At 33.1% G+C, this 98,924-nt stretch carries 82 protein-coding genes and 1 other annotated feature; of the genes, 72 read left to right on the top strand and 10 right to left on the bottom strand.

The genetic code is table 11. The annotated features are described in order from the left end of the window. Positions 1-77 precede the first annotated feature (77 nt). Entirely contained in the window at positions 78-1,127 is a 1,050-nt protein-coding gene (locus tag EF514_RS06785; RefSeq protein WP_240649027.1) for a pirin family protein, read from the bottom strand. A gap of 176 nt (positions 1,128-1,303) precedes the next feature. Here EF514_RS06785 and EF514_RS06780 point away from each other — a divergent pair, with 176 nt between their 5' ends. The 8 genes from EF514_RS06780 to EF514_RS06745 all read left to right on the top strand — a co-directional run bounded on the left by EF514_RS06780 (position 1,304) and on the right by EF514_RS06745 (position 10,723). Next, entirely contained in the window at positions 1,304-2,065 is a 762-nt protein-coding gene (locus EF514_RS06780; protein WP_127724678.1) for a hypothetical protein, read from the top strand. 84 nt (positions 2,066-2,149) lie between these two features. Next, positions 2,150-2,566 carry a hypothetical protein gene (locus EF514_RS06775; protein ID WP_127724677.1) on the top strand — a complete coding sequence of 139 codons (417 nt, stop codon included), beginning with the start codon at positions 2,150-2,152 and terminating at the stop codon, positions 2,564-2,566. Between the two features lie 55 nt (positions 2,567-2,621). Beyond that, on the top strand, positions 2,622-3,110 hold the full coding sequence (locus EF514_RS06770) for a hypothetical protein (protein WP_127724676.1): 489 nt from the start codon (positions 2,622-2,624) through the stop codon (positions 3,108-3,110). A gap of 58 nt (positions 3,111-3,168) precedes the next feature. Then, positions 3,169-4,911: a sigma 54-interacting transcriptional regulator gene (locus EF514_RS06765; protein WP_127724675.1), complete on the top strand. Its 1,743-nt coding sequence runs from the start codon at positions 3,169-3,171 to the stop codon at positions 4,909-4,911. A 250-nt stretch (positions 4,912-5,161) separates the two neighbouring features. Next, on the top strand, positions 5,162-6,367 hold the full coding sequence (gene dpaL / locus EF514_RS06760; protein ID WP_127724674.1) for a diaminopropionate ammonia-lyase: 1,206 nt from the start codon (positions 5,162-5,164) through the stop codon (positions 6,365-6,367). 14 nt (positions 6,368-6,381) lie between these two features. Then, on the top strand, positions 6,382-7,566 hold the full coding sequence (locus tag EF514_RS06755; RefSeq protein WP_127724673.1) for a YgeY family selenium metabolism-linked hydrolase: 1,185 nt from the start codon (positions 6,382-6,384) through the stop codon (positions 7,564-7,566). Between the two features lie 30 nt (positions 7,567-7,596). After that, on the top strand, positions 7,597-9,192 hold the full coding sequence (locus EF514_RS06750; protein ID WP_164845561.1) for an N-acyl-D-amino-acid deacylase family protein: 1,596 nt from the start codon (positions 7,597-7,599) through the stop codon (positions 9,190-9,192). A 46-nt stretch (positions 9,193-9,238) separates the two neighbouring features. Next, the gene (locus EF514_RS06745) at positions 9,239-10,723 is read left to right on the top strand and encodes a sodium:solute symporter family protein (RefSeq protein WP_127724671.1); all 1,485 of its coding nucleotides are present in this window, start codon (positions 9,239-9,241) and stop codon (positions 10,721-10,723) included. 81 nt (positions 10,724-10,804) lie between these two features. On the opposite strand, the gene EF514_RS06740 is transcribed toward EF514_RS06745, so the two are convergent. Then, positions 10,805-13,726 (bottom strand): insulinase family protein, encoded by a 2,922-nt coding sequence (locus EF514_RS06740; RefSeq protein WP_127724670.1) that lies wholly within the window; start codon positions 13,724-13,726, stop codon positions 10,805-10,807. A 165-nt stretch (positions 13,727-13,891) separates the two neighbouring features. Here EF514_RS06740 and EF514_RS06735 point away from each other — a divergent pair, with 165 nt between their 5' ends. Next, positions 13,892-15,217: an NCS2 family permease gene (locus EF514_RS06735; protein WP_127724669.1), complete on the top strand. Its 1,326-nt coding sequence runs from the start codon at positions 13,892-13,894 to the stop codon at positions 15,215-15,217. 45 nt (positions 15,218-15,262) lie between these two features. On the opposite strand, the gene EF514_RS06730 is transcribed toward EF514_RS06735, so the two are convergent. Together EF514_RS06730 and EF514_RS06725 are read right to left on the bottom strand one after the other, a co-directional pair. Then, positions 15,263-16,345, bottom strand: coding sequence for an NAD(P)H-dependent amine dehydrogenase family protein (locus tag EF514_RS06730; protein ID WP_127724668.1), 1,083 nt, complete (start codon positions 16,343-16,345; stop codon positions 15,263-15,265). A 58-nt stretch (positions 16,346-16,403) separates the two neighbouring features. After that, the gene (locus EF514_RS06725) at positions 16,404-16,622 is read right to left on the bottom strand and encodes a hypothetical protein (RefSeq protein ID WP_127724667.1); all 219 of its coding nucleotides are present in this window, start codon (positions 16,620-16,622) and stop codon (positions 16,404-16,406) included. Positions 16,623-16,833: 211 nt separating this feature from the next. Here EF514_RS06725 and EF514_RS06720 point away from each other — a divergent pair, with 211 nt between their 5' ends. The 34 genes from EF514_RS06720 (at position 16,834) to EF514_RS06555 (ending at position 54,177) form a co-directional block, all read left to right on the top strand. Beyond that, positions 16,834-16,938 carry a helix-turn-helix domain-containing protein gene (locus tag EF514_RS06720; protein ID WP_127724666.1) on the top strand — a complete coding sequence of 35 codons (105 nt, stop codon included), beginning with the start codon at positions 16,834-16,836 and terminating at the stop codon, positions 16,936-16,938. Positions 16,939-17,055: 117 nt separating this feature from the next. Further along, positions 17,056-17,583, top strand: coding sequence for an RNA 2',3'-cyclic phosphodiesterase (gene thpR, locus EF514_RS06715; RefSeq protein ID WP_127724665.1), 528 nt, complete (start codon positions 17,056-17,058; stop codon positions 17,581-17,583). 195 nt (positions 17,584-17,778) lie between these two features. Next, a complete protein-coding gene (locus EF514_RS06710) occupies positions 17,779-19,356 on the top strand; it encodes an S-layer homology domain-containing protein (protein ID WP_127724664.1) in 1,578 nt (525 codons plus the stop codon). Positions 19,357-19,434: 78 nt separating this feature from the next. Beyond that, entirely contained in the window at positions 19,435-20,040 is a 606-nt protein-coding gene (locus EF514_RS06705) for a TVP38/TMEM64 family protein (RefSeq protein ID WP_240649025.1), read from the top strand. 240 nt (positions 20,041-20,280) lie between these two features. Next, positions 20,281-20,610 carry a desulfoferrodoxin family protein gene (locus tag EF514_RS06700; protein WP_127724684.1) on the top strand — a complete coding sequence of 110 codons (330 nt, stop codon included), beginning with the start codon at positions 20,281-20,283 and terminating at the stop codon, positions 20,608-20,610. A 271-nt stretch (positions 20,611-20,881) separates the two neighbouring features. Then, complete coding sequence (locus EF514_RS06695; RefSeq protein WP_127724662.1) at positions 20,882-22,765, top strand: HlyD family efflux transporter periplasmic adaptor subunit; 1,884 nt, start codon at positions 20,882-20,884, stop codon at positions 22,763-22,765. 18 nt (positions 22,766-22,783) lie between these two features. Beyond that, complete coding sequence (locus EF514_RS06690) at positions 22,784-23,461, top strand: ABC transporter ATP-binding protein (protein ID WP_127724661.1); 678 nt, start codon at positions 22,784-22,786, stop codon at positions 23,459-23,461. Positions 23,462-23,463: 2 nt separating this feature from the next. Next, on the top strand, positions 23,464-24,720 hold the full coding sequence (locus tag EF514_RS06685) for an ABC transporter permease (protein ID WP_127724660.1): 1,257 nt from the start codon (positions 23,464-23,466) through the stop codon (positions 24,718-24,720). A 120-nt stretch (positions 24,721-24,840) separates the two neighbouring features. After that, positions 24,841-25,968 carry a THUMP domain-containing class I SAM-dependent RNA methyltransferase gene (locus EF514_RS06680; protein WP_127724659.1) on the top strand — a complete coding sequence of 376 codons (1,128 nt, stop codon included), beginning with the start codon at positions 24,841-24,843 and terminating at the stop codon, positions 25,966-25,968. A 116-nt stretch (positions 25,969-26,084) separates the two neighbouring features. Beyond that, on the top strand, positions 26,085-27,185 hold the full coding sequence (locus EF514_RS06675; protein ID WP_127724658.1) for a SpoIIE family protein phosphatase: 1,101 nt from the start codon (positions 26,085-26,087) through the stop codon (positions 27,183-27,185). A gap of 1 nt (position 27,186) precedes the next feature. Next, positions 27,187-28,440 (top strand): glucose-6-phosphate isomerase, encoded by a 1,254-nt coding sequence (locus EF514_RS06670; RefSeq protein ID WP_127724657.1) that lies wholly within the window; start codon positions 27,187-27,189, stop codon positions 28,438-28,440. A 157-nt stretch (positions 28,441-28,597) separates the two neighbouring features. Continuing rightward, on the top strand, positions 28,598-29,740 hold the full coding sequence (locus EF514_RS06665; protein WP_127724656.1) for an acyl-CoA dehydrogenase: 1,143 nt from the start codon (positions 28,598-28,600) through the stop codon (positions 29,738-29,740). Between the two features lie 14 nt (positions 29,741-29,754). Further along, positions 29,755-30,549, top strand: a complete 795-nt coding sequence (locus EF514_RS06660; protein ID WP_127724655.1) for an electron transfer flavoprotein subunit beta/FixA family protein — start codon at positions 29,755-29,757, stop codon at positions 30,547-30,549. Positions 30,550-30,565: 16 nt separating this feature from the next. Beyond that, on the top strand, positions 30,566-31,573 hold the full coding sequence (locus EF514_RS06655) for an electron transfer flavoprotein subunit alpha/FixB family protein (protein ID WP_127724654.1): 1,008 nt from the start codon (positions 30,566-30,568) through the stop codon (positions 31,571-31,573). 97 nt (positions 31,574-31,670) lie between these two features. Next, positions 31,671-33,944, top strand: coding sequence for an ATP-dependent DNA helicase (locus EF514_RS06650; protein ID WP_127724653.1), 2,274 nt, complete (start codon positions 31,671-31,673; stop codon positions 33,942-33,944). A 9-nt stretch (positions 33,945-33,953) separates the two neighbouring features. Beyond that, positions 33,954-35,324 carry an MATE family efflux transporter gene (locus EF514_RS06645; RefSeq protein WP_127724652.1) on the top strand — a complete coding sequence of 457 codons (1,371 nt, stop codon included), beginning with the start codon at positions 33,954-33,956 and terminating at the stop codon, positions 35,322-35,324. 141 nt (positions 35,325-35,465) lie between these two features. Beyond that, positions 35,466-35,678: a binding site (T-box leader), on the top strand. A gap of 41 nt (positions 35,679-35,719) precedes the next feature. After that, positions 35,720-37,237 carry a 2-isopropylmalate synthase gene (locus EF514_RS06640; protein WP_127724651.1) on the top strand — a complete coding sequence of 506 codons (1,518 nt, stop codon included), beginning with the start codon at positions 35,720-35,722 and terminating at the stop codon, positions 37,235-37,237. Further along, positions 37,221-38,585: a 3-isopropylmalate dehydratase large subunit gene (gene leuC, locus EF514_RS06635; protein WP_240649024.1), complete on the top strand. Its 1,365-nt coding sequence runs from the start codon at positions 37,221-37,223 to the stop codon at positions 38,583-38,585. Before EF514_RS06640 ends, leuC begins: the two co-directional genes overlap by 17 nt. Continuing rightward, the gene (gene leuD / locus EF514_RS06630; RefSeq protein WP_205666386.1) at positions 38,578-39,162 is read left to right on the top strand and encodes a 3-isopropylmalate dehydratase small subunit; all 585 of its coding nucleotides are present in this window, start codon (positions 38,578-38,580) and stop codon (positions 39,160-39,162) included. The genes leuC and leuD overlap by 8 nt, the downstream gene beginning before the upstream one ends. Next, a complete protein-coding gene (gene leuB / locus EF514_RS06625; protein ID WP_127724650.1) occupies positions 39,159-40,217 on the top strand; it encodes a 3-isopropylmalate dehydrogenase in 1,059 nt (352 codons plus the stop codon). Before leuD ends, leuB begins: the two co-directional genes overlap by 4 nt. Further along, positions 40,214-40,981 (top strand): ABC transporter ATP-binding protein, encoded by a 768-nt coding sequence (locus EF514_RS06620; protein WP_127724649.1) that lies wholly within the window; start codon positions 40,214-40,216, stop codon positions 40,979-40,981. The genes leuB and EF514_RS06620 overlap by 4 nt, the downstream gene beginning before the upstream one ends. Positions 40,982-41,002: 21 nt before the next feature. Further along, positions 41,003-42,664 (top strand): biosynthetic-type acetolactate synthase large subunit, encoded by a 1,662-nt coding sequence (gene ilvB / locus EF514_RS06615; protein ID WP_127724648.1) that lies wholly within the window; start codon positions 41,003-41,005, stop codon positions 42,662-42,664. Between the two features lie 5 nt (positions 42,665-42,669). Further along, positions 42,670-43,152, top strand: a complete 483-nt coding sequence (gene ilvN, locus EF514_RS06610) for an acetolactate synthase small subunit (RefSeq protein ID WP_127724647.1) — start codon at positions 42,670-42,672, stop codon at positions 43,150-43,152. 11 nt (positions 43,153-43,163) lie between these two features. Then, positions 43,164-44,159, top strand: coding sequence for a ketol-acid reductoisomerase (gene ilvC, locus EF514_RS06605; protein ID WP_127724646.1), 996 nt, complete (start codon positions 43,164-43,166; stop codon positions 44,157-44,159). A gap of 16 nt (positions 44,160-44,175) precedes the next feature. Beyond that, on the top strand, positions 44,176-45,840 hold the full coding sequence (ilvD, locus tag EF514_RS06600) for a dihydroxy-acid dehydratase (RefSeq protein ID WP_127724645.1): 1,665 nt from the start codon (positions 44,176-44,178) through the stop codon (positions 45,838-45,840). 45 nt (positions 45,841-45,885) lie between these two features. Continuing rightward, a complete protein-coding gene (locus tag EF514_RS06595; RefSeq protein WP_127724644.1) occupies positions 45,886-46,947 on the top strand; it encodes a branched-chain amino acid aminotransferase in 1,062 nt (353 codons plus the stop codon). Between the two features lie 257 nt (positions 46,948-47,204). Beyond that, on the top strand, positions 47,205-48,083 hold the full coding sequence (gene murB / locus EF514_RS06590; RefSeq protein ID WP_127724643.1) for a UDP-N-acetylmuramate dehydrogenase: 879 nt from the start codon (positions 47,205-47,207) through the stop codon (positions 48,081-48,083). Between the two features lie 81 nt (positions 48,084-48,164). Continuing rightward, on the top strand, positions 48,165-49,004 hold the full coding sequence (gene rapZ / locus EF514_RS06585) for an RNase adapter RapZ (protein WP_127724642.1): 840 nt from the start codon (positions 48,165-48,167) through the stop codon (positions 49,002-49,004). 4 nt (positions 49,005-49,008) lie between these two features. Next, positions 49,009-49,977, top strand: coding sequence for a gluconeogenesis factor YvcK family protein (locus EF514_RS06580; protein ID WP_127724641.1), 969 nt, complete (start codon positions 49,009-49,011; stop codon positions 49,975-49,977). 49 nt (positions 49,978-50,026) lie between these two features. Beyond that, positions 50,027-51,049 (top strand): type 2 isopentenyl-diphosphate Delta-isomerase, encoded by a 1,023-nt coding sequence (fni, locus tag EF514_RS06575; RefSeq protein ID WP_127724640.1) that lies wholly within the window; start codon positions 50,027-50,029, stop codon positions 51,047-51,049. A gap of 112 nt (positions 51,050-51,161) precedes the next feature. Then, positions 51,162-52,325 carry a M20 metallopeptidase family protein gene (locus EF514_RS06570; protein ID WP_127724639.1) on the top strand — a complete coding sequence of 388 codons (1,164 nt, stop codon included), beginning with the start codon at positions 51,162-51,164 and terminating at the stop codon, positions 52,323-52,325. 292 nt (positions 52,326-52,617) lie between these two features. Continuing rightward, positions 52,618-52,821 (top strand): helix-turn-helix transcriptional regulator, encoded by a 204-nt coding sequence (locus EF514_RS06565; RefSeq protein WP_127724638.1) that lies wholly within the window; start codon positions 52,618-52,620, stop codon positions 52,819-52,821. A gap of 18 nt (positions 52,822-52,839) precedes the next feature. Beyond that, positions 52,840-53,589, top strand: coding sequence for a DUF3169 family protein (locus tag EF514_RS06560; protein ID WP_127724637.1), 750 nt, complete (start codon positions 52,840-52,842; stop codon positions 53,587-53,589). Between the two features lie 3 nt (positions 53,590-53,592). After that, complete coding sequence (locus EF514_RS06555) at positions 53,593-54,177, top strand: stage II sporulation protein M (RefSeq protein ID WP_127724636.1); 585 nt, start codon at positions 53,593-53,595, stop codon at positions 54,175-54,177. Positions 54,178-54,205: 28 nt separating this feature from the next. Here EF514_RS06555 and EF514_RS06550 read toward each other — a convergent pair whose 3' ends face one another. After that, positions 54,206-55,228, bottom strand: coding sequence for a DUF2207 family protein (locus EF514_RS06550; RefSeq protein ID WP_127724635.1), 1,023 nt, complete (start codon positions 55,226-55,228; stop codon positions 54,206-54,208). 78 nt (positions 55,229-55,306) lie between these two features. Between EF514_RS06550 and trxB the strand changes: the two genes are divergently transcribed. Continuing rightward, complete coding sequence (gene trxB / locus EF514_RS06545; protein WP_127724634.1) at positions 55,307-56,266, top strand: thioredoxin-disulfide reductase; 960 nt, start codon at positions 55,307-55,309, stop codon at positions 56,264-56,266. A 32-nt stretch (positions 56,267-56,298) separates the two neighbouring features. Here trxB and EF514_RS06540 read toward each other — a convergent pair whose 3' ends face one another. After that, a complete protein-coding gene (locus EF514_RS06540) occupies positions 56,299-56,982 on the bottom strand; it encodes an endolytic transglycosylase MltG (protein WP_127724633.1) in 684 nt (227 codons plus the stop codon). 501 nt (positions 56,983-57,483) lie between these two features. Here EF514_RS06540 and EF514_RS06535 point away from each other — a divergent pair. The 5 genes from EF514_RS06535 (at position 57,484) to EF514_RS06515 (ending at position 68,056) form a co-directional block, all read left to right on the top strand. Continuing rightward, positions 57,484-58,473, top strand: coding sequence for an RluA family pseudouridine synthase (locus EF514_RS06535; RefSeq protein ID WP_127724632.1), 990 nt, complete (start codon positions 57,484-57,486; stop codon positions 58,471-58,473). Next, positions 58,473-61,184, top strand: coding sequence for a PD-(D/E)XK nuclease family protein (locus tag EF514_RS06530; RefSeq protein ID WP_127724631.1), 2,712 nt, complete (start codon positions 58,473-58,475; stop codon positions 61,182-61,184). The genes EF514_RS06535 and EF514_RS06530 overlap by 1 nt, the downstream gene beginning before the upstream one ends. Then, positions 61,181-64,306 (top strand): UvrD-helicase domain-containing protein, encoded by a 3,126-nt coding sequence (locus tag EF514_RS06525; RefSeq protein ID WP_127724630.1) that lies wholly within the window; start codon positions 61,181-61,183, stop codon positions 64,304-64,306. The genes EF514_RS06530 and EF514_RS06525 overlap by 4 nt, the downstream gene beginning before the upstream one ends. A gap of 24 nt (positions 64,307-64,330) precedes the next feature. After that, positions 64,331-66,607, top strand: coding sequence for a heavy metal translocating P-type ATPase (locus EF514_RS06520; RefSeq protein ID WP_240649023.1), 2,277 nt, complete (start codon positions 64,331-64,333; stop codon positions 66,605-66,607). 105 nt (positions 66,608-66,712) lie between these two features. After that, positions 66,713-68,056, top strand: a complete 1,344-nt coding sequence (locus tag EF514_RS06515; protein WP_127724629.1) for a butyryl-CoA:acetate CoA-transferase — start codon at positions 66,713-66,715, stop codon at positions 68,054-68,056. A 44-nt stretch (positions 68,057-68,100) separates the two neighbouring features. Here EF514_RS06515 and EF514_RS06510 read toward each other — a convergent pair whose 3' ends face one another. Beyond that, entirely contained in the window at positions 68,101-68,718 is a 618-nt protein-coding gene (locus EF514_RS06510; RefSeq protein ID WP_127724628.1) for a TlpA family protein disulfide reductase, read from the bottom strand. A 148-nt stretch (positions 68,719-68,866) separates the two neighbouring features. Between EF514_RS06510 and EF514_RS06505 the strand changes: the two genes are divergently transcribed. After that, positions 68,867-70,084: a glycosyltransferase gene (locus EF514_RS06505; protein ID WP_127724627.1), complete on the top strand. Its 1,218-nt coding sequence runs from the start codon at positions 68,867-68,869 to the stop codon at positions 70,082-70,084. Positions 70,085-70,179: 95 nt separating this feature from the next. On the opposite strand, the gene tyrS is transcribed toward EF514_RS06505, so the two are convergent. Continuing rightward, positions 70,180-71,427, bottom strand: coding sequence for a tyrosine--tRNA ligase (gene tyrS / locus EF514_RS06500; RefSeq protein ID WP_127724626.1), 1,248 nt, complete (start codon positions 71,425-71,427; stop codon positions 70,180-70,182). Positions 71,428-71,706: 279 nt separating this feature from the next. On the opposite strand from tyrS, the gene EF514_RS06495 reads away from it, so the two are divergent. The 7 genes from EF514_RS06495 to tkt all read left to right on the top strand — a co-directional run bounded on the left by EF514_RS06495 (position 71,707) and on the right by tkt (position 80,293). Next, positions 71,707-72,726: an LTA glycolipid anchor biosynthesis glycosyltransferase, IagA/BgsA family gene (locus tag EF514_RS06495; protein ID WP_127724625.1), complete on the top strand. Its 1,020-nt coding sequence runs from the start codon at positions 71,707-71,709 to the stop codon at positions 72,724-72,726. Next, entirely contained in the window at positions 72,698-73,855 is a 1,158-nt protein-coding gene (locus EF514_RS06490; RefSeq protein WP_127724624.1) for an NAD(P)H-hydrate dehydratase, read from the top strand. The genes EF514_RS06495 and EF514_RS06490 overlap by 29 nt, the downstream gene beginning before the upstream one ends. 62 nt (positions 73,856-73,917) lie before the next feature. Further along, a complete protein-coding gene (locus tag EF514_RS06485) occupies positions 73,918-74,262 on the top strand; it encodes a type II toxin-antitoxin system PemK/MazF family toxin (RefSeq protein ID WP_127724623.1) in 345 nt (114 codons plus the stop codon). Between the two features lie 136 nt (positions 74,263-74,398). Further along, entirely contained in the window at positions 74,399-76,477 is a 2,079-nt protein-coding gene (locus tag EF514_RS06480) for a DUF5693 family protein (protein ID WP_127724622.1), read from the top strand. Beyond that, on the top strand, positions 76,455-77,573 hold the full coding sequence (gene csaB, locus EF514_RS06475; protein WP_127724621.1) for a polysaccharide pyruvyl transferase CsaB: 1,119 nt from the start codon (positions 76,455-76,457) through the stop codon (positions 77,571-77,573). Before EF514_RS06480 ends, csaB begins: the two co-directional genes overlap by 23 nt. 3 nt (positions 77,574-77,576) lie before the next feature. Next, on the top strand, positions 77,577-78,332 hold the full coding sequence (locus EF514_RS06470) for a WecB/TagA/CpsF family glycosyltransferase (protein WP_127724620.1): 756 nt from the start codon (positions 77,577-77,579) through the stop codon (positions 78,330-78,332). A gap of 11 nt (positions 78,333-78,343) precedes the next feature. Beyond that, positions 78,344-80,293: a transketolase gene (gene tkt, locus EF514_RS06465; RefSeq protein ID WP_127724619.1), complete on the top strand. Its 1,950-nt coding sequence runs from the start codon at positions 78,344-78,346 to the stop codon at positions 80,291-80,293. 25 nt (positions 80,294-80,318) lie between these two features. Here the strand turns inward: tkt and EF514_RS06460 are convergent, their stop codons facing one another. Further along, on the bottom strand, positions 80,319-81,398 hold the full coding sequence (locus EF514_RS06460) for a helix-turn-helix domain-containing protein (RefSeq protein WP_127724618.1): 1,080 nt from the start codon (positions 81,396-81,398) through the stop codon (positions 80,319-80,321). A 154-nt stretch (positions 81,399-81,552) separates the two neighbouring features. Between EF514_RS06460 and EF514_RS06455 the strand changes: the two genes are divergently transcribed. The 9 genes from EF514_RS06455 (at position 81,553) to EF514_RS06415 (ending at position 89,693) form a co-directional block, all read left to right on the top strand. After that, positions 81,553-82,899, top strand: coding sequence for an SAM-dependent methyltransferase (locus tag EF514_RS06455; RefSeq protein WP_127724617.1), 1,347 nt, complete (start codon positions 81,553-81,555; stop codon positions 82,897-82,899). A gap of 23 nt (positions 82,900-82,922) precedes the next feature. Next, positions 82,923-83,201, top strand: coding sequence for an HU family DNA-binding protein (locus tag EF514_RS06450; protein WP_127724616.1), 279 nt, complete (start codon positions 82,923-82,925; stop codon positions 83,199-83,201). Positions 83,202-83,252: 51 nt separating this feature from the next. Then, positions 83,253-83,495: an RNA-binding S4 domain-containing protein gene (locus EF514_RS06445; protein ID WP_127724615.1), complete on the top strand. Its 243-nt coding sequence runs from the start codon at positions 83,253-83,255 to the stop codon at positions 83,493-83,495. Positions 83,496-83,566: 71 nt separating this feature from the next. Then, positions 83,567-83,890, top strand: a complete 324-nt coding sequence (locus EF514_RS06440; protein ID WP_240649022.1) for a septum formation initiator family protein — start codon at positions 83,567-83,569, stop codon at positions 83,888-83,890. Between the two features lie 18 nt (positions 83,891-83,908). After that, entirely contained in the window at positions 83,909-84,301 is a 393-nt protein-coding gene (locus EF514_RS06435) for a S1 RNA-binding domain-containing protein (protein WP_127724613.1), read from the top strand. A gap of 47 nt (positions 84,302-84,348) precedes the next feature. Next, the gene (gene tilS, locus EF514_RS06430; RefSeq protein WP_127724612.1) at positions 84,349-85,695 is read left to right on the top strand and encodes a tRNA lysidine(34) synthetase TilS; all 1,347 of its coding nucleotides are present in this window, start codon (positions 84,349-84,351) and stop codon (positions 85,693-85,695) included. Next, on the top strand, positions 85,682-86,209 hold the full coding sequence (hpt, locus tag EF514_RS06425) for a hypoxanthine phosphoribosyltransferase (protein ID WP_127724611.1): 528 nt from the start codon (positions 85,682-85,684) through the stop codon (positions 86,207-86,209). The genes tilS and hpt overlap by 14 nt, the downstream gene beginning before the upstream one ends. 51 nt (positions 86,210-86,260) lie before the next feature. Then, positions 86,261-88,189, top strand: coding sequence for an ATP-dependent zinc metalloprotease FtsH (ftsH, locus tag EF514_RS06420; RefSeq protein WP_276317177.1), 1,929 nt, complete (start codon positions 86,261-86,263; stop codon positions 88,187-88,189). Between the two features lie 151 nt (positions 88,190-88,340). Next, positions 88,341-89,693 carry a YjiH family protein gene (locus EF514_RS06415; protein ID WP_127724610.1) on the top strand — a complete coding sequence of 451 codons (1,353 nt, stop codon included), beginning with the start codon at positions 88,341-88,343 and terminating at the stop codon, positions 89,691-89,693. Between the two features lie 33 nt (positions 89,694-89,726). Here EF514_RS06415 and EF514_RS06410 read toward each other — a convergent pair whose 3' ends face one another. Further along, positions 89,727-92,189 (bottom strand): transglycosylase domain-containing protein, encoded by a 2,463-nt coding sequence (locus EF514_RS06410; RefSeq protein ID WP_127724609.1) that lies wholly within the window; start codon positions 92,187-92,189, stop codon positions 89,727-89,729. A 404-nt stretch (positions 92,190-92,593) separates the two neighbouring features. On the opposite strand from EF514_RS06410, the gene EF514_RS06405 reads away from it, so the two are divergent. The 6 genes from EF514_RS06405 (at position 92,594) to EF514_RS06380 (ending at position 98,852) form a co-directional block, all read left to right on the top strand. After that, a complete protein-coding gene (locus tag EF514_RS06405; RefSeq protein WP_127724608.1) occupies positions 92,594-93,391 on the top strand; it encodes a type III pantothenate kinase in 798 nt (265 codons plus the stop codon). Then, positions 93,375-94,319, top strand: coding sequence for a tRNA dihydrouridine synthase DusB (gene dusB, locus EF514_RS06400; RefSeq protein WP_127724607.1), 945 nt, complete (start codon positions 93,375-93,377; stop codon positions 94,317-94,319). The genes EF514_RS06405 and dusB overlap by 17 nt, the downstream gene beginning before the upstream one ends. A gap of 103 nt (positions 94,320-94,422) precedes the next feature. Continuing rightward, positions 94,423-94,896 carry a transcription elongation factor GreA gene (gene greA / locus EF514_RS06395; protein WP_127724679.1) on the top strand — a complete coding sequence of 158 codons (474 nt, stop codon included), beginning with the start codon at positions 94,423-94,425 and terminating at the stop codon, positions 94,894-94,896. Between the two features lie 9 nt (positions 94,897-94,905). Then, positions 94,906-96,399 (top strand): lysine--tRNA ligase, encoded by a 1,494-nt coding sequence (gene lysS, locus EF514_RS06390; RefSeq protein WP_127724606.1) that lies wholly within the window; start codon positions 94,906-94,908, stop codon positions 96,397-96,399. A 48-nt stretch (positions 96,400-96,447) separates the two neighbouring features. Beyond that, positions 96,448-97,086: a tRNA (guanosine(46)-N7)-methyltransferase TrmB gene (gene trmB, locus EF514_RS06385; RefSeq protein WP_127724605.1), complete on the top strand. Its 639-nt coding sequence runs from the start codon at positions 96,448-96,450 to the stop codon at positions 97,084-97,086. Between the two features lie 215 nt (positions 97,087-97,301). Beyond that, positions 97,302-98,852, top strand: a complete 1,551-nt coding sequence (locus tag EF514_RS06380; protein ID WP_127724604.1) for a Na+/H+ antiporter NhaC family protein — start codon at positions 97,302-97,304, stop codon at positions 98,850-98,852. The last annotated feature ends 72 nt before the right edge of the window (positions 98,853-98,924 follow it).

Below are 98,924 nucleotides of genomic sequence, written 5' to 3'. Positions count from 1 at the left end.
ATTTTATCTTTTTTACCCATCATTTTTATCACCCACAATATATTTACCAATTTTAAAAGGCTGTTGACATTTCATTGTCAACAGCCTGAACAAACTACATCAGGTAGTTTGTTTTTTTTTGGATATTCAGTTTTATTTGGGTATTTGGCAAATCTTTCTGAGTCAATGGGGTTTAAAGGTGCGTTAGTAGGCCAAGGCCAACCTCCAAACTGCGTAAGTAGATAATCGTTAAAGGCCTGCATTATTTCTTCTTTTGTATTCATAACAAAAGGTCCATAGGTGGATATGGGTTCATTAATAGGTTCTCCCTCGAGAAGTAAAATTTTACTTGGGGCAACTCCATTTAGAATTTTAATTTCCTCGTCTGAGACAAGTTCCACGGCATTTCCTGAAGCTATAGTTTCCGATTCAATTGAAATTATATCGCCCTTATAATAGTAAATCATTCTACTTGCACTTTCAGTAGTAGGTCTTAAAACAAATTCAGCATTCGAGTCAAGTTCAATTATCCAAATTACAACATGATTTTGCTTTTCAGCTGCCCAGGAGTCCGGATTTGGAGGTAATGCTTTTTTGGTTTTGTAATCTCCTGCAATTACTTTAACCCTAAAGGATTTCCCTTTTTCATCTTTTTCTTCAATAATGGGAATATCTTCACTCCAAAGCATATTATAGTAAGGCTGGACCAACTTGTTTTCTTTAGGTAAATTTAACCAAAGTTGGAATAATTCCAAAGTGTTTTCACTATTTTGATTTATTAGAGGAAACATTTCACAGTGTTGGATTCCACTTCCTGCAGTGAGCCACTGAACATCTCCGTTACCGTAGCGGCCGTTTAAGCCGAAACTGTCAGAGTGGTCTACAAATCCCTTTTCAACAATAGTAACAGTTTCAAATCCTCTATGGGGATGACTGGGAAATCCGGGAACCGTAGTACCGTGATACATTCTCCAAGGGGACTTGGGATCTAAATCTTTTCCAATTTCTCTTCCTTCAATATAGTAAGTAGGTTCCATTTTTTCGTTGCCTTCTGGATAGTAATCAAGATGATGAACTCCGATTATAAAAGGAGACTTAACAGGTATTCTTAAATTTACAGGCTCCATGGAAATAATTTTGCTTTTCAATTTATAACTCCTTTCAATTATAAAAACAGTTAGTGTGATTTTATATTTACCCTATATGACTACTATAAACCCATATTTCCCAAGTATCAGATGCTTTAAACGCCAATTGTTTAATAGAAAATGAAGTGTGGATATGTTAAAATTTATATATATTTTAATGAGAGGGAAAGATTAAAATGAAGATAGATCACTTGGTTTTACATATAGATTCAAAGTATCAAAAAGATGAAGAGGTAATATCAAAGATAAGAGAGTCGGGATTGCTCTATGAACCCACATGGGGTAAGGGAACGAAAGGTTTTAAAGCATCTAATATCTGGGTTGGGAATGAATATTTTGAATGTGTAAATCTTTTAAAGAAAAAGGGCGGAGGATGGCTTAAAGAATGGGTCAATCTCTATAATAAAGGACATAGAGGGTTAGTTTGTTTAATGCTTGATGTAGAAGATATTAATAAATCCTATGAGATACTTTCCAGAAGAAAAGTGAAAATGACAAAACCAGAATATATGAAATTCAAGTGGTTTTTTAATCTTTTTACAAGAACTATGCCTTGGATAAACAGCTATTTTAATATTTTTCAAGGTTTTCCCTTTCAAATGGGACTCCAACAGATGAAAGATGAAAAATCAAGAGAGGCTATGACTCAGTACATGGTTCCAAATAGTAGGGATAATGGAATTACTGACATTTATAAAATATTAATAAAGGGCAAATTTACCAATGAAGATTTTAGGTTGATATTAAATATCTTTCGTGATGGCATAGTAGGGACCGATAGTATTAAGGTATATTTAAAAAATAGAGAACAGGAAATTGAATTTATAAAATGTGATGAAAATGAAGTTAGGGTATATGTTCATTGTAGCAATGAGAAATACTGTGGGAATCAAGTAACTATAGAAAATACTACTATAATTATAGGAGAGGAAACTTAATTAAAAAAATCAATATAAGTAACTTCACATAAAATTGGTATTAAAGTTAATGTGTTATTTTAAATGTAGAAATGAGTGAAAATTATGTTAAAAAAGCATATGGTTAGTATAATATTTGCAGCGTTATTTATTTTAGGAGTAGTTTCCTATATAGTTAACGGACATTTTGTATATACTATAGATTTTGGGTTGTATCCAATATTGCAAAGTAGCTTGATGTTTCTTTTTCCTTGGATGGGATTAATTATATATTTAATTTTAATTCTTAAAATGAGAAATAGGAAATATTTAAACAAGGTTTTTATGTTGGCTATTTTAATTTTTAGTTTGGTAACTGTAGTAGATGTTGTAAGACTACGTAATTTTTATCAATATGAAAAGACCATCTCAAAAGCTTTACTAAGTGAAAATACTAATATAATAGCAGTTGAAAAAGATGGAGAAGTTCTTTTTAAAGGAACTTGTGGGTATTTTTTTGATAAAAGTTATATTAATTATTAATTATATACTAACAATACTCCTATAAGGTTAGATAAGTAGAAGTTTTGGAGGATAAATGGATAAAGTAAAACTAGTCATAAGTGCTTTGGTGGTTATAATTTTAACGGTATTTATATTCGAAGGATATAGAATATATACAATTTCAGAGAAGAGTTTACAGGGAGAAAGTGAAAAAATTATTGCAAAGGAAGTCTCCATATCAAATGGAATTAAACTGTTAAAAAAAGAAAAACTAAATAACTCCTATATACTTATTTATGAGCATAATGGAAGAAATATAATTGTGGAGTATTCTAAAAGTATATTTTTAAATAGATATCGTTTGGAAAATTTTACGGCTAATGTTGACTTAAGTAAAAAGTATACTTCTCTCATCACTAATGGAATGTACCATGATGTATATAGTATTAGTAAACAGGGTAATAATATTAATGTGGAGACAAAGACAGAAAGAAATGAAAGTTTTATTTTAAATGTTTTATTTTTAAGCTTAATTATAGGAATTACCTATTTTATAAGTAAAAAAAGTGTTGAAAGGAAGTAATTGCTATTAAAACAATGACTTTATTTAATGGTTATAGAAGTATGAGAAAGGTGATTGTATGCATAAATACGATCTTAGATTAGTAGCCGATGAAATACAAAATTATGCAGATGCTGTTTCAAAAATAGCAAATGTTGAAGTAGAGGTTGTAGATAGAGATTTAAAGAGAATAGCGGGAACGGGCTATTACAAGGATAAAATCGGTGTTGATATGTCTGATAAGGGATATGTTAACAAACATGTAATGGAAACTAAGGAGTTAATAGTAATTACTAATCCCGGTGAAAATGAACTATGTGCAAATTGTCCCGATAGAGATAATTGTATTGAAACCTTTGAAGTTACAACTCCGATATTTATTGAAGATGAGGTAATTGGAGTTTTAGGGTTAATAGGTCTTGACGATATGTCAAGGTCTTTACTTGAAAATAATCTTGAAAATTATTTGGATTTTGTGCGCCAAATTACAAATTTTATTTCAGCAGTTATGGTTAACTACTACCAGGAAGAGGAAAATCTCTCCTATATGGGAACGCTGAAGACCATAATAAGTTATCTACAGGAAGCTGTAATAGTTTTAGATTCCAACAATGTGATTAGCTTTATTAATAAGAGTGCTGAAAACCAAATAGGTCTGGATGAAAATAGCATAGGGCTGAAAATAAATTATTCAACGCCGGGGGATAAAGTCGGTTCCGGAAGTGAGTATTTTATAGAGGTAAATGGACATAGAAGGTATGTAGTAGGTGAAATTGTCAATGTGGACAATGAAAAATTTAATAAGATATTGCTTTTTGAAGGAATTAGAAAGGTAAAATCCGAACTTTACGATATGACTTCAACTATTAGTAGAAGTGACATTATTGGCTCCAGCGAAGTAACTAAAAACTTACTGGATAGAATAGCTCAAATTTCCAAATCCAATTCAACGGTTTTAATCACCGGAGAAAGTGGAACGGGTAAGGAGCTAATAGCAACTTCCATATGGCAAAATAGCGACAGGGCTAATAACAGGTTTATTTCAATAAATTGTGCGGCTATTCCTGAAACGCTTTTGGAAAGTGAATTGTTTGGATATACAAGAGGAGCCTTTACAGGAGCTGACTCTAGAGGGAAAATCGGAAAATTTGAACTAGCTAATAGCGGAGTTATATTTTTAGATGAAATAGGTGATATGCCTATTTATTTGCAGTCGAAAATTTTAAGGGTATTGGAAAATAGAGTTGTAACAAGATTGGGTTCAAACAAGGAAATTCCTTTAGATATTAGAGTTATTGCGGCAACTAATAAAGATTTGTCTAAAATGATTAAAGAGGGTAGATTTAGAGAGGACCTCTACTATAGGCTAAATGTAATTCCTATTGAGGCTAGGCCTCTTAGAGAGCGAAAGGCTGATATTGTGGATTTAACCTTATTATTTGTAGAGAGATATACTAAGTTGTTTGGAAAAAATTATAAGGGAATTGACGATGAAGTTATGGATGCACTGCTTAACTATAATTGGCCAGGAAATGTTCGAGAATTAGAAAATGCTATTGAATTTATGATAAATATGATGGGACAAGATGGAAGACTGACTTTGGATACAGTGCCTAGAGATATATTGGTAAATAAGAATATTGTAGGCGATGAAGAGATAAAAACCCTTTGTCAGTTGGAAAAAGATGAAATAATAAAGGCGCTTAGTAAGTATGGAAAAACTACAGAGGCTAAAAAAATCGTAGCTGAAAGTTTGGGCATTGGTGTAGCAACTTTGTATAGAAAGATAAAGCAGTATGAAATAGAAGAATTATCATTTTGATAAAAATATTTCAAGGTTAAAGACTGTGAAATTAAAGGTTTACAAGAAAAAATTTAAATAATTATCAAAATGATAAGAAATAATTATCGTTCTGATAATTTTTGAGCAATTAAAGGGATATTAAATAATTTATAAAATGAATTTATTTAACAGAAAGGGCTTAAAATAGCTCTTTCTGTTTTTGATTTTAATGTTGGCATAGAAATTGCATTATATATAAGTGTAAGCTTATTTAAAAATTAAAGGAGTGATGACTTTGAACAAGATAAATATTGCCAGTTTAAAAGGAAAAACCAAAGCAGATGTTGGGTTTTTAAATAGAGACGTAGCTGAGAAGGTAAAAGGATTTCATTCAAGCTTTCCTCAGTATAAAGAAACGCCCTTAGTTGAACTGAAAAATTTATCAAAAAAATTAGGTATAAAGAATATGTTTGTAAAAGATGAATCTCATAGATTTGAATTAAATGCTTTTAAAGTTTTAGGAGCCAGTTTTGCAATAGGTAATTATATTTCCAATAAAATAGGAGTGGATATAAGTGAGTTACCCTATAGCAAGATGATTTCAAAAGAAGTAAAGGAAAAACTTGGAGATACTACTTTTGTAACTGCAACAGATGGAAATCACGGAAGAGGTTTGGCATGGACTGCAAATCAACTGGGACAGAAGTCAAAGGTATTTATGCCAAGGGGAACTGCAGCGGAGCGTGTGGAAAATATTAGAAGAGAGAACAGCGATGTTGACGTTTACGATGCAAATTATGATGAATGTGTAAGAATGGCAAATGAATATGCCAATGCACATAATGGAGTAATGGTACAAGATACTTCATGGGAAGGCTATGAAGATATACCGCGTTGGATAATGCAAGGCTATATGACTATGGCAAATGAAGCCTATGAACAGTTAAGTAGACTTGGGGAGAAACCGACACATATATTTTTACAAGCCGGCGTAGGCTCTTTAGCATCTGCAGTTACGGGCTTTTTTGCAAACGTATACAGCGACGACTTGCCAACTATAGTAATAGTTGAGCCAGACAAGGCAAATTGTGTATATAAGACTGCTAAAGCGGATGATGGACAGTTACACAATGTAACAGGAGATATGGACACTATTATGGCAGGACTTGCATGTGGAGAAGTTGTAACTATTGGTTGGCCAATACTTAGCAGCTATGCTTCCTACTTCCTTTCTGTAGATGAAATGTATGCGGCACATGGAATGAGAGTTTTAGGAAATCCTGAAAAAGGCGATAATAGAGTGATTTCAGGTGAGAGTGGAGCTGTTACTTCCGGGGTTATATCTAAACTTATGGCTGATGAGGATTTAAAAGATATTAGAGAAGAAATAGGATTAGATGAAAATTCCGTAGTTTTAGCATTTAGCACTGAAGGCGATACTGATAATAAAATGTATAGAGAAATTGTTTGGGACGGAAGATATCCTAGTTATTGATTAAGGAGGAAATTATGAGTAGAGAAACAGTTGACAGTCAAGTTGTAAAACTAGCTCAAGCGCTAGTTAGAGAGAGAAGTTATTCTGGAGAAGAAAAAGGCGTATCAGATGTATTGACTAAGTTTTTTAAAGATAACGGATTTACTGATGTGCATATTGATAAATACGGAAATACTATAGGACATATTAAGGGTAGCAGACCTGGAAAGGCTATTTTATTTGACGGTCATATGGATACAGTACCTGTTACAGATGAAAGTGTTTGGAAGTACCCTCCATTTGCTGCAGAAATTCATGACGGGAAAATATACGGACGTGGAACCAGTGATATGAAAGGTGCTCTAGCAGCTATGGCAGTTGCGGCGGCTGAGTTTAATGAAGAGACAAAGGGAGACTTTGCAGGAGATATATACGTTGCCGGAGTAGTTCATGAAGAGTGCTTTGAGGGTGTGGCAGCAAGAGAGATAAGCAAGTACACAAATCCTGATATAGTTGTAATAGGCGAGGCTTCTCAGTTAAATCTTAAGATAGGCCAAAGAGGTAGAGCTGAAATTAAATTGGAAGTATTTGGTAAAGCTGCTCACTCTGCAAATCCTGAAAAGGGAATCAATGCCGTATATAAAATCGGTGAGATAATCCAAGAGATAAGAAAGTTAGAACCAACTCACAATGAAACTCTTGGAGATGGAATTTTAGAATTAGTAGATATTAAATCCTCTCCATATCCGGGAGCATCGGTAGTTCCTGAATACTGCGTGGCAACTTATGACAGAAGATTACTAGTTGGAGAAACTTTGGAATCAGTAATGGAACCTATACAAAAATTAGTTGACGAAATGATGGCAAAAGATCCTGAATTAGATGCAAAATTAAGTTATTCCGTAGGCGAAGAAAAATGCTTTACAGGCGAAACTATAAAGGGAGAAAGATTCTTCCCGGGATGGCTTTATGATGAAGAAGAGGAGTTTGTACAAACAGCTTATAATGCATTAAAGGAAATTGGACAGGAACCGATTATAACTCAGTATAATTTCTGTACAAACGGAAGCCACTATGCCGGCGAAGCTAAGATTAAGACCTTCGGTTTGGGACCATCTTTGGAAAATTTAGCTCATACACTTGATGAATATATAGAAGTGGATCAACTGATGAAAGTTAAAGATTCATATAAGGCAATCTGCGGAGCATTTAATAAGTAAGTTTTAGTTTTAAACTAGAGGAGGATAATTATGTTCGATGTTTTAATTAAAAACGGTTTAATCGTAGATGGTACAGGAGAAAAACCCTACGAGGGAAATTTAGCAATTGTAGATGAAAAAATAAAATTACTTGGCAAGGGAGAAGAAGTAGAAGCAAAAAAAGTTATAGATGCTAAGGGAAAAGTAGTTTCACCGGGATTTATTGACACTCACAGTCACTCAAGTTTGCTTGTATTCCAAGATCCTATGTTAAGTCCAAAGACAAGACAGGGTATTACAACTGAATTTGTAGCTCAAGACGGTATGGGACCTGCTCCTATAGATGAGCCGAATAAATCTTCCTGGATAAAGGCAATGAGCGGACTTGAAGGAGAATATGAAGCGCCTTGGGACTGGGAAAGTGTAGATGACTATCTAAATGTAATTGATAAATTGGATTTAGGACCTAATATTGCTTACCTGGCACCACACAGTAACGTTAGATTTGTTTCCATGGGTATGGAGAACAGACAGGCAACAGATGAAGAACTTAAAAAAATGAAAGAAAACTTAGCTAAGGCCATGGAAGAAGGAGCTTTCGGACTTTCAACCGGACTTATCTATCCACCGGGATCCTTTGGAAATACTAAGGAATTAGTGGAGTTAGGAAAGGTTTTAGCTGAAACCGGAGGAGTGTTTGTAACTCACCAAAGAAGTGAAGCTGATTCAATTTTAGATTCCATGGACGAAATTCTAACTGTTGGAAATGAAAGTGGATGTAGAATTCATTTTTCACACTTTAAAGTATGCGGTAAAAACAACTGGGATAAGATACCTGCTGTTTTAGAAAAACTTGACAACTTTACAAAAGCGGGAAGAATAGTTTCCTATGACCAATATCCATATGTAGCTGGTTCAACAATGATGAGTGTAATTCTACCGCCATGGGTACATGATGGAGGAACTGACAAACTTTTAGAAAGACTTCAAGATAATGAATTAAGGGAAAAGATGAAAGAAGATATCCTGACAGGAATAGAAGGATGGGATAACTTCGTTGAATTTGCAGGATTTGATGGAATCTTCGTGACCTTTGTAGGCTCTGATAAGAATAAAGACGTAGAAGGTAAGAGTTTAACTGAAATCGGTCAAATGAGAGGTAAAGAACCTTTAGATGCAATCTTTGACATTATTCTTGAAGAGAAAAACTTAGTAGGTTTAGTAGACTTCTGGGGAACTGAGGAACACGTAGTGAGATTACTTAAGAGACCTGAACAAAACGTATGTACAGATGGTATTTTAGGTGGAAAACCACATCCAAGAGTATATGGAGCTTTCCCAAGAGTTATTGGAAAGTACGTTAGAGAAGAAGAAGCCTTAACTTTAGAAGAGGCGATTTACAAAATGACTAAAAAGCCTGCAGAGACTTTCGGACTTTATGACAGAGGAGTAATAAAAGATGGTTATGCTGCGGACTTAGTTATATTTGACTTTGAAGAAATTAGAGACGTAGGAGATTATAACGAGCCAAATCAATATCCTAAGGGAATTGAATATGTATTAGTAAACGGAAAAGTAATTATTGATAATGGTGAAGCGACACCACAAAAAGCAGGAAAAGTACTACGCTTTAAAGGCCGTAAATAAATCGGAAAGTTAAATATAAAATAAAAATTATCAGGGGGGTTTAATTATGAGTAGTACACAGAAAACTGCTTTAATAATAATTATATTATACATGGTGGCCACTGTTGCAATTGGATTGGTAGCATCTTATTTAAAAAAGAGAAAATCTGCAACACAGGGCGCATCAAATGAAGAATTTTTAATGGCGGGAAAATCACTGGGACCTGTAATGTTAGCTGCAACGCTTTTTGCGGCTAACACCGGTGGTGCTAGTACAACAGGTATTGCAACGAATGTTTATGATTATGGATTGTCAGCAGCATGGTATGTAATTGCATCGGGAATCGGATTTATACTAGTATCATTTATAGCTCCATTTTTTAGAAGATCTGCATCAAACACAGTACCGGAAATAATTGGTAAGAGATATGGGAAACCTTCACATATCTTTACGGCAATAACTTCTATTTTGGCATTGTTTATGGCTACAGGAGCTCAAATAATTGCTACGGCATCAATTATAAACTCAGTAACATCTTTGGATTTTAAAGTTGCGGCAGTAGTAACTACTGTTGTAGTAATTCTATATACAATGGTAGGAGGCTTTGCTTCTGTAACTGCAGCTAATATGATGCACGTTTTATTTATAACTGTAGGTATGGCAATTGCACTCTTTGTAATGGTTGCAAATCCAGCAATTGGCGGATTTTCAGGACTGTTTGCACAGGCGGACGCAGTATCAAGCAGCTCAGGTGGACTATTGGATTTAACAAGTATGACTAAAATAGGACTTCCGACTATATTGGGATATATTGCCATGTACTGTATGACTTTCCCAACAGGACAGGAAATTGTTCAGACATATTCATCAGCTAAAGATGGTAAATCTGCAAAATTAGGTTCAATACTTGCGGGAATCGTTTCAGCAGTTTATGCAATAGTTCCGGCTACAATAGGATTAATAGCTTATGCTTGTATTGATGGCTATACTCAAAACGGTATATCTTCAAGTGCGCTTGCTGATGCAACTCTTACATTTGCACCGCCGATAATATCCGGTTTAGTTTTATCTTCAATAGTTGCTGCAACAATAAGTTCAGCTTCGGGAAATATGATTGGTACAGCTACAATGTTCTCTAATGACATTTACGTTCCTTACATTAGAAAGGGAGAAAGAGATGACCAAAAAGAAGTTATAGTTTCTAAAGTTGTAATGTTGGCGGCAGGGCTATTTGGACTTGGTGTTGCACTGTCTAATTCAAACATTATCAGTGTTATGATGAGTGCCTTTGCACTTAGAAGTGCCGGACCGTTTGCGGCTTTTGTATGTGCTCTATTTTGGGACAAGGTTACTGCAAATGGTGGATTTATTGCAATAGTATGTGGGACAATAGTTTCAGCTGTATGGATATTTGTATTGGACAATCCATTTGGCTTAAGTGCAATAGTTCCAGGTGCAATAGTGGCATTTATAGTAATATTCTTAGTTACAAAAATCGAGCTATCAAAAGGTGTGAAACCTATGCCTATGATAGAATTTGATGATGAATAATAAAAATAAAACAGAAATAGCAAGGAATTCCTTGCTATTTCTGTTTTTTAGAATAAATTAAAGTTGAAAATTCAACTAGGTCTATCTTTTTAAATTTATTATTTCATTAAAGAGTTCACTGTTTTCTTTTATTATTTCCTCGCCGCCTATTACACATAGGTAATTTTTCTCCATAGATTCCTTTAGAATTGGAGCGTAGCTTTTTAATTGTTCCACTGTAGTATTTAAAGCCTGATTTTTAAATTCGGACATTTTATCTTCAGTTATATTTGAAATATACCTTGTAAGGTTGAGATCTCCTTTGGCAGCAGGACTTAACATTGGATCAAAGGCATTCATAGTGCCTATAATATAATTTTTAAGCTCTTCATCAGTTAAATTTAAATTCTCTAAAAATTCATACATATTATCGTAAACATCTATTGTCTTTTTTAAGTTTGGATCTCTATAGGAGTAGGTTAGAATGTCGGAATTCAAAGTTAGTTTAACTCCAGCTCCATAAGCTCCGCCCTTGGCTCTAATGTTGTTGTGAAGGTAATCAGTACTTAAAATATTGGCAAGGACACTTAAGGAACCGTTGTAGTCCAAACCAAGTTCACTTAGGTCACAGCCCTTGGAAACGTACTGTACATTTGCCGATGTTGTAAAACCTTGAGACTTAGAAGTGTTGTAGAAGAAAGTACCTCCGTCGTATTTCTCGTCACTTAAATTACCTACAAAGTCTTTAAAATATTTTAAATTATCATTTAAGGTTTCCTTTGAACCTGTGTAGTTAATTATTAAATTATTTTTGTTGAAAATTTTATTTTTAATGGAAATTAGAGACTCCCTAAAACTTTCCCATCTTTCATCAAAGTTATCAAGTAGGTCAGCTAAATAGAAGTATAATTCCAAGCCGTTTACTATATTGTTGTACATTCCTTGTTGAGAATAGTAACTTTTTACAGTTTCCACAGCTATTGAGTGGCCATTTTGAAGAATTGAAGATTCAATATCGGATTTTTCTATTAAAAGTATTTCCTTAATTCGATTTTTGTCTGTTAAAATTGAATTTTGTATAATTTCATCAATTAACTTTAGTGCATCTTCCAATTTTTCATCTAAAACTTTAAATTTCAATTCAGCATATTTATAGATATTATTTTTATCATTGTAATCGGAATAACTTGTTGGATTTAAAGTAAAGCCGCCCATAACTTTGTAAATTTCATTATCTAAATCTTCATAATTATATTTTTCAGTACTTACCTTACCTATTAAGTCTGTAAGCAATGAGTAATTTTGAAGCTCCTCAAAAGTATATTTTGAATCTTCGTCTATTGAAACACTGCCGGATGTATCAAAGAGCACAGTTACATAGGAAATAGAGTTTGTAAACTGTTCATTTAAAAGCACTTTTGCAAAGTCGTTTTCAATTTCCTCCCTTGGAATATGGGTTATGCTCTTATTAATATAGCTTAATTCCAAACTTGGAATTGTATTTTTGTCTTTAGGAGAATCCTCGGTCATTTGAAAATCTATTAAATTATTCTGTTCTGCTACTATCTTTTCAATTTCTTCCTTTGAAAGAGAGGATTTATAATTCTGTAGCTTTGACTTTAGCTTATCCTCTTCTCTTTTGCTTTTATTAAGCTCAGGCTCTACAGCTGTAATAAGAGAATAATTGTTATTTAAAAGTTTTTCCTCAATATACTTTTCGAAGAAGTCACTATCAATTTTAGAGTTTAAGTCCTCTATCATTTCATTTGCTTCAAGGCCATCTATTGGACTCTCTCCATATAGCCATGAGTTTAAGGCTCTTATATAGTAGATAATAGATCTTTGAGTTCCGCCACCTTCTCTAAAGGCAAATTCAAATTTATTTAAAGTAGCTCTTAATAAATCCTTGTTAATTCCCTTGGAAATAATTTCTTTTAAAGTGCTTTCAATTAAATCCTTAAATTCATCTTTTCTTTTTACATCTGTATTTTTAGCGACAATGGATAAATCTAAAACTTCCGATGCCGATGTTTCGGCGTATACGTCTTCAGCTAAATTTGCTTTTAAGATTGCCATTTTAAGCGGAGCTGATTCGGAATCAATTAAAAGTTCAGACAGGAAGTTTCTCATAAACAAGTCCAATTTATCAGTACTGCTTCCCATACACCAACTGTAGGTCAAGTAATCTTTATTTTCGCCCATTTCACTTTCAGAGGCACTGTAGGTATCTGAAATAAATTTTTGCTTTTTAAAAGGTTCGTTTAAAATTATTTCAGAATCAATGGTTTCTTTTTCAAAATTTGAAAGATAGTTTTCATCAATATAGCTAAGGGCTTTTTCCATATCTAAATTGCCATATAGGTATATATAGGAATTAGACGGATGGTAGTGTTTTCTGTGAAAATCCAAAAAGTTTTCATAGCTTAAGCTGGGGATTTCAGCAGGGTCCCCTCCGGAGTCCACTCCATAGGAAGAATCCCTATGAAGATTAAAAGTTATAATGTCGGATACTATGTTTTGAGGATCTGAATAGACTCCCTTCATTTCATTGTATACGACACCGTTGTATTTTAATTCCTCTGTTTCTTCATCTATTTCATAATGCCATCCCTCTTGAAGAAAAATTTCTTTTTTTTCATACATTCTGGGATAAAAAACGGCATCTAAATATACATCCATTAAATTATAAAAGTCCTTTTCATTTCTGGAACTTACTGGATAGATAGTCTTATCTGAAAAAGTCATAGCATTTAAAAAAGTTTGCATACTGGACTTAATTAAATCCATAAAAGGTTCTCTTGTAGTATATTTACGTGACCCTGAAAGTACGCAGTGCTCAACAATATGCGCAACTCCTGTGGAGTCTTTTGGAATCGTTCTAAAACCTATTCCAAAGGCCTTGTTTTCATCGTCATTGGAGAGTACAAGTACCTGAGCCTTTGTCTTTATATGTTCATATACTTTAACAAGAGAGGCAACTTCATCTATATATTTTTCTTCTATAAGTTTGTATTTATTATTCATTCTAAATTAATTCCCCCTTAATAAAAATTATACCCGATTAGTATTACTATAACATATGAGAAAAAATAAATATATTAATTGTCAAAGCTAAATTATAAATGGAGGTAAAATATGGTAATATATTAGTTCAGATAATATTTAATATAATTAATAAGGAGGAAGATTATGGAAAGTAACAGTTTTTTGGAAAAGAAATTTAAACTTTCTGAAAGAGGTACCAACGTTAAAACTGAATTAATGGCCGGACTTACTACATTTATGACAATGTCTTATATTTTAATAGTAAATCCGGATATTTTATCTCAAACGGGAATGGACAAGGGAGCATTATTTACGACTACAATACTTGCATCTATAATTGCCAATTTAATTATGGCTCTTTATGCAAATTTACCCTTTGCGCTGGCACCGGGAATGGGTTTAAATGCTTTTTTCACATTTACTGTATGTATGCAGATGGGTGAAACTTGGCAATTTGCACTTACGGCTGTATTTTTAGAGGGAATCATTTTTATTTTATTATCAATGTTTAAAATTCGTGAGGAGATATTTAATGCCATACCAATGTCTTTGAAAAATGCCGTATCTGTAGGTATAGGACTTTTTATTGCATTTATAGGTTTTACCGGCGCAAATATTATTACACCTGGAGACGGAGTAATATTAAGTCTGGGTAATTTATTGACGCCTAATGCATTAGTGTTATTTGTGGGACTATTCTTAATGGCCTTTTTAAGTGCTAAAAATGTTAAGGGAGCTTTGCTATATGGAATTGTAGGTTCAACTATACTGGCATTGATTTTAGGAGTTACAAAGTTGCCTCAATCATCACAGGCAATATTTTCCCTACCGCCTTCAATTAAACCGATAGCATTTCAACTGGAGTTTGGAGAAATATTTACATTTAAAATGTTTTCAGTTATGTTTACATTTTTATTTGTAGATTTATTTGATACTGTCGGAACACTTACAGGTGTTGCAACTAAGGCGGACTTACTTGATGAAAATGGAGAACTGCCCGATGTGGGAAAAGCGCTTATGGCTGACGCAGTGGGAACTACTTTCGGAGCCCTACTTGGAACAAGTACAGTTACAACATTTGTGGAAAGTGCCAGTGGAGTGGCTGATGGAGGAAGAACAGGATTTACAACTCTATCTACTGCGGGATGTTTCTTTATTTCGTTATTTTTCTTTCCATTATTTTCCATAGTACCAACTGAGGCTACTTCAGCAGCGCTTATAATTGTAGGATTGTTTATGATGAGTCCTATTAAAAACATTGATTTTGACGACTTTACTGAAGCAGTACCTGCCTTTTTGGCAATTACAATGATGCCCTTTGCCTATTCCATAGCAGAAGGGATAGCTTTCGGAATGATGAGCTATGTGCTATTGAAATTTACTACAGGAAAAAGAAAAGACATATCTGTTTTAATGTATGTCCTTGCAATTATATTTTTGTTGAGAATATTAGCGCCATTATTTTCATAGGAAAAAGCATCTGAAAAGTTATAATAACTCCTCAGATGCTTTTTTTTATTTAGTCTCTACATATTCATTCATCGGCTTAATCATATAGTCATTGTTTCTCATGTGGTTAGTGGTAATATAGCCGGGCTCTGCATCAATTAGTTTAGGAATGCTATTTACCAAAGTTGCACATGTAAGCTCTACAGTTGCAGGTTCGCTTACTACTATTGAAGTAGCCGGCTCTCCTTCAAAGCTCCATATGTTCTTATCCACTTCGCCTTCTTCATAAACCTTTCCAATACATTCAGTTTCAAAAGTTATTCCTTCCTCGGTAGTAGTGGTAACAATGGCGGACATGCCTAGACAGTCGCCCTTCTTAATAGTCATATCCAAAGTTGAAGAATAGATATCCTTTGGTGCTATATGAGGCTCGCATCTTTGAGTTTGTGAAATAATAGTAAGGCCCAGTTTTTCACAAAGCCATCCATTTTGATTCCACATATAAGACGGAATATACTCTCCTCTTTCTATAATCTTACTTATTTCCTCATAAGAGTATTCATTATACAATCCGACTTCTTTATTAAACTCCTCAACAGTTAAACCTGCACCGTGACCCTCAGCCAAAGCTATTCCGTAATCCTCAACATTGTAACTGCTGCTTCCGTTGATTTTAGAAATTTTATGTAATGAACCTGCAAGAGTAACTATTAAAGTTCCCCAGTACATATCGGGATAACCGCTTCCTGAAAGAGTACAGTTATTTTCCTTTGCCAGCTTGTCCAGTTCCTCAGTGAGTTTTGGTGAAGAATTCCAAGGATATAATGCTTCCTCACAGGTTGAAATGGCATTAACTCCATTTTCAGCACAAATTTTAAAGCTCTCATAGATATCTTTAATCGTACTCATAGTTGCAACAATACATACGTCGGGTTTTAAAATTTTTAAATCGGAGTCAAAATCCTTTGCATCCTTAATTATCACATTACAATTATCAACCTCCATAATCTCTCCAATGTCTTTACCTACAACAACAGGATTTGCATCATAAGCCCCTACAATTTCTCCTCCATGTTCAATTACGTAGCGCATAAGAAATTTTGCCATTTTCCCACAACCATACTGTACTACTCTAATCTTTCTTTCCATAAAAACACCTCCAAATTATTAAAAAGTAAGATTATTTTTGTAAATTGAAACCAGGTCTTTATTTATTTTTTCTTTCTAAGAATAAATCAATTATAAAAGATGATATAAGAAGTCCAATAGATAGAAATATAGTATTACGTTGATTATCCACAGGGCATACTCCCGGGGGTAAAATCATTTTAACTTTAATTATTTTATAAAGAGTAACGGTGGCAATAATAATACCGGAGCCATATAATAGTCTGGAAAGGTTCTTTAAGTTTATAATTTTTTTCATAATTCACTCCTCTATTATATTCATTCCCACTATTGAAAACCTTTAATCTTTAATAGCTTGGAATTTGTAGAATATAATTATTAAAAATTGAAAAACAGAGGATGCAAAGAAACTTTGCCTTAAATAATACATATAAAAATTCAAATGCAAATATTCCAGTCTTTAGAAAATTAAATCATCTTCATATAATTAAAGTGAAAGGAAGTTGAAAATGAAATTAGGAGAAAGATTACAAAAAGAGAGAAATAAACTGGGTATTACTCAAAGTGAAGTTGCTGAAAAATTAAAAGTTTCTCGGCAGGTACTTTCAAATTAAAAGTAGAGAAAAGTTATTAATTTTCTCTAGAATGTTTTTTATATGACTTTTATAATTACTATTTAAAAGTTAAATAAAATTAGATATGATGGTTTTATAATATGTTGAGGGGATAATATGAGACTGTCTATAGCTTTGGATTTAAGTAGAGAGTGGAAAGATAATATAAAGAGCATACAGGACGAAATAAAAAACCATTCTAAAAAATACAGGTTAACCAATGTAGAAAACTTACATTTAACTTTACATTTTTTAGGAGAAGTAGAGGAAGAAACTAAAGATTTATTAATAGAAGAACTTAGAACGCTGTCCTATCCTGAAAACTTAAAGTTATCCATAGAAAATTTGGGTTATTTCAAGAGGAGGGGTAGTAAACTTTTGTGGCTTGGATGTAAAAACACAAAAGAGCTACAAAAATTGTATAGGAACTTAAAATTAATTTTAATGTCTCTTGGAATAGAGGTTGAAAATCGAAAGTATACTCCCCATATTACCATTGCAAGAGAAGTTCAAATAGAAGAGGAGAGTATATTGAAAATCTCATTGCCTGAATTTCCTACTATAATAAGACCGAAACTTTCACTCTACCATAGCCGGTTTACAAAGGAGGGAGTAAAGTACAGCAGTCTGTACGATATAAAATAAGATTTAGGGATAGTTTATTTAACTATCTCTTTTTATTTATACTTTCAATAAAAGTTTAAGCTTTCTATGTTATAAAAACGAAAGATTACATTATTATTACATATTTATTTATCTGAAATAATAGTTTAAAATTAATATATAATGTATTTAATAATAAATCTAAAAATATATCTAAATGGTATAAGAGGTGCTTGAATGAGAAAAATTATAAATAGTGTATTAATTTTTAGCTTGATTTTAAATTTATTTACGGTAAATGTATTTGCAAAAGAAGACATACAGGTAGTATTTGAACAACCGGCTGTTTATTCAGCATCAAAGGGAGATGTTTTAAACTATAAATTAAACATTAAGCTACCTGATGATTATATGAAGGATTACAAGTCTTTTGCAGTTACTATTTTAATGGACTCCAACTTGGAAGTTACAGAACAAAAACTTGCGGGAGCGGAGTTGGTTCAGGGCAAAGTTGATTTGACCTTAACTAATGTAAAGAAGAATACTCAAAACCTTGTAACTTTATCTGTAAATGATACGGAAGCTTTAAAGGGTGTAAAGGAATTTAGCGTAGTTATAAAGACTAAGGTTAAAGAAGATGCCAAAGGTCAAGATGCTCTTAAAAATTCATTTGTACTAACCTATGTTGATAGGGCGGGAAATGAAAATTCAGGGCAGACTAATTTGGAAAGTAATACTAAGGCACAAGATGGAAATTTAACAGTTTATGAAGTATATAACAACTCTACAGTAGTTTCCGGTAAAACAGAACCAAACTCAAAAGTTAAGGTATTGTTAAATGATAAGGTTCTTGGAGAAGCTACAAGCGATAAAGATGGAAATTTTAAAGTTACTATCAGCAAACAGGAAATAGGAACTAAGTTAGATGTTGTAAGTTATTTTAAAAAAGACGGGGAAGATAAGACGGCAAGTAACTTAGTTGTAGTAAAAGATGTAAAAAATTCTTACATTACTGAATCTTTAATTGATGAAAATATGTCTACGACAGTTACTGAAGATATGGAAGTTCTAGATGATTACTATGAAATGGCAAAAAGTATGGATATATCAGCTGTTAAAAAGGAAGATGCAGCGAGACTTACTGCCGCATTAGCCAATGCTCAGTATATAAAAGTGAAATCCGATGTAATTCAATCAGAGGTAAGTGATGCAGTGGATAAACTTTCTGAAGGAATTTCCGAAATAAGAGTTCCTATAATGAATGGGCGTTCAAAGGATACCTTTGGTCCTAAGGAAAGTATGAAGAGGTCAGAAGTAGCAAGTGTACTGGCTAAAATATATGCAGGTGAAAATATAACAGGGGTATACTCCTCCTTTAAAGACGTTAAGCAGGAAGCTTGGTATGCAGATGCTGTAGGATATATGGAGAAAAACGGTTTTATCTCAGGATATAAAAATGGAGAATTTAGACCTGAAAACCCAATAACCAGAACTGAGTTTGCAAGTATATTGGTTAAAGTTGCTGATTTAGAGAAAAAATCAAAGGCTACTACTTTTAAAGATGTTAATTCAAATTTCTGGGGTAAGGAAGCTATAGATATAGTAACTTCAAACGGTTTAATGAACGGTAGAAGTGAGGGGAAATTTGTTCCTAATGAGCCTATTAATAGAGCCGAAGTAGCAACAGTTTTAAACAAACTTCTAAATAGAACGCCTAATAAAGAATTCATAGGCAAGTATAGTAAAAATCCTTTTAAAGACGTATCTAAAACTTTTTGGGCATATTATGAAATAATGGAAGTTACAGGAAATTAATTTAATCTTAAAGGATTCTTAATCTTTTTCAAATAATAAATTAATATATTTAGGATATACTCCACTAAGGTGATGAGTATGGAATCTAAAAGTGTAAAAACTCTTGGGAAAAATAATTTTATTAATTTGTTAATGATATTTGGAATGGTTAGTGCCCTATTTATTGTAATAAGAGGATATCAATTGGGATTGTTCACCTCTCAGGAGAGATTAAATCTCTTTATTGGAGAGGTGGGAATTCTAGGACCTGTCATTTTTATATTGTTGCAAATTGTACAGGTTGTAATACCGGTAATTCCTGGCGGCATTACCAGTATAGCAGGTGTATTTATATTCGGACCTCTTTGGGGAACTGTATATAATTACTTAGGTATTGTAACGGGTTCATTTATAAATTATTTTTTGGCAAGATATTATGGTAGAGGTCTAGTTAAAAAGTTAATTGGCGAAAAAAGGATGAAGGACTATACTAAGTATTTAGCCAAGGGCAATAATTTTGATGGATTTTTTGCACTGGCAATATTTTTACCTGTTGCACCTGACGATATACTTTGTTTATTTGCAGGACTTATGAATATGAATTTTGTAAGGTTTGCTTTGGTGATATTGTTTTTAAAGCCTTGGAGTTTATTAGCCTATACTCTGGGGGGAAATTATTTTTTGAAAAGTTTTTTATGGAGATAGCTGTCTTGTACAGCTATTTTTTATTTTATATTGTTAATACTATAGAAAATTTATATTGTTTTGGTAAAATATAATTGAAGTAGAATAAAACTTAATGTACTAATTTTATTTAACTTACAATGTTTTATTAAAAATTTAATTATACTGTAGGTATGTTTTAATAAAAGGGTATTTATATTAAGTAATGTATTATAATTATAGGGGGTATAAAGATTGAAAAAATTAACTGAAACAGTACAAATGGGAGATTGGAAAAACGAAAAACACGTTCCCGGAATTCACGTTGAAAGAAAAGATGGCGAACTTGTTATTAAGACTATTATTGGTGAAGAAATAGAGCATCCAAATACTCTAGAGCACCATATTGCATGGATTAAAGTATTCTTCCAACCAGAAGGATTTAAATTCCCAATAGAAGTGGGATCTTTTGAATTTAATGCTCATGGTGAAGAGGAAGTATTTACTAAACCTGAAGTAGTTGCTACTGTTAAAACAGACAAAAAGGGAACTGTATATGCAATGAGCTACTGCAATATCCATGGTTTATGGGAAAATTCAGAAGAAGTTTAATCTTATTTTAAAAGAGATGAGGAAACCTTACACTGGGTGTAGGGTTTCTTTTTATGGAATTTTTTGACGCTAATTACTAGGGCTTACAAATCTTACAAATTAGTAAGTTTACTTTGCTACTGTTCAGTGGTACAATTGTTCTTGTATCTCAAATTGTAGTATTTAACTAAATCTTTGAAATAATTTAGAGATTCTGACTGAAAATTTTAATTATTGTATTATATAATTATTACATTACATAAAAGTAACATATTATTACAGGAGGCTGAAATTGGACAAAGTTAAAAGTGTTTTTGGCAAAGTTAAAAACTTTATAGGTAGAAATAAAATAAAGGTAATTGTAGTTGCAGTTGTAATTATAGCTGTATGGTTTTTGTTTTTTAGAGGTAAGAATGGCGAAAATTATACGATAATTCCTACAGCTGAAACAATTTCACTTGCTAAGGAAGATTTTATCAGTTCCGTAAGTGAAACGGGAAAGGTGAAAAGTGAGGATTCCGTTTCAATATATCCGGAAAAATCTTTGCCTATATCTGAAGTTAAGGTAGAGGTTGGAGATGTTGTTAAGGAAGGAGATATTATTGCCAGACTTGATGATTCTTCAATAAGACAACAGATAGCACAAACTCAAGCCACAATAGGAGCAACTAAAAAAACTGCAGGTGCTCAAATAAAAAGTGCTGAAGATCAATTAAATGAAGCTAAGAAAAATAGAGAAGATGGAACGAATAGTGCAATAAGCGGAGCTAACAGCAGTTTAATAAATGCCTATGATTCTTGGCAGTCTGCTGAAAAGACTTATCAGGATTTTAGAAAGTCTTTAGAGGAGAGATATAATGATGCTCTAATTGCAGCTGAAAGTTCAGAAGATACAGTTAGTAATTCCTTAAAAACAGCTCAGCTTAACTATGAACAAGCTCAAGAGGAGTTAAGGGAAACAAGAGATACTGCAAGTAGAAATAGAAGTTTAGCTAGAGGGGAACAGGATAGAATAGATAGCCTACAATCTCGAATAGATGAACTAGATAAAAAAATTAGTAGGGAAACCTCTAATGTTTTAAATAATACTCAAACAGATAATTATCAAACTGCAACTTTACAGACAGATGTAAGTGATGATTCAAATGAATTGAAAAGATTGCAAACAGAATTAGCTGAGGCAAAAGCAAATTTATCAAAGTATGAAAATACAGCGGAAACGGCAGAAAATTCCATAACTTCTTATGAGAGAAAAGTGGAACAAATGAACCTTGCTTTAGAAACTGCGAAACAAAGTGAAGAAACTGATAAAGATAAGGCTGAAAGAAATGAAAAATCAAGACAGGATCAGCTTGAAACCTATAGAAAAAATGCCGAAGCTGCAAAAAATGCCTATGATAATGCATTGAAAAACTTAGAAGTTACTAAGGTTGCCGCTGAAGATCAAATTACTTCTTTGGAAAATAGTGTTAATATAGCTCAAGCAAGTTCTGATACTTCAACTAGTCAAGTTAGTTTGAAATATCTATATGAAGATTTGGATAAGACTGTAATAAGAGCTCCTATTTCAGGAACTGTTACTTCTAAGACTATGGAAAAGGGACAAGTTGCAGCAGGTTCAATTTGTACTATAGAAACTGTAGATGAGCAAGTAATTGAAAGTAGTGTAAAAGAATTTGATTTAAACGATGTAAAAGTTGGAATGAAAGTAGTTGTTACCAGTGAAGCCATTGGTAAGGAGAAACCTTTCTCAGGTAAAGTTGTTTCTATAGATCCCGCACCTATGGCGACAGAGTCAGTTGCAGGCGCTACCGGTGCTGCATCAAAAGATGTAACTTATAGAACTAAGATAAAGCTGGATAAAAATGCAGAGGAATTAAAACCCGGCATGAATATTAGAGCTAAGTATATTTTAGAAGAACAGAAAAATGTCTACAAGGTTCCTTCAACAGCAATTTATGAAAAAAATGGTAAAAATTTCATTTTAATTGCAACTAGTAACAAGAAGGGCACTAAGTTAAGTGAAGTAGAAGTTATAACCGGACTTGAAAATGACGTGGAAACCGTAGTTCAATCAGATAAGCTGAAAGATGGTGTAATAGTTATAACCTCTCCTGATAAATACAGCAACGGATTGGAAGTTGAATTTATAGATGAGACTGAAGTTGCAGTATAGATAATTAGGAGGCGTAAAATGAGTAAAGTCATTGAAATGAAAGATATAGTTAAGAAATTCTATATTGGACAGCCTAATGAACTGGAGATACTACATGGAATAAACCTCACCGTAGAAGAGGGTGAGTTTGTTTCCATAGTTGGAGCATCTGGTTCGGGAAAGTCCACTTTAATGAATATAATAGGCGTTTTAGATAGAGCCACTTCGGGTTATTACAACTTGGCTGGTTTAAACGTAGAGGAAGCAAAGGATAGTGAGTTATCACAAATAAGAAATAAAAAAATAGGGTTTGTATTTCAAAGTTTTAATTTAATACCAAGGTCTAATGCTCAAAAAAATGTAGAGCTGCCAATGATTTACGGTAGAATGAGTAGAAATGACAGACGTGAAAGATCTATGGAGTTGTTAAAACTTGTGGAAATGGACGATAGGGCAAATCACCAACCAAATGAGCTTTCAGGAGGTCAGAAACAAAGAGTTGCCATTGCAAGAGCTATGGCAAATGATCCTGACATTATTCTTGCAGATGAGCCTACAGGAGCTCTTGACAGTAAGACGGGCAGAGTTGTAATGGACCTTTTTCATAAGTTAAATGAGCAGGAGAAAAAAACCATTATACTTATTACTCACAACCAAGAGCTTGCAGATGAAACCGGAAGAGTATTGACTATGAAAGACGGAATATTAGAGGAATAAATATGGATATAATGGAAAGTATTAAACTTTCGCTTGAAGGTTTAAAATCAAATAAAATGCGTTCCTTTTTGACTATGCTGGGAATTATAATCGGGATTGCCTCAGTAATTGGAATTATGACTATTGGCGATGCTATGACCAATTTTGTAAATAAAGAATTTCAATCTGTCAGTAATCAGATGGTTATTTATATAAATCCAAAGGGTAATTCCAGTGATTATGCAGGTATGCAGGAATCAGACTTACTTAGCAATACCATTATTGAAACGATTGAAAATAGATTTGGAAGTAGAATTGAAGCTTTGGAAATAAGCGGACCGACTTTTTCCGGAGAAGTAAAAGATGGGAAAAAGACTGCACCGATTAGGATATACTCTGTCAGTGAGGGTGGAGAGATAATTAATAATGTGAAAATGCAATCGGGACGATTTTTAAATCAAGATGATATCGTTCAAGGTAGAAGTATTGCCGTTATCTCCAGTGAAGTTGTAAAAGAGATATTCGGCGGGGATAACAGCAAGGCAATAGGTAGTGAAATTAACGTATATACGGATTCAAAAGGACTTCAAGTTTTTTCAATAGCAGGAGTTTATAAGTATGAAACAAATCCTATGATGGGTATGATGGGTGGTTCTGATAAGCCAACTACTAATATTTATATTCCTTTAAGTACAGGTGAGCGAATTGAAGTGCCGGAAAAAGAAGGTTACGACTCTATAATGTTAAGTGCAAAGGACACAAAGGACGTTGCAAAACTTTCAGAGGATTTACAAAACTTTCTAATTTCCAACTATTATGCTGAAAATGACAATTATGAACCTGTTGTATATACTGCGGAGTCAGAGTTAGATACTGTAAACCAAGTAATGGGTACTATGAATATTGCAATAGGAGCAATAGCTGCAATATCGCTCTTAGTAGGCGGTATTGGAGTAATGAATATACTTCTAGTATCTGTAACTGAAAGAACGAGAGAAATAGGTGTTAGAAAGGCGCTTGGTGCAACTAATAACAACATTAGAAGTCAGTTTATTGTAGAGAGTATAATTCTTTGTATAATCGGCGGGGCTATGGGAGTAGTTCTTGGAGGAATACTTGGATATGTAGGAAGTTCGCTCCTTAAAGCGCCTACATTACCTTCGATAAATGCAGTCTTAGTGGCTGTGGGTTTCTCTACATTTATTGGAGTGTTCTTCGGATATTATCCTGCAAATAAAGCAGCTAAGTTAAATCCGATAGATGCCCTTAGATATGAGTAATATTTAGACTAAGATTATAATTTATTAATCTTAGTCTATTTTGTGCTTACTGGTGACTTTTTGTGTATATTTATATCATTAAAAGGACTTTCAATGTATAATTATTTTTAGAGGTGTAAAATGGAGAATGTGAATATAGTAGTAACTGTAAACTTTGGTTTAGAGGCTGTGGCTAAAAGAGAACTTTTAAATTTAGGCTATGAAAATTTAAAGGTCTATGACGGAAGAGTGGAATTAGAAGGTACTTTAAGAGATATTGCAATTCTAAATTTAAGACTTAGAAGTGCGGAGAGGATATTAATTAAAATTGCATCCTTTGAGGCTTATAGCTTTGAAGAGTTATTTGACAGAACCTACGAGGTGGATTGGACGAAGATAATATCTGAAAAGGGTAACTTTATTGTGCAGGGAAGAAGTGCAAAGTCCAAATTATTTTCAGTTTCCGATAGCCAGAGAATAGTTGAAAAGGCAATAATAAAAAAATTACAAACTAAGTATGACATTGAAACTTTTAGCAAAAGCGAAGAGAGATATAAATTGGAAGTTTCACTTTTTAAAGATATAGCTACTATAACTTTAGATACCTCTGGTGATGGACTTCATAAAAGAGGTTATAGAGAAGTCTCCTATAAAGCGCCTATATCTGAAACGATAGCGGCATCTATGGTATTACTTTCCTTTTGGAATGAAGATAGGATTTTATGTGACCCTTTTTGCGGAAGTGGAACTATTCCTATAGAAGCGGCAATGATTGGGAAAAATATAGCTCCCGGTATTATGAGACACTTTGACAGTGAAAAGTTTATGTTTATAGATGAAGAAATTTTTAAAGAGGAAAGAGCTAGATGTTACGGTGAAATAGATTATGAAAAAGAACTTCAAATTATAGCTAGCGACATATCCTATCAAGCTATTAATGTTGCTAAGCAAAATGCGGAAATTTTAGGATTAGATGAAGATATTAAATTTTTTGTTAAGGATATTAGAGAATTAGATCTTCCTGATGATTATGGGGTTATTATTACAAATCCGCCCTATGGAGTTAGAATAGGCGGAGATGAAACTGAGGAGTTGGAGAGAGAGCTGGGGAAACTCTATAGAAGTATTCCTACCTGGTCTTTATATGCAATTTCTTCAGATGATAAATTTGAGCGGAATTTTGGAAAGAAAGCTGATAGAAACAGGAAGTTATATAACGGAAGAATAAAAACTTACTACTATCAATTTTTAGGACCAAGGCCAAAATAAATTATATTATCAGTTATGGTTTTATTCGGTTACTAAAATAAAGTTATAAGGGAAAGAATTTCTTAACTATATTAAAGAATTCCATTATGTTATAATTTATTGAAGGAGTTGATTATATGAGTTTTGTTTATGAAGAGTATTTGCTAAGTGATATTAATTTAAACTTCCAGGTGCTTAACGGGATTGCAGATTTAGTAAGAGTATTAAATTCAAATAATGAAGTTGTATTTGTAAACAAAGCCATGGAAAAGACTCTGGGCTGTGAAGAGGACAATATAAATTGTAAGTTTGGAAATAGGGTTTTGGATTCGCGGATTACAAAACGTACTATTGAAACAGCGGAAATCATTCAAAGAGAAGAAAGAATAGATGATAATTTCTTTTCAGTGAAGTGCTCACCTATATTCGGTTCAAGGGGAGAAATAATAGGTGCTGTAGAAGTATTTAGAAATATAACTATGGAGAAAAAGCTTCAAAATGAAATAGTTGAAAAGAATAAAGAAATGACTATTGAAATGATTAGAGCTCAAAAAATTCAAAATTCTCTGCTTCCGGAAAAGGGATTTTTTAACAATATAAGCGTTGATTATATTTACAGACCTTCAAGTGAATTAAGCGGGGATATGTTTGATATTTTTAAAATCAATGATGATAATATTGGAATTTACATTGCCGATGCAGTAGGCCATGGTTTTGCTTCTTCTATGATTACAATGTTTATAAGAATAATATTGGGAAATATTCCGAATTATAAATTATTATCTCCTTCAAAGACTTTAAGTGATGTGGCGAAAAGATTTGCTATGTTAAATTTAGATATAGAAATATATTTTACATGTTTCTATGGAGTTTATAATCAGAGAACATCTAAATTTATTTTTTCCAATGCCGGACATTTTCCATCACCTATGTTAATTAGAAATGATGGGGAAGTTTTGGAATTAGACTCCAGAGGATTTCCAATTACAAGATTTTTCAAAAATGTAAAGTATGAGGATAAGTTTGTAAGAATTAACACTTTTGACAAAATATTATTAATGACTGATGGTGTTGTAGAAGCGAGAAATAAATACAATGAATCTTTTGGAGAGAGGGCATTGGAGATAGTTAGGAAAAATCCAATTGATGAGTTAAGAGAACTTGAAATGGGACTTAATAAATTTATTAAGGGAAAACAAAAAGATGATATAACGGCGTTGTTATTAAAGGTGTGGTAAATTGCTAGAATTTATAGATGATTATTTAAATGAAGATACTTTAGAGAAAAATATAACTTTAATAGAAAAGTCAGTAGATAAATTATTAAGAGATTACAGGGGTTTTATGGGGTGGTTTAATCCTATAAAATCCCTTTTAAACATTGATGAGATATTAAAAGTTTCAGACGATATAAGAAAAAGTTATGACTGTGTATTAATATGTTCTATAGGAGGATCCTATCTGGGTTCCAAGGCTGTAATAGATGCTGTGAAAGGTAAAACTTTTGATTTAAAGGAGGAGCCCAATTTAATCTATATAGGTAATTCTTTGTCGGGAGAATATCTTTCAAAGGTTTTGACCTTTATAGAGAAAAAGAATCCTTGTATGGTCGTAATTTCAAAATCGGGAAATACTGTTGAAACTGTTTTAAGCTATAGTGTAATTAAATCCTATTTTAAAGATAGATTTAAAGACTATAAAGAGAGAATTTTTATAGTAACTGATGAGAAAAGCGGTTATTTGCGAAAAGAGTGTAAAGAAGAAGGATTTAAGAGTTTTTCTGTTCCGGAAGATGTTGGAGGAAGATATTCAGTACTTACCAGTGTAGGGCTTTTACCTATGGCAATTGCAGGTTTAGATGTAAAAGAATTATTAAGAGGTGCTAGTGACTTTCACAGTTCTTTAATGGACTTAAAATACAATGAGAATCCTTGTTTTAAATACTCTCTTAGCAGGTACTTGCTTTACAAAGAGGGAAAGACCATTGAAATACTTTGTACTTATGATGCTAAAATGGAATATTTATCTAAGTGGTATGTCCAGCTTTTTGGAGAATCCGAGGGTAAATCAAAAGATGCTATTTTCCCTAGTTATCTAATTTACACCCAAGACCTTCATTCAATGGGCCAATATCTTCAAGAGGGACCGGGAAATATTTTTGAAACGACAATTGAGGTGGTAAATCACAATGGAGATATTAAAGAGGCTATAGACGGTAAGATTTTAGATGCAATAAATAATTGTTCTATGAATGAGTTAAACAAATTATTATTTGAAGCTGTTACGTTAGCTCATAGAGAAAATGGAGTTAGAAATTTAACTTTACAAATAGACAGAGTTGATGAATATAATTTAGGACAAGTACTATACTTTTTTATGTGCAGTTGTGCATTGTCCTCGGTTTTATTTGGAGTAAATCCCTTTACTCAACCGGGAGTTGAAAAATATAAAAATATATTAAAGAGACTTGCTCTAGGAGAAAATAAGATATAGTGTTTTATAGAAAAATAGTATTAAAACATATAAATTACAAGTTAATTTTAAAGAATGCTTGAATTAATTGGAACAAATGATATAATTAAGCTTATGGGTATGTTAATAAAATAACATACTTTTAAATCGAAACCAGAGAATATAAGGGGGATATTAAATGGATTTTAGAATGGATAAAGAACACCTTCTATTGCAACAAATGTTTGAAGCATTTGCGGTTAACGAAGTTGAACCAGTAGCTCAAGAAACCGATGCAACAGAGCAAGTTCCTATGGAAAACGTTAGAAAAATGGCTAAATACGGCTTCTTTGGTATACCATTTCCAAAAGAATATGGTGGACAAGGTGCGGATTATCTTGCTTACGCAATGGCAATTGAAGAACTTTCTAAAAAAGATGCTACAACAGGCGTTATAGTTTCTGCACATACTTCACTTTGTGCGGCTCCTATTTATGAGAACGGAACTGAAGAACAGAAGAGAAAATACTTACCGGATTTACTTAGCGGAAAGAAAATAGGTGCTTTCGGTTTAACTGAACCGGGCGCAGGTACAGATGCTGCAGGACAACAAACAGTAGCTGTTCTTGACGGTGACGAATATGTACTTAACGGAACTAAAATCTTCATTACCAATGCGGGTATTGCCGATGTATTTATAATAATTGCTATGACTGATAAGAGTAAGGGAACAAGAGGAATTTCAGCATTTATTGTAGAGAAAGATACTCCGGGATTTAGAGTTGGAGAGCCTGAAGATAAAATGGGAATTAGAGGTAGTTCAACTTGTGAGTTAATATTTGAAAACTGTAGAATTCCAAAAGAAAATTTACTTGGCCGTGAAGGAAAAGGATTTGGTTTGGCAATGAAGACTTTAGATGGCGGACGTATTGGAATCGCTGCTCAAGCCTTAGGTATTGCTGAAGGTGCTATTGATGAAACAATTCAGTATGTTAAAGAGAGAAAGCAATTTGGAAGAAGAATTTCTCAATTCCAAAATACTCAATTTGAACTTGCTGATATGAAAACAAATACAGAAGCAGCAAGATTATTAGTATATAGAGCTGCTGATATGAAACAAAATAAAGAATCTTACTCTCATGCAGCTGCAATGGCAAAGTTATTTGCTGCAGAAACAGCTTCTGATGTAACAAGACGTTGCTTACAATTATTTGGTGGATACGGTTATACTAGAGACTATCCAATTGAAAGAATGATGAGAGACGCAAAAATTACAGAAATCTATGAAGGAACTTCCGAAGTTATGAAGATGGTAGTTTCAGCATGGATGGGTGTAAATTAATCGGAGGTAAAGATATGAAAATTGTTGTTTGTATAAAACAAGTACCTGATACAAATGAAGTAAGACTTGATCCAGTTACTAATACTCTAATAAGAGAAGGAGTACCAAGTATTATAAATCCAGATGATAAAGCTGGCCTTGAAGCAGCTCTTCAATTAAAAGATAAAGACCCTGAAAATGTTACGATTACAGTACTTACAATGGGACCTCCTCAAGCTGATTTAGCTTTGAGAGAAGCTCTTGCAATGGGTGCTGATGAAGCTATTCTAGTAACAGATAGAGCTTTTGGTGGTGCTGACACTTGGGCGACATCTTGTACAATTACAGGTGCCCTAGAGCACTTAGATTATGATTTAATAATTACCGGACGTCAAGCTATTGACGGTGATACAGCTCAAGTAGGACCTCAAATCGCTGAACATTTGGGAATCCCTCAAATAACTTATGCTGAAGAAATTAAAGTTGAAGGCGATAAAGTAATCGTTAAGAGACAATATGAAGATAGATACCATATTATAGAGGCTAAAATGCCTTGTGTAATTACAGCTATAACTGAACTTGCAGCTCCTAGATATATGTCAGTAGGAGGAGTTTTTGATGCTTATCAAAAAGAAGTTAAAGTTTGGGGCTTAGATGATATTAAAGATAAACTTGATCTTGCTAATATCGGATTAAAAGGTTCACCTACAAAGGTTAAAAAGTCTTTCCCTAAACAAGGTAAGGGCGAAGGAATACTTTTAACAGACTTAACAGCAGATGATGCGGCAAAGGCGATAGTAACTAAGCTTCAAGAGAAGTATATTATCTAATAAGGAGCGTGTAATAATGAGCAAAGATGTATTTGTATTTATAGAACAAAGAGATAATGTTCTACAAAAAGTTGGAATAGAATTACTGGGAAAAGCAAGAGAACTTGCTGATGATCTTGGCCAAAATGTAGTTGCAATGCTTCTTGGAGAAAACATAAAAGGTCAAGCTGAAGTTCTTATAAAGCATGGTGCTGATAAGGTTATATATGTTGAAGATCCAATTCTTAAAGAATATGTAACTGAGCCATATGCAAAAGCTATAAATGAAATTATAAAAGAAAATGATCCGGAAATTGTTATTTACGGTGCAACTTCAATAGGCCGTGATTTAGCTCCACGTCTTGCTGCAAGAATCCATACAGGACTTACAGCTGACTGTACAAAATTGGAAATAGATCCTGAGAGCAAAAATCTTATGATGACTCGTCCGGCTTTTGGCGGTAACTTAATGGCAACTATTCTATGTGAAGACCATAGACCGCAAATGGCTACAGTTAGACCTGGAGTTATGCAGGCTATAGATACGGATAATAGTCGGACAGGTGAAATAGTTGAAAAGAAAATAGACTTTGTACCGGAAGATATGAACGTAACTATTAAGGATATCTTAAAGATAGAATCAAAGAAAAAAGATATTACAGAAGCTAAGATATTGGTTTCCGGTGGACGTGGAATCGGTGGACCGGAAGGTTTCCAACCGCTTGAAGATCTTGCTAAAGTTCTTGGAGCTGAAATTTCATCTTCAAGAGCGGCAGTTGATGCCGGATGGATTACTAAAGACCATCAAGTAGGACAAACTGGAAAGACAGTAAGACCTGAAGTTTATTTTGCAATGGGTATTTCAGGAGCAATTCAGCACTTAGCTGGAATGGAAGAATCTGATTTAATTATTGCAGTTAATAAAACAGAAGATGCACCTATCTTTGAAGTAGCTGACTTAGGCGTTGTAGGAGATGTAAATGCAATAGTTCCTAAATTAGCAGAAGCACTTAAAAAAGCAAAAGAAGAAAAAGCTGAAATTTAATAATTGAAATTAGGAGAGGAGAAATCCTCTCTTTTTTTGTATATAATATTAACTGCCTGTATAATATATAGTAAATAAATTTAAAGATAGGAACATTATGAAAGAAATTAAGTTATCAGTCCATTCACTTATAGACTTTGTTATGAGAAGCGGCGATATTGACAATACATTTACCGGTGTTAGCAGAATGAGAGAAGGTCAAAAAATTCATAAAAAGCTTCAAAGGGAATATGGGAGAGATTATGAAAGTGAAGTGACTTTAAAAAATATAACAAAGTACAAAGAAATTACGTTTCTTGTTGAAGGTAGAGCCGATGGAATATTTCACAGGGGAGAAGAAGTATTAATCGATGAAATAAAGTCCACTACAAGGAGTTTAGATGATTTAAAGTATAATTCCAATCCACTTCACTGGGCTCAGGCAAAGTGTTATGGATATTTTTACTGCGTTGAAAAGGAAATTTCTGAAATTGAAATTCAAATTACCTACTTCCAAGTGGAAACAAAGGAAATCAAACAAATTGTAGAGAAATTTAACGTGGATGAGTTAGAGAAATTTTATTTAAATCTCTTGGACATATATTTAGATTTCAGTATTATGATTTTAAATTTTAAAAAGTTAAGAGATATGGATATTGAAAACTTGAAATTTCCCTTTCCTGACTATAGAAAGGGACAGAGGGAAATGGCAGTGGCTGTTTACAGAACTATAGAGGAGGGTAAGGTGCTCTTTGCGGAAGCACCTACGGGAATTGGAAAGACAATTTCAACGTTGTTTCCCGCCATTAAATCAATTTCAAGTGGATTTACAGATAAAATATTTTATTTGACAGCTCGTTCAACTACTAAAGAGGCTGCAAACAATGCAGTGGAAAATTTATCCAAGGAAAATTTCCACTTTAAAACTTTAACTTTAACAGCCAAAGAGAAAATTTGTATAAATGAATCTGTAAAGTGTAATCCAAATGACTGTCCCTATGCAAAAGGTCACTTTGACAGAGTAAATGATGCCATAATTGATATTTATGAAAATGAGGTGGACTTAACTATGGAAAAAATTGTGGAATATTCCCAAAAATATATAGTCTGTCCAATGGAGTTTCAACTTGATATGGCTATTTATTCCGACTTGGTAATATGTGACTACAACTATGCCTTTGACCCCAATGTATACCTTAGAAGATTTTTTGAAGATTCTGTTGAGAAATATACTTTCCTAATTGATGAAAGTCATAATTTAGTTGATAGAAGTAGAGAAATGTACAGTTGTGAACTTTCTTTAAATAAAATTGAAAGAACAATGGAGGTTCTGGAGGAAAATTATTTTAAAATTAATGATAGACTTAAGGTTGTTTCAGAGGAGATAAAAAAACATATAGATGGTATTAGGGGCAACCACCTTGTTCTAAATAACTTAGATGAGGAATTTTTAAACGAGATATTAATTTCAATAAGGCTAATGGAGAGATTTTTAGTAAGTAAGAAAGATAATGAATTTTATGAGGACGTACTGGACTTATACTTTGACTTTTCAAAATTTATAAAAATTTCAGACTACTATGGCGAAAATTACAGTGTTTTAATTTTAAAGGAAGATGAAGATGTATTCTTTAAACTTTTTTGTATTGATACCGCTCCGATTTTTAAATATATTTTAAAAAGAGCAGAGGCTTCTATTTTCTTTTCTGCTACTTTGTCGCCAATGGAGTTTTATGGAGACGTTTTGGGAGCAGAAGACTATTATAAATTGAGATTGACTTCACCCTTTAATCCTGATAATTTAAAAGTAGGTGTTGTGCCTATTTCTACAAGGTACCAACATAGAGAACAAAACTACGGAAAAATTACTGAAGTATTGGAAAACTATACTAATAGAAAAGGAAATTTTATGCTTTTCTTCCCATCTTATAAGTTTATGGAAACAGTTTATAATAAGTTTCATAAAAATACTAAAAATGTAGTTTGTCAGAAATCGGACCTAAGGGAAGTTGAAAGAAGAGAATTTCTAGATAAATTTAAAGAAGGGGAAAGTTTAATTGCCTTTGTAGTTTTGGGCGGAGTATTTTCCGAGGGGATAGATTTAATTGGAGAGCGGTTAAATGGAGTGGCAATAGTTTCCGTAGGCTTACCGGGTATTTCAATAGAGAGAAATTTAATAAAAGATTATTACAATAAAAAAAGTAGTAGGGGTTTTGAATATTCCTATATCTATCCCGGAATAAACAAAGTTTCCCAGGCGGCGGGAAGAGTTATTAGGAGTAGTGAGGATAGGGGCAGCGTTTTATTAATTGACGACAGGTTTTTGTACCAGCCCTATAGAAATTTATTGCCTAAAAGTTGGAAGAAAATTAAGAGAATAAAATATAATTAGGTAGGGCTTATGTCTAGAAGAGAAATTTTATTAAGCGGAAATATTACAAAATCAATAATAAAAATGGCTTTGCCCTTAATGGGTATCGCCTTTATACAGATGACCTATACTTTAGTGGACTTAATTTGGCTTGGACGGCTTTCCACTGAAGCTGTGGCGGCAGTGGGCTCCTGCGGTTTTTTTGTGTGGGCGGCTCAAGCTATTACTTTAATAACTAAGACGGGTATGTCTGTCGGTCTTTCACATGCCTATGGCAGAGGAGATGAATCGGAAATTAAAAGTGTGGTAGTTAGCGGTTTTCAAGTAACGTTGTCATTATGGCTGGTAACTACTTTAATATATTTGACTTTTAAGGAATCTTTGTACGGATATTTTAAATTGGAAAAAGTTGTGGAAAGTTTAGCTTTGGAATATCATACTGTAATTTCATTTGGATTGATTTTTACTTTCCTTATTCCCTTCTTTTCCTCAATTTTTTATTCACAGGGAAACAGTTCCACGCCTTTTAAAGTTTCATTGATTTCGCTGGTTTTTAATATTGTGGCAGATCCGATTTTTATTTTCGGATTTGGACCTATAAGACCGATGGGAATGAAGGGAGCGGCACTGGCAACAATTATGGCTCAAATTATTGGAGTTATTATATATATTTTTATTGGAATTAAGTATGGTGAAATATATACTAAGCTAAATTTCTTTGAGAAGATAAATAAAAAATTTATTTTACAAACTTTAAAATTGGGAATTCCTGTTTCGATACAAAGTTTATTTCATTCTCTAATAGGAATTAAATTAAATCAGTACATAGCAATTTTCGGCTCCGTTGGAGTGGCAACTTATGCCATAGGTTCACAAATAGAATCCATATCCTGGATGAGTGCTGAAGGATTTGCAACCGCTTTTTCTTCCTTCTTCGGACAAAATTATGGAGCTAAAAATTTTGACAGATTAGAAGAGGCAAAAAAGGTATGCCTTAAGTTAATAATTTCCTTGGGATTATTTGCATCTGCCGTTATGATTTTTGGAAGCAAACACCTATTTAAACTTTTCACACCTAATGATTTGGAAGTGATAAGTGAAGGCGGAAACTACTTAATGATACTGGGAATAACTGCTACTTTACTTGCCATGGAAATAGGGGTGTCAGGTATGTTAAACGGTCTGGGATTGACTAAGTACCCAGCAATTAACGGAGTCGTACTAAATGCGGCAAGGATACCAATGGCTTATTTTTTAATGAAACCCTTGGCAATTTCCGGAATATGGTGGACTATGAGTTTATCGGGTGCCTTTAAAGGAATAGTAATTCTTTTAATATTTATTTATATTGAAAAAAAGACCAATGGATTTAGAATAAATATGGAAAAATTTCAAGGTTAAACAGTTTAAAATTATTAAATTTAAGTTGTAAATTTTAAAAAATTTAGCACCTTTTAAATTTAGAAACGTTATCATAAAAATAAAGTTGACTTTTATACTTTACACGATGAAAAAATTATAGTATAATACCTTCTAATTACCAGAAAAGCAATGGGGAAGACGGTAAAATGGAAAGTTCAAAGAGAGTCTCTGGTTGGTGTGAAGAGACAACGGAATATTTTACGACTCACTTTCTCGCTTCATCTCTGAAATTATTAGGAGGTGACGGCTAATATCCGTTAAAGTATTTGAGTGATTGAATATATTTTTATATTTCAATAAGTGTGGGTGGTACCGCGATAATTCGTCCCAGAGAATTTAATTTCTCTGGGTTTTTTTATTAGGAGGGAAGAAAATTGATAAAGATATTTGATACTACTTTAAGAGATGGGGAACAGTCACCGGGGTGTTCAATGAATTTAAGTGAAAAAATTCAAATGGCAAGACAACTGGAAAGGTTAGGAGTAGACGTAATTGAAGCAGGATTTGCCAGTTCGTCCCCAGGAGACTTCAGATCTGTTGAAGAATTATCCAGAGTTATTAAAAATGCAACTGTAGCTTCTTTGGCAAGATGTGTAAAAAAAGATATTGACATTGCCTATGATGCTGTAAAAAAAGCAGTTAAACCGAGATTACATGTCTTTTTAGCAACTAGTGAAATTCACATGAAGTACAAGCTGGAAATGACGGAAGAAGAAGTGCTGGAGAGAATTCAAAAGTATGTCAGTTATGCTAAGAGCAAGTGTGATGATATTGAATTTTCAGCAGAAGATGCCACTAGAAGTAATGTCAAATTTCTATGTAAGGTTTTTGAAACTGCTATTGAGGCGGGCGCTACTACTATAAATATTCCGGACACTGTAGGTTATGTGACGCCAAATGAATATCATAATTTCATTAAGGAAATTAAAGAGGGAACAAAGGGAATTGAAAATGTAGATATTTCAGTACACTGTCATAACGACTTAGGCTTGGCTGTAGCAAATTCACTTGCTGCCATTGAAGCCGGAGCAACGCAAGTTGAATGTACTATTAACGGAATTGGCGAAAGAGCTGGAAATGCATCTTTGGAAGAACTGGTCATGGCCTTGAAGACGAGGAAGGACTACTATAAAAAAGATACTAACATAGTGACAGAGGAAATTATGAACTCTTCAAACTTACTCTCTCATATAACGGGAGTGAAGATCAGCCCTAACAAGCCGATTGTAGGTAAAAATGCCTTTGCTCATGAATCGGGAATACACCAACACGGAGTATTAAAGGAGAGAACTACTTATGAGATTATGGATCCGAAGAGCATAGGTTTAAATAAAAATTCTTTAGTTTTAGGTAAACACTCAGGCAAACATGCCCTTAGAGATAAGTTAAACGAATTGGGTTATGAAATAAATGATGATGAATTAGAAGAGTTATTTGTAAAGTTTAAAGAATTATCTGATGTTAAGAAAACTGTATTTGATGAAGATATACATGCAATTATGATTAGGGAATTCCAAAAGGTTGAAGGCGGATATGAACTTATTGACTACAATGCCTTTACCAGTGACGGAAAGGAATCAAAAACAGTTATTAAGATAAAGAAGGAAGATGAAGTAATTGAAATGGTTGGTTCCGGTAGAGGACCTATAGATGCGGCCTTTGATTGTATGGGTAAAATAAGCGGTTCAGATATAAAGCTTAAAGAATTTTCCATATACTCAGTAACACAAGGAAAGGATGCCTTGGGAGAAACCATTTTAAGAGTGGAACATGATGGAGAGATTTATGCAGGTAAGGGAATTAGTAGCGATATTATAAAGTCAAGTATTTTGGCCTATGTCAATGCTATTAACCAATTTAGTGGAGGTGAAGTTATTGAAGACGCTATTTAATAAAATTTGGGACGAACACGTTGTGGTATCAAAGGACGAGAAGGATTTATTATATATAGATCTTCATTTAATTCATGAAGTTACATCACCTCAAGCCTTTGAGGGATTGAGACTGAAAAATAGAAAGTTGAGAAGACCGGATAGAACTTTTGCAACTATGGATCACAACACTCCGACAATAAAAGAGCATAGGAAAAAAATTGAAGATCCTCTATCTGTAGAGCAGTTGGACAGTTTGGAAAAAAACTGTAGAGATTTTGGAATAGAGCTATATGACATGGACAGCGAATATAACGGAATAGTCCATATGATTGGGCCTGAAATGGGTTTAAGTCTGCCTGGAAAGACTATAGTCTGCGGAGACAGTCATACGGCAACTCACGGTGCAATGGGAGCTATTGCCTTTGGTATTGGAACCAGTGAAGTAGAGGAAGTATTTGCAACTCAATGTCTATGGCAAAAGAGACCGAAGAATATGGGAATAAAAATAACAGGTGTACTTCCTGAAAATGTCTCAGCTAAGGATATTATTTTACACCTGATAAAAGAACATTCAACTTCTTTTGGAACTGGTTATGCAATTGAATTTTACGGTGAAACTATTGAGAATATGGAAGTGGAAGATAGACTTACACTTTGTAATATGGCAATAGAGGCGGGAGCAAAATTCGGTATTATACGACCTGATGAAAAGACTGTTGAATATATTAAGGATAGGAAATATACGCCAAAGGGCGAGGAATTTGAAAAGTATTTAAAATATGTGGAAACATTAAAGACTGACAGTGAAGATTTATTTGATGAGATAAAAATCTTAGACGTTACAAATTTAAAACCTCATGTAAGTTTTGGAACCAATCCGTCAATGACAGTTTCAATAGATGAGAAATTTCCAGAGGCAAATACCGAGGAATTGAAGAAGGCCTATGACTATATGGAGTTAAAGCCAGGAATGACTGTTGAGGATATTCCAATAGAAGTTGTATTTATAGGGTCCTGCACAAATGGAAGAATACAGGATATGCGAATTGCCGCTGAAGTTTTAAAAGGCAAAAAGGTACATGAAGATATTAGATGTATAGTAGTTCCAGGCTCAATGCTGGCAAAAAATCAATGTGAAGAAGAGGGCTTGGATAAGATTTTTATAGATGCAGGATGTGAGTTTAGAATGCCTGGTTGTTCTTACTGTCTAGCAATGAATGAAGATAGAATAGCAGAGAAGGTACACTGTGCCTCCACTTCAAATCGAAACTTTGAAGGAAGACAGGGGCATTTGTCCAGAACACACTTAATGTCTCCATATATGGCGGCTAAATGTGCTGTAGCAGGGAGGGTGGAAATTGAATAAGAAATTAGAGGTAATTAATTCAAAGGCAAGTGTAATATTTAAAGACAACATAGATACGGATATTTTAATTCCCAAGAACTTTTTAAAGACCACCAAACGCACAGGTTTTGAAGACGCTTTATTTTTTCCTTGGAGATATGACGAAGATGGAAAGGTCATAGAAGATTTTGAATTGAATAAAGAGGAGAATAGAGAAAATACTATATTGATAGTTGGCGAAAACTTCGGTTGCGGTTCGTCAAGAGAACATGCCGCATGGGCCTTACAGGACTACGGAATCAGAGTGGTAATAGCGGGAAGCTATTCTCCAATATTTTATATGAATTGGATTAACAATTTAAATTTACCTATTATTTTAAATAGGGAAGATAGAATGAAGTTAATTGAAGAGGCAAGAAAGGGAGTTGAAGTCGTCGTTAACTTGGCTGATCAAAGCATCACTTGTGGAGATTTAACTTTCAATTTTGAAATTGAGGAGGCCTTTAAGGAAAAATTGTTAAAGGGCGAGGACAGTATTGAGGAAATACTGACCTATATTGATGATATTGAAGAATATGAAAGGACACACAAGAGATGAAAAAGATAGCAATTTTAAAGGGAGACGGGATAGGACCTGAAATTATAGATTGTGCCATAGAGGTAATGGATAAAATCCAAGAAGTTTCAAAGGTGGATTTTGAATATAGCTATGGAAAAATCGGAGGAGATGCAATAGATAATTTTGGAGATCCCTACCCTAAAGAGACGGAGGCTATTTGTAAATCAGCCAATGCAGTTTTGCTGGGAGCTGTGGGCGGAGAAAAATGGGACAATATAGAGTCGGAAAAGCGACCTGAAAAAGGGCTTTTAAGATTGAGAAAGTCCCTTGGAGTATTTGCAAATTTAAGACCTTGTAAAATATATGATTCTCTAAAGGATAATTCACCATTAAAGCCTGAATATATAAAGGATGTTGATATTTTAATTGTACGTGAGTTAATGGGTGGAATTTATTTTGGAAATAGAGGAACAGTAGTTGAAAAGGGATTAAAAACAGCTTTTGATGAAGAAAGATATAATGAAGAAGAAATTGAGAGAATTGCAAGATATGCCTTTGAAATGAGTTTACTTAGAAAGCAGAAAGTGACTTTAGTAGATAAGGCAAATGTAATGGATTCATCAAAACTTTGGAGAGAAGTAGTTAAAAAAGTGGCAGAGGGTTACAAGGAAGTTGCTCTGGACTTTATGTATGTTGATAATGCTGCAATGCAACTTGTAAGAAATCCCGCCTATTTTGACTGCATACTGACAAATAATATTTTTGGAGATATTCTCTCAGATGAAGCCAGTCAAATATCCGGTTCAATAGGACTTTTACCTTCAGCCAGTTTAGGAGAGAAGATGGGATTGTATGAACCTATTCATGGTTCAGCTCCCGACATAGCCGGAAAAAATCTGGCAAACCCACTGGCAACTATTTTATCCTGTGCCTTAATGCTTAGATATTCTTTTAAAATGGATTATGAGGCTAAAATAATTGAAAGGGCAGTGGAAGACGTTCTAGAGGAAGGTTTTAGAACTTTTGACTTAGACAGTAAAAATTATTTGGGAACAAGGGAAATAACAAGAGAAGTAGTGAAGAGAATAAAATGATTGAATATAGTAATGTTTCATTTATAAGAGACGGAAGAAAAATAATTGAAGATGTGAGTTTTAAAATAAATAAGGGAGAAAATTGGGCCATACTAGGTCCTAACGGCTCCGGAAAGTCCACTTTATTTTCCATGTTAATGGCCTATACCATAGCTTCAAAGGGAAGTATAAAAGCTTTTGGAGTGGAGTTTGGAAAGGGAAATTGGAATAGAGTAAAGGATAAAGTGGGAATAGTTTCATCTACAATGGATAAGTTTAATGAAGTTTTTTATAGACAAAGTGTCTTTGATATTGTCCTATCGGGAATTAAAAAGACCATAGGTATTTATGAAGAGGTTAAAGATTTTGAAATAGCAAAGACAAGGGAATATATTAAACAGTTTTCCTTAGAGGATTTAGAAGATAAAAATTACAGGAATTTATCACAAGGCGAGAAGAAAAAGGTTTTAATAGTGAGAAGTTTAATTTCAAATCCTGAAATTTTAATATTAGATGAACCCTGTGCCTCATTGGACTTATATCAAAAAGAAAGTTTGCTTAAATTTTTACAGGAAATTGAAGAGGAGACAAATATTATTTATATTACTCACGACATAAATGAAATAATGCCTTTTATTACAAATATTATGTTGATAAAAGAAGGCAGGATATTTAAAGCTGGATTGAAAGAAAATATTTTAACAGATGAAAATCTATCGAATTTATATGACTTAAATGTAAAGCTGGAGTGGAATAGGGGAAGAGCATGGGTTAAATTAAGTTAATTACTTATGAAAGGTGATTGAATGAAATATAAAGGAGCAGAAATAATAATAAAAACACTTATAGATCAGGGAGTGGATACCATATTCGGTTATCCCGGCGGAGCTATTATAGATATCTATGACGCTCTTTATGACTATAAGGATAAAATTAACCATATCCTTACCTGTGATGAGCAAGGAGCTGCTCATGCTGCTGATGGTTACGGTAGAAGTACGGGTAAGACGGGAGTAGCTTTGGCCACAAGTGGTCCCGGGGCTACAAATTTAGTAACGGGTATTGCAACGGCATTTATGGATAGTATTCCAATGGTCTGCATTACCGGAAATGTTCCAATGAGTTTAATTGGAAAAGACAGCTTTCAAGAAATTTACATCACCGGAATTACAATGCCAATTACAAAGCATAATTTTTTAGTAAGTGATATAAATGAATTACAGGATACTATACGCAGGGCTTTTAAAATAGCAAATACGGGAAGGAAGGGCCCGGTTTTAGTAGATGTTCCGAAAAACGTAATTCTTGATTATGCGGAGTATGAGCCTAAAGAAAAAATCGTATGTGAACCGAAAAGCGATTATAATTTAGATGAGTTGAAAGAATTAGCAGAGATTATTAATAAATCTGAAAGGCCTTTTATCTATTGTGGCGGAGGAGTAACGGCTTCGGAAAGCTATAAGGAGCTAAGGGATTTAATAAAGAAAAATAAAATACCTGCCTGTAATACACTTATGGCAATAGGGGTTTTAGATTATGATGATGAATTGAATTTTGGAATGGTGGGAATGCATGGTAAGGTAAGCAGTAACTACGCCATTGAAAATGCGGATTTGTTAATTGCAATAGGTGCCAGATTTTCAGACAGAGTAGCGCTAAATACCAAGAAGTTTGCTCCTCATGCAAAAATAGTACAACTTGATATTGATAAAAGTGAAATAGATAAAAATGTCCTTGTAGATTTTGGAGTGGTGGGAGATATAAAGGTAATACTTAGAAATCTACTGCCGATGATTGAAGAGCGAAATCGCAGTGAATGGCTTGCTACTTTGAGAGATTTTAAAACCAGAGACTACGTTCCTAAAGACAGCGATGAAATTTTAAAGCCTCATCAAATTATAAATTACGTATCTGAAAAATTAGGTGAAGATTTTATTATGGTGACAGATGTTGGTCAGCATCAAATGTGGGCAGCTCAGTACTGTGGCAAGATACATCCAAGGAGTTTCTTAACCAGTGCAGGTTTGGGTACTATGGGATTCGGTTACGGAGCTTCAATTGGAGCGAAGGTGGCAAATCCTGAAAAGCCTGTGGTGTTGGTATCGGGAGATGGGTCTTTTCATATGAACATGAATGAAGTTACTACTGCTGTTAAGTATGGAATAAAGATTATTGCCATAGTTATGAACAATGACAATTTGGGAATGGTTAGACAGTGGCAGCATTTCCTATATGAGGATAGGTACAGTCATACTGACAACAAGAAGAAAACCGACTATGTTAAACTGGCAGATGCCTTTGGCGCAAAGGGCTATAGCTGTAGTACAATAGAGGAATTTAAAGAAAGTTTTAATGACAGTTTAAAGGTGGATGTACCTGTAATAATAGAAGTTAAGATAGATGAAGATGAAGCGGTTCTTCCTATGATACCTGCAGGGGGAACTGTAGATGATTTAATATTGGGGTAAGAAAAATGGCTAATTTTGAAGTAATAAGTATATTAGTGGAAAACAATGCGGGAATTTTAGCTAGAATATCTTCCTTATTTGCAAGAAGAGGTTTTAATATAGAAACACTTACGGTGTCTGTAACTAATGACCCGAGATATTCTCGTATAACATTAACAGTAGTTGTGGAGGAACATGAACTGCATCAAATAGTTTCTCAAACAGATAAATTGGAAGAGGTAGTTGAAATAGAGGTGCTAAATCAAAAAGAATGTGTCTTTAGAGAAATTGTATTGATAAAAGTAAAAGCAGATGAAGAAAAGAGAGGAAGAATTGCAGAAGTTGCAAAGATTTACAAGGCAACAGTTGTGGACTTATCTCCAAATAGTATGATAATTGAATTGACGGGTAAACCCGATAAAGTAGATGCATTTTTAAAATTGTTAAATGAAGATTATGAAATATTGGAAGTATGTAGAACTGGTGTAACAGGAATGAAAAGAATTTAGGAGGAATGGAAATGGTAAAAAAATATTATGACAAGGATTGTAACTTAGAGGTACTATCAAACAAAACTGTAGCAATAATGGGATTTGGAAGTCAAGGACATGCACATGCTCTTAACTTAAAAGAAAGTGGAGTTAATGTAATAGTTGGTCTTGCTGAAAACAGTAAGTCCAGAAAAGTGGCTGAAGAATTTGGAATAGAGGTTTTTAACGTAGATGAAGCGGCTAAACGCGCAGATATGGTTATGATGCTTGTACCAGATGAAATTTCTGCTGATTTATATCATGAAAAAATAGAACCGCACATGGAAAAGGGAAATACTTTAATGTATGCGCACGGATTTAATATCCACTACAACCTAGTAGTACCGCAAGAGGATATTGATGTAATAATGGTTGCGCCAAAGGGACCGGGGCATACTGTAAGAAGTCAGTATGAACAAGGTCACGGAGTTCCGTCACTAATTGCAGTGTACCAAGATGCAACAGGTCAAGCTAAGGAAAAGGCATTGGCTTATGCTTCAGGAATTGGAGCGGGAAGAGCCGGAATTTTAGAAACCACTTTTAAAGAGGAAACTGAAACCGACTTGTTTGGAGAACAAGCTGTACTTTGCGGTGGCGTTACTGAACTTATGAAAGTTGGATTTGAAACTCTTGTAGAGGCTGGTTATGAACCTGAAATGGCATATTTTGAATGTATCCATGAAATGAAATTAATAGTAGATATGATAAATGAAGGTGGTTTTGCCGGCATGAGACATTCCATTTCAAACACGGCTGAATATGGGGATTATATTGCAGGTAAACAAGTTATTACCGATGATACCAAGGCAAATATGAAGAAGGTTTTAAACGACATTCAAACAGGAAAATTTGCAAGCGAATTTATGACTGAATTCTCTTCAGGAAGAAAAACTCGCTTCCTAAGCACAAGAAGAAAAGAATCTGAGCATCAACTTGAAAAAGTAGGGGAAGAACTAAGAGGAATGATGAGCTGGTTGAAAAAATAAGTATAGGGGTAATTTTATGAATTTAAAAAGCGACAATGTAATAAAGGGGCCTGAAAGGGCTCCTAACAGAAGTTTATTTTATGCAATGGGATATACTGAGGAGCAACTTAACAGGCCCTTAGTGGGAGTAATAAGTGCATTTAGTGAAATAGTTCCGGGACATATTCATCTTGAAAAAATTGTAGAAAGTGTAAAGACAGGAGTGCTTATGAATGGTGGCACTCCAATAACTATTCCATCAATAGGTGTATGCGACGGAATTGCCATGGGACATATAGGAATGAAGTATTCCCTCCCAAGTAGGGAGTTAATTGCAGACAGTGTTGAGTCAATGGCAATAGCTCATGGATTAGATGCTTTGGTCTTGGTACCGAACTGTGATAAAATAGTACCTGGAATGATTATGGGAGCATTAAGACTTAATCTTCCAACTGTTTTAATAAGTGGCGGACCTATGCTTGCGGGGCTAAATGATGGAGAGGAAATAAGTCTGTCATATATGTTTGAAGCTGTGGGTAGCTACAAGGCGGGAATGATTACTGAAGAAAGACTTGGAGAAATAGAAAGAAGCGCTTGTCCAAGTTGTGGAAGCTGTGCGGGCATGTACACTGCCAACAGTATGAACTGTCTTTCAGAGGCGATTGGTCTTGCACTTCCGGGGAATGGTACTGTACCTGCAGTATATGCTCAAAGACTTGCTCTTGCTAAAAAAAGCGGAATGGCGGTAATGGAGCTATTAAAAGAGGATATTAAAATCAAAGATATAATAACTGAGAAATCAGTGGAAAATGCCCTTGCTTGCGATATGGCACTGGGATGTTCTACAAACACAGTACTTCATTTATTGGCAATAGCAAATGAGGCGGAAATACCTTTGGATTTAAATTTAATAAACAAAGTAAGTGAGAAAGTTCCAAATCTTTGTCACTTAGCTCCTGCAGGACCTACTCATATGGAGGAGCTATACGTTGCAGGAGGAATAGGTGCGGTTCAAAAGGAATTAACTAAGAGAAATCTGCTTCATACCGATTTAATCACTGTGACAGGAAAAACTTTAGGGGAAAATATTAAAGACTGTTATATTAAAAATCATAAGGTTATAAGACCTATAGAAGAGCCTTACTCAGAAACGGGCGGACTTGCTATTTTATGGGGAAATATAGCAAAAAGAGGCGCCGTGGTAAAGAGAAGTGCAGTAGCGGATGAAATGTTGGTTCATGAAGGGCCTGCAAGAGTTTTTGACAGCGAAGATATGGCTATTAAGGCAATATATGAAGGAAAAATAAAAAGCGGTGATGTAGTAGTAATAAGGTACGAGGGACCAAAGGGCGGTCCGGGTATGAGAGAAATGTTAAATCCTACAAGTGCTTTAGCGGGAATGAAATTGGATAAATCCGTAGCTTTAATTACTGACGGAAGATTTTCAGGAGCTTCAAGAGGGGCTTCAATCGGTCACGTTTCTCCGGAAGCAAGTGCCGGCGGAGCTATTGGAATAATTGAAGAGGGAGATATTATTCAAATAGATATACCGAACTACTCACTAAATTTAAAAATCACTGATGAAGAACTTGAAAACAGAATGAAGAACTTCATACCGAAGGAACAGGAGAAAATCAAAGGCTGGCTTGGAAGGTATCAAAGATTGGTTACAAGCTCAGACAGAGGAGCTATATTGGAATAGTATAGAACAGCGACTATTTCTATAGTTAAACACAGAGGAGGGAATATGAATATTAAATTTGAAGAGCGAGAAGAACTCAAAGAAAAGATAAAAGATGTAAATAATCTTGGATTTGGTCAGTATTTTACTGATTATATGTTTTTAATGAATTACGATGAAGATACGGGATGGCACGATGCAAGAATCGTCCCCTATGATAATATTTCGCTACCTCCATCGGCAATGTGTTTGCACTATGGACAGACTATATTTGAAGGTTTAAAAGCCTATAGGAATGGAGACAAAGTTTTTTTATTTAGACCTGATGAAAACTTTAAAAGAATGAACAGATCTAACGATAGGCTTTGCATTCCTCCAATAGATGAAGAATTTATGGTGGAAGCACTTAAAAAATTAATAGATTTGGAAAGAGATTGGATACCTGATTCTAAAGAGGCATCTCTTTACATTAGACCTTTTGTAATTGCAATTGATCCTAAACTGGGAGTACATCCAAGCGGCTCTTATTTGCTGATGATAATATTAAGTCCAAGCGGTCCCTACTATAAGGACGGTTTGGCGCCTATAAAAATTTATGTGGAAGATAAATATGTGCGTACGGTAAAGGGAGGACTGGGAACTGCAAAGGCCGGGGGAAATTATGCCGCAAGTTTAAAGAGTCAAGTTGAAGCGGAAGAAAAAGGGTTCTCTCAAGTTTTATGGATTGACGGAGTTAATAGAAAATATATTGAAGAAGTAGGTTCTATGAATATATTTTTTGTAACAGAAGATGAAATAATGACTCCTGAATTAAGCGGCAGTATACTTCCCGGAATAACACGAAAGTCAATTATAGAGTTGTTAAAAAGTGAAGGAAAAAAAGTAGTTGAAAGAAGAATTTCCATTGAGGAAATATTGACTTTACACAAAGAAGGAAAGCTGCTTGAAATATTCGGAACAGGAACGGCAGCAGTAATAAGTCCTGTAGGTGAATTATTTTATGAAGGAACTGAAATAATAGTTAACAATGGAGAGATTGGGGAAATTAGCAACTATCTTTACAATGAACTTACAGATATTCAATGGGGAAGAAAAAAAGGACCGGAAGGTTGGCAAGTGGAAGTTTAATATTTACTTTAGAAGTCGGATTTTATTTAGATTCGACTTCTATTTTTATTTAATAATTATAAATATTAGTAACACCTTATAGGCTAAAGATATAGTCATCTACACTTTCTATAAGTTCTCAAAAAAAGATATTAAAGTTATAATGGGTATACTATAATTTAATGAAAGGTAATATCTTTATGCTTGTAGACTAATAATATCTTTATTTTATTGTTCAACGGAAACTTATTATAGTATAATTTTACTAGAGGTGTTTTATGAAAGAATTTGAAAAATACGGCAAAGTTTTAAAAAACGAGCCTTTAAAAAAATATACAAGTTTTAAAACCGGCGGACCGGCAAATTTAATCTTATTTCCGGAAAGTGAGGAGGATTTAATTTCCGCTTTGAAGATTTGCAAAGAAAGAAATCTAAAGCATATCGTCTTAGGAAATTGCACAAATGTCCTGGCCAAAGATGAGGGATTTGACGGAGTAGTAATAATGCTAAAGGGTGTTTTAAAGGACATATCCGTAAGTGGAGACCTTGTAACTGCCTCTGCAGGTGCGACTTTAAGGGAAGTTGCAGAGCATGCTTTGGAAAAATCCTTAAAGGGATTGGAGTTTGCCCACGGTATCCCCGGCTCAGTAGGCGGTGGAGTAATAATGAACGCCGGAGCTTATGATGGAGAGTTAAAAGATGTAGTTGAAAGCGTAAGGTTACTGGATAATGATTTAAATATTATTGAACTGGATAATAAAGAGATGAACTTTGGTTATAGACAAAGTATTGCACAGGAGAAAGGCTATATAGTTTTAAGTGCAAAATTTAAACTGAACAAGGGAAACTATGAGGAAATAAAATCCAAAATGGAGGATTTGATGAAAAGGCGTAGTGATAAGCAACCTTTAGATATGCCAAGTGCGGGTTCAACTTTCAGAAGACCTGAGGGTTATTTTGCAGGAAAGTTAATTGATGATAGCGGCTTAAGGGGTTTTACTCATGGAGGCGCTGGAATTAGCGAGAAACATTGCGGATTTGTAGTTAATAAGAATAATGCAACCTCTAAGGAGATAAAAGAAACTATAGAAATTGTCCAAAAGGTAGTATATGATAATTTTAATGTAAAACTTGTCAGGGAAGTTAAGTATATTTAAAGACATAGTTGAAAAACTGTGTCTTTTATTTACAAAAGAAGTTATTTTAGAAGTTAGCTAGGATTGTATAGGAGAGAGTTTATGGAAATACTTGTTATTACGGGAATGAGCGGAGCGGGAAAATCACAGGCTTTAAATGTTTTAGAGGATTTGGGTTACTATGCTATGGATAATCTGCCTCCGGCATTAATGCCAAAGTTTGCTGAAATTGCATCTGCCACTAATTATTTTAATAAGGTATGTGTAGTTGTAGATGTAAGAAGCGGAAAGTTTTTTGATGATTTTTCAGCTTCTTTAAATCAATTAGAGGAAATGAATATAGACTACAAGGTGATGTTTTTAGAGGCCAGAGAAGATGTAGTTATAAAGAGATATAAAGAGTTAAGAAGACCTCATCCTTTAAACCAATCCATAGTTGAAGGTTATAGAGAAGAAACTAAAATATTAAAAGAGATAAAGTCAAGGGCTGATTACTTAATAGATACCTCTGAGCTAAGTAATCAACAGTTAAAAAAAGCCATAAGGGATATTTTGAAAGTTGACAAGGAAGATGCTTTAAAAATTTCCATAACTTCCTTTGGATTTAAATATGGAATTCTTCAAGATGCCGACTTGGTTTTTGATGTTAGGTTCCTTCCCAATCCTTATTATTTAGAGGACTTAAAGCCCTTAGATGGAGAAAATGAAGAAACTAAAAAATACGTTATGGGTTTTGAGGTTACTAGAGAATTTATCGCAAAATGTGTGGATATGTTAACCTTTTTAATTCCAAATTATTTAAAAGAGGGAAAGACTGTATTGGTGGTGGGATTTGGTTGTACAGGCGGTTTTCACAGGTCAGTTGTAATAGCTAATGAAGTGGGCAGAATTTTAAAAGCATTAGGTAATAATGTAACTGTCACTCATAGAGATAAAGGTTGATTTTATGAATAAAAAAGTAGTGGTAATTGGAGGCGGAACGGGAATTTCGGCGCTTTTAAAGGGTATTAAAAAATACACCTCAAATATTACTGCCATAGTTACTATGACAGATGATGGAGGGGGTTCCGGAATACTGCGTAAAGATTTGGGAATGCTTCCTCCAGGTGATGTGAGGAACTGTTTAATTGCGTTGGCAAATACAGAACCTGTAATGGAAAAACTGCTTCAGTATAGATTTGAGACGGGAAATTTAGAAGGGCAAAATTTTGGGAACCTTTTAATTGCCGCTCTTTGTGAAATATACGGAAGTTTTGATAATGCCCTTATTGAATTGGAAAATGTTTTGAGAATTACCGGAAAGGTAGTCCCGGTAACTTTGGATAATGTGCATTTAGTTGCCGAATTTAAAAATGGTGATAAGTGTATAGGAGAATCTACAATTCCTAAAATGTGTGCAAGTTTAGGAACAAGTATTGAAAAGATGAGTTTATTTCCTCATATACCAAGTGCAAATGAAAAGGCGGTAGCTGCAATACTAAGTGCAGATGCAGTACTTTTTGGACCGGGGAGTTTGTATACATCTATAATTCCCAATTTAATAGTAAAGGGAATTGTAGAAGCCTTAAAGGGAACCAGGGCCCAAAAAATATATATTTCAAATGTTATGACTCAGCGTGGAGAGACAGATGATTTCACTTTAAGAATGCATGTGGAAGCCTTGGAAAAACACGGTTATGAAGGCATGTTTGACATATGTATGGCCAATAACTACAGTCCGAGAAAAATGCTTTTGGAAAGTTATTTTGAATTAGATGATTCCTCAATTATAGAAGTGGATAAAAAAGATATTGATTTTTTAAAGGAGAGATCCATTGAACTTATTGAAGGAGATTTTTTGGAAAATGACCATCACTATATAAGACATAGTGGAGAAAAAATAGGAGCTGTTTTAAGAAAACACTCAATATTGTAAAAAACTTAAAATAATGGTATTATTTATCTAATTAGGGGTGAGGAATAAAATGAGAAAATATAGGAAAAGAGAGCATATAGAAAATTATCTCCGCACGACGTATATAGGAAATCCAATGTTTGAAGATATTTTTTTATATCACAATTCTCTTCCGGAAATAGACTTTAATGAGATAGATACTTCAGTAATGTTTTTGGATAAAAAAGTGGATTTTCCCTTGTTGATAAATGCAATAACAGGTGGAAATGAATTTTCTCAGGATATTAATAATTCGTTGGCTCGTATTGCAAAGAATTTTAATATTCCAATGGCTGTGGGTTCTCAAACTATAGCCTTGGAAGATGAAGACACTGCTGAATCCTTTCAATGTGCCAGAAAGACCATAGGAGATGGAATTTTATTGGCAAATATAAATGGACATTCCACAGTGGAAGATGCTAAAAGAGTGGTGGAGATGATAGATGCCAATGGAGTTCAAATTCATTTAAATCCTGCCCAAGAGTTATCTATGGAAGAGGGAGACAGATCCTTTAAAAATATACTTTCGAATATAGAAAATATAGTAAATGAAGTAGACGTACCTGTAATTGTAAAAGAAGTCGGTTTTGGTATATCAAAGGATGTAGCTAAAAAGCTCTATTCAGTTGGAGTTAAATATATTGATATATCCGGATTTGGCGGAACAAATTTTTTAGAAATTGAAAATTTAAGAACTCCGGAAAATGATCTATCAGAGTTGTATAGTTGGGGAATCCCTACGGCAATGAGCTTAATTGAAATAAGTGCCCTTGAATATGATGACCTTGTACTAATAGGTTCAGGGGGGATTAAAAACGCCTTGGATTTAGTAAAGAGTATAGTTTTAGGAGCATCTATTGCTGCAATAAGCGGTGAATTATTAAGTTATTTAATCCATGGCGGGTATGAATATGCTTATAAGTACGTTGAGGACATAATTTATAAAACGAAGATGATTATGCTTTTAACAGGCGCTAAAAATATAGAAGAACTTAAAAATGTAAACTATAGAGTTACGGGAAAACTAAGAGAATTAGTGGATTACGATAAATGATTTAAATGCGACTTAAGGGTCGCTTTTTTATTGTAAATAAATTTGTTAAATAGCTAAATTATTTTATTAGAGTTATAATATTCATAGAAATACATTTTGAAAGGGGACCTTTATGAACATAGAAAAATATTTAGATGAAAAGGAAATTCTAAGTTGGAGAAGATGGTTTCATGAGAATGCTGAGATGTCTTTTAAAGAATATAATACTTCTGCCTATATTGAAGAAGAGCTTAAGAAAATAGGTGGTATAGAAATATTAAAGCCGACACCTACCAGTGTAATAGGTGTGATAAAGGGAAATGACAAAGGAAAGACTGTAGCTTTAAGAGCAGATATAGATGCATTGCCAATTGAAGAAGAGTCAGATGTGGAATTTAAATCTAAAAATAAAGGTGTAATGCACGCCTGTGGTCATGATACCCATGCTGCCATGCTTTTAGGAGCGGCTAAAATTCTTGCAAATAATAGAGAAAGTTTAAAGGGTTCAGTTAAACTTATATTTCAACATGCTGAAGAGTCACCTCCGGGAGGAGCGGTAGAAATTGTAAATTCTCATATGGTTGATGACGTTGATGAATTTTACGGCCTACACATAATGCCGGGAATGTCCGTTGGATATATTTTATCTAATGAAGGACCAATAATGGCATCTTCAGATACTGTTACTATAAAAATTCAGGGAAAGGGAGCTCATGGTTCAATGCCTGAAAAGTCCATAGATCCAATTATGATAGGCTCAATGATAGTAATAAATGTAAATCAGATTATTTCCAGAAATGTAAATGCTTTTGAAAAAGCAGTAATTAGCTGTGGTGTTTTTAATTCGGGAACTGCTGAAAATATAATACCCGATACTGCTAATTTAAAGTTTACAGTTAGAAATTTGTCTGAAGAGACAAGGGAACTAATAGAAGTGAGATTTAAGGAAATTGTAGACGGAATATGTAAGGCAAATGGTGCAACTTATGAATTTGAATATATGAAAGGCTATGATGTAAATATAAATAGCAAGGAATGTGTTGATAAAATTAAGAAAGCTGCAGAAAAAGTTGTGGGCAAAGAAAATTATATGGATGTACCTCAGCAAATGGGTAGTGAGGACTTTTCATTTTATAGAAGAATTGCGCCAAGCGGCTACTTTATACTAAGTGGAGGTAGTGCAGAAGAGGGATATGAGTATGTAAACCATCATCCTAAATTTAAAATTGATGAAAAAGCCTTTGTATATGGTGTGAAGATGCACGTGGAATTGGCTTTATTGGGATTAGAAGATTAGAAGCGACTGAAAAGTCGCTTTTTTAATATTAAGCAGCTAGGTATTGTGATTTTTCCTTTGAAATTATAGTTTTAAATAATTGATAGAAATCAACTGTTTATAAGGAATGAATTAGATTTTACTATATAATTAAATATTTAAAACTTAAGTTGCAATGAAATATTATTGCAACTTGTTTTAAAATATCCTTGACAAGGAAAGTTGTCATAGCTATAATATATGTAAAGTTAACTTGTCAAAAAATCAAATAAAGTTTACAAAGTGTATAACTTATTTGTCAAAGGAGATAAAAATGCATTTAAGGAATAATTTAAAGATGTATAGGGCAAGAGAAAATATAAATCAACAGGAAATGGGAAAGATGGTAGGAGTTTCTAGACAGACTATAAGTGCCATAGAAAGAGGAGATTATTCTCCCTCTGTAACACTTGCCTTGGAAATAGCTTATTATTTTAAAGTTCCCCTTGAGGAAATATTTTACTTGGAAGAAGATTAATTTATTTTGGAGGAAGAGATGAGTAAAGATAAAAAAATATTATTAAAATTTATTGCAACGGTAATAATATCTGCAATAGTGGGCGGGTTTTTTGGCTTTTTTGCCGGTGCAGTGCAGAATTTAAGTGTAAGTGAATTTTTAATTATGAATTTTTTAAAATATGGACCCTATGGATACTATGCTTTAATAGGAGTTTCATTTCTAAGTAGTTTATATTTTTTATTAAAGTCGAGGGGGATTATTATAGATATAGATAATTTAGATGATAGCCAGTTTGAATTAAAGTATAAAATAGCGGAAAATTATATAGAGAAACTTGGGATTTTATCAACTATTAGTACAGCTCTTGTATTTGCACTATATATTAGTTATATATTATCAATTGTGATTGAACCGAACTATTTACAAGTATTAGATCCTTTAACTATAACAATGCAGTTTATTATTTTTCTCTTATATCAATTATTTATAAGTAAAAAAATTGTGGATTACAATAAGAAATTAAATCCGAAAATACAGGGCAATGTACTGGACTCTAAGTTTTTAGATGAATATTTAAACAGTTGTGATGAATTTGAAAAGATGCAAATATATAAGGCTGGATTTGAGGCATATAGGAAATTAAATGGAATAATTCCTTTGTTAATAGGAGGGATTTTTATAATAGCAATGGCAATAAAGGGAGGTATTTTAGCCATATTATCTCTAACCTTTGTTTGGATAATTTTAACCTTGTCTTATTATACAGGAGTTAAGAAAAGTAGGTGAAAAATGGATTTAAAATATAAAAAAACTTTAAGGAAAATTATTGTATTTGCTTCAATTGCGTTTCTAATTTCAGTAGTGGGATCTTATTTTTGGGCAAAATCAAATAGTGAAGTAATAGGAAGTATACTTGGGAAAACTATAAATGGAATAATGAATAATTTAGATACTAGTAGTTTCAAGAATTTTGGGGTGTCTTTGTTTTTAAATAATATACGAGCTGTAGCAGTAATGACAGTAATGGGATTTATACCTTTTTTATTTATTCCAATATTCTCACTTATATTAAATGGTATGATAATAGGAATGCTGCCGGTACTAATTCAAAGAGATTTTTTAAGGTCAATGGTATTTGGAATTTTACCTCACGGGATATTTGAAATACCGGCATTGGTTTTAGGAGCTTCTTTAGGTACTATGCTATGTATAACTTTAATTAAGAAAATTTTCAGAAGAGATGCTGTGGAGATTAAAGTTTTATTAAAATATATATTAACAACCTACTTAAAGAAAATTATTCCGCTTTTAATAATTGCCGCTGTAGTTGAAGCCTATATTACTCCTTTGATTTTAATGAAAGTAAATTTTTAGAGGTCCTAAGACCTCTTTTAATTTACAATTATTTTTGGCGAGAACCTGAAGGATTTCCCAGTAAGGCTCTGTTAAATGTACTTACTATATTAACTTCTTCTGGACTTGACCAAAAGATTGGAATGAAGTTTTTCTTATCAATATTTAAGTCATCGCCTAATTTTTCAATGTCATTATAATTTATGGAAAAAGAAACTGCATAGATTATAATTTTTTCTCTTTCTCCTTTTGAAAAGTTTTCAGCCTTAAGATTTTTATTTAACATTGATTGGTATATTTTATTGTATATATTAAATTGCTCCTTGCCCAAAGTTGGTCTTTTAAATAAAGTTACAGTTGATAAGATGAAAAGCATAATGGAGAATAATATATTAATTAATGCTATCTTAGTAGAAATTAGGGCATAGATTGAAATGGAAAGAGCTATTATAGAAAATAAAGCAGAGAAAATCGAGTAGGTGAAATTTGAAGATTTTTCAAAAAGCAATCCCTTTTCCACAAGCTCACTTTTAATTAAATTTAAATATTTATTAAAAAATTCATTAAACTCATTTGGAGATTTTTTTCTATATGAGTTTAAATTTTCGGTACTGAAACTATCTCCGTCTCCAAATTTAAAAATATTATCATATAAAAATTTTTCATCTTTTGACATAGGTGTTGTTATAGGATTTGTCTTTTTAAAAATGTAATTTCTTCTTTCTTTGCCCTTTGAATTTAATTTATTTTCAAAAGTTGAATTTAGAATTCCTCTTCTTTCCCAATCTAATATTGTAGCCAAGATAAATTGTTCAGGTTGAAAATTTCCCTTTATTAAAGTTCCTATTTGTGCAGGATTTAATTTTAAAGCTGTTTTATTTACGGGTAAATTTAATCTGTCCAGACTTTTGAACTTTTTAAATTGGAAATAAATAAAAAGTAGCAGTAGTAAAAAAGTTCCCAGAACTAAAATATTTAACTGAAAGGGACTTAGTATAAAGTTCTCTTTTGATACTAAACTATTTTCTTTTACAGATAAAGTATTTAAAAATAAAGTTGTAAATAATCTCATAATCCACCTCGGATAAATTATATCATAAAGTTATTAAAGAATTTATTAGGGTATAATAAAATGGAAGGAGGCTAGCATATGTTATATGATTTAATAGTATTGGGAGCAGGACCTGCAGGACTTACTGCTGGACTTTATGGCGCAAGAGCAAAGTTGAAAACTCTTGTAATAGAAAAAGGTATAGAGGGAGGTCAGATTTCAAATACAACTGACGTAGAAAATTATCCGGGAACTCCAAATATTTCAGGCTTTGAACTTTCTCATACAGTGAGAAAACAGGCGGAATCTTTTGGAGCTGAGTTTGTATCTGATGAAGTTATAGAGGCTGATCTTAAAGATAAAATAAAGAAAATAAAGACTAAAGAAAAGGAATATGAGGCGAAAACTGTAATAATAGCAACAGGTGCAACCCCGCGAAAGCTTGGTTTTCCCGGTGAGGATATTTTTGAAGGAAGAGGTATATCCTATTGTGCAACTTGTGATGCTGCTTTTTACCAAGACTTTGACGTGTATGTAATAGGCGGTGGAGATTCTGCGGTGGATGAGGCTTTATTTATATCTAAATTTGCCAAAAAAGTTTACATTGTTCATAGAAGAGATGAACTTAGAGCAGCTAAATCCCTTCAAGACAGAGCCTTTAGTAATGAAAAAATCGACTTTATTTGGGACAGTGTAGTTGAGGAAATAAAAGGGGACAAAATAGCTGAAGAACTTGTGCTAAGAAACTTAAAAACCGGTGAACTTACAAGTATAAAACAAGCTGATGGACCTTTTGGAATATTTATTTTTGTAGGATTTATTCCTGAAACTCAAATTTTTGAAGGGCAAATTGAAATGGAAAAGGGCTATATTAAAACCGATGAAGATATGAATACCAATATAGAGGGTGTTTTTGCAGCGGGAGACCTTAGAGTAAAGAACTTAAGACAAGTAGTAACTGCAACTGCTGATGGGGCAATTGCGGCTGTAAATGCGGAAAAATATATAGCTGAACAAGAGGGAACTGTATATAAGGCCTTTGAAGAAAAACAAATATAGAAAGAAAAACTCATCTCCGAAGAGGTGAGTTTTTAATTGTATTTTTCTCCTGTCATAGTTTCAATTATTTTAATAACTCTTGTAGGAGTTTCAATTGTATAGGTTCCCGGTTTAAATTTATAGAAACAACCAAGCTTTTTACATTGTGCGGCAAAAGCATCGGCAGATTCTATTATTCCCATTTTTTGTAGTTTTTTTCCTACAGCATCTGCAGCAGCACCCTCACTTATTTCAACTTCAAATTCTTTAGATTGAGTATTTGTAAGGATTAAAATTGTATCTCTTATCTTAGAGTCTTTATTTATTTCGTAAGTACCACGTACAAATTTATTTTCCAATCCCATATTGTAAGCTAAATTTTTAAAAGCATTTAAATCTGTCATTAATTTTTTATCTATGAGTTCTCTTCCAATATCGTCAACAGTGGCCTCTTGAGGGATTGTAACTTGTACCATGTTCTTGGATACGGTATCTTCCACTACGGGAAGAACTGCCTGTGTTTCTTCATTTTTAACAAATAAACTTTTAATATCATTATATGTCTTATTGAATTCATCTTTAATAGTAAAGGTAATTTTAGATTGCGCTATATTTTGCATATATAAGGTATCCATTTTCCATTTTATAAGGAAACCTAAAATAAAAATTACAAGTAAAACAATTAAAATTCTAACTATTTTAAAGAAGAAATCAGCAATTGCATTAAATATTTTCAAAATAATCTCCTTCTTAAAAGTAATCTCTTTCACAAATAATGTGAATATACTATATTATAACAAATAAGTATAGAATTGTCTGTAATAGGCATCATCTATTAAATCACAATATTAATTAAAAACGCCCCACAATTAATCTATAAAATCAAATACTAATTTAGGAAATTTAATAATAAGTTGGTATTTAATAGACTTTTAATATTATAACAGAAATATAAAAAATTTTTCAAATATGGGGAAAATAATTTAAGAAAGTAATTTATCTAATAATTTCATTTTAAGGTAAAGTTAGATTTGAAATTAAGTCACATATAATAATGGCTAATATACTTACATATTAAAGATAAGGCAATAAATATTTGGCGAAGAGGGCTTTTTAAATTAGAACAACTTAATACTTTGTAAAAATTTATAGATAAAATTAAAAAATTACTATTATTTAGTCTAAAGGAGCTATTTAATGTTAAAATATTAATATAATTTAGGAAATGAGGAAAAAATTTGAAAGAAATTATTGTAAATGAAAATGATTCGGGACAAAGAGTAGATCGATTTTTAAAGAAATATTTAAAAAAGGCCTCTTTGTCCTTTATATATAAAAATTTAAGGAAGAAAAATATTACTTTAAATGGTAAGAAAACAACTCCTGAGACTCTTTTAAACAGTGGAGATGTATTAAGATTATACTTTAGCGATGAGACTTTGGAAAAGTTTATAGAGGATAAGGTAAATTTTAAAAGCAAAAAATTTCCAAGGGTCATTTTTGAAGATGAAAATATAATTCTTTTAAATAAGCCTGTAGGTGTACTTACTCATAACGATAAAAGAGAATTTGAAACTAATATGGTGGATATGATGATTGATTACCTAATAGCTAGAGGGGAGTTTAATCCCAGAGCAGAAAAGACCTTTAGGCCTGCTTTAGTAAATCGATTGGACAGAAACACCTCAGGTATATTGATTGGAGCTAAAAATGCTGCAGCTTTGCGAATTTTAAACAAAGCTATGAGGTTAAACAACATAGAGAAGTATTACTTGGCTTTAGTATATGGTAAAACGCCAAAACATTTTAAAGATGAATCCTACTTGGTAAAAGATGGAGATAAAAATAAAGTTAAGGTTCAAAAAGTAGAAGTTGAAGAGGGGAAATACTCTAAGACGATTTTTAATACAATTGCTTCCACAGTGGATTATAGTCTATTAAGCGTAAATTTAATAACCGGGAGAACTCATCAAATAAGAACGGTTTTAATGAGTAAAGGTTTCCCCATTGTTGGAGACAGAAAGTATTTTAAAGGAAAGGACAATGAGTTATTTAATAGAAAATATTCCTATGATAGTCAATTTTTACACAATTATAAAATAATTTTTAAAGACATAGAAGGGGAGTTAAGTTATTTAAAAAACAAGACTTTTTATTTAAACCTTCCAGCAAAGGAAGAGGATATTATAGAGGATATTTTTAAGGATAGAAATATTTGGAGAATGTGATGAAGGACATATACTTATTAAATTTAAGCGCAGAGAATGAAGAATTATTTAAAATAGTAAGTGAGAATATTAAAAATTCAAAAAAAATTGTATATATAGTTCCTACTGCAGCCTCAATTGAAAATAAAAAGAACTTTTATATTGAAAAGTTAAGGGGATTTTCAAATGTTAACTTTTGTACCTTTGACAATCTCAGATATGAAAATAGTGAAAGATTGTTAATTGATGATGTTTTCAAAGGCTTTATTTTAGGGAAAATTTTAAGAAAGAAGAGATACAAAAATTTAAAATATTCCAAAGGCTTAATTGAAGTGATGTTGGATTTTATTAACAAGGCAAAGGAAAATGTAATAAAACCTGAGGTCTTTTTAGAATCTGAAAATGAAATTTTAAGGGAAGTGTCAGATTTATATTTAAACTATGAGAAATTTCTAGAGGAAAACAGATTAACAGATGGAATAGAAATTAAAGAAACCTATAGGGTAGATGCTGACTTAATAATTGTAGATGAGTTTTATTCCCTAAGTGAAATAGAATATGACTTAATGGAAAAGCTTTCAAAGAACATTGATGTAATTGTAAATGTACCTTATTTTTTATCTGATTTACAATTAGCTAGGTCAATGGTTAATAGATTTAAGAAAATGGGATTTAAAGAAAAGGACTTAAGAGATAATTGTAGTATTTCAAGCTTTGTAGTGGAGAGAAAGAATATAGGCAGCATCTCTTTAATTTCAAAGGGTGGCGAGGAGAACTTAAGAGAAGTATTTAAAGAGATAAAAAAGGATGTAATTAATGGGGGAAATAGCAAGAGCACTGCCCTAATCCCCTTTTCCTCAGAGCTGGACTCACTTTTAAAAGTTGCTAAAATGGAAAATATACCTGTAAATTTGTTAATGGGGGTACAAAATCAAGGAGTACTTATAAAAGAATTTGTAGATTTAATAAATTATCTCCAAGACCAAAGTCGTGAAAACATTTTAAAGAGGATAAAATTAAATTATTTTAAAATAACTGATGCTATAGAGGAAATGGAATATGAAGTGGCAAAGCTCAACTTTAATAATCTCAGCGAATTAATTGAAAATACATCTATTACTATTAATATAAAAAACGAAAATCTTTCTGAATTTATAGATTTATTGGATAAACTTTCACAATTACCAAGTAATAATTTATCATTTGGAGAATATAGTGATTTTTTCAAAGAGTTAGTGATAAATGCCAAGGAAGAAGTTTATGAAAATTATCAAAAAACTGAAAATATAGATATTCTAAAAAGAGATATTGGAGCCGTTGATTTTTTAATGGGAATATTTGAGAGAATAGAAGTCTTTGACAAGTATTTTATCGGAAATAATTTTTTAAATTACTGTGAGTTATTGTTAAGTTATATTGAAGGTTTTAACTATAGAGAAATAAACGATTATGCACCTGATGTCTTAGGTGTGGAACAGGCACTGGGAGTTAAGTTTAAGAAATGCTTTATTTTAAACTTAGATTCCAAGTACCCCAATGTAAAGGGTAAAAATTTTATTTTTGCGGCTATGTCAAAGGAAGAACTGGATTATTTTCCGGAGGAAGGCGAGGAGTTTATAGCTGAAAAAAGTTTACTCTTACTTTTAAATATTGTAGGCAACTCAAATAAGACTTATGTTTTAGAGGAAAGTGAAGATGTAAGTATTTACTTTGAACTATTTGAGGGGGCAGAAAAAATAGATAATGAAAAAGAGAGTACTCTTTTGGAACTATCCTTAAGTTTATTAAGAGATTTTGAAATTGAAAGTTTAGAAATTGCAAATGGAAAGGGCGAAGATTTTCTTAACTATAAGGAAATTTTAAAGAAAGTAAATTGCACGCTTTTAGATAAAGAACCTAAATTAAGCGACAATGCTAAAATAAAGTTAAATAACCATATTAAGAAAAGAAGTTTTGCAGTTTCGGACTTTGACGTTTATGTGGAGTGTCCCTATAAATATCTTTATTCAAGGTTAGTTGCCGTTGAAGAGATGAGAAGAGAATATGAGGATGAATTTTACTTAGATATGGGTAATTTTTATCACAAGGTTTTGGAAAGATATTTTAGCGCTTATCCAATGGAATTAAATAAAGATTATTTAGAGCATATAGTAAGAGTTGAGCTTTTTAAGGATATTCCTTTAGAAGTTGAACTTGGCGGAATAGATAAAATAAAATATGAAAATGTACTGTCTATTTTAAAGAGTTTTATTGAAATGGATCTAGCTGTTAGAGAAAATTTTATTCCCTATAAATTCGAAGTGCCAATAGAGCTAAGACTAGGAGAGATAGTAATAAAGGGTAGGATTGATAGAATTGACAGAGATGGAAATTTAACTCTTTTAACGGACTATAAATCAAGTAGGGCAATATCCATTGGCCAGATTAAAAAGGGTGAGGCTTTCCAACTGCCGCTTTATATTATGTCTCAGGGAAATGGTGTAGTAGGGGCACGCTACGGTATTATTAAAAGCGGTGAATACAAAGATGTTCTAGTTCAAGCCGGACACTTGACAGGGAAATTAAAGGAAGGTCAATTGGAAGAGATTATAGAACATTCAAAGAATAAAGTAGAGGAAATAATCAATTTAATAATAGCTGGAAATTTTAAAAGGAAGGATAGAGATTTAATTAAAGGCGATGAATGTAAAAACTGTGAGTATAGGGATTTATGTAGGCAGGTGATTTTGTGAAATTAAATGAAAAACAACAAAGTGCAGTAGATACCTTGGACAGAAATCTTTCCTTAACAGCAGGAGCAGGTACGGGAAAGACGAAAGTACTTACTGAGAGGTTTATAAGTATTTTAAAGAATGGAAACTTAACTGAGGGCAAGGAATATGACGAAGTGCTTTCCATTACTTTTACAAATAAAGCTGCCGATGAAATGAAAATGAGAATTTTAAAGGCTCTTTCGCAGGAAAAGGGAGATGAAAAGTTTAATAGGCTCCATAGAAATTTTCCTTTAGCTCAAATTTTTACGATTCATGGTTTTTGCACTTCTTTAATTAAGAAATATCCTCTCGTTGCAAATTGCGATCCTCTTTTTACTGTTGCTGAAGATAGAGAGGCAAAAGTACTTTTAGAGGAAGCGGTGGCAGAGACGGTAGGAAAGTTTAGCGAGGATTTACGAATATATGAACTGCTTTTGGAAAAAGGTTATTTAAATTTTAATGAACTAAGTGATACTTTAATTACTCTTTACTATACAATGAGAAATAAAAGTTTAAACGTGGATTTAATTAAAGAGCGAAATAGAAAATTTAACGATGGCTTAAAAAAAGGAAACTTTAATAAATTAAAATCCTTACTTTTAGAATATTATGAACTTAAACCTGGTTCGAAATTTAGAGATTTTTATGAGAGTGAAACTACACAGACTTTTTTAAAAGAAGAGAGTTTGGATTGTCTTTTAGAAATTGAAAATAATTTAGGGAGTTCTAAAAAAGAAAGAGCAATTGAGTTAAGAGATGAGATAAGTAGAGAAATTGTAAACTTGAGAAGTGTCTTAGAGAGGGGCAACTATAAATATTATGAGTTAATAGTTGAAATGTTGGGCGATATTGTAGAAAGCTATGAAGATAAAAAAAGTCAAAGAGCTCTTTTAGACTATGATGATTTACAATTAAAAGCTTTGGAGATTTTAAAAAAGGGATACGGTAGAGAATATAAGTATATTATGGTTGATGAATTTCAGGATACCAACTCCTTTCAAGTAGAGATATTAAAAGCTCTTACTGACAATTTTTCTCAAAGTGTAAACTTATTTGTAGTCGGTGATGAAAAACAGGCGATTTATAGTTTTAGAGGCGGAAATGTGGAACAGTATAGGAGTTTTACAGAAGAACTAAAATTTAAAAACGGCTTGGAAATTGATATGAATATAAATTACAGAAGTTCAAAAGAGCTTTTGGAATCCTTTAATAGCATATTTTTAAATTTGATGGGAAAGGATAAGTACAAGTCATTAGAACCTTATAATACAGAGGGTAAAAAAATAAAGACGATTTTTTTTGAAGGTGAAAGTGAAGAGAGGGTAATTGCAGCTTGTGTAGTAGATTTGATTAAATCAGGAGAAAGTCCGGAAGATATTGCAATACTCTTTAGGAAAAAGAAAAATATAGGAAAGTATGAAAATGAACTTTTAAAATCCGGAATTAAAGTAAACAACACTGCTCAAAGTTTTTTTGAAAGGACTGAAATAAGAGACGTTCTCTCTCTTCTTAAGGCAGTGTCAAATAAAAGGGATTATTTAAGTTTTTTAGCTTTTTTAAAAAGCCCAATGGTTGGGTTAAATGAAAATTCCATTTATTTAATTGGAACTTACCTAGTTGAGAAGGGGGATTTAAATTTTGACTTAAGTTTATTAGATTCCGGTGAAGAAAAACTGTACAGTGAGGGCATTAGAAAATTAAAAGAACTTAGAGATTTAAAAAATGTAAGTTTACTTGGAGAATTGGTTTTGAAATCTTTGGAAATCAACAGATGTTTTGAAATAGCTCAAGTTTGCTTTGGCGATTTTGCTGTGGAGAATTTAAATAATTTAGTAAATTTGGCTTTTCAATTTCAAGAGGAAAACTCCAATAGTTTGGTGGATTTTATAGATTATGTAAAAACGGTGGAACTTGATACTCCTCCTAGAAGGGGAGAGGTTAATCTTGTTACAATTCACAAATCCAAAGGGCTTGAATATAAAACTGTAATAATTGCAGAAATGGACGCAGATTTTACTAAGGGTATTTCCTATAAGTTTATTCAACTTGGAAGTAAGGGATTGGGAATAAATATAGATAATAGAAATTCCAAGTATAAAGAAGTACTTTGGGAAAATAAAGCGGAACAAATTGAAGAAGAGGGCAGAATACTTTATGTGGCAATGACTAGAGCAATTGAGAATTTAATTTTACCGGTGGGAAATAATAGTAAGTTTAAAGTAGAAATTGATGAAAGTAAAGATGATAAAGATAATAAAGATAATTTAATAAGTAAAGAGAATAGCTATCTTGGTTTAATAGAAAAATCTCAATTTAATGATTTTGAAAAAACGGAGTTTAATTTAGAAAACAGTAGAGAAATTTCTACTGAAGAAAAGTCTCTATCAAAGGTTTTGAATTTAGAAAAAGATACCTTAGTAAGAGAGTCATATATAGATAGGTATAAGACTTTGAGATTTTATTCGGCATCAAGTTTTATGGCTTTTAAAAAGAGTCCGGAGCTTTTCTATAGAACTTTTATATTAAAGGAAGATGTGAAGCTGGAAGAGGGATATGTCTATGAAAATGAGTTGTTGGATCCCATTGTCAGAGGGAATATAGTTCATAAATATGCCCAGTTACATCCAAAAGATATAGATGAGTTTATAAGTAATGAGCTTTTGTTTTATGGAATAGCCGGAAGTGAAAAAGTAGTGGAACTTTTAAAGGCTCAGTTTAAAAATTATGATGTGGGTCTTAAGGGTGAGGTACTTCATAGTGAATATGAATTTTATTATTCATTAAATAATGGAGTGATACACGGATATATTGACCAAGTGAGAAAGGTGGGAGGAGAAATTGAAATTATTGATTTTAAGTCCACCTACAACTATGGTGAGAAAGTTATAAAGTACTACGAGCCGCAGTTACAAATCTATACAAAGGCCTTTGAGGAAATAAGCGGTGAAAAGGTTAGTAGAGCAAAACTGATATTCTTATCTGACAATAAAGAATACAATGTGGATATTTCTAAAAATGCTCTTAACTATGTCACTATGGATTTTGAAAACTTTATAGATTTTGTTGAAAAACATAGGGATTTCAAATATTATAATAGATAATGGGTATCAATTAAAAGAGGTGATATGGTGAAACAAAAATATGATGTAAGCGGAATGACATGTTCTGCATGTCAACTTGCCGTTGAAAAAAGTGTAAATAAATTGGAATCTGTCAGTGACGTTAGTGTGAATTTAATATCTAATACGATGTCAGTGGAGTTTGACGATTCAAAAATCAGCAACAACGATATTATAAAAGCTGTTGAGGCTGCAGGCTATGGCGCGGCAATTAAAGGCGAAAGTCAAAGTGCCGGGAAAGCCATGGATAGAGAGGATCCTTATGAGATTGAATTGGCAAAGATGAAATACAGATTAGTGTACTCACTTATCTTTATGATTCCGTTGTTTTATATTGCAATGGGTTCAATGATGGGATTACCTCAACCGGCTATTTTAACAGGGACTGAAAATGTATTGATAATGGCACTTACTCAAATACTTTTAACTATACCGGTTATGATTATAAATTCCCAATTTTATAGAATTGGATTTAAGGCATTGATGAATAGAATGCCCAATATGGATTCTCTAATTGCTTTAGGTTCTTCGGCAGCCTTTATATATGGAATAATGGTAATGTATAAAATGGCTTACGGTTTCGGTCATGGAAATATAGAAGAAGTGGCTCATTTCGGTCATGATCTATACTTTGAATCTACTGCAATGATACTTGTCTTAATTACTTTAGGTAAGTATTTTGAGGCAAGGGCGAAAAAAAGGACGTCAAGCGCCATTAATTCATTAATGGATTTAACGCCTAAGTTTGCCACAGTGGAAAGAGATGGAGTTCAAGTTGAGATACCCATTGAAGAAATAGTAATAGGCGATGTAATTTTGGTAAAACCCGGCAGCAACATACCTGTAGATGGTAAAATTATAAGCGGTCAAACAACTATTGATGAGTCGGCTCTTACAGGGGAAAGTATTCCTGTTGAAAAAAGTGAGGGCGCCAGTGTTATGGCGGCAACTACTAATAAAACGGGATTTATTAAGTTTGAAGCAACACATGTGGGAGAGGACACTACAATTGCAAAAATCATTGAGTTAGTAGAGGATGCAAATACTACTAAGGCTCCAATTGCAAAATTAGCTGATAAGATTTCAGGTGTTTTTGTACCGACAGTTATTGTAATTGCAATAATAACTTTTATAACTTGGATGGTGAAATCGGGTAATCTGGACACCTCAATTTCAATGGCTATTTCCGTATTGGTTATAAGCTGTCCTTGTGCTTTAGGTCTTGCAACACCGGTGGCGATAATGGTGGGAACAGGAAAGGGAGCGAAACTGGGTATTCTCTTTAAGTCTGCAGAGTCACTGGAAAATTTACACAATTCCGAAGTTGTCTTATTGGATAAGACGGGAACTATTACTACAGGAGAGTTTAACGTAAGAGAAGTGGTTTCCAATAAGTTGAGCAAAGATGAATTTCTAAAAATTGCAGCTTCAATGGAAAAAAATTCCGAGCATCCCTTGGCAAAATCCATAGTTAGATATGCAGAAGAGCAGGGCTTGGAAATTGAAGAGGCAAAGAATTTCAAAGCTCTTGCAGGATTAGGTGTAATTGCTGAAGTAAAGGGCAAAAATTATTTAACAGGAAATTTAAAGTTAATGATGGAGGAAGAATTTGATACTTCTGAATATGATAACTATATTGAAGAGTTTTCTGCCAAGGCCTATACAACTATTTACTTTGCCGATGAAGATTCGGTTATAGGTATTATTTCTCTTTCAGATACTTTAAAGGACAGTTCTAAGGAAGCTGTAGAGGAATTAAAGTCCATGGGAATTAAAGTTGCCATGGTAACAGGAGATAATAAGAAGACAGCTGAAACTCTAGGAGAGCAATTGGGACTTGATGAAGTTTACTCTGAAGTTTTACCTGCACAAAAGGAACAAATAGTTAGAGAGCATATTGAAAAAGGACAGAGAGTTTGTTTTGTAGGAGATGGAATTAACGACGCTCCTTCTTTGGCAAGAGCTGATATAGGCGTGGCTATAGGAGCAGGAACAGATATAGCAATAGAATCTGCAGATGTAGTTTTAATTAAGTCCAGCTTGTTGGATTTAATTAATGCCATAAAACTTTCAAAGGCTACAATTAGAAATATAAAACAAAATCTATTTTGGGCTTTCTTTTATAACACCATTGGAATTCCAATTGCAGCGGGATTGTTCTTTAATAGTTTCGGTTTAAAGTTAAATCCAATGTTGGCAGCTTTTGCAATGAGTTTATCATCATTATTTGTGGTGACAAATGCATTAAGATTAAATTTTTTTAAAGGGATTTCTGCAAAATAGATTAAATTAATACAAATTAGGGTACTCTTAACATAGTAGGATTACCTTTTTCGCGAAGACATTCTAAAAATTTTATATTAATTTATTAAAGTAAAGGGGATAGTTATGGATTACAAAAATGAGTACAATGAGAAATTGATTACTGCTGAAAAAGCCGCATCTTTCGTTAAAAGTGGAGACTATGTTGATTATGGTTGGGCAGGACAAACACCGGTAGCTATAGATAAAGAACTGGCAAAGAGAGCCGGAGAGTTAAAAGATGTAATAGTAAGAGGCGGAGTGCTTTTAGCAGTTCCTGAAATATTTAAAGCTGATCCTAATGGAGATTCCTTTGTATGGTTTTCCTGGCATGCGGGTGGTCCTGATAGAGGAAGAATAAATAATACCGATGGAGGATTTTATATTCCTTTAAGATATTCCGAATTGCCGAGATTGTATAGAGAAAACAGCAAAGTTGACATTGCCTATTTAGTTGTAGCTCCAATGGATAAACACGGTTACTTTAATATGGGATTAAACGCTTCTCACCTAATGGCTGTAATTGAAACAGCGGATAAAGTAATAGTCGAAGTTAATGAAAACTTGCCAATAGCTCTTGGCGGTTTTGAAAATGAAGTTCATATTTCCGACGTTGACTTTGTAGTTGAAGGAGATAATCCACCAATGGCTGAACTGCCTGCAGGTTCCTTTGGTGAAGTAGATAAAAAAGTTGCAGAAATAATTGTAAATGAAATTCCCAACGGTGCATGTATACAATTGGGTATTGGCGGAATGCCAAATGCAGTGGGTTCATTAATTGCCGAATCCGACTTAAAGGATTTAGGTGTGCACACTGAAATGTTTGTAGATGCTTTTGTGGACTTATATAATGCTGGAAAGGTAAACGGTTCAAGAAAAAATATTGACAGATTTAGACAAACTTACGCCTTTGCAGCCGGAACTAAGAAATTATATGATTTTATAGATAATAATCCTCAATGTATGGCGGCACCAGTTGACTATACAAACGATGCAAGAATAATTTCTAAACTTGATAACTTTGTATCTATAAATAATGCAGTTAATGTGGATTTAGTAGGACAGGTTTCATCAGAAAGTTCAGGATTTAAACATATATCCGGAGCTGGTGGACAACTTGACTTTGTACTTGGAGCTTATTTGTCAGAGGGTGGAAAGAGTTTTATATGTCTGTCCTCAACATTCTTTAATAAGAAGACAAACCAAGAGGAGTCAAGAATAGTGCCTAATTTTGAAACGGGAAGTGCCATAACAGTACCAAGACCTATTACTAACTATATCGTTACAGAACATGGAATGTTTAATGCGAAGGGTAAATCAAACTGGGAGAGAGCAGAGGGAATTATAAATATTGCTGCTCCTCAATTTAGAGATGAACTTATAAAAGAAGCGGAAAAAATAGGTATTTGGAGAAATTCAAATAAGAGATAAAAATAAAGGGGATTTTCCCCTTTATTTTTATTTGTGCTATTAAGTTAATTTATAGTACTTAAAGTCTCATCAATAATTGATTTCCAATTTTCTTTGTCATTAGAACCCACTATTATGTTGCCAATTAAATTTCCTTGAGAATCTATAAAAATAGTAGTTGGGAAGCCTTGGATTTTTCCGTCTATATAATTTGAATATAGGTCATTGTTGGGAATTATATTTGTAAAAGAGACATTATTCTCAGCTATTAAAGTTTTCGCTTTAGCCATATTATTATCAGAACCTTCAAAAGTATCTCCAATAATACCTATTATTTGAAAGTCCTCTTCATTATATTCATTATGCAATTCAGCTAAGTCAGGCATTTCCCTAATGCAAGGTCCGCAAAAAGTCGCCCAAAAATTCACCATTGTCACTTTTGAATTTTTAAAGATGTCATTTGTTATTATTTCTCCATCAATAGACGAAGCATTTAAATCTATTGAAGTATAACCTAACAATTCCTCATAGATATTCATGTCTTCTAAGGAGTCGTTGGTAGTATTACCGGAACTATTAGACGTATTAATAGTGTTCTCCTTATTATTACAAGCGACTAGCCCAAGTGTTAAAGTAAAGATTAACAAAAGGGAAAGTCCTTTTGATTTTAAATTTCTTATCATTATTACCTCCAAGTATTTATACTATAAGTTTAAATCATTACAGGTGTAATTATACGATAAGAAAAGTTAAATTTAAATAACAAATTCTTAATAAAGATTTAAAAGTTTCTATTATAAAATTTTGGTACAATAGGTGTGGAGGAAATTTATGAAAGTTTTAATTACAACTGATGTATTTAAACCGCAGATTAATGGAGTGGTTACTTCTGTTTTAAATTTATATGATGAATTAAAGAAGATGGGAGTGGACGTAAAGATACTGACCCTTTCAAATACTTTGAATTCCCGTAGGGAAGGGGACGTATACTATGCCGGTTCTTTTCCTCTTAAAGTTTATCCGGACATAAGGGCATCTCTACATTTAAATAGGGATATTTTAAGAGAGTTAATAGACTGGAGGCCCGATATAATCCACACACAATGTGAATTTTCAACTCTTATATTTGCAAAGGTCGTGGCGAAAAAAACCAAATGTCCCATAATCCACACCTACCACACCATGTATGAGCACTATGTAAGATACATTATAAAATATGATAGAGTGGGTAAAAAATTAGTATCTGTGGGAATGAAGCAATTGCTAAAAAAGTGCAATTGCATAGTGGCACCTACTAGAAAGGTAAAGGTTGCCTTAAAAAAATATAATTTAACAAATAAAGTTGCAGTAATACCGACGGGAATAGACTTATCGCTTTTTAATCGAGAAGTTGAAGAGGGAGAAATTGAAAAGATTAAGGAAAAATATGGAATTGCAAAGGATAATTTTATAATTTTATCTTTGGGAAGAGTTGCTGCAGAAAAAAATATAGATGAGTTAATAGATTTCTTTGGAGAAAGCTTTGAAGATAAAAATAAGTTTACCTTGTTGATAGTTGGAGATGGACCTTACAAAAGCGAACTGGAAAAGAAAGTTAAAAATCTTGGGTGTATTAACATAGTTTTTACGGGAATGATTTCACCTGAAAACATCTATAAAATTTATAGGATGTCAGACGTCTACGTATCGTCATCAAAAAGTGAAACTCAAGGACTTACTTATATTGAGGCAATGGCAAATTCCCTACCCCTTGTTTGTAGAAAAGATGATTGTCTGGAAGAGATGCTTAAAAATGGAGTTAACGGTTATTATTTTAATAACAGAGAAGAATTTACAAAGGGAATAAATAAAATTTTTAAAAATAGAGATTTAAAAGAAAAGATGTCTAAAAACTCGAAAAGTATTTCCGTCAGGTTTTCAAAGGAATACTTCGCAAGCAGTATATTTTCCCTATATAAAGAAATTATTATGAACTATAGGTACATTCCCATTACTAAAAGGGGATACTACAAATTAAGAAGCACTTTTAAAAACCTATACAGGTTTTAATAAATTAATATGAATTGGAATTATAAAATAAAAAATAAAACCTATGTGAAGTTTTATCTTCAGATAGGTTTTAATAAAATAAAATATTTTAAAAGTTATACTAATTTTACTTGGTGGTAGATTTTCTTTCCTTTTTGAATTAAAATCTTATCCTCAGAAAAATCATCAACAGTTATTGTCTTTTCAAAGGATTTAACTTTTTCACCGTCTATGGATATTCCATTTTGCTCAATAAGTCTTCTACCTTCAGAATTACTTTTTATTAAATCTAATTCTCTTAATAGTTCAATAATGGATTTTCCTTCTTCAAATTCAGCTTTGGAGATTTCTGTAAAAGGTATGTTTTCTGAATCCGCACCACCGGCAAATAAAGCCTTTGAAGCTTCTCTGGCCTTATCGGCCTCTTCGGCACCGTGGACTAACTTTGTAACTTCATAGGCCAAGATATCCTTACCTTCATTTATAGCTGAACCTTCCAGCGCTCCTAATCTCTTACATTCATCAATTGGAAGGAATGTAAGCATAAGCAGGAATTTTTCCACATCTCTGTCATCAATATTTCTCATATATTGATACAGTTCATAGGGTGAGGTTTTAGTTTCATCTAACCAAACAGCGCCCTTTTGAGATTTACCCATTTTAACTCCGTCAGCAGTGGTTAGAAGTTTAAAAGTCATGGCATAGACTTTATCGTGTTCAATTTTTCTAACTAAATCATATCCGCCTAAAATATTTGACCATTGATCTGAACCGCCCATTTGTAACTTCACGCCGTGTTTTCTGTAAAGTACAAGATAGTCATAGGATTGCATTAACATATAACTGAATTCAAAGAAAGTAAGACCATCTTCCATTCTGTTTTTATAGGAATCCAATGTAAGCATCTGGTTAACTGAAAAATGAACGCCTATTTCTCTCATAAAATCCAAGAAGTTTAGGTCTAAAAGCCAGTTGGCATTGTTTTCAATAATGGCCTTGTTGTCCTCAAAATCTAAAAATCTTCCAAGTTGTTTAGCAAAACAAGCGGCGTTATGGTCTATAGTTTCTTTTGACATTACCATTCTCATATCGGAACGTCCGGAAGGGTCGCCAATCATAGTGGTCCCACCGCCTAAAAGGGCAATTGGAACATGGCCGTGTCTTTGCATTCTCATCATTACCATAATTTGAATGAAGTGACCTATAGTTAAACTGTCAGCAGTTGCATCAAAGCCAATGTAAAACTTGACAGATTCTTTACCGAGTAGCTCTTTTAACTCATCTTCATAGGTGGCTTGTTCAAAGTAGCCTCTTTCCACCAATTCATCAAATACGTTGTCGTGCTCTAATTTGTAGTCTATCATAAATTAACCTCCATAAAAAAATAACTACGAAGTTGAAAGGACGCATTCGTGGTACCACCTTTCTTTGCTCGTAGCCTCTTACTGTTTAAGCACAGTTTCTTTAAGACTCCAGTATTGTAATTCGGCATTAAGCCTACTGTATACCTTCAAAGTCCCTATGAAATTAAATACAATATATACTATTCAATTTTCTTTGTCAACAGTAAAATATTGCTAAATATTGATTTTAATGTGGAATTTTAAAGGTTAATACCTTAATATTTATATAGAGGTGTAATTATGAAAGTACTTATTTTTAAGGATAATTACTCAAAAATAGAAAAATCCGGTGTGGGTCACGCTATCAGACACCAGGAAAGAGCTTTAAGTAAAGCGGGAGTGGAGACGACCTCTGATCTTCATAGTAACTTTGACTTAGTACATATTAATACTGTATTTCCAAAGTCCTATATACTTGCAAAAAAATCAATAAAAAAAGGAATTCCGCTAGTCTACCATGCACATTCAACAGAGGAAGATTTTAGAAATTCCTTTTTATTTTCTAATTTACTAGCTCCCCTTTTTAGAAAATGGATTATTAAGTGCTATACTACTTCAAATTTAATACTCACCCCTACAGAATATTCAAAAAAAATATTAAAGGGTTACGGTATTAAAGAGAGAATAGAAGTGTTGTCAAATGGAATTGATTTGGATTTTTGGAAAAGTAAACCAAATGATAGAGAAGTATTTGAAAAAAAATATAAATCTAAGGGAAAGAAAATAGTTATTTCCGTAGGACTATATATTAAACGAAAGGGAATTTTAGATTTTGTTGAACTTGCTAAAAGATTACCTCAGTATGAGTTTTACTGGTTTGGATATATGGATTTAAATTTAGTTCCAAAAGAAATTAGAGATGCTGTAAATTCAGATTTAGATAATTTACATTTTCCGGGCTATGTTTCAAGTAATGAACTTAGAATGGCTTATAGCGCCTGCGATTTATATTTTTTTCCTACCTATGAGGAAACAGAGGGGATAGTTTTACTGGAAGCTCTTGCATGTAGGGCAAAGACTTTAATAAGAGATATTCCCATATATGAAGATGATTTTGAAGATGGAGTAAATATTTATAAAGGAAACGATGTTAATGAATTTGAAGGAAAAATTGTGGATATAATTGAAGGTAATTTAAAGGATTTAACAGAAGAAAGCTATAAAATAGTAGAAGAAAGGTCCATTGAAAATGTGGGCTTAAGATTAAAGAAATTATATGGAGAGATTTTAAATGTTGGGAATAGATTTAGTGAAAGTTGACAGAATAGAAAAACTTTATTTGAAATATGGAGATGCCTTTTTAAAAAAGATTTTCAGCGATGAAGAAATAGAGTATTTAAAGGGGAAAAATTTCAGAGTTGAAAGTATTGCGGGAATGTATGCCACAAAAGAAGCTGTCTCAAAAGCATTAAATACAGGTATTGGGAAAACTACTTTTAAGGATATAGAGATATTTTATAAAGATAATTCACCCTATGCTAAAGTAGGAGATGAATTATTTAAAGTAAGTATTTCTCATGATGGAGGCTTTGCTGTTTCAACGGCTATTTCAAATTCGGTGTCGTCTAGAACTTTGTTTAAAGGAGTTTTAAAAAAGAGAGAAAAGCAGACGCATAAAGGAAGTTACGGTAAGGTAGGAATTGTTGCAGGTTCAAAGGGAATGTGCGGAAGCGCCTACTTAAGCTCAAATGCTGCCTTGAAAACAGGTAGTGGGCTTGTTTATAATGTAGTTCCCCAAAATATTTTAGATATTATGAGTATAAAACTTATTGAACCTATTGTAAAATCTTTTAGCAACAGTGTTTCAATGGTGGAATTTTTAAATGGATTGGATGCGGTAGCTATTGGACCGGGGATTGGATTAAATGAAACCAGCGCAAATGTATTTTCAAAAGTTTTGGCTTTAGATAAAGTTCTAGTAGTAGATGCTGACGGACTTACTTTACTGGCTGAAAATTTACATTTATTAGAAAACAGAAAGCCTTTTACAACAGTTTTAACACCCCATTTGGGAGAGTTTTCAAGACTTACTAAAAAGGAAATTTCGGAACTTGAAATAAATAAAAAAGAACTTGCAATAGAATTCTCAAGGAAATATAATTGTTTAACACTGCTAAAGGGTAATAATACTATAGTTACCAATGGGAAAGAAGTTTATGTAAACAGTACCGGAAATCCCGGAATGGCAACGGCAGGATCTGGAGACGTTCTAACTGGTATTATAGTATCTTTATTGGGAAGAAAATTAAATCCCTATAAAGCAGCCTGTGTTGGCAGTTATGTCCACGGATTGGCCGGTGATTATGCAAGGGATGAAGTTGGCGAGGAGGGAATGGTTGCAGGCGATATATTAAACAATATACCGAAAGCCGTAACTCAAATCATTTGACATTTTAAGTCAGTTTAACTTATAATGTTAGGGATCTCTTAATCTCAAAAGGATGCGATGGAATGCTAATAAAAAGAGGAGATATTTTCTACGCAGACCTTTCTCCTGTAATAGGATCAGAGCAAGGTGGAGTGAGACCCGTTGTGATTATTCAAAACAATGTAGGTAATAAGTATTCACCCACTATTATTGTAGCAGCTATAACGTCACAATTAAATAAAGCGAAGTTGCCTACTCATGTAAATGTAGATGCAAAGGGGGTTCCTTTGCCTAAGAACTCTGTCATTCTTCTAGAACAGATAAGGACTATAGACAAAAAGAGATTGAGGGAAAGGATAGGCAAGTTCCCTGAAAATATTATGACGGAAATAGACAAAGCTATAAAGGTTAGCTTAGATATTACATAATGGAGCAAGGTTACATATTAAGGCTTTCATATTATTGAAAGCCTGTTTTTTCTGTGTTAATATGATCTTTTTCATAGTATAATTAAAAGAGCATAAAAATATAAATTAAATTTAATGAATAGTTAAAGGAGTAAGTATGTTTGGTAAACATAAGAACAAGATATTTTTATTTTTTATTTTGATTTCAATAGGAGTTTCTTTTTATTTTGTAAATGGTAGATATAAAGCTGAAAGCACTTATAAAAATTATGACATTGTAGCTGACTATGATGATTTTTCAAAAGTAGGTTACATAGAAAATAAAACGCCAAAGGATTATTTTACTGATTTGGCAAAGAATGGTGTAAATGTAGTGTCTATAAATGAGACTACTATAAATTCTATGAAAAAGGATCCAACCTTAAATATTAGAACTTCCATGGTGGGAATGGACTTAGTAGTTTGGGGAGATGTTGAAAGTTTAAATTTTATAACTAACGGTTTAAATACATTAAAAGACAAAAGAGAAATCGAAAAAATTTCCGAATTTGAAATAAAAATTAAAGGTCGCCCATCTGATTTAGTGACCTATAAGTCGGATGCCTATGATCTTTTACAGGAAAGACTTGGCGATGACGGAAACATCGGGTCGGCTCTTGAGTATGTGGGACTGGGTTTTGATGAAAAAAGAATCAATACTATAAAAAGTATTGAGGGATTGGAAGTAAACTTAAGACCTATATATTATGGAAGATATCAAGACTCCAGAGCTACTATGGAGAGATTTAAAGGAGCAGTTGAACAATATAATCCGAAACAGAGATATATTGTTTTTTCAGGGAAAGAAGTTTATAAGAATACTGTTGAAGATACCAAGATAACAGATGACTTTATAAATTGGATCAAAACTAAAAAAATCTCTATTGGAATGATAGAGGCTTCAAATCAAAGAGGCCATTTAAAAGTGGAGGGTTTGGACTCCATAGTAAAGAGGAATGACGTAAACAAGGTAAGAGCTTTTACTACTTGGGATTATTTACAAAGTGCCTTTGATTATTCAATTCCCGGACATCAAAATGGGGAAGAATTGACAAATGTTTACTATAGGGCGATTTCTGAGAGAAATATTTCAGTAATCTATTTAAAACCCTTTGTGAAGAATGACAAGATTATTGTTGAAGCGGAAAAATATGGAAATGTAATAAAAAATTTAGGAAATAGATTAGAACCTAAGGGTTATGAAGTTGGAAATGTAAATCCAATAGGGCAATGGAATCCCGACAGTACATTAAAGGTATTTATATCTTTAGGTACTGTATGTGCAGCTGTTTTATTGCTTGGAATTATTTTTTCACTGGGAGATAAACTGAGTTTGCTTTTCTTTGTACTGGGTGCAGTTTTATCGGTGGTATTCTTTGGACTTAAGGTAAAAGAAGATATTGGAAATGTGTTGTTTAATCTTTTAGCAATAGTTACCTATCCTTCTTTGGCGCTTTGTGTAGTTATAGAAAATTACAATCAGGTTAGGAGAAGAAAGAGGAGCAAGTCTCTTCCAAAGGTATATTTACACGGTGCAATGACATTGTTAATGGCAATTTTAATTACTTCTGTAGGAGCTCTTATGGAGATTTCCTATATGAGCGGAACGAATTATCTGGCGGAAATCAATATCTTTAGAGGGGTTAAAATATCCCAATTACTTCCTTTAGTTATTGCAGTTTTCATATATGCTGCCTATGTTGGATTTGGACGTGAAAAAATTGGAAATCCGAAATTAAGGTTAAATGAGGTTACAAATGTTTTAACCTTAAATGTTAAGATTTGGCAGGTAATAATAGGTCTGGGTATTTTAGTTGTTTTGGCTTTGTTTATATTAAGGGGCGGAAATAGTAATACCAAAGTACCTGGAATAGAACTTTTATTTAGAAATCTAATGGAGGAATATCTTCCGGCTCGTCCAAGGACAAAGGCTTTATTTATAGGATTTCCTTCTGTGTTTCTACTAATGTATGTAGGATATAATAAAAGGGGAGAATTATTCAGTTTAATACTCACTTTATTTGTGGCAATAGGTCAAGCTGATATAGTAAATACTTTTTCTCATATAAGAACTCCTCTTTCAATGAGTTTTATCAGAGTAATTATTGAGTTTGTAATGGCTTGTATATTGTCGGCAATTATGTTAGTAGTTGTGGATTTGTTTAGGAAGGGATATGACAAATATATTGCAAAGTAAGGGGAAAATTTTAGTTTCAGGTTATTATGGTTACAATAATATAGGTGATGAAGCAATATTAAAGGGTTTAGTTGACGGGATTTCTTCAAAGTGTGATGCGGAAATTGTAGTGCTTTCTAAAAATCCCGACTGGACCACTATGAAGTATGATGTAAAAAGTGTCAATAGGTCTAAATTGTTTGAAATTATAAGGGCAATTAGAAGTTGTGACATGATATTGCTTGGCGGCGGTTCATTACTTCAGGATATTACCAGTAAGAAGTCTATATTGTACTATCTTGCCATATTAAGACTTGGAATGTTATTTAAAAAGAAGACTTTTATCTATTCACAAGGAATAGGTCCCATTACTTTAAAGAGAAACAGAGCACTTACTAGAAGAATTTTAAATAAAGTGGATTTTATAAATGTTAGAGACAGTCAATCTGCAAGGGAATTAAAAGAGTTAGGTGTAAATAGGGAGATACTTATTACCACCGATACGGTTTTTGGCATTAATAAGCCTTCAAATGAAGAGGGGAGCAGAATACTTTCTAAAATCGGAGTAAGTGAAGATAAATTGAATATAGCTTTTACAATTATCAATTGGAAAACTTACGGAGCCAGAACAGTTAAAGAGGTTATTAAATCAATTGATGACTTACTTAAAGAGCAGGATGTAAATATTATTTTAATACCTTTTTTCTACCACTTGGACTTAAATATTGAAAGAGAAATCTATGAAAATTTAAGGCAAAGACACAGTAATATTTACTTGGTAGAGGAATATCTTCACGTGGAGAGTTACTTGTCACTTATTGGAAATATGGATATAATGGTTTCTATGAGATTGCATGGTCTTGTATTTTCAACGTTAATGGGAGCCTATCCCATAGGTATTTCCTATGATCCCAAAATAGACGGTTTTATGAAAGAATTAAATCGAGTACAGCGAATGTATGTTGAAGATTTTAAGTCAACGGAAGTTGTAGAAGAAGTACTTTATGCAATTGAAAATTTAGAAACTTTAAAAGAAGAGACTAAAAGCCACTTGGATAAATTTTATTCTCTTACGAATAATCATAACGAAGCAGTTAAAGAAGTTCTTGAGAGGTGAAATATGGATAAGGTTAGTATTTTTGGAGTGGATATATTCAATGTGAACTTTGAAGAGGCAATGGATATTATAAAGGGCTTTTTAAAAGAGGACAGAATTCATACCGTTGTTACACCAAACACTGAAATAGTAATGGACGCTAAAAACAATACCGAGATGAGGGAAATTTTAAATACTAAGGATTTGTCGGTGCCGGATGGAATAGGATTGATTTATGGCTCTAAAATAAGAAAAAAACCTCTTAAGGAAAGAGTTACAGGATTTGATATTTCCATGAAGCTAATAGATATAGCCAGAGAAGAAGGCTATAGTTTGTACTTATTGGGTACAAAACCTGAAGTAGTGGAAAAGGCCTATAACAATTTAAAAGAAAAATATCCCGACTTAAATTTGGCAGGATTTCACCATGGGTACTTTAATGGAACACATCTTGGAATGAAAGATCATGAAGAGGAATTAAAGGTAATAGAGGATATTAATAATGTTAAACCCGACATTGTATTTCTGGGTTTGGGTTATCCGAAACAGGAAATATGGATGGAGGAGAATGCTAAAAAACTCCATTCGAAGTTGATAATAGGCAATGGAGGAGTTATTGATATATTGGCAGGAGAGGCAAAGAGAGCTCCCGATATCTTTATAAAACTCAATTTAGAGTGGTTGTATCGTCTTTTAAGTAATCCATCAAGAATAAAGAGACAGGTGGCAATTCCCAAGTTTTTAATTTCAATTTTATTAGATAGAGATTCAGTAAAATAAGGAGGAACAAGTTGAATATCGAGGAAAAATGTATAAACACCATTAGAACACTTTCTATTGATCAAGTTCAAAAAGCTAATTCAGGTCATCCGGGTCTTCCCCTAGGAGCGGCACCGATGGCCTATGTAATTTGGAAAAACATGAGTCACAACCCCAAAGATCCTAAGTGGATAAATAGAGACAGGTTTGTACTATCAGCAGGTCACGGTTCAAGTATGCTGTATTCTTTGTTGCATCTTTTTGGTTATGGATTGACTATAGAGGATTTAAAGGAATTTAGACAGATTAATTCCCTTACTCCTGGGCATCCTGAATACGGTCATACAGTTGGTGTGGAGGCAACTACTGGACCTTTAGGGCAAGGGATATCTGCAGCAGTGGGAATGGCAATGGCAGAGAGACACCTGGCTGCAATTTATAATAGGGAAGAAAAGATAATAGATCATTATACCTATGTGTTGTGTGGAGATGGAGATTTAATGGAAGGTGTTTCAAATGAGGCGTCTTCTCTTGCAGGTACTCTTCAACTTGACAAATTAATAGTATTTTATGATTCAAATAACATTACCATAGAAGGTTCAACAGATTTATCTTTTAAAGAAAATGTTCTTATGAGATATAGGGCTTTGGGCTGGCAAACTTTGGAAGTAAAAGATGGGAATGATATTTCTGAAATTGAAAGAGCTCTTGAAGAAGCTAAGGCAAATAAAGAACAGCCTACAATTATAGAAGTCAATACTGAAATAGGCTATGGTTCTCCAAGAGAGGGACTTGCAAAGGCTCACGGTGAACCTTTAGGTACAGAAGGAGTAGCTGAAACTAAGGAGTTTTTGGGGTGTGAATCAAGGGAGTTTTGTGTTTCTGATGAAGTAAAAATTCATATGGAAGAACTAAATAAAAAACTTCTGGTAAAATATGAAGAATATAAGGAAGTAGAAAAAGCCTATTCAGAAAATCATCCTGAAGACTATAAAAAGTTGGTAGATTCCTTTAATGGAAAGTTTGATTTAGGCTTCTTAAATGATGAAGAATTTTATAAATTTGATAAAGATATGGCAACAAGAGCTTCTTCAGGTGAAGCTTTAAATAGAATTGCTGAAAAATTTGATTTGCTTTTTGGAGGAAGTGCAGACTTGGGGCCTTCAAATAAATCTACAATGAACAATTCAGAAAACTTCAGCCTTAAAAATCCTGTTGGGAAAAATATTAACTTTGGAGTAAGAGAACATGCTATGACAGCAATAGTAAATGGAATTTTACTACATGGAGGATTGAGAAGTTATGGCGCTACGTTTTTAGTTTTTGCCGATTATATGAAGCCTGCCATAAGGTTAAGTGCGATTCAACACATACCTTCTATTTTTATTCTAACTCACGATTCAATTGGAGTTGGAGAAGATGGTCCTACACATCAACCTATTGAGCAACTGGCAATGTTAAGGTCTATTCCGAACAATATTGTATTTAGACCGGCAGATGCTACTGAAGCTGCAGTGGGATGGTCTGTTGCTATGAGATCGGACTCTACACCTGTGTGTTTAATACTTTCAAGACAGACTTTGAAAAACTTGGAACATTCTTCTATAGAAGCACAAAAGGGAGCTTATATTGTAAAGAGAGAAGAAGGCGAGTTGGAAAAATTAATAATTGCCACCGGTTCAGAAGTTTCTTTGGCTGTAGAAGCGGCAAAGGACGAAAAGGGAGTGCGTGTGGTAAGTATGCCTTCAAGAGAATTATTTGAAGCTCAGTGTATAGAATATAAGGAAGAGATAATACCTTCAAAGTGTAAAAGAAGAATAGTAGTTGAAGCAGCCAGTTCTTTTGGATGGTATAAGTATGCCGGAGATGAGGGCAGAATTATATCCATTGATGAATTTGGAGCTTCAGGTCCCGGAAATGAAGTATTTGAATATTACGGTATAACAGTAGATACAATAAAAAACATACTAAATGAAATTTAATATAAGGAGCTTTAGTCTATTTAGATTAAAGCTCTTTTTCATTGTCTATTTTGAATTTAATTTTATTATTACTAATCATTTCTAAAAATCTTTCATCCTCTCTTAAAAAATCATATTCTTCCTCGGTTTCAAATCCTTTTAGAATAGCGGGGATAAACTTTGAGATATAGTTATCTAAATTATCCTTTGAAGAATTTAAAAACTTGTAAAAAATAGAATTTCCAACATTCCAATTTTCTTCCAATGAATTTAACATTTTTTCAAGTATTAAAAGGGCGGACTCCTTATCTTTATTGTATAATGCTATTTCAAGATGTGCAGTATATGATATAAATTTCAAAAATCCAAAGTCGTCATTTAATTTTTTATAGGAATTTGCATAAAGTTTAGCATCTTCTGGCCTGTTTTCTTTAAGAGCAATTTTAACCATCATAAAAAGTATATTTTGAGTATCACTTAAAGACTGTATTAATTCACTGGAAAGTAATTTTAAAGCTTCGTCAAAATTATTTTTTTGAAAGTAAAGATTTGTTAGATAGAAATTTTTATTTCTGGGACTAGGTGTTGGAAGAAGATTTATTAGTTCTTCGACTTTTTCATATTTATTTTCCTCCATATACTTAGATATTAACATATGAATGGCTTCGTTTTTAACTGTGTAATTTTCACTTTCTACTAATTTTTTATAAAGGGATTCTAATTTTTTCTTGTATTCCTTTTGATTTTCAACGAGAAATAAAGTAAGTGCTCCATCTAAAACTAAAGCTAAGTTTAAAGTCAATACTTCATTATGTGGATAATCATTAATTATATCAATTGCATAATTAAACCCTGCACTAAAACTTTCTTTGTTAATAATTTCAAAAGTTTTATTTAGTATTGTTTCAATCTCTTCATTGCTTAAGTCCTCTTTGAAAGATAAAAGCGTATTTAAGTCCGTTTTTAAAAGTCGTGCTAAGGGAGGTAGTAGTGTAATGTCGGGATAGGTTGCTCCGCTTTCCCATTTATTTACGGCAGGAGTTGAAATCCCAAGAATATCTGCTATTTCTTCCTGTGTATATCCTAATTCTTTTCTTTTTGATTTTATTATTTCATTTATTTTCATAGGTGCTCTCCTTTCTGATTTAATTTTATCAAAGGTATAACATTGAAACAATTGAGAGAAATTTAATTAACAGTTGAAATAATTAACTTTTAGTTAAAAAAGATAGCCTTTACATTTAAAGATTCTATACTTAAAATGAAGTTGGGGTGATAATTTGATTAATATAGTGGGTCTAGGTGCAACAGATAAAATGGGCTTGACACTTGAGGCTGTAAATATAATAAATAACGGAAATAAAAACTATCTTAGAACTGAAAAACATGAAGCAGTAGATTATTTTATAGAAAATGGAATAGACTATGAAAGTTTTGACTATTTATATGAAGAGTTAAATTCTTTTGAAGATGTATATAATGAAATAGTAAGAGTACTGTTGGAGAAGTCAAAGGAGGAGAGTATTAATTACTTTGTTCCCGGGAATCCTTTAATTGCTGAAAGCACAGTGGTAAAGATTTTAGAAAAGACAGAGGATATAAATCTTGTAATGGGTATGAGCTTTATTGAGCCTGTTTTAAAGGCTGTTAAAAGAGATCCCTCAAAGGGATTAAAACTTTTAGATGGAGATGAGTTTAATATTTTAGATATAGATGTACATAGTGACATTATTATAACTCAGGTCTACAACAAACGAATTGCAGTGGACTTAAAGCTAGCTCTTTCAGAAATTTACGGAGATGAATATTTTATCTATTTAATTACAGATGCGGGATTAAGAAGTGAAGAGGTAAATCATATACCTATTTATAGGCTAGATAGAGTTGAAAATATAAATCATCAAAGCGCAATTTATATTCCAAAGTCCAATGAGATTATAAATTTTAAAGATATAGTGGAATTACTTTATAAAAATGGAGATTTTAATTTGTCTTATAAGGTAAAAAATAATACTTCAGATAGTTGGGAGAAGGTTGTTTTAAACTTTATAGAAGCTCTAAGTTTTATTATTGAGCAGGAAAAAGAAGGTTTATATTATTCCTATGAAATTTTAGAAGAAATATACAAAAAAGTTGAGGAAAATGCAGATTTTAGCAAATTAAGAGTGGAAAAAATAAATAACATAGGGTATAATTACAATAGTCTTGAAGAAATAAACAATAAGAAGTTTATCGATGAGCTGATTGACATTGATTCAGACACTTTGGAAAGAACAATAAACGTAATAGACCGTGTAATGTCTATAGGTTTTATTTGGAATCGTGTTGAAGATGTTTTAGAAAAAGTAACTGAGGAGTTAAATGAACTTAGGGTTGCTTTGGCTAATGGAGACTCTCAAAATATCCTTGAGGAGACAGGGGATTTAATTTTTACATGCTTAAATTTATGTAGGTTTTTAGACTTAAATGTAAATGAGGTTTTAAATTCTACAGTGGATAAGTTTGTGGGAAGGTTCTCTGTTATGAGTGAGTTGGCCTCTCAACAGAATATTGATCTTACTGCCTCGAATTTAGAAGAACTTGATAGTTTATACAATGAGGCGAAAAGTTTTCAAAGAAGTCGATAGCTTAATTATAAGGAGGAAATTTAATGAACAAATCAGAATTAGTAGCAAGTATTGCACAAAAAAGCAATTTAACTAAAAAAGATGCAGAAATGGCTCTTAACGGCTTTTTAGCATCTGTAGAAGAAGCTTTAGCAGATGGTGAAAAGGTACAGTTAGTTGGATTTGGTACTTTCGAAGTAAGAGAAAGAAAAGCTAGAGAAGGAAGAAATCCAAGAAACCCACAAGAAGTAATTAAAATTCCAGCGTCAAAGGCACCTGTATTCAGAGCGGGAAAAGCTCTTAAGGAAGCTGTTAATAAGTAAAGAATCTGAGGAGCTAGGCTCCTCTTTTTATTTAGTTTAGGGGAGTACTGTGTGAGAGTAGATAAGTTTTTAAAGGTTTCAAGAATTATAGTCAGAAGAACAGTTGCCAAAGAAGCTAGTGAAGCAGGTAGAGTTAAGATAAACTCCAAGATTGCAAAACCGGGTGATGAGGTAAAAGTAGGAGATATTCTAGAAATAGATTTTGGAAATAGACTTTTTAAAGCCAAAATTTTAGAAGTAAAAGACAATGTTTCAAAATCTGAAGCGTCTTCTCTTTATGAAGTAATAAAATAAGTTGTTGCTTTTCTCATATTTTACTTGAAAAACATTCTTTAAAATGCAATAATTTACTTGGAGGTATTATTATGAGACGGAAGAAGACCTTTCCTATATTTTTTGCAATTATAATATTTATAACAATTACCTATGGTGCAGTCGTTATGAGCAAATCCATATCTTTAAGGAGCCAAAAACTTGCAGAAATCTCTGAGAATCAAAAAACAATTGATTCGCTTAAAAGAGAAATAGAGGATTTGGAAGAGGAAATAGATGATTCTGATTCTCTTGAGTTTCTTGAAAAAGTTGCCAGAGAACAGGGAATGGTCAAACCGCGAGAAATAATATACGTCGATAAAGATAAAAGTGCAGAGGATGCACGAGAAACAGATGATGTTTTAGAATCAAACTAACAGGAGGAATTTATTTTTATGGCATTAGCTATAGGTCAGATAGTTGATGGAGAAGTGACAAACATTTTAAAATTTGGTGCATTTGTCAATTTACCAGAGGGGAAAAGTGGATTAGTACATATTTCAGAGGTTTCTGACTCATATGTAGAAGATATTAATGAGTTTTTAAAAAGGGGCCAAAAAATCAAGGTAAAGATTTTATCAATTGATGAAAAGGGGAAAATAGACCTTTCAATGAAACAAGCTCAAAAGAAAAGTACGAAACCTGTGGAATTTGAAACTTCAAAACAAAATGATGAAATGTCTTTTGAAGATAAATTGTCTAAGTTTTTAAAAGATTCAAATGAAAAGTTTGAGCAAGCAAGGTCAAGAGAAAATTTTAAAATGGCCGGGCAAAGAAGAAATAAATAAGAGTTATAGGTCATCTGAGATGACCTTATTTTTTTGGGGCTGATTGTGTGTATGTAGATAATAAGTTTTTAGATAATATTGAGCAGTTTAATATGTTAAAATATAATGATAAAGTAATAGCCTGTGTATCAGGTGGTGCAGATTCAATCTATTTACTTTATAATTTATATGCCGTTAGGGAGAGATATAATTTAACTATTTTAGTTGCCCATGTAAATCATGGAGTTAGAGAAACCTCTAAGAGAGATGAAGAATTTGTATTGAACTTAGCTAAAAGTTTAGGCTTGGAATCTAAACATATTCGAGTTAATATGAATGAATATGCTAAGGATCACAAATTATCCAGTGAAGAAGCGGGAAGAAATTTAAGATATAAATTCTTTAGAGAGCTTTCCAAAGAACATGGAAAGATTTTTTTAGCCCACAATGCAAATGATCAGGCTGAAACTGTACTTTTGAGAATTATTAGAGGTACGGGCATTGAGGGTCTTAGCTCAATGGGTTTCATTTCCGATGATCTTTACAGACCTATGCTGAATATAAAAAGAACTGAGATTATGGATTATATTTCTAAAAATGAGATAACCTATGTGGAAGATGAAACTAACTCAGAGGAAATATATGCTCGTAATAAAATCAGATTAAAAGTAATTCCTTACATTGAAGAAAATTTCAATCCCGGTTTTATAAATTCACTACTTAGACTATCTGAAATTTCTACGGAAAATTATCTTTATGTAAAATCAAAAGTCGATGAATATATATTTGAAAATTATAGGAACGGGATTTTAGATGTTGAAAAATTAAGAGATGAGCGAGAGTATTTTATAAGCGAAGTTATTAGAGAATATTTAAGAAGGGAAACAGGCTCAATAGAGGGAATTTCCAAGTTAAATATTTTTGAGTTGGTACTTATGGTTAAAACAACAACATCATCTCGTTTGACGCTTCCAAAAAACGTAAATGTGGAACTTTCCTATAATAGTTTGTATATAAAAAGGGAAAATGATATTTTAATTGGTTTAATTGAGTTAAGAGAAGGTATAAATGAAACTCCCTTGGGTAGGTTTAAAATTGTTAAAAACAGCTCCTATAGAGTTAGTGACAATATGATTTCAATAGATCAAGATAAAGTAAGGGGAAAGCTTTATCTTAGAAACAAACGTGATGGCGATAGATTTATACCTTTTGGAATGAAAAATAATAAAAAACTTAAAGACTTTTTTATAGATGAAAAAATAGACAGGTCTAAGAGAAATTTAGTTCCTATAATTTGTGATGATGAAAATATTATTTGGGTATGCCCCTATAGATTAAGTGAAATGTACTGTGTAGATAGGCAGACTAAAAAAATAATGAACATAATTTTGGAGGAAAGAGATGAAGGAAATTGAAAGTATTCTTTATACAGAAGAAGTGATAAAGGAAAAATGTTATGAACTTGGTAAAAAAATTAGTGAAGATTATAGTGGAGAGCTGCTTGTTGTGGGTATATTAAAAGGAGCAGTTCCCTTTATGGCTGAACTTATTAAACGAATAGACCTGCCTATAATTATAGATTTTATGGACGTATCAAGTTATGAGGGGACTACCACTTCCGGAGAAGTAAGAATTTTAAAAGACTTGGAATTTAGAGTTGAAGGAAGAGATGTCTTAATAGTGGAAGACATTATAGATACAGGGCTTACCCTTTCCTATTTAACAGAAGTAATAAAGAAAAGAGGGGCTAAATCAGTTGAAATATGTTCGATGCTGACTAAGCCAAAGCGAAGAAAGGTCTATGTAAATGCCAAGTATGTGGGATTTGAAATAGATGACAAATTTGTTGTAGGTTATGGTATGGATTATAATGAGAAGTACAGAAATTTGCCTTATGTGGGAATACTTTCCGAAAGTGTATATAAGTAATAAATTCATTACTATTTATGATATAATATTAAAATTAAGGGGTGATAGTATTTGAATAGAAAAACCAGTGGAATAACTTTTTATCTTATGTTAATTCTCTTAGTTTTACTTGCGATAAGAGTCTTTAACCCGCCTGCAACAGAAATTAAAGAATTGAGTTTTACAGATTTTGTAAGTGAAATAAATTCAGGAAACGTAAAGAGCATAAAATTTAATGGTGACGTTGCATCTTATGAATTAAAAGAAGGAAAAGATGGGAATAAGGCTTTTAGAACAACGGTAAAAGAAGATAGACAGGGAGATTTCTACGACAGTTATTTAAAAAATAAAGTAGACAAGGGAGAAATAAGTATAATATATACTCCTTATGAAGAGGTACCTTTTTATATAACTTGGATACCAACGATTCTAATGATTGCCGTCTTTGTTTTTATTTGGTTTAGATTTATACAGCAAAATCAGGGCGGCGGTTCAAAAATGAGCAGCTTTGGCAAGAGCAAGGCCAGAATGATGAGCCAGGAAGAGGGCAAAAAAGTTACTTTTGATGATGTTGCCGGCTTAGTAGAAGAAAAAGAAGAGCTGGGAGAAATTGTAGACTTTTTAAAAAATCCCAGAAAATTTGTGGAAATGGGAGCCAGAATCCCTAAGGGAGTTCTTTTAGTGGGACCTCCGGGAACTGGTAAGACCTATCTTTCTAAGGCAGTTGCCGGTGAAGCTAAAGTGCCTTTCTTTATTATGAGCGGCTCGGATTTTGTAGAGATGTTTGTAGGTGTTGGTGCCAGTAGAGTAAGAGATCTATTTGAAAATGCCAAGAAAAATGCGCCTTGTATTATCTTTATAGATGAAATTGATGCTGTAGGAAGACGTAGAGGTGCAGGACTGGGCGGAGGCCATGATGAGAGGGAACAGACTTTAAATCAACTTCTAGTGGAAATGGACGGTTTCGGTACTAATGAGGGAGTAATAGTTATGGCTGCTACGAATAGAGCTGATATACTTGACCCCGCATTGTTAAGACCGGGAAGATTTGACAGAACTGTATACGTTGGACTACCGGATGTCAGAGGTAGGGAAGAAATCTTAAAAGTCCATTCTCAAAATAAAAAATTGGCAGATGATGTGGATTTAAAAGTTATTTCCAAGAGAACGCCCGGATTTACGCCGGCTGATTTGGAAAATTTAATGAACGAAGCGGCACTTCTTGCTGCAAGAAGAAATGAAGATAAAATTTATATGGAAGATGTAAATGAAGCTTCTATAAAAGTTCAAGCGGGACCTGAGAAGAAATCCAAGGTTGTAACAGATAAGGAAAGAAAACTTACGGCAATTCACGAGGCAGGACATGCAGTAGTTTCAAAATTATTACCGGATACAGATCCTGTTCATATGATTACCATTATACCAAGGGGAGCTGCAGGAGGTTTTACTGCATATATTCCTGAAGAGGACGTTAGCTTTATTACAAAGAAACAAATGGAAGCAAGGTTAGTAACGCTTTTAGGCGGACGAGTTGCTGAGCAGTTAGTTCTTGATGATATATCTACGGGAGCGTCAAATGATATTGAAAGAGCTACCCAAATTGCACGTTCCATGGTAACTGAATATGGAATGAGTAGATTGGGAACTATTAATTTCGGCTCTGAAGAAAATGAAATATTTGTGGGCAGGGATTTGGGAAGAAGTAAGAATTATTCTGAAAAAACTGCAGCGGATATAGACGAAGAAGTGGAGAACTTTATTAATACTGCCTATGAAAATGCTACAAAGTTATTAACAGAAAATATGGATAGGCTTTTACGTGTTTCAGATGCGCTTTTAGAAAAGGAAACTATAAGCGGAGAAGAATTTGAAAAGCTGTTTGTCGGCGAGGAAATAGAAAAGTCCGAATATGACATAGATGAAAAAATTGAAGAAGAAGATTTATCTGAAAAGGCAAAAGAGATAATTTCCAAAACTGAAGACAGTGAAAGTGAAAATTAGAGGTTGGGCGCAACCTCTTTTTTGTTGACTTCTTATGATGTAAATGGAACTTTCGAGCAAGTTTATGTAATAATAATTTTACAATAATTTATATTTAAGATAAAATATTAAAATGATAAGTTTTAAATCTATGTTGAGTTTGGAGGAATTTATGGACCATAGAGAAAAATACAATATATTACAAATACTTAAGTTTGTAGTACCCTCTATTTTAGGTGTACTATTTTTAATGTTTCCTTTTAAATATAATGGAGATACTACTATAGCCGTTGCCCTCTTGGCAAGTAAGCTAGTAGATATTTCAGGGGACATTCTACCTTTGTTGATTTTAATATTTATAACTTGTACAGCATTGTTGACAGTATTATTTAAAGCTTTTGGATTGAAAATTATAGAGAAAAATAATTTTTTAAGGGGAATAGCAAATGTGTCGAACCTGTGGATGATAATACGCATTATGGGCTTGATCTTTGCGTATTGCGCTTATTTTAAAATGGGTCCTGAATTTATTTATTCAGAGGATACAGGTTCGCTAATTCTATTTGATTTATTAGTGACATTGTTTACAATGTTTTTATTTGCGGGATTTCTACTTCCTCTTTTAACGGACTTCGGTTTATTGGAGTATGTAGGAGCGCTATTGACACCTGTAATGAGACCTTTCTTCGGTCTTCCGGGAAGAAGCTCCATTGACTGCATAGCATCTTGGGTAGGGGACGGTACTATTGGAGTTGCACTTACAAATAAACAGTATGAATTAGGTTATTATACTGCCAAAGAAGCAGCGGTAATAGCCACGACTTTTTCGGCTGTATCAATTACCTTTTGTCTAGTGGTTTTAAAGACAGTGGATTTGGTTTATTTATTCGGTCCTTATTATTTAACTGTTGTAGCTTCGGGAATAGTTGCAGCTTTAATTTTGCCTAGGATACCTCCGCTTTCAAAGAAAAAAAATACATACTACAAGGGTGTGAAAAAAGATTTGGGGGAAAATATTCCAAAAGGATATAACACCGGTCAGTGGGGTTTGAAGTTGGCTGTTGAAAAAGCTGAAGACAGTTTTAACCTATCTAAATTTATAAAAAACGGAACTTCAACGGTATTTGATATGTGGTTTGGAGTATTGCCTTCAATTATGGCCTTTGGAACTTTGGGGCTTATTATAGCAGAATACACAAGTGTGTTTGAAATTTTAGGCAAGCCTTTTATACCTATTTACAATTTTTTTAATGTGGAGTATGCCGTTGAGGCATCAAAGACGGTTATGGTAGGATTTGCGGATATGTTTATTCCGTCAGTAATAGGAGCTACTATTCCCAGTGAAATGACGAGATTTATAGTAGCAACTTTATCTGTAACGCAGTTAGTATATTTGTCTGAGGCAGGTTCTGTAATACTGGGCTCTAAAATAGATATAGGTTTCGTGGATTTATTTATTATATATGTAGAGAGAACTTTAGTAACATTACCTGTGATTATTGCCGTAGCTCATCTACTATTTTAATAAAAAGACTCTTCTCATTTGAGAAGAGTTCTTTTAATTTATACTATTCGTTCTATAATTAGAATTATCTGATTTTGACGATTTAGTGGAATCTTTAGATTTATCATCAGAACTTTTTGATTTATTATCTGAACTCTTATCCTTATCGTCTTTACTGTCTTTTTTAGTAGAGCTTTCTGAAGGTGCATTCCAATATAATTTATTTGTAAAGTGTGGCTCTGTACCTTCTACAAAATAATCGGAACGGCCTGTACCTTTGGCATATTTCTTAACAACACCATCAGGTTGTTCAAATTCTTTATCCTCAAGGTCTTCGTGTATAGGTCTCATTATTTCCTTCCAAATTCTGGCAGGGGTACTTGAAGAGGTGTTTAAAATTTGACGCTCTTCAGTTTTATCTTTACCTATAAATACGCTGCATACATAGTATGGAGTATAGCCTACAAACCAAACTTCCTTAGGTCCGGTAGTAGTACCTGTCTTACCTGCAATAGGCATGTTAGGGAAATTTGCTGCCGTACCTGTACCTGATTTAACTACATCTTCTAAAGCTGTCGTTAAAATAAAGGCGTTTTCTTTAGACATTGCTTCTTTGCCTTCATCTTTCTTTTCATAAATCGTATCTCCCATTGGAGAAATTATCTTATTTACAAAAGTAGGTTTTTGATAGATCCCTTCATTGGCAAGGGGAGTATAGGCTCCTGCCATTTCCAATGGAGAAATTCCTCTTGTCATTCCCCCTAAGGCAAGGGAACTGGTATTGGCATCATTAGATTTAGAATCTTTATAAGTCTTGTCTTCATTTTCCGGTGTATCCGGCCAGACTAAGGTGGAAACACCTATATTTTCCAAGTTTTCCATTATCATTTCCATTGCTTTTTCTTCATCAACTTCCTTGGAGTAGGTGTTGTTTTTATTGGCAGCGGCATCTCTGTCGGAACCGATATCTCTTGCCACTAAGATGGCGCCAACATTTGAAGATCTCTTGATTAAATTTCTAATAGTAGTCCATCCCATATAGGAGCCTACGTTTTTAGGATTCCACTTAGGATACAGAGTAGTTATAGGAGAGTCCTTATATACGTCTGCTATAGTAGCTCCATCTTCAAAAGCGGTCATATAGACAGAAATAGGTTTAATACTTGAACCGGGTTGTCTTGGATCTGTAGCTCTATTTAACATAGAAGCTCCGGCAATACCTCGACCTCCAATTAATCCTTTAACTTCTCCCGTATGAGGGTCCATTAGTACCGAACCTATTTGAGGCTGAAGGATTCCCTTATCATTTGTATAAGTTCCCGGGAATAAGCTGGTGTTGGAAACTGTTTCTTCCATATGTTTTTGAATTTCCACATTCATAGAAGAGTGGATTTCCAAACCGCCGGTATAAAGTTTCTTTTCAACGTCTTCTTCAGTATAACCAAGATCCTTTAGAATGTCCTTTACCTCTTCTTTTACCATGTCAACGTAGAAAGAGGAAATTCCCTTTTCTTTTCTTTCACCAAGGTTAATTTCAATAGGTGCATTTACAGCTTCATCGTGTTCTTCTTTTGTAATATATTTTTGTTTCAACATCAAATCTAATATAAGTTCTTGACGTTCTTTTGAAGTCGGATTAAAAACCGCTTTAACAGGAGTAAGCTGGTTTTGTTGAATTTGTGACAGTTCAAAGGAGTCAATCTTTCCAAGTTCGTGTAGATTTTCCGCAATTTGTAAAGTTTCCTCAGAGTTTACAAATTCTTCGCTTACAGGTGTTAAAACCAGTTGAATATTTTCCAAGTTATCTTCTGCAGTTATATACTCAGAATTATAGGGAGAATATTTTTCAGGTCTGTTTGTAATACCTGCAACAAGAGCTGATTCCGCTAAACTTAATTCGGATACATCCTTGTTAAAAAATGTCTTTGCGGCAGCCTGTACACCAACGGTACCTTTAGAAAAACCGGCAGAGTTTAAGTAGGCTTCAAGTATCTGCTCCTTACTTAAGACACTTTCTAAAGCATAGGCGTAGTATACGTCTGTAAGTTTTCTCTCTACGCTCTTTTGAGATCCGGTATATAGGTTTTTGGCAAGCTGCATAGTAATAGTAGATGCTCCTTGTCCAAGGGTTCCCGTTCTAAGATTATATACAAAGGCACCGATGACTCTTTTAAAGTCCACTGCACTGTGTTTATAAAATCTTTCATCTTCTACGGCAATAACTGCATTTTGCAAGTTTTGAGGAATTTTATCTAAAGTAACATATTCTGAAAATTCATTTAAAACCAAGGTTTGTATAAGTTGACCGTTATCAGAATAGACTTTAGAGGTTTCATTTATTTGACTACGATAGTTTTCAGGGTCTATTTTTGGGGCATCTTGTAGTACTGCAAGTACATAGGTTCCAAAAATTGTACCCACTAACACAATAGCCATAATTATTGTTAATATAAGTATTTTAAAAAAGCTTGAAAAGTAAAAACTGCTTTTTTTTCTATGCTTCTGTGTTTTCTTCATGAGTGACCTCCTTAATCTTTTATATTATATCAGATTTTTTCTAAAAAATATTATAATAATATGCCAATTATCAAAATTATAGAATATGTAATCAAACTGTAAAGAATTATAAAATCAAGGCTAAAGAGGAATAAGATTTAAGATTGTTTTGCTGTTGTCTAAAAATAATAAGTGATTAAATAGGATATGATTTATGCAAGGCTTAATTAGGTAGGTACTAAATTTCAGCTGGAAAAATAATGTGAAATTAAATACAAAAGTTACTTTACATACCTTATGTAATTATGGCATAATTATAAAATTAGTTGAAGATATTAAAGCGGAAATTATGTATGAATTTAATTGAAAGTGGGTAAAATAATAAGAATAAGTTATAGGCTTAAATTTAGTAAGAGGGGTTAAAAATGTTATTAGTAATAGATGTGGGCAATACGGCAATTGTATATGGGGCATATCAAAATGGAGAGCTAGTTCAGGATTTTAGAATCTCCACTATAAAGACCAGAACTTCTGATGAATATGGAATTTTGTTTTTCAATACTCTTTCTCACGCCAATATAAATCCAAATGATATTGAAGATGTTATAATTTCTTCAGTAGTTCCCAATTTAATGCATACTATTCCAAGTATGGTTATTAAGTATTTTAACGTTCAACCTGTAATAGTTGATCAAAATTTAAAGTTAGGTATAAATATTAAGTACGACAACCCTAAGGAATTGGGTGCAGATAGAATAGTAAATGCTGTGGGGGCTATTAATAAGTATGGTGGTCCTTGTATAATAGTGGATATAGGAACGGCTATTACCTTTTGTGTAATAGACCATGAGAGCAGTTACTTGGGCGGCTTGATTTTACCGGGAATAGGTATATCGGCGGAGGCTTTATTTATGAGAACTTCAAAGTTGCCAAGGATTGAAATAGTTAAGTCTGAAAAGTTAATTGCAACAAATACGGTAAATGCAATGCAATCGGGTTTGTTTTTCGGATTCACTACAATGATTGAGGGAATAGTGGAAAAGATAGTGGAAGAAATCGGCATAACTGTAGATGATATTAATTTAATTTCAACAGGTGGATTTGCCAGTTTGCTTACAACGGATTCAAAATATGATTTTGTAATAGATAGATTTTTGACTCTTCATGGATTAAAAACAATTTATGATTTAAATAAGGAAGATTTAATTGGAAATAAAATTTAATGGAGCAATACTGTCTCCTTTGGCGGGCTATACTGATATTGCCTTTAGAGAAATTTGTTCTGAATATAATGCTGATATGGTAGTGACGGAGATGATTAGTGCTAAGGCTCTTTACTTTGGAGATAAAAAAACTTCCAGGCTATTGGAAATATCTCCTAAGGAAAAAAATGTTGCTGTTCAAATATTTGGCGATGATCCTGATATTATGGGGAGTGTAGTAAAGGAACGCTTAAATAAGTTGGACTTTTCTACAATAGATATAAATATGGGTTGTCCGGCACCTAAAATAGTTAAGAACAACAACGGTTCGGCGCTTTTAGATCAACCGGAACTGTGCTACAGGATAATGAAAGAAGTAGTAAAAAATTCTACAAAACCGGTTTCCATAAAGATACGAAAAGGTATAAGAGGTATATCTTCTTTAGAAGTGGCAAAGCTTGCTGAAAAAGCGGGAATTGATTTTATTACTGTACATGGAAGAACTAGAGAGGAGTACTATGGCGGAAAGGCTGATTGGAACTTTATAAAACAGGTAAAGGAAAGTGTGAACATACCTGTTATAGGAAATGGAGATATTTTAAGCTACGATGATGCTGTTGAAAAAATCGGCTATTCAAAAGTTGACGGAATCAGTATAGGAAGAGGGGCAATAGGAAATCCCTTTATATTTGATGAAGTATATAAAAAGTTAAAGGGCGTAAAATATGTACAACCCACAGACAGAGAAAGAGTGGAAATGGCTCTTTACCACTTAAGATTAAACTGTAAATACAAGGGTGAAAAGCTTGGACTTATTGAAATGAGAAAACACTTTATGGGTTATTTAAAATCTATGAAGGGTTCTAAGGAGATAAAGGATAAATTAAATAAGTTGCTAAAAGTTGAAGAAGTTGAGGAAGTTTTAAGGGAATATATGACTCAAATATAGGAATAGCTTGACAATTATACATTATTTCACTATAATGATTTAGACTTTAGGTGTGACTAATTGCATTAGACACCTTATTTTTTTATATGAGGAGAGAAAAATGGTGGAAAAAGATATTTTTTTTACTGCTGAAGGATTAGAGAAAATTGAATCTGAAATAGAATATTTAAAAACAGTTAGAAGAAAAGAAGTTTCCGAGAGAATAAAAATTGCTTTAGGATATGGTGATTTATCGGAAAACTCTGAATATGATGAAGCTAAAAACGAACAAGCTCAAGTTGAAGAGAGAATTGCCAAACTTGAAATGATGGTTAGAAATGCCAGAGTAATTGATGAAAAAGAAATTACTACGGAAGAAGTAAATATAGGTTGTAAAGTAACGGTTAAGGATTTATCGGACAGTGAAGAAGATGAATTTCTTATTGTAGGTTCAGCTGAAGCGGACCCTTTAGAAGGAAAGATTTCTAACGAAAGCCCTGTGGGCTCAAAATTAATAGGTTTAAAAATCGGGGAAGTTGCAGAAGTTGAAGTACCTGATGGAATAGTAAAGTATGAGGTTGTTGGAATATCTTTATAGGAGGGAAAGATGCAAAAAGCTGACGAAAAAAGACTTAATGAGATGCTCTTATTAAGGCGACAAAAGCTAAAGGATTTAAAAGAAGAGGGAAGAGATCCCTTTGAAATTTCCAAGTATGATGTAACTGATTACTCAATGGAAATAAAAAACAACTTTAAGGAGTATGAAGGGAAAAAAGTATCTGTTGCAGGGCGTGTAATGAGTAAGAGACGTCATGGGAAAATTGCTTTTTTTGATATACAAGACAATGAAGGAAGAATTCAAATATTTGCAAGAAAAGACGTGCTTCTTGAAAACTATGAAGAAGTAAAGGGCTTTGATATTGGAGATATTGTAGGTGTTAAAGGTGAAGTGTTTAAAACTGAAGCGGGAGAAATTTCAGTTAGAGCGGAACATACCATATTACTTGCAAAATCTCTTCAAATTTTACCTGAGAAATTTCACGGACTTAAAGATCCGGATTTAAGATATAGACAGAGATATGTTGATTTAATAGTAAATCCTGAAATAAAAGAGGTTTTTCTAAAGAGAACTAAAATTTTAAAGTCCATTAGGAATTATCTTGATGAAAAGGGTTTTTTAGAAGTGGAAACTCCTATTCTCGGGACAGTAGCAGGAGGGGCTAATGCCAGACCATTTTTAACTCATCACAACACTTTGGATATGGATATGCAGCTTAGAATTGCCAATGAGCTTTATTTAAAAAGACTTGTAGTAGGCGGCATAGATAAAGTATATGAAATGGGTAAGATGTTTAGAAATGAGGGAATGGATACAAGACATAATCCTGAATTTACAAACATTGAAATTTATCAGGCCTACGTTGACTATGAAGAAATGATGAGAATTACAGAGGGTATTTTTGAAAATGCAGCTCTTGAACTTTATGGAACTACAAAAATAAACTATCAAGGTACTGAAATAGATTTAAAGGCTCCTTGGAAGAGAATTACTATGATAGATTGCATAAAGGAGATTACAGGCATTGACTTTAATGAAATTCAAACAGATGAGGAAGCTGTTGAAATAGCAAAGGCAAAGGGTTTGGAAGTTGAGAAGGATTGGTCAAGGGGAAAAGTTATTTCTGAAATCTTTGAAGAATTTTGTGAAGCTTCCTTAGTTCAACCTACTTTTGTATTAAAGCATCCAGTTGAAGTTTCTCCTTTGGCAAAGCGTTGTATTGATGATCCGAGACTTACAGATAGATTTGAAGCCTTTATCAATACTTGGGAATTTGCAAATGCATTCTCAGAGTTAAATGATCCTATAGATCAAAAAGAAAGATTTGAAGCACAGGTCAGAGAAAAAGAAGCCGGAGATGAGGAAGCTCATCCTATGGATCACGATTTTGTAAATGCTTTGGAAGTAGGTCTTCCTCCTACTGGCGGACTTGGAATCGGTGTAGATAGAATGGTTATGCTTTTAACAGATCAGCCAAGTATTAGGGACGTTGTATTTTTCCCAACTATGAAACCGATAGGAATAGAAAAAGAAGAAAATTAAGTTTAGGGGTTGCTTAGCAGCAACCCTTTTTAAATTAGAGGTGGTTACTTGAGACTTAGAAAAAAACATTGGGCAGTACCTGAAATGAAAGAAAACCCAAAAGTGTTCTTTGAAGGGAAAAAGTACAAAGGTCACTGGGGAGAGGTTTTTGGAAATAGCAATCCCATCCATATTGAAATAGGTGCAGGTAAGGGGCAGTTTATAGCTAAGCTTTCCAAAAGGAATCCTAATATTAACTATGTAATAATAGAACTAGATACAAATGCCTTTGTCTATGCATGTAGAAAAATTAAGGAAGATGAATTGGAAAATGTGCGAGCTTTACCTATTAATGCGGAAAATATTATTGAATACTTTGACAAAGACGAGTTAGATAGAATATATATTAATTTTTGCAATCCATGGCCGAAAAAAAGGCATAATAAAAGAAGACTTACTCATCCCAGATTTTTAGTTCAGTATAGAGATATATTAAGGGAAAATTCGGAAATTCATTTAAAAACCGATGACAGAGATTTTTTTGAAGATTCTCTTGAGTATTTTAAGGATAATTCTTTTGAAAATAAAATTGTAGATTTCGATATGAAATTAAGTGACTATCCGGAAAATATTGTAACTGAATATGAACAAAAATGGAGAGACAAAAACATACCTATCTGTTATGGAGTTTTTAAAATTATAAAATAGCATTGGGAAAACCAGCAAAATCACTGTGCTAAATTATCATAGTATCAATGCGCTGCAATAAAGGGAAAGGGTTTGCCGATTTTATGTAAAAGTGGTGTAAACAGTAAGTAAAGAGGCGGTAAAATCAAAGGAAATCGATAGCTAAGGAGATTTTAAAATAGTATAATTATTTGCAAGTTATTAAGATATAACTAATAAATAAGGAGGCGAATAATATGTTATTATTAAATCCCGTTATAGTATCGGTAGTAGTAATGTGTGCTCTTGCAATTTTAAAAGTAGATATTATGTTGGCAATATTTTTATCAGCAATTTTAGCTGGCTTAATGTCTCCTGCATTAGGAGGCTTTTCCTTTGAGGGACTCATTAATACTATTTCCATATTCATAAGTGGATTGGGAGATAATGGAGAAACGGCACTTGCCTATGTGTTATTGGGGGCTTTGGCAACGGCCATTGCAACTACAGATTTGGTAACTATTCTTTCCAGAGTGGTAACGAAAATTGTAGGAGATAAGAAAAAGGTGTTTATTCTTGTAATAGCAGCTGTTGGTTGTTTGTCACAAAACCTTGTACCGATACATATTGCGTACATGCCGATTTTAATTCCACCTCTAATTCCTATTATGAATAAACTTAAAATTGACAGGAGGGCAATGGCAACTGCTTTAACTTTCAGTGTTAAGATGCCCTATGTGGCATTCCCCTTCGGTTTCGGTTTATTATTTCATACCATAATTGCAGATGCTATGACTAAAAATGGACTTCCCTTTGACAAAATGGATGTATGGAAGGGTACGATGATTCCAGGTCTAAGTATGATAATAGGTTTATTAGTGGCAGTGTTTTTTGTCTTTAATAAAGATAGGGACTACGAAGAAAAAACAGTGAACTTGGAAAAAGAAAAAGTTATTAACAAGAAGTTTAGCAGAAGTCAAGCTTCTATAATTGCAGGACTTGTTGCAGGTATATTAGTTCCTGAAATTTACAAAGCCTTTAAGGGTTACGGAATGGGGATGGGAGCGGAAAACTCAATTCCTTGGAAAGAATATTCAATTGTATTTATAATATCAGTAATAGCTGTGGGTGCGATTGTATACTTAATGGGCGGTAAAAAAGAAGATGATGGAACTGTCTATGACGATAATAAAAGAGAGTTCGGTGCAATTATTGCGTTGGTTTTAACAGTACTTACTCAACTTTTAACATCTTCACTACCTCTTGGAGGTTTAGTGGGAGTTGTGGCAATGGTACCTTTTGGAGTTTATAAATTTAAAGACACTGAAGGTATACTAAATGGTGGAGTAGATTTAATGGGATATATTTCCTTTGTAATGTTAGTTGCAGCAGGTTATGCAGCAGTAATAGTAGAATCAGGACAAGTTCCGATTCTAGTAGAAGGGGCAAGAAGCTTACTTGGAGATAATAAAATTGCGGCAGCGGTAGTAATGCTATTAGTAGGTCTTACAATTGATATGGGAATAGGTACATCTTTCGGTACAGTGCCTATAATAGCTGCAATATATGTACCTCTAGGTTTGGAAATGGGCTTTACTCCTACGGCGATCGCCTGTTTAATAGGTATAGCTGCTGCGTTAGGAGATGCAGGTGCTCCGGCATCGGATTCAACTCTTGGACCTACTGCTGCCCTTAACGTAGATGGACAACATGATCACATTAGAGATACGTGTATCCCTACATTTTTATCCTTTAACATACCATTGTTTATATCAGCAGTAATTATGTCGGTATTCGTATTGACTTAATTAAATATACTAAAAAAACGAAAAGATAGGAGGTTATTAGACCTTCTATTTTTTTAATTTAAATGAATATAA

It is taken from the genome of Anaerosphaera multitolerans, assembly GCF_004006535.1.
Taxonomy (GTDB): Bacteria; Bacillota; Clostridia; order Tissierellales; family Peptoniphilaceae; genus Anaerosphaera; species Anaerosphaera multitolerans.
Note: the sequence above shows the minus strand (reverse complement) of the source record. Positions and strands in the feature narration are given on the sequence as shown.

Excerpts from the sequence above, each read along its gene's own strand:
- EF514_RS06780 (WP_127724678.1), top strand. The coding sequence starts at position 1,304 with ATGAAGATAGATCACTTGGTTTTACATATAGATTCAAAGTATCAAAAA.
- EF514_RS06775 (WP_127724677.1), top strand. The coding sequence starts at position 2,150 with ATGTTAAAAAAGCATATGGTTAGTATAATATTTGCAGCGTTATTTATT.
- EF514_RS06770 (WP_127724676.1), top strand. The coding sequence starts at position 2,622 with ATGGATAAAGTAAAACTAGTCATAAGTGCTTTGGTGGTTATAATTTTA.
- EF514_RS06765 (WP_127724675.1), top strand. The coding sequence starts at position 3,169 with ATGCATAAATACGATCTTAGATTAGTAGCCGATGAAATACAAAATTAT.
- dpaL (WP_127724674.1), top strand. The coding sequence starts at position 5,162 with ATGACTTTGAACAAGATAAATATTGCCAGTTTAAAAGGAAAAACCAAA.
- EF514_RS06755 (WP_127724673.1), top strand. The coding sequence starts at position 6,382 with ATGAGTAGAGAAACAGTTGACAGTCAAGTTGTAAAACTAGCTCAAGCG.
- EF514_RS06750 (WP_164845561.1), top strand. The coding sequence starts at position 7,597 with ATGTTCGATGTTTTAATTAAAAACGGTTTAATCGTAGATGGTACAGGA.
- EF514_RS06745 (WP_127724671.1), top strand. The coding sequence starts at position 9,239 with ATGAGTAGTACACAGAAAACTGCTTTAATAATAATTATATTATACATG.
- EF514_RS06740 (WP_127724670.1), bottom strand. The coding sequence starts at position 13,726 with ATGAATAATAAATACAAACTTATAGAAGAAAAATATATAGATGAAGTT.
- EF514_RS06735 (WP_127724669.1), top strand. The coding sequence starts at position 13,892 with ATGGAAAGTAACAGTTTTTTGGAAAAGAAATTTAAACTTTCTGAAAGA.
- EF514_RS06730 (WP_127724668.1), bottom strand. The coding sequence starts at position 16,345 with ATGGAAAGAAAGATTAGAGTAGTACAGTATGGTTGTGGGAAAATGGCA.
- EF514_RS06725 (WP_127724667.1), bottom strand. The coding sequence starts at position 16,622 with ATGAAAAAAATTATAAACTTAAAGAACCTTTCCAGACTATTATATGGC.
- EF514_RS06720 (WP_127724666.1), top strand. The coding sequence starts at position 16,834 with ATGAAATTAGGAGAAAGATTACAAAAAGAGAGAAATAAACTGGGTATT.
- thpR (WP_127724665.1), top strand. The coding sequence starts at position 17,056 with ATGAGACTGTCTATAGCTTTGGATTTAAGTAGAGAGTGGAAAGATAAT.
- EF514_RS06710 (WP_127724664.1), top strand. The coding sequence starts at position 17,779 with ATGAGAAAAATTATAAATAGTGTATTAATTTTTAGCTTGATTTTAAAT.
- EF514_RS06705 (WP_240649025.1), top strand. The coding sequence starts at position 19,435 with ATGGAATCTAAAAGTGTAAAAACTCTTGGGAAAAATAATTTTATTAAT.
- EF514_RS06700 (WP_127724684.1), top strand. The coding sequence starts at position 20,281 with ATGGGAGATTGGAAAAACGAAAAACACGTTCCCGGAATTCACGTTGAA.
- EF514_RS06690 (WP_127724661.1), top strand. The coding sequence starts at position 22,784 with ATGAGTAAAGTCATTGAAATGAAAGATATAGTTAAGAAATTCTATATT.
- EF514_RS06685 (WP_127724660.1), top strand. The coding sequence starts at position 23,464 with ATGGATATAATGGAAAGTATTAAACTTTCGCTTGAAGGTTTAAAATCA.
- EF514_RS06680 (WP_127724659.1), top strand. The coding sequence starts at position 24,841 with ATGGAGAATGTGAATATAGTAGTAACTGTAAACTTTGGTTTAGAGGCT.
- EF514_RS06675 (WP_127724658.1), top strand. The coding sequence starts at position 26,085 with ATGAGTTTTGTTTATGAAGAGTATTTGCTAAGTGATATTAATTTAAAC.
- EF514_RS06665 (WP_127724656.1), top strand. The coding sequence starts at position 28,598 with ATGGATTTTAGAATGGATAAAGAACACCTTCTATTGCAACAAATGTTT.
- EF514_RS06660 (WP_127724655.1), top strand. The coding sequence starts at position 29,755 with ATGAAAATTGTTGTTTGTATAAAACAAGTACCTGATACAAATGAAGTA.
- EF514_RS06655 (WP_127724654.1), top strand. The coding sequence starts at position 30,566 with ATGAGCAAAGATGTATTTGTATTTATAGAACAAAGAGATAATGTTCTA.
- EF514_RS06650 (WP_127724653.1), top strand. The coding sequence starts at position 31,671 with ATGAAAGAAATTAAGTTATCAGTCCATTCACTTATAGACTTTGTTATG.
- EF514_RS06645 (WP_127724652.1), top strand. The coding sequence starts at position 33,954 with ATGTCTAGAAGAGAAATTTTATTAAGCGGAAATATTACAAAATCAATA.
- leuB (WP_127724650.1), top strand. The coding sequence starts at position 39,159 with ATGAAAAAGATAGCAATTTTAAAGGGAGACGGGATAGGACCTGAAATT.
- EF514_RS06620 (WP_127724649.1), top strand. The coding sequence starts at position 40,214 with ATGATTGAATATAGTAATGTTTCATTTATAAGAGACGGAAGAAAAATA.
- ilvB (WP_127724648.1), top strand. The coding sequence starts at position 41,003 with ATGAAATATAAAGGAGCAGAAATAATAATAAAAACACTTATAGATCAG.
- ilvN (WP_127724647.1), top strand. The coding sequence starts at position 42,670 with ATGGCTAATTTTGAAGTAATAAGTATATTAGTGGAAAACAATGCGGGA.
- ilvC (WP_127724646.1), top strand. The coding sequence starts at position 43,164 with ATGGTAAAAAAATATTATGACAAGGATTGTAACTTAGAGGTACTATCA.
- ilvD (WP_127724645.1), top strand. The coding sequence starts at position 44,176 with ATGAATTTAAAAAGCGACAATGTAATAAAGGGGCCTGAAAGGGCTCCT.
- EF514_RS06595 (WP_127724644.1), top strand. The coding sequence starts at position 45,886 with ATGAATATTAAATTTGAAGAGCGAGAAGAACTCAAAGAAAAGATAAAA.
- murB (WP_127724643.1), top strand. The coding sequence starts at position 47,205 with ATGAAAGAATTTGAAAAATACGGCAAAGTTTTAAAAAACGAGCCTTTA.
- rapZ (WP_127724642.1), top strand. The coding sequence starts at position 48,165 with ATGGAAATACTTGTTATTACGGGAATGAGCGGAGCGGGAAAATCACAG.
- EF514_RS06580 (WP_127724641.1), top strand. The coding sequence starts at position 49,009 with ATGAATAAAAAAGTAGTGGTAATTGGAGGCGGAACGGGAATTTCGGCG.
- fni (WP_127724640.1), top strand. The coding sequence starts at position 50,027 with ATGAGAAAATATAGGAAAAGAGAGCATATAGAAAATTATCTCCGCACG.
- EF514_RS06570 (WP_127724639.1), top strand. The coding sequence starts at position 51,162 with ATGAACATAGAAAAATATTTAGATGAAAAGGAAATTCTAAGTTGGAGA.
- EF514_RS06565 (WP_127724638.1), top strand. The coding sequence starts at position 52,618 with ATGCATTTAAGGAATAATTTAAAGATGTATAGGGCAAGAGAAAATATA.
- EF514_RS06560 (WP_127724637.1), top strand. The coding sequence starts at position 52,840 with ATGAGTAAAGATAAAAAAATATTATTAAAATTTATTGCAACGGTAATA.
- EF514_RS06555 (WP_127724636.1), top strand. The coding sequence starts at position 53,593 with ATGGATTTAAAATATAAAAAAACTTTAAGGAAAATTATTGTATTTGCT.
- EF514_RS06550 (WP_127724635.1), bottom strand. The coding sequence starts at position 55,228 with ATGAGATTATTTACAACTTTATTTTTAAATACTTTATCTGTAAAAGAA.
- trxB (WP_127724634.1), top strand. The coding sequence starts at position 55,307 with ATGTTATATGATTTAATAGTATTGGGAGCAGGACCTGCAGGACTTACT.
- EF514_RS06530 (WP_127724631.1), top strand. The coding sequence starts at position 58,473 with ATGAAGGACATATACTTATTAAATTTAAGCGCAGAGAATGAAGAATTA.
- EF514_RS06520 (WP_240649023.1), top strand. The coding sequence starts at position 64,331 with ATGGTGAAACAAAAATATGATGTAAGCGGAATGACATGTTCTGCATGT.
- EF514_RS06515 (WP_127724629.1), top strand. The coding sequence starts at position 66,713 with ATGGATTACAAAAATGAGTACAATGAGAAATTGATTACTGCTGAAAAA.
- EF514_RS06510 (WP_127724628.1), bottom strand. The coding sequence starts at position 68,718 with ATGATAAGAAATTTAAAATCAAAAGGACTTTCCCTTTTGTTAATCTTT.
- EF514_RS06505 (WP_127724627.1), top strand. The coding sequence starts at position 68,867 with ATGAAAGTTTTAATTACAACTGATGTATTTAAACCGCAGATTAATGGA.
- tyrS (WP_127724626.1), bottom strand. The coding sequence starts at position 71,427 with ATGATAGACTACAAATTAGAGCACGACAACGTATTTGATGAATTGGTG.
- EF514_RS06495 (WP_127724625.1), top strand. The coding sequence starts at position 71,707 with ATGAAAGTACTTATTTTTAAGGATAATTACTCAAAAATAGAAAAATCC.
- EF514_RS06490 (WP_127724624.1), top strand. The coding sequence starts at position 72,698 with ATGTTGGGAATAGATTTAGTGAAAGTTGACAGAATAGAAAAACTTTAT.
- EF514_RS06485 (WP_127724623.1), top strand. The coding sequence starts at position 73,918 with ATGCTAATAAAAAGAGGAGATATTTTCTACGCAGACCTTTCTCCTGTA.
- EF514_RS06480 (WP_127724622.1), top strand. The coding sequence starts at position 74,399 with ATGTTTGGTAAACATAAGAACAAGATATTTTTATTTTTTATTTTGATT.
- csaB (WP_127724621.1), top strand. The coding sequence starts at position 76,455 with ATGACAAATATATTGCAAAGTAAGGGGAAAATTTTAGTTTCAGGTTAT.
- EF514_RS06470 (WP_127724620.1), top strand. The coding sequence starts at position 77,577 with ATGGATAAGGTTAGTATTTTTGGAGTGGATATATTCAATGTGAACTTT.
- EF514_RS06460 (WP_127724618.1), bottom strand. The coding sequence starts at position 81,398 with ATGAAAATAAATGAAATAATAAAATCAAAAAGAAAAGAATTAGGATAT.
- EF514_RS06450 (WP_127724616.1), top strand. The coding sequence starts at position 82,923 with ATGAACAAATCAGAATTAGTAGCAAGTATTGCACAAAAAAGCAATTTA.
- EF514_RS06440 (WP_240649022.1), top strand. The coding sequence starts at position 83,567 with ATGAGACGGAAGAAGACCTTTCCTATATTTTTTGCAATTATAATATTT.
- EF514_RS06435 (WP_127724613.1), top strand. The coding sequence starts at position 83,909 with ATGGCATTAGCTATAGGTCAGATAGTTGATGGAGAAGTGACAAACATT.
- hpt (WP_127724611.1), top strand. The coding sequence starts at position 85,682 with ATGAAGGAAATTGAAAGTATTCTTTATACAGAAGAAGTGATAAAGGAA.
- EF514_RS06415 (WP_127724610.1), top strand. The coding sequence starts at position 88,341 with ATGGACCATAGAGAAAAATACAATATATTACAAATACTTAAGTTTGTA.
- EF514_RS06410 (WP_127724609.1), bottom strand. The coding sequence starts at position 92,189 with ATGAAGAAAACACAGAAGCATAGAAAAAAAAGCAGTTTTTACTTTTCA.
- EF514_RS06405 (WP_127724608.1), top strand. The coding sequence starts at position 92,594 with ATGTTATTAGTAATAGATGTGGGCAATACGGCAATTGTATATGGGGCA.
- lysS (WP_127724606.1), top strand. The coding sequence starts at position 94,906 with ATGCAAAAAGCTGACGAAAAAAGACTTAATGAGATGCTCTTATTAAGG.
- EF514_RS06380 (WP_127724604.1), top strand. The coding sequence starts at position 97,302 with ATGTTATTATTAAATCCCGTTATAGTATCGGTAGTAGTAATGTGTGCT.